Origin of the sequence: Mesorhizobium sp. B2-6-2, from assembly GCF_006440615.1 — a bacterium.
Classification (GTDB): Bacteria; Pseudomonadota; Alphaproteobacteria; order Rhizobiales; family Rhizobiaceae; genus Mesorhizobium.
Genome location: NZ_VFUG01000001.1, coordinates 1,018,925 through 1,117,678 on the forward strand (window position 1 = coordinate 1,018,925; position 98,754 = coordinate 1,117,678).

Here is a 98,754-nt window from a genome sequence, read left to right on the forward strand (position 1 = left end):
ATGTCAAGATCAACGAGCTTGGACCCTAAGTCATGCGCGCAGTAGCCCGTCCCATGGCGGAGGCCGGTCTGCATGTGCATGTCGGGTCCGCCGTGGCCGCCGCCGACGTCGAAGCGCTGCACGCCTCCGTAACCCTGGCTGAGCGCGCCAGAGACGCCGACGCTGGCAAGCGTGACGACCGCAATGCCGCCGATTGCGATGCGCTTGCCCCAGTTCTTCGACTTCGGAGTGCGGGAGAAATGTTGACGAAGTTTCTGCCACGCAGAGGGTTCAGTTTGGGGCATGAACATATTCCTTTGAATGTTGGTCGAGTGGAATGCCTGGATCAGTAGAACCGGCATTTGCAGCAGATAGGTTTGTGCCAGTTAGAAGGCAAGAGAATATAAGTATATTTCTAAATATATCCGACTATTTTTGCGCGAAACGATGCAATCGGGCATGTCGCCTACAGTTGAAGAGGCATAAGAGCCTATTGATAAGATAGTCTGACTTATTGTTCAACTTCTGGATTGATGTGATAGCGTCAGGAGCCGCGGCGACTCCACGTACCCCTTATGACTGCTGGGCCTGAGGGTGGCCCGTCATCCGATAAGCAACGGCCGAGGGTTAAGCCAGCTGGCCGGCGCAGTGCCTCATGCACAAGAGGCGGGCCATATGTGGATATTCACAAGGAGCGGATTTCGATCGCGGTGGCAGCGAGCTGACGCGGCGGATCGCTGGAATATTTCGGCGAGATTCCCAATGACACTGATGCCATCAAAAAGCTCTGCAACCGTCTGGGCATTCCGGCAAGCCGCTAGCGTTTGGCTAGGAGACCGGCGCGTGCGGTTATGGCCGTTATCGCCAACTCACAAGCCTGAGTCATCGCTGCGACGTGGTGGCGTCATCGCTGATTCCGAGGCGGCCGGCGATCGGGTGAAGATAAACCGTCGGGATGCCACCATGCTCGCCCGCCGCAATCGGGCCGGAGAGTTGACCCCCGTCTGGGTGCCCATAACGATCACGAAGCCATTCGCGACCTGATCGCCTGTGTAGCCCCGTCGTGCGACAGATATTGACGCGAGCGCATGAACGTCTTCGCGATTTCTGCTGCGTCACGGGCATAAGCAAGAGCGTGGGGCGGCCTGGCGAATGGCTTGCTGCCGATTGCTTTTGACATTGGCCTTCGAACATCCCGCTCAGCAGGTCGGATTCAGGACTACGTCGATGCCGTCATGATGCGGAACGGCGCCTGCAGCAGGTCCAGTAACAGATACTCAGCCGATCCCGGAATGAACCGGCGCTCGGTGGGTGATGCCTGCAGGCAATACGCGGTATCGCGTCAGCCAATGCCGTGGTGCTGGTTGCGGAAGTCGGCGACTTCACCCGCTTCTTCAATCCACGCCGGCTCATGGCCTACTTCGGCCTGGTCCCGGCGAGCAATCGAGTGGCGAGACCGTCTGGCGCGGGCCGCATCGCAACGGCCGGCAACACCCATGCCCGGCGCGCGCTGGTCGAGGGCGCCTGAGCTTACAGGATCAGACCGCATCGGCCGGCGCAAGGTCGACCCGATCGAAGCGCTGCCACACGTCGTTCGCGATCGGGTCGTTCCAGACGCGCCGGCGCGTCCAGGCAAAAATGCGGCCCGTCAGGGCGTCAAGTCCGCCTCTTGCACCTGATATCCGCAGTCCAAGTGCCTCGATCGCCGATCGAGTGGCGGGCCAATTTCTACGCCAAAGGCCGTTGTCAGCAATCATGACGGTGGAAGGAATCTAGCGCTTGGTGCCCGCGTCTGGTGTCGACGATGATTTTGATCGCGCACTCGATCTTCTTTAGGACTAATTTGCGCATGTACATGAAGCCAGTTCCCGCTGCGGCGAAGGTCGTGGCGCATGCTGCGCGAATGCCTCGCCGGCATGGCATCGTTCGTCCCGGCCGAAGACGAGCCCACGTCGACCCCGGAGCGGATCGCCGAGGAAATCGTGCGGCGCGTGTTTGCGGAAATGTCAGCGCTGCCCAGAATTGCCTTGGCTATCGGACGTGCAATAATGACGAGTGGAGCGTAGAGGATTACCCGCAATCGCGCGCCCCATGAACACCTCGGCTGGCCACTTGGATCAGATTCTCCACAATGGAAGGGCGGAAGGTGACGGGGGCAGGCACTGCAGGCAGCGAACGACGTGATGCTAAGTACGCGGACATTTGTTCACTAATATACCATGGGAAGTGAATAGAGGCGGCGCTCTGGCAAAGTGAGGCTGCGACACGCACTGACTTCATAGGAGACGCAGCGGCTTTGCTTTCGCACTGGAGCGCTGCGGTGAGCGAGCCTGTCGAGAATGGCGGCGGCCCCTGATATTTAGCTCGGCGATGATGCCATCTGGCAACAGGCGGTGATCAGGGTGGTTTGCGTCGATAGCGTTTCTCGACGATTTCGAACAGATGGAAGTGCTGCTCCTCAATGAGGGAGTGCGTTCCGAAGTCGTCGAGGATGAGGAGCCGCACGCGCGTGAGCTTGTAGATGAGGCGGCGGCAGCGGCCATCAATGCGGGCGAACGCAAATCCCTCGGAGAGCCGTAAAACGCGCAGGTAGAGCACGGAATGATCGAGCCGTGCCGCCTGACGGTCGAAGGCGCAGGCCAGCCATGACTTTCGATCCCGGTCTGGCCGGCGACGACCAGGTTCTGGTGCGCCTTAAGCGAAACTTAACGAAACAAGAACGATACCGATGGCATGGCGAAGCTCGCTGAGGCCAGCTTCAAAGCGGCCGCTTTGGCTCACCGTTTGATGTGGCGGCGAGGTTCAAATGTCCCCGTGGGGCAAAAATGTCACTTGCGCGCACGAGGATCAGCCCCATCTAACCGGCTCCCCCGGGTTGTAAGGGCAGATCGGGCGGGCGAGGGACACCAGGAGTGGGGCTGCAGCCCAAGCTTCTTTGAATAGCAGAAACCATTCTCCCAGGAGAAGGCATGTATAGGCAGCACGAAGATACACCAGGATGGGATCGGTCCAAGGCCAATCGACTCTATAAAGCATTGAAGAAACTTATCGTCGATTTTAAGGTGCCCCCCGATACGCGACTCGACCCACGTCTAATCAGCGTTACCCTGAAAACGAGCGTTACCCCGTTACGCGAGGCATTGATTCAGATCGAAACCGAAAAGTACATCGTCGGATCTCCTCGCAATGGCTACTACACAAGAAAGCTGGATACAAAGCAATTATCAGATGAGTATGGTGTTGCCAACGCAATACTTCAGGGTGTTTTCAGGGAAGGCCCAGATGAGCATTCCAAGCCGTGGTCGACGCTTCCTACGATCCCCAGCTCTAACGACTGTATTTTGTTTGGGGAGTTCCTCGAGGTATTTTATGAGAAGATCGCAGAGGGTGGAAACAATGGAAAAATGCTGGATCTCGTTCATGAGTTCAACATCCGAACGAGATATGTACGTCTTTTGGATTTGCAACGGCCGGAGCGTCTATCATGTATTATAACTGATATGAGACAGCTTGTAGAGCTTCTTGACAAGCAAGACAAAAATGGGGCGATCGCAAATATTGGTCGGCAATTCAGTGCGACAATTGAAACCGTCCCCGAGCTTGTGCTGGAGGGTAATCTTCGTGCCGGGGATACGAAAGAGAGCTGGTTGAAGACATTGCAGTCGAATTTCGACGAGAGCTGACCGGCGGTTTCCACTGAGATGTGGCTCTGGCTCACTTTTGCTGCTGTTGCTGCCGGCGCTTTTGCGGATTCCCCGGAGGATTAACTAATGCAACATCGACTTGCCCGCGCGAGCCTCGCGCCTGACGGATTGGCGCGGTGATTGATGTGAAGGTTATAGCGAACACCGCTCAAAAGCTTCGATCGCGCCAATTTTCGGGAATTTTTCCAGACGGGGGCCAGCCGGAGCGTTCAAAGTAGATATGTGCGTCGGCCCGCTGGCCCGCTCCTCGTCGTACGGACGAGCACACGCTGGTGCTGCTGCGGGGGCTTGCACCGCATACCCGACGCCGTCATCGCCGGCATTCTCAACAAACAAGGCCGCCGAACGGCGTACGGCACCGCTTCGGCGCGCCACGCCGAGGCTCGCCGGCGCACGCCCCCTCGTCTGGCGACAGACGTCACGGTCTCGCCCGAAAGGAAACTCTCCTCAGCGCTTCGGACAGGACCTTGGCCCAATCGACCGCGTGGTCCCCGGCCATGGGGTTCGCTACCTGCCCGGCATCGTGGATGCGCGCCCCAGGCCTTCATGGCTATTACCCATCCGGTTATGCCTGGGGAGCAGGGAGGATTTGCTCCACAGGTCAATAGCTAGGGCGATCGTCTCAGAAGCGACGCACATCCGGAAATGGTAGCACCTCCGCCTGTTGGCGGGGCTGTTTGAATTCTTCGAAGGCGACCGCCTCAATTATAGCGTCCAAGGCTTCACGCCCCGTCTGGCTCATCGGGTCATCACCACCAAGATAGTGGTACGCCCGATCTAAATGCACCCGGGCCGCGGAAAAATCGCTCTTCATTTAACCTCTCAGTAGCCGCCGCGTCAGCCCTCTACGAGGTCAGTGTCGCGCAACGGTGAACATACATAGGACAATTTGATTTAAACTTGACACAATCAGGAGGAGTAGCATGCTCGGACGATGACATTTTGCCAGAACTGTGCCGCAGTGAGAGCTGGCCTCGCAAGCCGCTGAGCAAGGATGTGGTCCCGAGGGACGGGAGGTGCTGCGCTCCCTCGGCACACACGGTGAGCTCGCTGGGTAGGGGTCGAGAGCTGTAATCCGTCGGTGGTCAGCACACCACTCGAAAGCGGGGCTTACGATTGGGGCACCTGATCCTAAACGGGCCGGGACTTCGGCGACCTGGTACTTCGCGGCAGCGGAAACCGGCTTGATTGGCCGTGGGGGCTGGGCGGAACAGATTTCGAGGAGCTCTGCGATAGCGTAGACAATGCGAAGGCTCGAGAACGTTTTAAAAAGCTCCCACACCGGGCCAGCGTAGCGTCTAACCCGTGTACTTCTGTGTGGTCGCCGTGCCGAGCCGCTCTGACGATCCCCAGGCAGGGCTCCGGCAAGATGCCACCGAGGACGCTGTACCATGCATCGGCGCCCGCGATCAGGGCCGCCGTGACGTTCCAGTCGCCGCTGTAGCCGATTGAGAATTCTTTCGGCAATATTTCTTTCTGGTACGCAAGTTGGCCTTCGATAGCATCGCCCCGGTCCGCTGAGTTTTTCATAGCGAGGATCTCAGGCAGCTGTCCCAGACGCGGATGAGTGCTGGCGTGAAGCGAAAATGCGTGTTTGCAGGATCGTCGTAGATCACGATCGGAAGGCCACTTTCGCGCGCCACTGTCGTAAAAATGCTCGAAAACCTCGTCCTCAGTGAGCGGACTGTAGGACAAAGCGGCGAAAATCCCGCGGCTGCGCCGAGGGCCTTCGCATCACTTGCATATTTTACCGCTTCATCGGTGCGCAAAGCGCCCACGTTCGCCTGCTTGAGATCGGTGATCAAATCGGCGCCCTGTGCAGCAAAGGTGGATTCCATCGGCCTGCTCGGCAGCACCGGCACTTACATGTATCTGTCACGCGAGGAACGCCGTCGGGCTTTTCCGAGGCGCTGGACGAAACGGGTGGACGAGTCCCGCTCGCGGTTTACGCCAAGCGATAGTGACGGCAGCGACGGCGTCTTCAAGTCCTACCCACAGGCGCATGAGGTCGTCGCCGACTGCTTCAGGCAAATGCGCGTCCTTGCAGATTAACTTGCGCGAGCGGGTCAGGCTTGCCGGATGATAAATGAGACGGTCAGCATCGCCAAGGCTGACTGCCCTGGTGATCAACGTGAGACCGTCCATCATACGGCGCGCGCCCTCGAACCCCGTTTGGAGAGCCAACATGCCTGAGCCGTTCGACATCTGTCTGCGCGCGATCTCATGGTCGGGATGAGAGCGGAGAAACGGATAGCTAACCCAAGCCACAGCCCGGTGCGTCGAGCGCCTGGGCGACCGCGAGCCCAGAGGCACTGTGACGCTCCATACGCAGCGTGAGTGTCTTCAGCCCGCGCAAGATCAGGAACGCGGACATGGGCGAGAGCGCTGCCCGGGTCGGATAGCGCAGGCCAGTTTCGCGCAACAGGTGCAATGTCTTCGCATCGCCGAGTATGACACCGCCCCGCGCATCGCCATGTCCGTTGATGTACTTGGTCAGCGAATGGATCACGATGTCAGCTCCGAGTTCCAGCGGACGCTGGAGGGCGGGCGAGGCGAAGGTGCTGTCGACCGCGACCTTCACGCCGCGAGAGTGGGCGTGTTTGGCAATGGCAGCGATGTCGAGGATACGGCTCAACGGGTTGATCGGCGTCTCGAAGAAAACGAGCCGAGTCCTTTTCGGTGATGGCCCCCTTGAGATTACTGGGATTTGACAGGTCGAGGGCAACGACCTTAGTCAAAATGCGGCAGGCCCTGTTCGACCATGGCGAGTGCATTGGCATAAACGGTGTTGTGGACGATGAGTTCGTCACCTTGCGAAAGCAGCGAAAGGATCAGCGTGCCGAAGGCCGCCATCCCCGAGGCGAGTACCAGCCCAGCATCGGCTCCTTCGAGATTGGCGAGCCGCTTTTCGAGGACCCCAGTCGTCGGGTTGTATTCGCGTGCGTAGAAGTCTTCCGCCAAGGGCTGCGGCGGCTTCGTTTGCTGCCACGCCTTCAAATCTAGGTCGATGTAAGAAACACAGGCGTCTGAACGGAATTGGAAAAGCCGGCCGGATCGTAGCCGTGATGGATGACCCGGGTGGCAAATGCGAGGTCGACCTCGTTCCGGAATGGCATTGATATTGCCTCGTTTTCAAGCGGATCTTCGGCGCTGGCCATCGGCTTTAGCCCTCTTGATTTCGGGGACAATGCCGTCACACTAACTCAGATGGAACGTTCAGTTGGCGATGAAAGAAATGGTCCAGCCTTCTCCTGCCGCTTCGACAGCTCGCCCTCAAGGTCTGGGCGCGCGCCAGATCTGCGAAGCTCTTCGCGAGCAGATCCTGGGCGGCATCTATGAAACGGGCAGCCAACTGCCGTCGTCCCGGGGCCTCGCAAATGAACTCGGTGTGTCGCGAACCACGGTGACGGTGGCATATGACCAGCTGGTCGCCGAGGGTTTCATTGAGGTCATCCAAGGCGCAAGACCTCGCGTTGCAGCTTCGCTAGTCGGGAGTAAAGCGACCAGCGCGGTGCCGAAACGGACTGGCCCGATTCACCTTTCCAGTTACGGCGAGCGACTGCGCGCCAGTCCGCCACGGTCCGACTACCTCCCCAACCGTCTCAAGGTCGATTTCCGCTACGGCGACCTCGCACCATCTGATTTCCCTGCACTGACGTGGAAGCGCGCGATGAACGCGGCGATGTCACAAAGTACCGGAAGGCTGGCCTATCACGATCCACGCGGCTCGCATCGCTTGCGCCAGGCGTTGCAGGGATATTTGTGGCGCGCCCGAACGCTTAGCTGCCGGGTCGAGCAGATCCTCGTCGTGAGTGGATCACAACAGTGCCTGGACCTTTGCGCGCGTCTGCTGCTGGATCCTGCTGACAGCTTCGTGATCGAGGATCCCTGCTATAGAATGGCGCGCCTGGTCTTTGCCAGCACAGGAGCCACTCCAGTGGCCGTCGCCGTCGATAGCGAGGGCATGAAGACGGAGCTGCTGCAGGAAATTCCGGCGCGGCTGGCCTATGTCACCCCGTCGCACCAGTTCCCGCTCGGCGGCGTCTTGTCGATTTCGCGGCGCTATCAGCTTCTCGAATGGGCTCGGCGCAACGACGCCTATATCATCGAGGACGATTACGATGGCGAGTACCGGTACGACATTCGTCCGGTGCCCCCGTTGCACAAGCTGGAAGACCGCAGTTCCGTGATCTATGTTGGGACGATCTCCAAGACACTGTCGCCGATGCTGCGCATCGGCTACCTGGTGGTTCCGGCCGAGTTGCAAGATGTCTTTGCGACGGCCAAGCAGCTTCTCGACAGGCATTCTCCGGTTGCCGAACAGGAGGCCCTGGCCTCACTTATCGAGAGCGGTGGTTATGAAAGCCATGTGCGACGCGTCCGCCGTCTCAACGGCGAGCGTCGAGAGGCGCTGCTTGCCGTCCTTCAACGCGCGTTCGCAGACAGTATTGTCATCGAGGGTGCTGATGCAGGGCTGCATGTCGTCGTCTGGTTCAAGGATCTTTCTCGCTCGCTGGAGGACATCCTGGTTGAAGAGGCGCGGCGGGTCGGGGTGGGCATCCATCCGATTTCATCACTATACATTCGAGATGAAGGCCGTGCTGACCGGATTGGACTGGTGATGGGCTATTCCGCCCTGACCATTCGGCAGATCGAGAATGGCGTTCGGCTCCTTACTGGCGCTGTTCAACGGGTAAAAAGCCTTGCGAGCACTCGGCAACATCCTCAATAACCGGCCTGACGGTGCACAGGCCTGGCTCGTGACCCCAGAGTCACGCCGGCAGCGATCGCAGACTGGATCAGCAAGACTTGCCATGACTGGCCCTGTCGCCCAGTCAGGGTCCAGGGCAGTACTCTGACCCTGCGACCTGGCGAAGAGAGTTCTCGACGAGACTCCTACATCCAGTGGAAGCAAGGCGCCGTGCGGCCGGCTTAAAGGAGAAAGCGTTGATGGATTTTCCGCTGATCGACGAGGAAATGGCAGAGATCGCACCTGACTTTCGCGCTATCAGCATTCTTGTTGATGCACAGGACAGTGCGCGAGGCGTCATGGCTCGAGACGTGTTGGGAGAGGCTTGCGATTTCGTCCGAGCGGGAGGACCCGCCTGGGGAGAAGCGCACTTAGCCAATTGGGCGGAGGCATACGTCCGATTCGGAGCAAAACCAAACCGGACGCCGTGCTCGGCGCACGCATTGAAAAAACGGGTGGAGAGGGACGGCCGCATCCCATCGATAAATCCTGTCGTTGACCTCTACAATGCAGTGAGCCTGCGTTTCGCAATACCCGTCGGCGGCGAAAATTTCGATGCATACGTCGGTAAACCACGGCTGACAATTGCGGAAGGAACGGAGTGCTTCCACACTGTTTTGAATGGCGAAGCGGTCGTCGAACAGCCTTCCAAGGGGGAGGTCATCTGGCGCGACGATCTGGCAGTTACATGTCGCCGCTGGAACTGGCGGCAGGGCACGCGCACCCGGTTGGAGACGGTGGGCGGCCGCATGTGGTTTATTTTGGAAAGCTTAGCAGCGATGCCGGAGGGAGCGCTCGAGGACGCAGCTAAGATGCTCGTGAGCGGTCTGAGAGAGCTTGCACCAGGGTGTAAGGTTTACGAACAGGAAATCACCACCGCAAAAGCCTCGGTCGCCAGTTCCGCCAGGCGGGTCGGTTGAGGAACGTGCCATCCCTGTCATCGCGGCTGAGCTGGCCTGCATGCGCGGCCTGATAGGCAGGCCGGCAGCACGGAAGCCTATCAGAGATGTCGATCGAGAGGCGTATGCTCACCCGTCGGGGGAGCTCTCCGCCTCCTTCGAAGGCTAACTTCCCGAGCAGATCGGTACGCAGCCATATCTGCGGGTCGCGAGCTTGCCGCCGACACCGCCAGCGGCTCGGCGGCACATGCTGTGTCCTAATTAATTTTGCCAACCCGGGAGGACGGCGCCAGCTCGGCGTCACACAGGTCCTGCTGGGCTACGCAAGCTGGACACACGGCCCTCTACGACTGTTGGGCCACTAAGATAGTTGGCCCGATGATCTGGGCTCGCCAGGTCACTTCACCAACTGGACGACTTCATTTGTAATTAACTGGCTGTTTCCTGAGGGTCAGATTGCCGGTATCCCGACCTGCAGCGCACACACGGAGTTCCCCCGATGTACACCCCTCCCGCCTTCCGCGATGATGATATGGATTTCCTGCGGGCGAGCGTCCGCGCATCTCCTCTGGCGAACTTCGTCACCGCGACGGCCGAGGGACTCTTCGCCTCGCCGCTGCCCCTCTTGCTTGATGAAAGCGAGGGCGAGCACGGCGTGATCTACGGCCATCTCGCCAAGGCCAATCCACAGTGCCGTGTTCCCCCGCTGGGCGACGGTCTGGCCATCTTCATGGGGCCGGAAGCTTACGTGACCCCGGCGTGGTATGCGACCAAACAGGAAACCGGGAAGGTTGTGCCTACCTGGAATTACGTCACCGTCCACGCCTATGGCCCGGTCGAGTTCTTCGAGGACACCGGGAGGCTGCTGGAGGCCGTGAATCGCCTGACCGACCACCAAGAGGGTGAGCGCGTCTCGCCCTGGGCGGTGTCGGATGCGCCGTCGGATTTCGTGCAGGCCCAACTCCGCGGAATTGTGGGTCTGCGCATGTCGATCACGAGGATCGAGGGCAAGCGCAAGATGAGCCAGAATCGGAACGCGGCCGACCGTGCCGGAGTGGCTGCGGGCCTCGCAGCGAGCGAGCGGGCATCTGACCGTGAGGTCGCCTCCTTCATCCCTTAGCAACATAAACTTCGTTGGTATCGACCACCATGACAAATTTGACGCAACTCGCCCCACGCCTTGCCGCGGCTTTTGTGCTGGCGATAACGCCTGGTGCTCGGCGACTCTATGTTGTCGCCCGCAGTCTCGCCGGCGGTCGCCCCGATTGCGTTCAATACGCTCGCCGACGCGTTGGCCTTGTGCCCAGAGCCATTAAAGGCCGCACAGCAGCGCGTCCTGGATTGAATCAGAGCCTGAGGGAGAGGTCGGGGAGGCCCTATGATTGCACTGGCCGTCCACCTCGCTACGGCGGAGCAGCCGGCCACATCAGTTTGGCTCCGGAGCGGTTCAGCATCCTTGCGGCCTGGTACTCACTCTGCAGAAGCGGCTGGGTAGGCTGGATCCATCTTCGGTCATTTCGCTTAGCAGATGAATGTCTCAAGAGGCGCGGTGGTACCCGTTGCGTGAAAGTCGGCTCACAATGATAGACAATCCTATGAATAGAGAGCGGGTGACTTCGACCGGCTCGCCTCCCTATGCCGAACATTTCGGCCTTGAAAATCGAGAAACGGCCAGTGAGCCGCGAATGGCGGCCGCCTTGATGAAAGAACGCCACTCCGTGCGCCTGGCGCCGCTTCGGTTTGCGCTCGACCATATGGCGACACCTGGGCTTGACGTCATGACGTTCCTCGCACTCGCCCGCGATCTCGGTCTGACCGACGTGCAAGTCCGGACTAATCCTTGCAGCAAGGCTGTTGTGCGCGGCAAGCCGTCGGCGGATATCCGGGCTGCCGCTGCCGAAGCGGGAGTCACGATTATCTCAGTCAACGCCTTGCAGCGATTCGACGAGTGGACTCCCGCCCGCAAAGCCGAGGCCAGCAAGCTCGCCGATTATGCGGCCGCCTGCGGCGCCCAGGCGCTCATGCTGGTGCCGGTGAACGACGGTTCGCGGTCCGCCAATGCCGAGCGCCAAGGCAATCTCCGCGTCGCCTTAAAGGCGCTAAAGCCAATACTTCAGTCGCGGGGTCTCGTTGGGTATATCGAGCCGCTTGGGTTCCAGACCTCCTCACTTCGGTCGAAAAAAGAAGCGGCTAGCGCCATTGCCTCGGTTGATGGCCAGTCCGCCTTCCGGCTTGTCCACGATACATTCCACCACACGCTTGCCAGCGAGACGTCCTTCTTCTGCGACTTGACCGGTCTCGTGCACATTTCGAGCATAAACGATCCAACCTTCTGGATTCGCCCGGATCGCATCCTGGGCGGCTCGGACAATTGCAGCCAAATCCGGACGCTACTCGATGGCGGCTATTCGGGCCCCTTCTCCTTTGAGCTTGTGGAGGAGGTCCATGCGTTAAATGACTTTGCAGGCGCATTTGCCGCCAGCATCGATCTCATCCGACGCGGGCTTCTCAGGCGAGTTCCGGTTTGAGGCGCGGAGGCAATTGAGCGGAGAAGTCATTGGAGATCGCTCCTGTGCCCTGATCATGCAGGTGCTTTGCGGGTCGCCATTGTTTCAAGACTGGCCATGGACCGCCTTGGGCGGCCCTGCCAAGTAGATGGGTCGGCAAGGCGAAACCTTGGATCTGGTGCTGAGGGGGCGGGCTATCGAAACTTTTGTGTTAGACCATGTCTGATTGAGGGGCGAACATTAGCGTAGCCCGATCTAAGTCAAGCGAGCTTGCGCCCAGCCGATTTGGGGTTTCTTCAGCACTGCCTCGCAACGTCCGGGGTTCAGCTCAAAGACATCGATCGTGTGTCGTTCCACGCTGCCGAAGCGAATGTAACCCCCGCTCGATAAAGGCCTCGAGCCCGACGCTTCAATCCCTTTCACGCCAACCCCCCCCTACGCCGCTCGCTCACTGCCGCGCTGTTGAGCGCGCGCTCGCGAGCGGCTTCTCCCGTCGAGTTACACCGTCCCGGCACGTGACCCGCAGAACTGACAGACAGATTGGATCGGCTCTTGAGCAGTTCCTTTCAGTTCGTACCCCTGCCGTCGATGCACAATCAAAGACACGATAGATAGTTTTTGCATGCTGCGGACTCCGCCACCTGGTCGATATCGAGAGATGGCATAGTGCCTACTTGCTTCTAGGTACTCGCAGGAATCGTTATGGTCCGCGGTGTACGTCACCAACAGGTCTTGCTCGGGCGGTCGGATGCATATAGCTCGACTGCAGAAGAATCGGCCGGACCTTCACCCGTCGCCTGCCGCGACTTCCAGCGCAATTCGTTTTCAACAAGGAACTACCTATGAGGCGGCAGCCCCCGGCATTCACGGTCGAGATAAGACAGAAGCGCAGTTCTCAAAAGCGAAGTGGTTCCATCTGGAGCGGTGTCGATCTTACCGCAGCAACGGCCGAGACAAGAAGAGAACTCGAGGAGATGGATCTGCCAAATCATCGACTTGTTGACTCAAGCGTCGTAGCGCTTGATGCTGAACACAGGCACAAACCGCGAGCGGAGCATCTCATGGCAAATTCCCTGGACGCTGAACCAGTAACAACTACAACCCAACCGGCAGCCAAAGTGGAGATGCCTGAAAAGAAGAAGGCCAAACGGTCGCCGAAGGCGAAGGCTGAGCCTAGGCCAGCTGCTCGGAAGAATGCCAGCGCGGCGTCTAAGGCGGAGGAAGCACCAGCAGCGACGACCGGACGTAAGACCTACTCTGAAAAGGAGCGCGCCGAGATGCTCGCCCTCATACAAAAGTCTATCAGTGGCGGCGCCACCCACAAGAGCGCCGTAAAGCAGGCCGGCATCTCGGAACAGACCTACTATCAATGGAAGAAAGCTACGCCGCCGGCGCCGGTTGGTGACGATCTGAAGGACCTCGTCGCGCTTGAGGAAGAAAACAAGCGACTGAAGAGCCTGCTCGCGGAACGCCTGCGCAAGGAGAACGCGGAACTGAAGAGGAAGCTCGGGCTTTAGTAATCCTGAATCGCGGATCGGAGCGCCAGAATTCTTGTCCGACGCCCGCTATCCGAGAGGTCGTAGTTTACGCGTCTGCGCTTCCCAAGGACCTGAACGCAAGTCGAAGAGCATTTGCGTCAGGCACTGCCCACCGTATTGCGGGGCAAACAAGCAAAAGGCCGCCCGTTGTTCCGGGCGGCCTTTGCCATTCAAATCATGCAGCGTGCCTATTCGGCGGCTTTCGGGAAGGCGATCGCTGGTTCCGGACCGGCATCCGCTTTTTGCGCATCCGACGAGATCTCACCCTTGCCGCGCCGGTACAGCCGGCTGAACAAGCCGCGCCGTGCGCCCGGCTTGATCTTGGCGCGGGTGAACACCATCAGCATCGAGGGTGTCACCACCAGCGTCAGCACCGTCGCGAAGGACAGGCCGAAGACGATCGCCGAGGACAGCGAAATCCACCATTGCGTCGACGGCGCGTTGATCGTCGTCTCGTGGTGGAAGATTTCCAGCCCAAGGCCAAAGGCGATCGGCAGCACGCCGAGAATGGCCGATACCGCCGTCAGCACCACCGGGCGCGCGCGCTCGCGGCAGGTCTGCAGCACGGCCTCCATCTTGTCCCAGCCCTCTTCGCGCAGCCGGTCATAGGTGTCGATCAGCACGATGTTGTTGTTCACCACCACGCCGGCCAGAGCGATGACGCCGATGCCCGACATGACGATGCCGAACGTCTCGCCTGTTATCAGCAGTCCGAGGAACACGCCGATCGTCGCCATGACCACGCAGGACAGCACCAGCCAGACGCTGGTGAATTTGTTGAACTGCATCAGCAGCACCAGGAAGATCAGGAAGATCGCCGCCCCGAAGGCCTTGCCAAGGAAGGCGCTGGCCTCGGCGCTGTCTTCGTTCGAGCCGGCCAGCTTCCAACGTATGCCGCTGCCGAGATCCATCCCGGAGACGGCCTTGGTGACCTCCGCCTGCACGGCCGCGACCTGGGCGCCTGCGGCAACGTTTGCCTGGACGACCACCGTGCGCGCGCCGTCGATACGGTTGAGGATACCGACCGTCGGCTCCGGCTTGCGCACGACGAAATTCGAGATCGGCACCGAGCCTTGCGAGGTCTGCACCCTGAGCTCGTCGAGCGTCGACAGCGTGCGCCGGTCTTCCGGCAGACGCAGCCTGATGTCGACGGCGTCGTCGGCGCCGGCAGGCCGGTATTCCGAAAGCTTCAGCCCGTTGGTCACCAGTTGCACCACTGTGCCGACAGCGGTTGGGCTGATGCCATATTGCGCTGCCTTGGCACGGTCGACCTCGAGCGCCCAGTCGACGCCGGGCGGCGGGAGGCCGTCGGAAATGTCGATGACGCCAGGCACCTTGCCGATGCGTGCCGCAACCGCGCGCGCTTTGTCGTCGAGCCCCTTGGGGTCGACGGCCGAAAGCCTGATCTGGATCGGCTTGCCCGTCTGCGGGCCGGCTTCCGGAACGCGAACCTCGACGTCGACGCCTGGAATGCCGGCCATGACGCCACGCAAATCGTTCAGGATATCGTTGGCCGATTTGCGCTCGCGCCAGTCGATGAATTCATACTGGATGACGCCGACGACGTCCTCGGACACATCCTGGCCGCCGCCCTGCGTCTTGCCGACACGGGTATAGACAGACTTCACGCCCGGCCAGCCGAGCAGCCGGTTTTCCGCCGTCTTGGTGGCCGCGTCCATTTCGGCAAGCGAAAGATTGCCGCGGGCGTGGACATAGAGCAGGCCGTAGTCAGGCTCGACATTCGGGAAGAATTCGACGCCGGCGCCGAATTTCGAATAGGCGTAGCCCACGCCAAACAACAGCGCCACGGTGAGGACAAGCACGGTGATGGGATAATGCACCGCCTGCTTGACCACGGCCATGTACCAGCCGTCGCGATTGTCGTCGGGGTGATGGGCGGGCGCCTTGGCGAATATGGCGCCCAGCGTCGGTGCGAAGACCAGCGCATAGAGCATCGAGGCCGAGAGCGTCACGATCAGCGTGATCGGCATATATTTCATGAAGTCGCCGATGATGCCCGGCCAGAACAACAGCGGTGAGAAGGCGGCAATGCGCGTCATCGTCGCCGCGATGACCGGGCCAGCCATGCGCTTGGCGGCAAGCGCGAACGCTTGCTCCTTCGGCATGCCCTCGCTCATGCGTCGCTCGGCGAACTCGGTGACGATGATGGCATCGTCGACCAGCATGCCGACAGCCAGGATGAGGCTGAACAGCACGATCATGTTGATCGTGTAGCCCATCATCGCCAGCAACAGGATGCCGATCAGGAAGGATGAGGGGATGGCCAATCCGATCAGCAGCGAGGCACGACCCGACAGCGCGTAGAGGATGACGATGAACACCAGGATGACGGCGATCATGACGTGGTTCTGCAGATCGCCGAGCAACTGGTTGACGAAGACCGACTTGTCCTGCGTGTAGGTGACGTTCATGCCTTGCGGCATCGTCTTGACGTAGGCGTCGGACACCTCCCTGACCTTGGCGAGCGTGTCGATCAGATTGGCGCCGATGCGCTTCTTGACTTCGATGGCGATGGCCGGCTTGCCATTGAGGCGCGTGATCGTCGTGGCATCGGCGAAGGTCGAGCGGATCGTCGCGATGTCCTTGGCCTGCACCACGGCATTGGGGCCGGCGACCACGGGCAAGGCCGCCACGTCCTCGGGCGTCTCGATCAGTGACGGCACCTTGACGGCGTATTTGCCTTCCGAGCCTTCGATATTGCCGGCGGCGACCAGACTGTTGGAGGCACCGACAGCGCCGATCAGCTGATCGAGTTGCAACCCGTAGGACGACAGTTTCATCGGATCGATGACGACTTCGACAAGATCGTCGCGCGAACCCTGCAACGAGCCCTCCAGGACGCCTGGCACTTCCTCGATGCGGTCGCGCAACTCGCGCGCCGCGGCGGCTAGCACGCGTTCGGGCAATTCGCCCGACAGGGTGACGACGAGGACGGGGAATTCGGAGATGTTGACTTCGGTAACGACCGGCTCTTCGGCCGCCTGCGGCAGGTCGGCCTTGCCGTCCTGGACCTTGGAGCGCGTGTCCTGCAAGGCCGTCGCCAGATTTGTCTGCGGCTGGAACTCGACCAGCACATAGCCGCCGCCCTGGAAGGCGGCCGAGCGCATTTCCTTGAGGCCTTTCAGGCTCTTCAGCTTGCTTTCCATCGGCCGCAGCAGAAGGCGCTCCGAATCCTCCGGCGAAATGCCCTGATAGATCAGGCTGATATACATCATCGGAATCGGAACGTCGGGCTCGGCTTCCTTCGGCGTCGACTGATAGGCGACCCAGCCGGCGAGCAGAAGGAAGACGAGGACCGAAATGGTCAGGCGGGCATTGTTGATTGCGAGTCTGACGATATCCATGGCTAACGCCTGTTCTTGAATTTCACGAGCTGCGTCGCAGCCAAGTGTCCCCGCCCGGGGTCTGTCCGCCGTACCCCATGCTACTGCGTGCCGGCGGTCGCTTCGCCCAGCAGTTTCTGGATGGTTGCCTGGTCGGCTTCGACCGGCTTGACCTCATCGCCTTCCTTCACCAGTTCCTGGCCGGCAACGATGATGCGCGCATCGGCAGGGATGCCGCCAAGCACCAAGCCGGTCGGCGTGTCGTCGACGAGGTCGATGGGGAAGAACGCAACCTTGTTGTCCTTGCCGACGGCACGGATGCCGAGGTCGCCCTTGTCGCCGAGCGTCACCACCGAGCGCGGCAGCAGCACCGCATCGGTCGGCAGCGCGCTGAGTGCGATTTCCGCCGTCATGCCGGCCGGCACGGAGCCGTCGGCATTGGGGACGGCAACCTCGACGCGGAAGGTGCGGGTCGCCGAAGAGGCGTCGCGGCTGATGTAGCGCACGGTGCCTTCGACGGTCTGGCCGCTGACCAGCCGTATGGTGGCCTTGTCCCCGAGTTTCAGGTAGCCGAGATCGCGCTCGCTGACTTCGCCGCGGGCAATCACCGGATCGAGCTTGAGGATGGTTGCCACCTCGCCGCCCTGCATGATGGAACTGCCAAGTTCCACCGGCACCCGGTCGATAACGCCGTCGAAGGGCGCCTTCACCTCGTTGCGGTCAAGTTCGGCCTGTGCCGTTTCCAGTTGCGACTGCGCCGAGGTCAGGTTCGAGCGCGCGGTGTCGAGCTGCAGCTTCGGCAGATTGCCGGTCTTCATCAGCCGCAAGGCTGCGTCCAACTCGGCCTGGCGCTGCACCACCAACTGCTTTGCATTGTCGACCATCGAGATCTTTTCTTCCGCCGCAAGCATCAGCACCAGATCCCCCGTCTTGACGTGATCGCCTTGCTTGACAGGCAGCTTGTCGATGACACCGGCGACGCGCGTCGCCAGCACCGCCCGCTTGTCGGCTTCGGTCAGCCCGGAAATGCGGATGGCGCGTGCATAGGTCTTGCGTGGCGGCGTCACCACCGCAACGGTGCGCAGCGGTGCCTTCGGCTCGGCTTCAGCCGTCTTCGGCTTGGCCGCGTCCGGCGCCTTGGCCTGTTCGGCTTCGGCTGCCTTGGCTTTGTTGGCGGCTACGCTGCCGACCGACGAAAACTCGCCTGTCGCCATCCACGCCGCGAAACCAATGAGCACAACAATGGCTGCAAGCTTGTGAAACCTGATGTTGGGCATCGTCATTTTTCCACCGCGGGTTCACCTCTGTATGAGGCAAGCGGTCCTCGTTGATGCCGGAGAAGCCAACCCAGGGAAGCGACCACGATCAGATGGCACAGAAGCTAGGCTGCGACCGTGAACCGAGAACGGCGCCAGTCAGAGAGTCCCCGCTTCAAAGAACCGGGCGTAAGGTCCATCCGCGAAGTGGAGCTGCAACTCATCAAAATTCTGCACGGTCTGGTCTAGCGCTCGCGTTTCCTGGCGCTGAAGGTTGGCTGGATCAGATAGCTCGATGGTCGGCGCGCCCAGGAAATCCCAAACCTTTCCTAAGCAAGCAGCGGGCTCGTGAAGGAGGCTCTCGTATTCCACTACGAGCAGCTGGCTCGACGTGAAGGAGTGCTCAATGCGCGCGTGGAAATCGTCCGCGGCTTTGAAGTAAGCCTCACAGTCAGCGATTGACAATCGGACGCGCGGTGGCCGAGCGGCGTCCGAACTGAATTTCAGCCATTGCCCGCTTTGTCTTGCCTGTGCAAAGGACCGTAGCGATTCTAATATATTTCGAGTTACGAGAATGACTTTGAGGGCTGGCCAACGAGTCAGTTCGGCAAAAAAAGCTGGGCGTTCGCGAAATTGGGGTTCATTGATCTTGCAGCCGACATGCGTCACTTTCTTGTAGTCTGGCGTGGGATAGCGCAAGTAGGCTTGTTCGAGGAGCTCACGATCGGTGCGTAGCAGGCGATCCTTCCCGGGCCAATTGGCATCATACTCATTGAGCAGCTCACCGTTGCTTAGTACCGTCGGATGCTCGTTTAGCAATTCCTCGAGATAGTGTGTGCCAGTCCTTGGCATCGCAAGGATCACAAAAGGCTGAGGCGTAGGCGTGGGGTGAGTCATTGCTATGTGTTTCCAGCTAGTAGCGGTCGCGAGGGTTTAGGGCAGACCAGGGCACAACAAGCTCGGCTGCTATGTCTTGAACTGGACTCAATCCTCTCGTGCCGGTCGCAGCAGCATCAACGCATCAGACGTCGACGAAACAGCGCAGCAGAGAGGAAAAACGGCAATACGGCGTACATACAAAGTGCGCCGATATGCAGCCCGACGTTGTCTGCCAAATGGCCGAGCATTACCGGACGGATCAGGTCGATAGAGTTCGCCAGCGGGGAGAAGGCCGCGACGCGCTGAAAGGCGCCTGGCAGTTGGCCGACTGGAAAGACCGCACCAGACAGGAACAGCATGGGTGTGATGACGAGCGTCTGATAGAATATAAAATAGTGGTAGCTGGGCGCGAGCGCGATGACGACCATTGCGAGGCTGGCAAAGGCAAAGCCGGTGAGAGCGACCACCGGCAGCACATAGGGCACGGACGTCCACGCCGCATAGCCCAGCGTAGCAGCAACAATGGTAATTGCCGTGCCTGCGAGAAAGGCCTTGGTGGCTGCCCACGCCAATTCACCGAGAACGATGTCGCCCAGCGTGAGTTGTGTATGCAGGATTGCTTCCCAGGTGCCCAGGTCGCGCATGCGACTGAAAACCGCGTATATTGTTTCGAAGGTCGATGCGGTCATCGCGCCTGTCGCGACCATCCCGGCTGCCAAGAAGGCAATATACGAGGCGCCTTCAACCTGACCCACCATTAGGCCAAGACCAGTACCGAGCCCGAAAAGGTAAATTAAAGGATCGGCGAGAGTACCGAGAAGAGACGCAAATGCGACCTTCTTCCACGCCAGATAGTTGCGGCGCCACACCGCAATCCAGTTCCACGCGTTGGCGGGCAGTGCCGCCGCAAGATCTTCACGCATCATTCACTTCTCCATCTCGCGTCCGGTTAGCCGCAAGAAGACGTCCTCCAGACTTGGTGGGCGCTCCAGAATCCGCAGACCTGCGCGCCCGCGAAGCTGGCCACGCACCTGCTCTGGATCGGGCGCATAGCAAAAGAGTGTCTCGCCGCTTACCTCAATGCGCTGAACGTACGGCTTGATTAGCGAAGTCAGCTCCTGCGGATTGCCGCCAAAGATCTCGATCACATTGCATCCAATATGTTCGTCTATCAACGCATGAGGGCTGCCCTCGGCAATCTTGCGTCCCCGCTCCAGTACACACAGCCGATCGCATAGCCGCTCAGCCTCTTCCATGAAGTGGGTGGTCAAAATGATTGTCTTTCCGCTCGCCAGCAGAAAACGGAGCCGCTCCCAGATCAGGTGGCGGGCGTGCGGGTCGAGGCCGGTAGTTGGCTCGTCCATTATAAGAAGTTGTGGGTCGTTGATCAGCGCGCGTGCCAACGTTAGACGCCGCTTCATGCCGCCTGACAGCTGGCCGACACGTGAGTCCGCCTTGCTCTCAAGGCGGGCAAACTCGAGGAGAGATGGAACGACCTCTTGAATCTTCCGTGTGCTCATGCCGAAGTATCGCCCGAACACCACCAGGTTCTCGCGGACCGTGAATTCCAGGTCCAGGTTGTCGAACTGCGGAACGACACCTATGCCCTTGCGGGCCAAGCGACTTCGAGCCGGCACCGGCACCCCGAGCACCGTGATCTTACCGGAGTCAGGCCGGGTCATGCCGAGGAGCATGCGGGCAATGGTGCTCTTGCCTGCACCGTTCGGCCCCAGCAGGCCGAAGCACTCTCCCGTCCCCACAGTGAAGGACAACCCTTTCACAACGAGTTTGCTGCCAAATGACTTGGTTACCTGGTCAAGGTCGATTGCTACATTGGACATACGTCTATCTCAGGCTGAAAACAGGCCAATCGGCCGGCCGGCAGCTTACTTTCGAGGTTCTGGTCCAGAGCAGCTGGTACCTGTGCTGGTCCTTGAGGAATGAGAGAAAGCGATTGTAGCAGCCGCGCAAAAAAGGGTCGAAGGCTACAGTCGCTTTCGGCTGGTTCTCGGTCTGATCGTTGATGTATGCCTAAGCTCACGACGTATTCTCTACCCAAGTGCTCAGTCGGAGCTGTGAAGAACGCCAGGCTCAACCAGCTGTGCAGAATCGCGCGAACGATCAGTACGATTCGAGCCGGCAATTCCCGGACTGCCTGTACCATTTGCCCTGGTGATCGGGTTTGCGACGATGATCGGCTTCTTGCTCCCATGGGGCTGGATGGCATTTTTGCGCGACAGCCAATCACTGTTGCTCAAGGTGCACAACGCATAAGCTTTCAAGGGAAGTAGGAGAAAGATGTTGATGAACGTGTGCAGAGAAAAGCCGAAGAACCGGACTTGGCGTGCACGCAAAGCTATCACGGTGCATCGAATGATCGTCATGCCGGCAATGATGATTGCCGTTGGCCAAGGCACCGTATTTGCCAATGCGAGCTCTGCGAGCCCGGCGAGTACAGCGACCGCGAGCAACAATGGACCGAGATTCTGTCCAATCACGTCCAACGTGAGGTAGCGATCGAGGCCCGGCAACAGGCGCAGTGCCAGCAGCGTGTCGCGGAAAGTGCTTCGTGCCCAGCGTAGTTGTTGGCGCAGATAGGGTCCCATCTTGTCCGGAACGACTGTCGCCGCGATGGCGTCCGGAACGTACTCGGTCCGAAAGCCTGCTTTCAGCATCAGGATGGTAAGATGGCGGTCCTCGCCGAAGTCGCTAGGTTTGCCCCTAAACAGCTGAGTTTCGTATTGATCCAGCAGCGACATCAGACAAGAGCGGCGGTACATTGCACAGGGGCCGCAACAGCACATGACCGCACCAAAGCGGGCCTGCGCTGCCCGTTCCTCGTTGCAAGCGAGCCAGTACTCCATGTCAATTAACCGGGTCAACCAAGTGTCGCTCCGGTTGGATGCCGTCAGCTGGCCCATGGCGGCGCCGATCGCTGGATCCCGCATCCTTGCGGTAAGTTTCGCGATCACGTCGGGCTCGAGAGTCGTGTCAGAGTCGACGCTGAGCACGAAATCTCCAGACGAACCACGGATCGCGGCGATCTGTGCTTTACGTTTGCCGACGTTGTGGGGGAGCTGAATAAAGGTGAATCTGGGGTCGTCTACGTAGGCGTGATGCACCGGCATGAGGGCGTTGCGATTTCCAGAACCGTCATCAACCACATAGACGTGCAGCTTTCCGGCGTATTCCTGGTTTGCAACCGAAGCCAGACAGGCCGAAAGTGTGCGCGGCTCCTCGTTGTAGCAGGGGATAATGACATCCACGCTCGGCCAAAGGTCGAAGGCGAGCAAGTCGTCCGAGCTTGAGGCAACGTGTCCCGGCTGCGCATAAACCGCTTGCATGCCTTTATAAACGGTCGAGAGCAGCGCGTAACACGAAACGGCGACGGTACTGGCTGTGGTAAGCGGGTCCATAGGATCTCGTTTGTTCAATGATGTTGAGGAAGGGGTCGGACTGTGAATCCGCGGTCGTGCAGCGCTGGGATCAGGCGGGACAGCGCCATAACGGTCTGGTCGCGTGGATTCCTTCGAGAGCAGTCACACCCGTCGTGAAGGAGCACAATCGCGCCCGGGCGGACCCCGGCGAGAACTGCATCGACAATCAAGTCCGCGCCGGGGCGAGACCAGTCTCGCGGATCGACTGACCAATGCAGGGGTGCCAATCCAGTGCTCGCCGAGACTTTGAGAGCTTCTTCGGTCCAGCTCCCATAGGGCGCACGAAAGTACCGCAGCGCAGCTTGGGGGCACGCCATCCTGATGGCGCTGTTCGCCTCAACTATTTCACGTTCAACTTCGCCGGGTTCGCATCTGGACAGGTCGCGATGAGTCATCGTGTGATTGGCCACTTCATGCCCATCCGCAATAATTCGCCGGACAAGCTCCGGCCGGTCTACAGCCGCGTCACCGATCAGGAAGAATGTCGCCGGTGTCCGGTGTTGCGCCAGCACGTCGAGGACCTCCGGTGTCCAAACGGGATCGGGACCGTCGTCAAACGTGAGATAGACGCTGCGCTCTTGGGTGCCGTCTGCGCAGTGACTGGACATTTCACATATGCGGTCCAGATGTTTCATAGCTCCGGACCGTTCCGCTCGATGAAGGTGCCGGACGGCCACTCGTCAATCGACCGCCCAATCGGCGAGACAAAGAGGAGATCGTCCTCCAAGCGCGTGGGCGGCAGGTCGGGATGCATGTCTGCCAGGGTCGAGCGGATGCGAACGTCCGGCACAATCTTCCCAAGCCCCACCTTGCAGAGCCTCTGGATGTGATTTCGCATTTCGTGCCGAACCTGGCCGAAAGCGAATGGAACGCCCATCTGCTGCAGCGCCGGATACAGACTGCGCAGGGACAAGCTGATGCCGAGGCCCTCAAGATCCCTACGCACCCCGTACAATCCGAGTTCGGCCACCAGCACGTCGATTTCGCCAACTTTGATGAACCGGCGCAGTAGACCGAGATGTGCCGCTACACCGTGCGTGTCCCTACCAATTGCGCGGAACTCTGGCCTCGCGCCGAACCAACTGCGGCCGCCTTCGAATCGCATTGCGGAGAAGGTGCCAGTCCCTCCATAGGTTTTGTGCAAGAAGTCTGACAGCTCGACATGCTCATGCAGTTGCAACTCGTTTTCCCAACACAACCTCCACTGCACTTCAGAGCGCATGGAAAGACCTCTGTCCGTTCCTGTTTTCCTGAGGTAAGCGCCTAATGACGGGGAGCTTGTCGCGTCGAGCCGGCGCGATATGGCTTTCGCAGGTCACCGGTGAACTTTAGCCGCACTGGACATGCGATCCGGTCGACACCGGAAGGCGTACGCCAGAAATGCTGTCCGGCACCCACGCAAGCATCAAGTTCCTTTAGGGCTTGCTTACATCTCTTGTGAGGTCCCTATGCGACGTTCAGCAAAACTGGTAAAATCGTTTGTTTCGATGAAAGGTATCCACTCTATGGATAGCCGCACGCATGCGTTTCAAGGGGCTTGATCTCAACCTTCTCGTTGTGCTGGACGCATTGCTGGCCGAGCGCACTCTCTCGGCGGCGGCACGCCGCATAAACCTAAGCCAGCCGGCCATGAGTGCGGCTGTCGCCCGGCTGCGCGACTTTTTCGGTGATGAACTGTTCAGTATGAACGGTCGAGAGCGCATCCTGACCGCACGAGCGATTGCACTTGCCCCCGCAGTCCGCGACGCTCTCCTGCGTATCCAGTCCTCGATTATTTCTTCGGATCCGTTTGACCCGGCTCGATCCGATCGACGCTTTAGGATCATTATTTCCGATTTCGCCACGCTCGTTTTTTTTGAAAAAGTCGTGGAGCGTGTCGCTCGTGAAGCCCCCGCCGTCACGTTCGAATTGCTGCCACTCGATGACTACCCAGACGAGCTCCTCCGGCGCGGCGACATCGACTTTGTAATTCTTCCGAATATGTTCATGTCGGGCGCGTTTCCAAGCGTGGCGCTTTTCGATGAGAAGCTGGTATGCGTGGGCTGTGCCGCCAACAAGCAGCTGCCACGGCAGCTTACATTTGAGAGATACCTGTCGATGAGGCACGTCTGCGTCAGGTTCGGACGTTGGCGCAAGCCCTCTATCGAGGAACTGTTCTTGCTCGAGCACGGCCTAAAAAGACGTGTCGAAGTCGAGGTGCAGGGCTTCAGCATGGTGCCGCCAATGGTGTCCGGCACAGCTCGTATTTCGTCCGTGCCCTTCCGGCTGGTTAAGCACTTCGAAAGAACGTTCCCCCTTAAGGTCGTCGAACTTCCACTGCCGCTTCCCGTTTTCACCGAAGCCGTCCAATGGCTGGCCAACCACAACGGTGATCCAGCCAGCATCTGGATGCGGGAGATAATGGTGCAGGAAGCATCCCGACTTGCTACTCCTGCGAATCCACGCGAGGCCCCCAGCGCTCCTGGATTTGTGTCGGCCGTTACCGCCCACACTCATGTTGCCTGAGGCGACAGATCGTCAGCTGATCGGCAGGTGTTGCGCTTGCAGACTGTGAGACGCCCGGAGCGAGGAGCGGAGCTCGAAGTGCATGTCTCTGGTCGGTACCTCATCCGGTTCGCATCTTGGCTGGCCTTGGTCTGAGGCCCATCGTGGGTTATGCCAGGGTTGCGGTCGATGCTCGCTTCGAAGCTCTGGTTGGAGTTGTCCTGCCATACGCTTGGGTGCAGAAGAAGTTCTCGATCAGATGACGCTTCCAGATCGAGAGGCGGCGGCAAGGCGCGCCTCGGATCGTGCTGGATTGCGATCCTGGCGCCGCGCTCGTTCAGATCGGCAATGATGGTGTTGATGTTGAACCCCGTGTCGGCGATCGGATCGCCGAAGGCGACGCCCTCGATGCGCGGGCGAAACCCCGTATCGAAGCGGCCTCCTGACGGGGGACGAAGCACACAAGTGCCGAGCGGATCGGTGAGCGCAAGGATCTTGGTCGCCATGACGACCCTGGAAAGGCCTGCGCCTGGCTTTGAGACCCCTGTTGCGCTTCCGCGGCACGCGTATCAAACTCATCGCACGGCCATGGGTGCAGCCGTGGCCGGGCTGCGGGATGAACCGTTTACGACAAGCGCCGCGGACGTTTGATCCGCATGCAGCAGCACATGCCCTGCAAACCCCGGCGGTGAGACCTGTCGCGCGATGCCTACGACAAGGTAGGCTCCGGTTACCCGTGCTCAGATCATGGCCATGCCGCCATTGACGTGGACGGTCTGGCCGCTGACGTAGGCTGCTTCATCGGAGGCGAGGTAGGCAACCGCGGACGCGACTTCAGCGCTGGTGCCCATCCGCCGGGTCGGGATCGCCGCCATAATCGCCTCTTTCTGCTTGTCGTTGAGCTTGTCGGTCATGGCCGATTCGATGAAGCCCGGGGCGACGCAGTTGACGGTGATGTTGCGGGTGGCGATCTCCTGCGCCAGAGACTTGGAGAAACCGATCATGCCGGCCTTGGAAGCTGAGTAGTTGGTCTGGCCCGAATTACCGGTGATACCCGAAACTGAAGTGATGTTGATGATGCGGCCGTGGCGGCGGCGCATCATCGGGTGGGTCAGTTCCCGGGTCAGCCGGAAAACGGCGGTCAGGTTGACCTCGAGCACTGAGTCCCAATCGGCGTCCGACATGCGCACGAACAGGCCGTCCTTGGTGATGCCGGCATTGTTGACCAGGATGTCAACCCCTTCGAGATCGGCCTCCGTCTTCTGGCCAAGCGCCTTGACCTCGTCGCGGTTCGACAGGTTGGCCGGAAACAGCTTGACCCGGTCGCCCAGTTCGTTGGCCAGCGTCTCCAGCTTTTCGATGCGCGTACCATGCAGGCCGACAATGGCGCCCTGCGCATGCAGTATCCTGGCTATCGCCTCGCCGATGCCTCCCGATGCCCCGGTGACGAGCGCCTTGCGGCCCTTCAATTCGAACATATCTTGTCCTCTTCTCTTCAGGCCGGCGAATTCGGTTTCGCCTGCCGGAAGTCTCGGCTCGATGGATGGCTTCCTGGGCGCTCCCGATCCGCGGCGACGTAATATTTTATCCAGCCAAACGGCCTTGGTGAGTTCACGCACCAATTGGGTTGCGGCGGCATCGGCCGCACGACCAGACGCGGCTCGACCGATCTGACCACCTGGAGCTGACTGGTGGACACTGGGAGAGCGTTCAGACTGTCTAGCAAGGCTCGCGGAAGGACTTTGCGGCGACATGGACGCTCACTATACGTGCTTGAACGCTAGAACTGCGTTCGTGCCCCCCATGGCAAACGCGTTGCTCATGGCCACACGCACCTTACGCTCGCGCGGCACGTTGGGCGTGACATCGAGATCGCAATCGGGGTCTGGCTCGCGATAGTTGGCGGTCGGAGGTACCACGCCCTCCTGAATCGCCATCACACAGGCGATCATTTCAATCGCGCTGGCTGCACCTAGGCAGTGACCGTGGGTGGATTTGGTGGAAGAGACGGACATCGAATGAGCATGCTCACCGAAGACTCGCTTGATCGCCGCCGTTTCGATTTGATCGTTGGCCTTGGTGCCGGTGCCGTGCGCGTTCAGGTACTCGACGTCCTCTGGATTCAGTTTCGCATCGGCAAGGCAGGCGCGCATCGCGCCTTCCGGCCCGTGAACTGCCGGCGCGGCGATGTGGGAGGCATCGGCAGACAGACCGATGCCCGCGACCTCGGCAAGAATCTTTGCACCCCGGGCGGTAGCATGCTCATAGCTTTCCAGTACGGCCATGCCCGCACCTTCGCCCAGCACCACTCCCTTCCGGTCCGCGGAGAAGGGCCGGCAAGTGTCCGGAGCGAGCACGCGCATGGCTTCCCATGCCTTCATCATCATGTACACGAACGCCGCGTCGCTGCCTCCCGCAAGCATCACGTCGGCCCGGCCATACTTGATCTGGTCTACGGCCGAGGCAATCGCATGATTGCCCGATGCACAGGCGGTGGTGACGGCGAAGACCGGCCCGCGAAGGCCGAGGCTCATGCTGACCTGGCACGCAGCCGCGCTCGGCATCGCCTTTACTCCCGAGAACAGTTCAACGCGGGACGCTCCCCCCAAAAGGACGTCGCGGTAGCCTTTCTCGGTCGCATCGAAGCCGCCGAAGCCGGCACCCACTATTGCGCCAAAGCGATGGGCATTGCCTTCATCGCAGGAGAGTCCGGACTGTCGCATGGCTTCGCGTGCTGCAAGCACGGCAAGCAGGCTGAAACGTCCCATGGAGAGCAGCTGCCGAGGCTCAATGTCGTGCTCAGGCAGCGTCTTGATCTCGGCGCCGATCGCGCCCTCCAGTCCGTGAAGCTGTGCATTGACAATGGGACCGATGGCCGATCGGCCCTCGCGCATGCCTTTCCAGATGGACCCGACATCGGTGCCCAGCCCGCACAGCCCGCCCAGTCCAGTGATGACGACCCGGCGATCCATTCAAGCCGCCTTGTTGAGCAAGCCGCGGATGGCTTCCACCATGTCCCCGACAGTTTGGAGATCAGACCACGCATCGGCCGAGTTCATCTCGATCTTGATGCCGTACGCCTGCTCGAGATCCCAGAGCACGTCCGCCAACCCCAGTGAATCGATCCCGAGCGCAGTCACTTCGTTCGCAGTGGTTATTTCGCCGACGGATGCTGCAGTCGTTCCCTCGGCGTTCTCCGATTCGATGCGCTTCCTGATTATCTCAATGACTTCCGTTATAAGTTGATCAGACATTTGTCTCTTTCCATTTCAGCTTGTTTTTACGTGGCGCGACATAACTCCTTGAGCCGCGCGCATCGGGGAACCAGCCATCAAACTTCTGCAACTGAAGAAGCTTAACGCCCATGGAGCCGGATAAGTCCGGCTGGCCTGCGGCGCAGGCCGCGATGGCGAAGAATCTTGCTGGGAGGCCGTAGCCACTCGGGACGGATATGCAGCCCCGAAGCTTCACAGCTCCGGACCGTTGCGGTCGATCAGCGTGCCGGAGGGCCATTCGTCCATGGAGCGTCCAATTGGCGATACCAACACGAGTACGTCATCCAGGCGCGTGGACGGCAGGTCGTGATGCACATTTGCGCGGCTCGAACGGACCCGGACGCCTGGCACAATGGTGGCTATGCCCTCTCTGCAGTACCTCTCAACATGGTTACGCATGGCGTGCCGAACCGTGCCGAAAGCGAAGGGAACCCCCATCTGCTGCAGGACGGGATATACGGCGCGCATAGAAAAGCTGATTCCGAGCTTCTCAAGATCCTGACGAACGCCATACAGGCCCAACTCAGCCACAAGAACATCGACGTCGCCAACCTTGATGAAGCGGCGCAGTATTCCGATGTGTGCCGCTACGCCCTCAGGGTCGCTGGCAATAAGGCGGAGTTCGGGTCTTGCGCCGGCCCAACTGCGGCCACCTTCGAATGGCTTTGCGCCGAAGACCCCGTTTCGTCCATAGATCTTTCGGAAGAAATCGGAGAGCTCGACATGGTCGGCCACTTGCAAGCTATTTTCCCAGCATAACCTCCACTGCACGGCAGAGCGCATGGAAGAATTTCTCCTTTCGGGTTGTCCTTAAGACGCTCATCACGGCATAGAGGCAGCGGTGATCGGTGCGTCAGGTGTTTGTCCATGCGAGATTTCAGCACAATGATAAAATCCTTTGTTTCGATGGAAGGTATCCACTCTATGGATAGCCGCAGAAATGCGTTTCAGGGGGCTTGATCTCAATCTTCTCGTCGTGCTGGACGCATTGCTGGCCGAGCGCAATCTCTCGGCGGCGGCACGCCGGATCAATCTCAGTCAGCCGGCGATGAGTGCGGCCGTCGCCCGACTGCGCGATTTTTTCGGCGATGAACTGTTCAGCATGAACGGCCGCGAACGTATTCTGACGTCACGTGCGGCAGCACTTGGCCCCGCAGTTCGCGACGCTCTGCTGCACATCCAGCGTACGATTATTTCTTCCGATCCGTTTGACCCGGCTCGATCCGATCGTCGCTTCAGGATCACTATTTCCGATTTCGCCACGCTCGTTTTTTTTGAGAAAGTCGTGGAGCGTGTTGCCCGGGAAGCCCCCGCCGTCAGTTTCGAATTGCTGCCTGTCAACGATAGCCCCGATGAGCTCCTCGGGCGCGGCGACGTCGATTTTGTAGTTCTTCCAGATTTGTTCACGTCGAGCGCGCATTCGAGCGTGGCCTTGTTCGACGAGAGGCTCGTATGCGTCGGCTGTCCCACGAACAGGCAGCTGAGACGGCAACTTACATTCGAGAGATACCTGTCGATGAGGCACGTCTCGGTCAGGTTCGGACGTTCGCTGATGCCGTCCGTCGAGGAATGGTTCTTACTCGAGCATGGTCTTAAAAGACGTGTCGAGGTGGCCGTGCAGGGCTTCAGCATGATCCCACCCATGGTGTCCGGCACGGCTCGTATTGCGACCATGCCCTTCCGGCTGGTTAAGCACTTCGAAAAAACCTTCCCCCTTCAGATTGTGGAACTTCCGCTGCCGCTTCCTGCTTTCACCGAAGCGGTCCAATGGCCAGCACTCCATAATACCGATCCGGCAAGCGTCTGGATGCGCGAGGTAATGATGCAGGAGGCAGCTCGCATGGCTGTTCCGCTGTGACAACACGCGAGGCTTTACACGTCCATTTCGCTTTCTACCTCTTCGACCAACTGCTTTCGCGTCGACAGCACGCGCTGGATGAAATCAATACTGGCGGCAAGCGCGCCAGCGAGCTCGTCAATCGTGCACACTTCCTCTACCAGTTCGAACGAGAAGGGTCCCGCATAGCCATGGTCAAGCAGCGCCTGGATCTGACTGGCATTGTCAGAACCTCCAAGAAGGCGATCCGGGCAAATCCAGAACATCGGGTCGTTCACGCCTGAAATGTGCGCCAGTCCGGTAAGCTCGCCAAACAAGGAGGCCTCGCCGGCGAGCGTGTGGTGGAACGTATCGTGCATCAGGCGAAACACGGTCTGGCCGTCAACCGCGGCAATCGCCTCGACCGCTTCCTTCTTTGATCGGAGCGAGCAGGTTCGAAAGCCCAGCGGCTCAATCAGGCCGACAAGGCCGCGCGATTGGAGGACCGGCTTGAGCGCGTTTAGAGCGAGGCGGAGACAGTCATGGCGCTCGCCAGCGCTGGCGCGCGAGCCGTGGTTGACTGGCACCAGCACGACCGTCTTGGCCCCGCACGCCGCAGCGTAGTCGGCCAGCTTGCTCGCCTCCGCCCGGCGGATGGCAGTCCAGTCGTCGAAGCGCTGCAAAGCGTTCATCGAAATTATCGTGACGCCGGCTTCGGTAGCGGCCGAGCGGACCTCAGCAGCCGGAATGGCGCGTGCAACAGGATTGCTGAAACGATGGTCACGGATTTGAACATCGGTCAGGCCCTGATCACGCGCAATTGCGAAAATTGCACTGACGTCGACAGAAGGCGCCGCCATGTCTTCCAGCGCAAAGCGGGGAGATACCTGGCGCATGGGCTTGGCTTTTCCTTCAAAAAGTGCGGCGCCAGTCTTGTCTGGCTTCTCCGCGCGCCCCACCGCAGGCGGATGCACAAAGCTGATTGGAGCAGGCTAGTCAATCGAGCGATTCTTGCATTTATGATAGAAAATTGGCACGCACTGATAGAATCACATCATTCAGATATTCTCCGGCACATAGATATCGAACGGCAGAAATGTCTGGCCCGATGTCTCCGCCGTGCCGTTCTTGAGGGCGCGGTCCATCAGCAGCATCAGCTCCTGGCAAAGTCGGCGCAGTGGCGTGGCGAGCGCCATCGTGACGATGTCATCCGCGAGAGCCGCCCGTGACTCCGGCGTGATTTCATTCACGATCACGACGAGATCCTGACCGTTGCACTCGTCCCGGAGCGCGGAGATGGCACCCTCCATGCCACCGCCGGCCACGTAGAACCCGACGAGCTCAGGTTCCCGCTGCATAAGATGCAGTAGCGCCTCGTAAGTGATCTGTCGTTTCTCAAAGTTCAAGAGCGTATCGAGCACCTCGAATGCTGGCTCGTTCTCACGGAAATAGGAGCGGAAGCCGCTTTCCCGCAGCTCATGACTCTGGAAACGGTGGCTGCCGACAAACACCGCCACTTTGCCAGGCCGTTTAGCGGCTTTGGAGAACATCCAAGCTGCCGTGCGCCCGACCCTGTGGTTGTTGAGACCTACGTAGCCCTCGCGCGCGCCAGCGGCGAAGTCAGAAAGCAGCGAGAAAACCGGGATGCCTTTTGCCTTGAGCTCCTCGACTGCCGCCGTGATCTTAGGGTGGTCTGGCGCCACCATGCCGATCGCGTGACAGCGCCTACCAAGATTCCTGAGGCTAGCCGCCAGCTCCCCGGGCGAATGCGAAGGCGCGAATTCGATAACCGGAGTGCCATGGAAGGTCTCGGCCGAAGTAACCGCTGCTTCGACCTCGCGCGCGAAATCTTGGTAGAAATGCTGGGCCGGCTTTCTCAGGATGAAGCCTAGCCGGTACTGCGGCAGGTCCCGTTGCAAGCGCTGTTTGATGAGACCCGCCGCATGATAGCCGATCGCGTGGGCGGCTTCATTGACCAGCCGCGCGGTCCGCTCCCGCACCGGAAGACGATCGTTCAGGACGCGATCGACCGTTGCTACGCTCACTCCGGCTTCGCGGGCGAGATCGGCAATTGTGGGGCGCTTGGCCGTCGCGCCAATTCTGATCGGCTGTCCCTGTGTCATCGGCCCGGTCCCGGCGACGGTTCCGGGCGGCAACGTGAAGATTTCGACATGCTCCACGATCGGCAACCTATCCAATGAACAGCGCTCAAGGAGCAACCGAGCATTCGTCGCTCTCGGTTTCGTTTGCGTAAGGCATCCATGTTTCTTGATTCACCGCATTGGCGCTTCTGATCTTGTGTCTCGCGACGCGCTGTTTAGAGCCGCGAGCCGATTGTTTCGTGCTGATGACAGCGCGGCGACTTGATTGGTCGCGCTGCAGCAATCTTGCTGGGGCGGGGTGGCCGGTTTAGTCTCTCGGCAAGCTCCCGCAGAAGGCGGCTTTCATGCGCGCTTCGTCCAATTCGCCTTCCCAGCGGGCGACGACGAGCGCAGCCACCGCGTTACCCACTACATTCGTCAGCGCTCGGCATTCGGACATGAAGCGGTCCACACCAAGGATCAGAGCCATCCCAGCAACGGGAACAGTTGGTATTACGGAAAGCGTGGCGGCCAACGTGACGAAGCCAGCCCCCGTAATACCTGCGGCACCCTTCGAGGAAAGCATCGCGACGACCAACAGGAGAATCTGATCGGCAACCGACAAATGCGTGTTCGTTGCCTGGGCGATGAAGAGGGCGGCAAGCGTCATATAGATATTGGTACCGTCCAGATTGAAGGAATATCCCGTCGGGATGACGAGACCCACGACGGAACGCTTGGCGCCTGCCTTCTCCATTTTCTCCATGAGCGAGGGCAGCGCAGCCTCCGAGGAGGACGTTGCCAGGACCAGCAGCAGCTCTTCCTTGATGTATCGCACGAGAGAAAAGATTGAGAAACCGTTGTATCGGCACACCGCGCCAAGAATCCCGAACACGAAGACGAATGCGGTGAAATAGAACGTCGCGACCAGCATGGCGAGGTTGGCCACTGAACCGATGCCATATTTGCCGATTGTGAAGGCCATGGCGCCGAAAGCGCCGACGGGCGCGGCCTGCATCAGGATGCCGACCAGCTTGAACACCGGCGCGAGTAGCGCTTGAAGCAAGGAAAGCACAGGCTTGCCGGTGTCTCCGGCCATCGCCAGAGCGCTGCCGAACAGAATCGAGAAGAACAGGACCTGCAGGATGTTGCCTTCGGCGAAGGCACCAACGATAGTTGACGGGATGATGTTCATGAGGAAGCCGGTCACCGACTGATCGTGGACCTTGGCCACATAGCCCTGCACGGCCTGGCCATCGAGCGAGGCCGGATCGATATCGAGGCCAGAGCCGGGTTGAACGACATTGGCGACAATGAGACCGACGATCAATGCGAGGCTCGAGAAGGTGAGGAAATAGATCATCGCCTTGCCGGCGACCCGGCCGACCTTCTTGAGATCGTTCATGCCCGCAATGCCGGTCGTTACGGTTAGAAAGATCACAGGTGCGATAATCATCTTCACGAGCTTGATGAAAGCATCGCCCAGCGGCTTCAGAGCCTCTCCGGTGCCCGGATACAAATAGCCGACTGCGACACCGAGGGCGATGGCGGTAAGCACCTGCACGTACAGTTGGGCGTAGAAGGCCTTGCGGGCTGGGGGACCGGCGCTTCGAATCGGTGGAGCCAACAGCTTTTCTCTCCCTGACCGGATCGGGGTGGGCCTCCTCCCTTCCCGCGCTTCTCCATCGCGGCGCTCCGGTCGAGCGCTGCTGTCGTTTCGGCTGCAAGCGTCGTGCCAAGTGGAAATCCCGCGCCCAATCGTGCATGTTCAGACGCTCGGTCACCCGGTGTCCCCGAGGTTTGTGCGGGTTTCCGCACTGGCTGCCTGATCCTGGGCGAAATCCCGCACTTAGGCTCGGCATTGTGCCGCGTCGAAGCAATACGGTCCGGTAGAAGAAAGAGGATTGACAGGGCGCCGTGCAGTAATTGCTTTGCCTGGCAGAGCGGCCGCCGGTTGTGTCTCTGGCGCCCCGATGTCCCCGCTTCCTTGTCGTATTTGCGACCGACCGCCACCGGAGTGGAGGATCACCTACACGAGCGTGCTCTGGCCGCGCTCCCGCCGAAGCAGAGCGTCTCGAAGGGGCCGTCGACAGACCGATTGATCCCGCGGGTCCTGGCGCAACCGTGTGATTGAGGAGATGCTTTGCAGCACGAACACTGAAGCCCGCACGACGACAACTTCGCGCCATGGCACGCGCCAGCCTGCTCTCGTGGGAATGGCATCAAATAGCGAGGAATGAACGATTGTCGCGGTCACTCAGCGAGCCGGAACCAGGAGGACGTCGGCAGCGATTGCCGGCGATAGAAGCGCGCAAATGCGTCGGCTCGCTCAGCGCGCCAGGCACCCTCGAGACGCCGGGGCAAACATCTTTGCCGTTCCCATCGATCTCCTAGAATCTGAATGATGGATTCTATCATAGCCTCTCTCATCCTTTCAGAAATGCAAGGAAGTTCGGTTGATTGGCCACATCGTTCCGAGCAGCTGTTGACTGCCCATCTCGTTCCGAGCAGCAGTGGTGGCCACCGGAAGAGCCTGTAGAGCGCCCCGATTCACTAAGGATAGTCCAGCTATGCATCGAGCATCGCCTCCCGCATTTTTCGTGCCTGCCTTTCATCGGACCCTGACCGAAGCCAAAAACCGAGACCTACTTTTCGTCTTATGCCTCCTGCGGAACTCCGGCGTGCTGCCGCCAACCCCGCGTCACGATTGTTTCTATCGACGTCCCAAGCACTCGTGGCTCCGACGCGCGAGCAAGTGCGCCAATCTGCGGCGGCCTACGGGGCGAAGAAACTCATGCCGGTCCCGGCCAACGGTGGCTGGGGCGCCGATGCCATTTGACCAGGGCCTCTACGCCCGGCGACGTCGCAGGCCCACATGGCGCGGCGTTGCTGTCGCGGCCCGGAATGGAGGATGACATGCTAAATCATGACAACAATCGCCAATCTGAAGAAAGTGCTGAGCAGACGCCGTCATGCTGCCCATCGCTTCACGACGCCAAAATGGAATCCGCTACTCTGCCGTCACGTGAGAGCGAGCTTGCCGGCGTAGTGGAAATATTTACTACAGCACTTGCCGCCCCCTCCGCGCTCGATGTCACGTTGACAAAGGTCGTAGATATTCTGCGATCGTTTCTGCCGATGCGGCACGGCATCATCTCTCTCTTAAACAGTCATGGCGAACTGGAAATCTTCGGCGCCGGCTCGAGCGAGAGCCGCCGTGTGCCGCGGAACGCGATCGACCACATTATGAGGGCGGGCACGCCCCTGGTCACCGAGAACATCGCCTTTCATTCGGCTTTCACCGCCGCCGACACGGACGTGCTCGGGGTCTCCAACAACGCAGCAGTGTCCTTCATCGGCGTTCCCATTCGCGTCGATGCGGATGTCGTGGGCACACTGACCATCGACCACGTACTGGGCGAAGACCCAAGAGCTTGGCTCGATCACAACCTCTATCTGCTCAACCAAATCGCTAATTTGGTAGGTCAGACAGTCAAGTTTCGTCGCTCCCTAGGGGGCGGTCGCCAGCAACCCATGGCCCAGCACGACTTGCAGCCAAAGCAGAACCAACCGGCGCGGCAGCGTAACAAGATTCACATCGAGGGGATGATTGGCGACAGTTTGCCGTTTCGCGATCTGATTGAGAATATCCAGGTCGTAGCCAAGCTCAAGATTGCGGTTCTGTTGCGAGGCGAGTCGGGTACCGGGAAGGAGAAGGTCGCCAAGGCCCTCCATGATTTGTCGCCGCGCGCCAAACGCCCCTTCATCAAGGTCAATTGCGCTGCGCTATCCGAGACAGTCCTGGAATCCGAATTGTTCGGTCACGAGAAGGGCGCATTCACAAGCGCGTTCAACTCGCGCAAGGGGCGCTTTGAGCTCGCCGACAAAGGGACGCTGTTCCTGGACGAGATCGGCGAGATCTCGCCATCGTTCCAGGCAAAGCTCTTGCGTGTGCTGCAGGAGCAGGAGTTCGAGCGCGTCGGCGGCAACCAGACCGTCAAAGTCGATGTTCGGATCATCGCTGCCACGAACAAGAACCTGGAAGAGGCAGTTGCCAGAAATGAGTTCCGGGAGGACCTCTATTACCGCATCAATGTGTTTACGGTGCGGGTGCCGGCGCTGCGCGAAAGGCGCAGTGATATTCCGCTCCTCGCAGCCGAGTTTCTCAAAAATTTCAATGATGAGAACGGCGTTACGATGACCCTCGATCCCGGTGCGGTTGAAGTGCTGATGAACTGTGATTTTCCCGGCAACATTCGCGAGCTCCAGAACTGCGTGTATCGGACAGCCGTTCTGGCGATGGGGGCATCGATAGGGAGAGGCGACTTTGCATGCTGCCAAGGCCAATGCTTCGCAGCGGCGCTGCATAAGGTCAGATCCGTCAGCCTGGCGCTGCAATCGCGTCCGATGTTGCCGGCGCCAGGGGGTGCGGCCATAACGCCGGCTGCTGCCGGTACGTCTCCCTCCGTCGCAGTCCCGCCTGAGACTACAGGGGAGCCGCCACTCAGCAGGATAGCTCACTTGAACGGTACGAGAACGACCGGTGCTGAAGCTGTCATCGCGGCCATGGAAAGATGTGGCTGGGTCCAGGCAAAGGCGGCACGCCTGCTTGGACTGACGCCGCGCCAGATTGGCTACACGCTGAGGAAATACGGCATTGAGATCAAACGTCTGTGAAGAATCAACCGAACCAGATGAAGCCTTGGTGCTTTGGCGCCTTGAGACGAGCGATGTGGGGTCCCCGCGTCGCCATTTCGATTCGATCGACCCAGGCAAGAACATGGGGCCATGACGCTTTGCTACCTAGCAATGAGATTGGCGGGCAGGAGGCCAATTTCAAGCTGTTTCGACCTGGTTGGCCCCAACGACAGGTGGCCGTTATGTAAAGCAAAATAGAACGAGGAACCGGTGACCGGTGCTACCACCCGATATGAGCTCTGTGCGCTCGCTATCCTTTTTGGTGTAGAACACGTCCATGCTAAAGACTCCTGTAAATTGCGGGCCCGCCTTTAAATTGCGGGCCCGCCTTTTCGCAGGAGCCCACGATGTCTTTTGAAAGGAAAATCTGGAAGGGCGTGCCGACCAAGATCGAAGAGAACCCTTGGCAGGCCGCACACCTTATTGACGAGGACTTGTACGATGGATCGGTGATCGCAGAGCAATGGATCGTTGCAGCGGCCGACTGGCGGTTTGGGCCTGAACAGGTTCGGTGCGTCGGAGCCGGGTCCCAGGCGCCCGGTAGCGGGAGCATCCCGGCGAAGTAGTTCATCTCGACATCAAGAGCTGGGCCGGCCTTGGCCTCGTCGGACATCGCATCACCGGCGGCAAACGGGCGTAGTCAATCGCCTCCTCGGCATCGGCGGGATTCGTCCATGTCTGGATCGACAATGCTCCGTGTGTGTCCGCTTTCGTCCAGGTCATGTCCGACAAGCGCAAGGTGTCCGCGGTCCTCAGAAGCCGCTGGTGTGGTTTGCCCGCTCTTGCTGATTCACGCCTGATGTTGGTCATTCATCTGACGACGTTGCTTGCGCCGGCAAGGGAAAGGTCTCGTCAATGCCAAACACAGGGTACGCACGAAGGGTGACCCTCACAGCTGCGATGTCCGACGAGTCACGCGAACTCCTGATCCAGGCGAAGACCCGACCACTGTCTACAGAGTGATTGAAGCAACGCCTCGGGGCCTTAACTGAAAGATTCCTCCAGCTGGCGGCGCAAGAACAATAGCGCCACGACTGAGACCGGTACGCCGGCGAACTGGATGGCCGACGTCGCCAGCAGCGCGATCGCTACTAGCGGCGCCGGCGCTGGGCCGCCGAACCCGTTGATGATCAAGCGGATCAGGGCTGCCTCGCGCGGCTTGTGCCGCGTTGGTTTGTACCCCATCAGACTCCCTTCATCCTATTGTCACGGCCGGCAGCTGCGACGATAACTAGCCCGAAATCTTGAACCTCCTGCCGACCCACGACAGCCACTTGGCCCGCCTGGGGTGGCGCGGGGAAGGGCAGGGCGCTCCGTGCATCAGGGACACGACCGGGAGCCCGGAGTGCGAATCGAACTTGCAGGCGATCTCTACAGCCTGCTGTGAGGTCCCGCCGGATTCGAGAATGGCCTCCGCGTAATGGGAGCCGCTGCCGACAACAAAATAGGGGCTTTCGAGCATGCCGGTCAGTGTCCAGGCGCCAGACGCCACTTGAGCGCGCCCGTCGGGATGAACGACCAGCAGACCGACGTTGGAGCCTTTTACACCCTCTGGCGTGTTGTGAACGTCAGCGCCAGCGGCGTACCAGTCCAGAATGGCCTCACCGGCGCCAACCTGGGGAGTCGTTGCGCCAATCAGGCGTCCATCCGGAAGACGGCGGATTTTGAGCTTGGAGCCGATTGACCCCAGGCCGGCGCCGTAGGCACGGCTGTCGGCGGCCATTACGCCGTGTTTGTAGGCGATCGTCGTCACAGCCACGTCCCCTCGTCAACCTTGCTCATGGCCGCGTCGGCCGAGCGTACGATCTCGACAGTGTCGACGCCGGCAGCGACCGTTTTCGCGGTTAGTTCCTGGGGCTGGAGCCCTCGATTCTTGACGACTGCCCTGGCCTCGGTCACGCATTGGTTGGCGATCTTGTGGATCTCCCGGTCCAATTGTGCGGTATCCATCTTTACTCCTGCTAACGGTTTCGAATTCCTTGCTATTTCGGTAACGGTCACGCAATCCTCGTGCCAAGGAGAGCGCCGACAACAGCAAAATGCCGGGCGTGCAGGTCACTTGTCGATTGCGCAGTCGTCGCCGGCTGGCGCGTGTGCAGGTTCACGTGGTTTTCGTCTCTGGGGTGCTATCTGAGTTGGCCCTTGCTGGCGGAGGCCAGAGCGCCGTGGCCACGTTGCGCGAGGGGATGTGCCGTGCCCCGAAGGTCTCGTATTCGTAGCGCTGAGGTATCATCGAGCTCACAGCGGTTTCCGGTGAGATAGGCGTCGGGATCGGCCAGAAAAGCGAGCGCCTGCTTGCGCGAGATCGTCAGCTCGCGCCCAGCATTTAGATGGAGACGCCGGCGAGACGGAGCGATCGCATCTGCGGCACTCGAGAGGAAAAAGGCGAGCGGATAGCGCAATTGGTGCTCCTGCCATGGTCGGGAACGCCCCGCCCTTAACGAAAGGCCGGTAGTCGGACCGCATTCGCCGATGCTGCACAACACGTGCCGTCTGCTGGATTGACGCGATCTTGCGAAGGAGTGCTCGAACTATGCCCGAAAATGAGTTCTCACGCTGACGCCCGCAGACTTGCCGGCCTCATCCCGGTGAGACGTAGCCTGCCGTCGCCGAACTTGGAAAAGGCGGGCTGGCCTCGATATTGGCTGACGGCTGTGTCGAGTGTCCAGCAGGCAGAACCTAGAAACTGGCGATGAACACGGCGAAGACGGCCAGCTTCGGCAATGATGGTTGAGCGACGCGGCTACTGGAACGCGACTGGGGCGAACGTAGACTGGTCGCGGGTTCGTCGATTACGCTCCCACAAACAGCGGGGAGGTGCCTTGCACCAGACGGCTGGGCGCCGGGTCCGCGGGATCAATGGCTGCCGAACCGACTCTAGGCCGAATGGCCTCCAGCGGTCTCGTGCTCAATCGCGTCCCACTCGCTGCCCCACTTTTCCGGTATCCGAGTACGATAGCGGTCTATGATCGCCATCCGACACGGAGTGTCGGATTGTCGGGTCCGCGACAAACCTCTTCGTTCAGGCACTTTCTTGTCTAGGGCTTAGGCTAACCGCTGGAAACGAATGTCGGGTCGATGGGTGAGTTGATACGATTTTTGCGAGCCTTGGTGTGGAGCAGGAAGAGGTGGGATCTTGGAAGCGTGGACCGTCGATGCCACACGCTCGGCGCGCGGCAGCCGGTTTGCCTCGACCAGAGCCACACGCTGTTGCGGGACAGTATGCTACCGAGGAAAAACCTGAAGTGACCGCAGATCAAACATCATCCGCTGGACAGTTGCCCACCCGTCGGGGCTTATGGCCCTGCGTCAGGTCTACAGCGTTTCTTCAACGCTTGGAGGCAGATGGTTGCCGCCGTTTTCTGGATCGGTCTCGTTCGCACGGCTTCTTGTCCAGGGCTTGCTGGAGGCGAGGCAGCGTTCGTCTGATTGGAAACGGATTAGGGTTATCCCGCTCATCATACGGCCGTCACGCGGTTGGCTTCCTTGAGTGCGAGTGGTTTTCTCTGCCCGCTTCATCCGCGGCGTTCGCCGACGCGCCTAAAGCGGATACTGCCGGCGATGCTTGCATCAGGTACGAGAGGCGGCTTTTACGGTCGCATCAGCTTCCTCTTTGGGAATGTCGTCGAAGGATGAGTAGTTCAGATCGTACAGTTTGGAATAGAGCCCGCCCATAGCCATCAGTTTGTCGTGGTTGCCGGTCTCGATAACCTGGCCGTTCTGAAGTACGATGATCCGATCGGCATAGCGGATTGTGGCGAGCCGGTGAGCGATGACGAGGCCAGTGCGGCCTTCCAGGAGTTTTCTCAGAGCCTTCTGGATCAACATTTCCGTGTAGCTGTCTATGTTGGCGGTGGCCTCGTCAAGAACCAGGATCTTGGCGTCGGCAACAAGAGCGCGGGCGAAACTGACAAGCTGACGCTGGCCGAGAGAAAGGTTGCCGCCGCGTTCGCCGAGCTGGGTTTCATACCCGTTGGGAAGGCTCGTGATGAAGTCGTGGGCTCCGACCACCTTAGCGGCCTCGATCACCCTGTCGCGCGTGGCCTCGGTCTTGTGATAGCGGATGTTCTCGAAGACTGTCCCGGTGAACAGGAACGGTTCCTGCAGTACCATGGCGATCTGGAGGCCGAGGGATTCCTGGGTGAGGTCGCGCACATCGCGTCCGCCGACCAGCACCTGGCCTTGCTGAACATCATAGAAGCGGTGGACGAGGGCCATTGCGCTCGATTTACCAGAGCCGGTCGGCCCGACCAAGGCGACGGTCTCGCCGGGATTGACCTCGAAAGATACGTTGCTCAGCACCGGATGGTTGGGATCGTAGCCGAACGTAACGTTCCTGAACTCAACCGAGCAGTCCATTTCCGCCGAAAGTACCCGCGCGTCGCGTTTGTCCTGCACCTCGATCTGGACGTCCAGCACCTCGGTCAGGCGCTTGCCGGAGGCCATCGCTCTCTGCATGACCGAATATTGCAGGGTAAGTGAACGAATTGGGTCAAAGAAGCGTTGGATATAGAATATGTAGGCAACCAACGCTCCTACTTCGATGGGACCATTCATGGAGCCGCCGACCACAATTACGACAGCCATGGCGAGGCCTGTGAGGCCATCCACGATCGGCACCATTATCTGTGTATACCTGGCAGCGATCAGGTGGGTTGTGAGGTCAGCATGTGCCTTGTCGTCATACAATGCGAAGTTTACCTGCTGGCGGTCCATGGACTGAACGGTGCGCACGCCGTGAATGGCTTCGGCCAACGCGCCGTTAACAACTGAATTGGTGTCTTGTGCAGCAGTGAAGGCGTCGCGAGCACGCGGCAGCCAGACGATGCGGATAACCAACAGGACCGGCAAGACAGAGAGCGTCAGAAGGCCGAGCCTGAAGTTGACGCACAGCATAACGACAATGATGCCGAAGAGAAGCGTTATGTCGCCTACAGAGTAGATTGAGCTTTCGAGGAATTCCTGGATAGAGTTGACGTCGCCTTGGAGGCGGGACATCAGGCGTCCGATCTCGGTCTTGTCCATGAAGGAGAGCGATACCATCTGCAGATGCGCAAACATGGCGCGGCGGATGTCGAAGAGGACGTTTCCGGCCATTTTCCCGATCACGGCTTCCTGTGCGTAAGCGGCGCCGAAATTAACCAGAATGGCGAGCGCAAACGCGCCGGCGGCCTCAAGCAGTGCGGAGCGATCAACGCCTGCCGGGGTTATGGCCTCGTTGATCGCGTAGCGGATGATCAGCGGGATGAGAAGCTGCGTGCCAGTGAAAATCAGTAATGCGGCGACGGAGACGGCTGCCGTGGCCTGGTAGGGACGAACGAAGGCCCAGATGCGCCGAACGATCTTTTGGTCAAAGGCCCGGCCGAACATCTCCTCCTCGGCGCGATGGGAACCGACGACCGCGCGCGGGGGACGTCTGCCGCCGTCATTGGGTTCGATTTCGATTTCGCTGGCGTGCTCCTGGGCCATCAGGGCGCGCCCCTATACTTCGTCACAATGTCATCTCCCGGGCGCAACTGCAGATCATGAAGGGCCTTGTAGCGTCCTTGCTTGGCCAAAAGCTCTTGATGGGTACCACGTTCCACGATCTTGCCGTTGTCGACAAACAGGATCCGGTCGGCGTGCTTGAGCGAACTTAGCCGGTGGGCGATGATGATCGTCACCCTATCCTTGGCGAAACGCCGTATCGCCACGCGAATGCGCTGTTCGGTGGCGGCGTCGATCGCGGCCGTTGAGTCGTCGAAAATGACGACTGATGGACGCAACATCATGGTGCGAGCTATGGTGAGGCGCTGCCGCTGACCCCCTGACAGAGAAGTGCCCCGTTCGCCGACGACCGTCTTGTAACCTGCGGGGAGGCCCAGGATGTAGTTGTGCAACTGGGCGGATTCGCTAGCGCGCTCGATCCGCTGTTCCTTTGCCCAAGGGTCGCCATAAGCGATGTTGTTCTCGATCGTGGTAGTGAACAGGAATGCATCCTGCTGTACGACAGCGACCGCCTTGCGAAGCGTGGCGAGGGTGACCCCACGGATGTCCTGCCCGTCAAGCATGATGGCGCCCCCAGTGACGTCGTAAAAGCGGGGGATCAGGTGAGCGATTGTCGATTTGCCCGAACCCGGCGGACCCACGATCGCGATCGTCTCGCCCCTACGGGCACAAAAAGTGACATTCTCAAGAACGGCCCGGTTTCCGGTGCCGGGATATGCAAACGAGACATTGTCGAAGCGCAGAGTGCCTTCACCGATCTCAAGTGGTCGGGCGGTGGGAACATCCCTGATCGTATTGTCCTGATCGAGCAGACCGAAGAGGCGCGAACCGCAAGTATAAGCGCGGGCGAAGCCGTTGACCATCAGGCCAATCTGCCGGACGGGCATTTGCAGGATCGTCATGAAGGCCAGGAACATGGTGAGCGTCCCAACGCTGATCTGGCCGACGATGACCTTGTTGCAACCGATCCAGAGGACCAACCCCATGGCGAGAAAGAAGGCCAGGGTCATCGCCGACGTATTTGGCACGTACACGTCAACCTGCTGGTGAGCGACTTCGAGCGCGTTTTTCGACGCGCGGTCGAACTTTGCCATCTCGTAGGCCTGTGCCGAAAAGGCCCGGACAACGCGGATACCCGCCAGATTTTCCTCCATCACACGGCCGAGGACGGAAAGCCGCTCCTGCAGGTTGAGCCAGATGGCGCGTAGCTTGACCTGCGTGATCGACGATCGCCAGGCTACGAAAGGCACGAAGCTCAGCGCGATGAAACCGAGCAGCGTGTCGGTTGAGATCATCCTGTAGCCGCCGATCCCGATCAGCATGGTGAGCAGAAGCAAGCGAACCAGGGCGGTGGAAAAATACATCCGCACACCATCGAGATCGAGGATGCCGAGGGTGATCAGGTCGCCTGAATGCACCCGGTCGTGAAAGGAAAAGCTGAGGCGCTGGACCTTGTCGTAAAAAGCCAGCCGCAGTTCGTACGCGACGTGATGTCCGACGGCCTCGGCAAAATAGTTTTGCGCCATCGTGAAAAGGCCGCGTAGCGTACTCGCGGCGAGCAGCAGGAGAGCCGGAACCCACAGCGCTTGTTCTGCAGCCGCCCCCGTGGCACCGCCCCCGAGGACTACCTTGGTCTGGTCGATAGCGTCGCCGAGAAGCTGGGGAATGAGCACCTGCAGGATTACGGCTGCGATAGTCGACCCGATCGCAAGCGCGGCTTGGCCCGGATGCCTCAGATTCATGCGCGTGATGCGCAGCAGCGTGCTCAAGCCCCGGCCCCACCCGGCCGCTTTCACATGCGCGGACGATTTGAGAGAGGTCGTGCCAACAGCATCACTGCTCACGGTGTGTCCCTAACTTAACTTAGCGCCTTCAAAAACAAGCCATCGACTCACACCAACGAAGTCCTCAAGTTGACCAGGGCATTGGCTCAAGTCGTTGACCCGGCGAGTTGCGCCACGGCATCGCTGTCTGGCATGTCAATCACCGTGATCCCGCTTGCCCCAAGGAAACGCGCTTCGTTTCTGGTCAGCGTTTTCCCGTCCATTATCGCGTAACGTGGGCCTTCTGAGCGCTTCATGATCTGCCTGGCGTAAGTGCGCAGCATCTGATCGTTGAAGCGGCAGCCGAGGAATAAAAAGCCCCGGTCGGTGCGCCGTTCCTTGACCACGTCAGGGATAGGGGTCTGGATGTCGATCTCGGTCAGGGCTTCGACATAGTCGGAATCGGCTATGAGGAAATTTGCGGCCGGCCTGATACTGCCATGAGGCGCGTAGAGAACCGTCCTTGTCGCTGCTCCGGGCTCGAGCTCCGTCCCGAACAAGTCGTAGGTTCTGGTCCAAATGTCGCGAGTTTCGTTCGCCCGGGTGACGCCTTGTATCTCGGCGACGTCGGTTCGGCCGGCCTCAGCCAGCGCCGCCCTCATGGCGCCTTCGTACCAGCTGTCGACGATGAGGGAGAGCGGGAGCTTTGCGAGCCAGTTGTGGAGGAGCGTCGGCGCCGTCGGCCCCGCGAATATATCTGCCATCCAGGCTTGAAGTGTGCGGCGATGCCGGCGCTGCTCGATGAATTGCGCGACCGACCACATGTTGGTGCGGATCTTCGAGGGAGCTGTGGCCCGGGTGTTGAGTGCGGCGGCGACGGCCTCCGGGGTGCACGGTACAGGCGGCTCCGCTGAGCTTAGCCGCAGCAGACCCGGACCGAGATACGGGATCACGTGATCGGAAATGAGCGCTTGTCTGGCCAGCTCAAGCAGCTTTCGGGCAAAACTGTCGCGGACGACGAAGAGGTGGCCCGAGGTCGGGATCGTGTTCATGCTCGTTTCCTCTCCACGCCTCCTGATTGAGGCGAAACGTCAGTCGTCGTCCGAAAGCTTTCTTGCCTCGACGGTGATCGGCAGACGCGTATTCGGGGGAAGATCGGGTAGGAGAAGGCGCCAGCCGTTCCTGAGCGTTACGACCCCACCCCACAAATCTTGGTTCTCGAACTTGATAATCGCCTCTTCGAGATCTTTTTTGGGGACGTACGCGGACAATCCGGCATCGGTCCTGCGGATCATAACTTTCATCAGGCCGTCCCTTGCTTCGCGTTTTCTTCGGCCCTACCGGCAAGGTCGGCCCTGTCGAGGCTCATCAATTCGCGCGCTCGCATGCCAACGACCGTGCCACGGTCGATCCATTCGACGGCATAGATGAAGAACTGCTGTAGAAAGGTGCCGATGTCGCGCACATAACCCTCTTCACCCTTGCGCACGAGATTTTCGCCGATCTCCCTGCCAGGATAGGTGCCGTCATTCTTTATGTGACGAGTGGCGCGGACCCGCTCTCCCGGCCTGAATTGGGGAGGCCTGCGGATTTCGACCTCCTGTTCGCGTGCGAGCCGCATGGCGGTTCCTTGTTTGTTTGAGGCCAGAGTTGTTGATGGGGCGCGCAGGCTTTCCCGGAAGCAGCCCTATGCCGGGTCAGGCGGGAACGCAGGTCTTCGGCACCGGGCATACCGAGGCACATTGTTGCGTGTCGAATTCTCCCTGGCATTCTGTGCACTTCTGCGGCTCGACCACGTAGCTCTCGCCTTTGAACTTGATCGCACCGGACGGGCATTCGAATTCGCAGGCGCCGCATTGCGTGCATTGGGATGCGATGATCTTGAAAGCCATTTTGACTCCTGTTCGAGTGGAATGAGACGGCTCAGGCGTTCGCCGCGAGTGCCGGGACGCCGGACTCGGCGGCGTAAATCGCGCCGATTGCCGTTTCGATATAGTCATGGCCATAAGCGTCGGTTGCTCGGATACCGGCGTCCGCCAACTTATCCTTGGGGCAGTTTCCAATCTTGGCGCAAAGCACGATGTCTACGCCTTCCAGCGCGGCGATGACGCACTCGAGAGTGTCGTTCTCGCCCCACCCGCCGAGGCAATACTGCTCAACCTTGCGGTGCCCGACAAAGTTGATACCTATCGGCGAGGCTTCATACACCTGGAATTCCTTGGCATGGCCGAAGTGTTCGTTGACGCGGCCGCCGCCCCTAGTCGCCACCGCGACGACCAGGGACTTGCCGGAGCCGGCTGCCTTGACCATTCCAATCGCTTCGCTCCTGGCCGCCAGGTGATCACGGCGCTCGTCCGCGACCAGCTCCCGATAGGCTTCGCGCTTGCCGGCATCATAGGTGAGCTCGCCAGGAATCTGGTCGATCGTGAATTCCTGGCCACGATCCTCGCCGAGCAGGCCGACGGCATCTGCCCGGCACTGCCGGCAGTGGCGCATCAGCTTGGCGCCGCCTTGAAGAAGATCCTGAAGAGCCGTCATCTCCATTGCATTTGGGCCGCGCTGCCCGGTCAGTCCGTAGTACGTGCCGTGAGCCGGGTCTGAAATCAGGGGCATGACGTTGTGCAGGAACGCGCCGCGCTGCTTGACCTGCTTGTTCACCTCAACCAGGTGCTGGTCGTTCACCCCGGGGATCATCACTGAATTGATTTTGGTGAGGATGCCGCGCGCGCTCAGCATCTCCAAGCTCAGCATCTGTCGCTCGTGCAGGATCCTGGCGGCTTCGATGCCGACGTAGCGGCGGTGGTCGTAAAAGATCCAGGGATAGATCTTTGCTCCGACTTCCGGATCGACCATGTTGATGGTGATCGTCACGTGATCGACATTCATGTCGGCAAGCTCGGCGACATGGTCCGGCAGCGCGAGCCCATTGGTAGAGATGCAAAGCTTGATGTCGGGGATTTCCCTGACGACGCGTTCGAACGTCGCCTTTGTCTTCTCCCAGTCGTAGCAGGCATCGCCCGGTCCGGCGATGCCCAGCACGGAAAGCTGCGGCACTTCGTTGGCGACCGCGATAACCTTGCGTACCGCCTGGTCGGGCGTCAGCTTTTCCGAGACAACCCCAGGCCGGCTTTCGTTGGAGCAGTCATATTTGCGATTGCAATAGTTGCATTGGACATTGCACGCAGGCGCGACAGCGACGTGCATGCGCGCGAAATAGTGATGCGCCTCTTCAGAAAAGCACGGATGATCCTTGATCTTGTCCCAGACAGCCGGATCCAGATCGTCCGGTCTTGTCGACGACCCGCAGGAGGTAGATACGCAGCCACCCGAATTCGCGCTCGCCAGCAACTGGTCGGAGAGCTTCGTCTCGGTCAGGCTCTCAACCGAAATTGCCGGTGCGGACATCGAACGGCTCCGTTGCGGGTTAACGTCGCAGTTCAAAGCGCAAGCGCAATGCCAACTCAAAAGGCGGCACTATGATCGGCAATTGGCTTTCGCGTCGGATATCATGAGGCTGCTCCGACATAAATTTGTCGGACCTCGGACAGCGGCAGCCGCATAAGGTGAGGAAGGCGACTACGGCCGGACATCATTGAGAGACAGAAATCGCGTGTCGATCCCTTCACCCGTGAGCGCCTCGGCACAACGTTCTCGACCGGTCTCCGGCGAAGATGTCGATCTCGGCGACTGTGAACTCATCGGCGGTGAAGGTGTCGCCGCATACTGTGTCGGCATGGTTCCAGCTGGGAGATGCGTGCCTCCCCTTTACTCTCGTCCAGACGCCCGCCTGGGCTCCTCATGATCGCGATCAAAAGCGTGATCATCGTCAGAGACCCGAGCAGCTTGGCCTTGGCACGGACAGTTCCCGCGCACCTGGCGCAGGGGTATGGTCTTGTTCTCGACATCGTGAGAACGCTGGAATTTCTTCATCTCGATGTCATGTCGGCGCAAAGCGTATCTGACCTGCCGCGTTCGTTAACCCGGTCCGGCGGTATGTGAGCCCTGGAAACACTCAGGAGTTGTGGTCCAATGCTCCTCCCAAGTAGCATTCATTCAATTCTGGAAGCACACTGTTCACCCGCCCCCTTTGCGAGGATGGCGCCAGAAGCGGTTGGCGCTTGTGGTAACTTCAGGAGTACACACGTGCCCTATGCAAACGCGGATCATCCGAACTTGAAGAGGACACCGAAGCCACCGCGCGGATAGTTCCATTCGATCTCGCCGCTGGCCTCGCACAAGATGCGGCAGGTGCCGCACTCCATGCAGCCATCAGCGGTGATTTCAACCTGACCTTTGTCGTTCGACTCATAGCATTTCGCTGGACAGACGTGGGTCAGCGCGACCAGATTCGCGCTTGGTTGCTCGTGCGGTCGCACCTTTATATGCGGACGGCCGGAGTCCACCAGATAGCGGTTCTGGTAAAGCTTGTCCTCTACACGCAAGTTCGTCACTGGGTTTGTCATGTGGTCAGTGCCTCACCGCCACGCCAATGCCAGGCGGATAGCGTCCCTGACCAGACCCAACCGCGATCGCGCCTTGATGAAGGCTGCGGTAGTAGCCCTTTCCTTCTCGATCTTTGGCGTGCCGTCGACCCGCATGAAGTTCTGCGCGGCTTTCGACATTAGCCGCGGGTAGGTCGTGAAGAAATTAGCGGCGTTATTATGGAGTAAGGCTGGCATGTCTTTGTATTTCCGCAGGTCCTTCACCACGAAGGATTCGTCCAGCATCGTCTTGTAAAGGGCGAGGTTCCGTTTGGTCATAGGATCGTTGCGTCTCTTGACTTGGATGATAGCTTCAGCCGCAATGCGACCGGAGGTCATGGCGAGGTTCGAACCCTCGCGGTGAATGGCGTTGTTCAATTGCGCAGCATCGCCAACAACGACCCAACCGTCGCCAAAGAGCTGCGGAATTGCCTTGTAGCCACCTTCAGGAATGAGATGCGCCGCGTATTCCTTCACCTCCGAGCCGGCGATCAGCGGCCGGATCGAAGGATGGTTTTTTAGCGCCTCCAGGAGGGCGTAAGGGCTCTCCATCTTCGCGGTGAAATCCGAGACGAGGCAGCCGATGCCCAGTGAGATCGATTCCTTGTTGGTGTAGAGGAACCCGAGCCCGGCCATGTCGTGGGATATCGTGCCGACTGCCTCGATCACGCAGCCTTCACTCCCTTTGACGCCGAACCGCTGCTCAATGACCTCTTCGGGCAAGAAATGCATTTCCTTGACGGCCAGCGCCACGGCTTCGGGCGTCAGCATCTTGCGCAGGCCGCCTCGCGTGCCAAGCAGCCCGCAGACACCTTCTGCAAGAACAACGACGTCCGCGTAGATCGCTCCGCCAGCCCGATCTGTCCGCACCCCGATCACCTTGCCCTTGTTGTCACGCACGAGTTCCGTCACGGTCGTCTCGCACAGAAGCGTCGCGCCGGCCTGGCGCACCCTGCGCGAAAACCACTTGTCGAACTGGGCACGGATGATGGTATAGCGATTGGGGCTCACCTCGTTGAAGTCCTCCGACCGATAGTGAATCCCGGTGTGGGAGGTCTCGTCCATGACCCATAGCCGCTGTTCGACCAGATGCCGCTCCAGAGGTGCATCATCGCGGAAATCCGGGATGATCTTCTCCAGCATGTTCGCGTACATGATGGCGCCCTGAACATTCTTGGAGCCCGGATATTCACCTCGCTCCAACTGGAGTACCTTCAAGCCGTCGCTTGCCATCGTGTAAGCAGCTGCGTTCCCGGACATGCCGGCTCCGATGACAATCGCGTCGAATTCTTCGTTGATCATCTCGATCTCCCTTAGCTCGCAAGCTTGTCGCGGCTGTGCGGTGACAGCCGCCGGGTGAAGGCCTCGGTGAGCGCGGGGAGGAAGCGGACCGCATCGGTGACGATCCCGAGGTGAGCGAAATCGAAAATCGGAGCGTTCGGGTCGGTGTTGATGGCCACGATGAGATCGGCTGCCTCAACCCCAACGCGGTGCTGGATCGCGCCAGAAATACCAGCCGCTATGTAAAGCTTCGGCCGGATTGTCTTGCCAGTCTGGCCGATCTGCCGATCCGCCGGCATCCAGCCCTTTTGGACCAGCGGCCGCGAACAGCCAAATTCGGCGCCAATCGCTCGCGCGAGACTCTTCACAAGCTGCAGGTTCTCCGCCCCGCCGAGGCCGAGCCCTCCCGCAACCACCACATCGGCATAGGCGAGATTGGCTGTGCCTGACTGGCTATCCGGCAGGAAGCCGAGGATTTTGGTGACGATCTCATCCTCGGCCAGTGAAAGCTTGTGCGCGATGACGCGCCCGATCGCTCTGTCCGCCCGCTGCGGCATGGGCATGACCCTCGGTCGCACCGTCGCCATCTGCGGCCTGTAGTTCAGCGTGTATATCGTGCATAGCAACGAACCCCCGAAAGTCGGACGGGTCGCGGCAAGCGAACCGTCGGCATCCACATCGAGTTCGGTGCAGTCGGCCGTGAGCCCTGTTAGCAAGGTCGTCGCGACGGACCCGGCGAGATCCCTGCCGAGCGTGGTCGCTCCGAGAAGCAGAATCTCGGGTTTGTAAGTATCAACCAGATCGGTCATCGCCTTGGTGAAAGGCTCATTCCGATAGTCGGCGAGCAGCGGCGACTCGACGAAGTAGACAAGGTCGGCGCCATAGGCGAAGGCTTCGGCGACCGCGTTCTGGGTGGCTTCTTCCGGCGGTCCGAGCACAACGCCACAGAGCTGGACGCCAAGTTTGTCTGCCAGCTTGCGGCCCTCACCAAGCAATTCGAAGGACACGGAGTGGACCTGGCCGCGTTCAAGCTCGATGAAAACCCAAACGTGCCGATAGGCCCTGAAACGCTCGGGCAGTTCCTTCGTCATCCCGGCACGGCCGGCGGGCGGGCGGGGAGTGTCTGGGTTCGCGCTCGACATATGGTCTGCTCCTTGCCGTCAGGCGCCGTCGAAGGCGAGTTCCGGTTCCAGTGCCGGCTGGCGGGTGAAAATTGCAACAATCAGTTCGTCGGCGAGGTCGCGCAGCGTCTTCTCGGCCGTGTCAATTTGCGCTGCCTTTTCCGACCGCGCCGTAGGGGCGAAAACGCGTCTGACGACCGTCGGCGAGCCACGCAAGCCGCACTTGGTGAGGTCCTCAATGCCCGCCTCGGCCGCACTCCATTTCACAACCTGCCTCCGCGCAGCGCTCAATGCGTCTTCGATCGAGCCCCGACGCATCTCGTTGGTGCCTTCCAGCATGGTGATGAGGCAAGGCAGCTTGCTCTTCAGCGTCTGCGTCCCGCCCTCGCAACGACGCTCCACCGTGATCTCGCGCGCAGCAAGATCGATGGTAGCGATTCTCGCGACATAGGTGAGTTGGCTGAGATCGAGACGCTTGGCGATGCCGGGCCCGACTTGCGCGGTGTCGCCGTCGATCGTCTGCTTGCCCGTGAAGACCACGTCCGGCGTGCCGAAGGTTTCGCCGATCTTCGCGATTGCCTGGGAGAGAGCAAGTGATGTCGCCAGTGTGTCGGAACCGGCAAAATAGCGGTCGGTCAAAAGCACCGCGCGATCGGCGCCGTAGCCAAGCGCTTTGCGCAGGGAGTCCTCTGCCATGGGCGGACCCATGGTGAGCACGGTGACCTCGCCGCCATAAGCGTCGCGTAGCCTGAGAGCTTCTTCGAGGGCGAATAGGTCATAGGGGTTGATGATGGTCGGCACACCCTGGCGCATGATGGTGTTCGTCACCGGATGGACCCGTATCTGTGCCGAGTCCGGCACCTGCTTAATGCTGACGACGATGTGCATTGGCGTTTCTCTACGCTGTTATCCGGCGGGCTGGCGGTGCGAGTTCTTGGCTGCATCATTCGTGCCAAGTGCTTTGCGGCCCTGTTCCCCTTCGGGCTGCTCACTACGGATGGCGCCGTTGCGATCCCGAACTTGTCGACTTCTTGACATTGTCGCGTCGCGTCTATGTCGCGATCATTCCCTGCCGAACGGCTTCAGGACGGGATCGAAAGGAACGAAGGCGCGGCGTGTCGTGCAAGCTTTATCCGGATCGTGATCTTTGAGCACCTTGAAGACCCGGTGCGTGAGCGGCGAGGAAACCGCGAAGTCCCCGTAAGCCCGTTCCAGCAGGGCGCGCACGCGCGCGGCGATCACCTGGTCGGGCAGACCGGAGAAATCTTCCTCAGCAAGATATTGTCCCACACGCTTCATGATATGGAGCCGTGAAACGTCGAGCACCTTCGGATCATAGGAGACGCCAAGGACAGAGAAGAACTCCTCCGCGGCCGACACTCCTTTCAGTCGCGTAACGATATCGGTGACATCGATGGGACGGCCGTCAGCGGAACAGGTCATTACATTCTCCCTTGTCGGAAAACTGTTGGGTCAAATACGAAAAACTCTGATCTACAGCCGCGAAAATCCGCAGTTTGATGCACGAGGTGGGCTGAGCCAGCGAGGCAATCGGTTGGTCGCAAGGCTGGGCACCCCGGTGCCCGGGCGTGGCGAACAGGCGCCATGCGCAGCGCCGAGCAGTGCGAGATGGGCTCGATTATTGCCGCATTGGCTCTCGATCTGCCCGGGCTCCGACCTGAATGGGACCGAGGTCTTGTTGCTGGCATCTATGAGGAGATCGGCCAGACGCGGCCGGATCATGCGCCTTGATCTCCGGAGGGTTTTGGAGGTCACAGCCCCGACGATCGGCTTGGTGGCGGCTGTCGGTCGGCGTGACGCCTGCGCGACCTTGGCTGCCAGGGCAGGCAATGCGGTCAGGTCGATGCCAGCATCTGCGTGCTGGAGGACAGCTAACGCGGCGGCCACCTCTTCCAGCGCGGCATTGCCCGCGCGCTCGCTGAGTCCAAGGACGGTGGCCGAGGCATGGCGCGCGCCGGCGCGGATCGCCGCCAGCTGGGCGACAAGCTCGAAGGTCGAAAAGGGGTCGAGAACGCCGGCTGTGCCAGCCAGCCTCACGCGCCTTGCGCCGGCGCGCGCCGCCATCATGATAACGCGCCCGAGATGATCCCGGTCGGCCCGTGAAGCATCCTCGCAGCCAACGGCGACGGAGGAGCCGCTGGCGGCTGCGCGCCCGACCATATGCTCGATAAGCTGGAGCGCTCCCGCCTGATCGAGGCCGAGCTTGGTGGCAAGTTGGATGTTCGATGCAGGAAACGACAGATTGACGGCCCGGACCGCGCCCTCGATCGCTGCTTCGAGATCCGGTGAGGTCATCCGGCACCAGGCCGTGAGCCGCACCGAGAGGCTCCGCGCGACCACGGCGCGAATTGCGTCGATCTCGTCGGCGCCCATTGCCGGCGTGCCGATCTTGATCTCAGCGACGCCGGCTGCTGCAAGCGACTCAGCGATCTCAAGTTTTTCCGCCACGGTGAAGGCAACGCCGGGTGCCTGCTCGCCCTCGCGCAGAGTCGTCTCCTTGAGAAAGACCTGACTTCTCATGAATGGTCGCCCGAGCTTCCGGCGCTGAGACAGGGACCGCATTGAAGGTCTTCGGCACTCCGCCCTTCCGGCGCAGAACTGAGGGACTCGCGCAGCTTCTCCACGATGGCAGGCAAGACCTCGAGCACCCGGTCCACGTCGTCTTGGTCGTTGTCACGCGAGAACGAGAAACGGACCGCCCCATGTGGGATGTTCATCGCCCTCAGCACATGGCTCGGCTGTGCACAGCCAGAGGTGCAGGCGGAGCCTGAGGAACAGGCGATACCCACGCGGTTGAGGAGATGCAGGATTCCATCACCTTCGATACGTTCGAAGGCGATGTTTGCGGTGTTCGGCAAGCGCTCGAAGGGATCGCCGTTGACGAAGGTGTTTGGTACACGCTGAAGAATCCCGTTCTCCAGCCGGTCGCGTAGCCACTTTATCCGTGTGGTCTCATCATCCATGAATTTCAGGGCGAGTTCGGCTGCCATGCCGAGCCCAACTATGCCGGGCGTGTTTTCGGTTCCCGCACGCCGGTCTCTCTCTTGGTGACCGCCTTTGATCAGCGAGTGGAAGCGCACACCGCGCTTGAGGAAAAGTGCGCCGACGCCTTTCGGTCCATGCAATTTATGGCTGGAGAGCGATAGCATGTCGATAGCGGTCGATTTCAGGTCCATGGGGAGCTTGCCGACCGCCTGCACGGCATCGGTGTGGAAAAGGGCGCCGACTTCCTTCGCCAATTCGGCGAGCTTTGCGACGGGGAAGATCGTACCAGTTTCGTTGTTGGCCCACATGATCGAGACGATTGCCACGTTTGAGCTGAGGGCTGCCCGGTAAGCGTCAATGTCGAGCCGGCCATGGTGATCCACCGGGATCCTGTGCACCTTGACCCGGCGCGTCTGCTCAAGATGTGCGCAGAGCGCCAGCACTGCGGGATGTTCAACGGCGGACGTCACGATCTCTGTCCGGTCAGGCATCACCTCGAGCGCCGAAAGAATGGCCGCGTTGTCGCTTTCCGTCCCACCCGAGGTGAAGGTGATCTCGTCATCAAACGCCGCGCCGATCAGCGCCTGCAGCTGCCGCCGCGCGTTTCTCAACGCGGCGCCGGCAAGGGTGCCAAGACCGTGCGCCGACGAAGGGTTGCCGAATTGATCCGTAAGGAAGGGCAACATCGCTTGAACGACCTCGGGATCGACCCGTGTCGTTGCGTTGTTGTCGAGATAGAGAACTGTCATGGGTGTGGTCTCCAATCGAGCGGAATGACGTTAAGCGCAAGGATTCATCGCGCTTGCACCCGCCGTTGATAGCCGAGACGATCCAGAGCCGGTGCAGCACCCACAAATTGATTTAGACAGGCGCCGCCGTCGCGATCGACGAGCTCACCTCCCGGGCCCTCTCTCCTGCTTCGACGATCAGCTGAAGGACTTGCCGCATGAGCACTTCGCTCGCGCGTTTGGGTTATCGAAGACAAAGCCGGAGGATTCGAGCCCCGTGACGAAGTCGACGGTCATGCCGGCGACATGCGGTTGGGAGCCGGCGTCTAAGAACACCTTGATCCCATCTGTCTCGAGGATCGCGTCGCCCTCGCGCGGGACGCTCTCCAAGCCGATTGAGTATTTGAAGCCGGAGCAGCCGCCGGGCTGAACCATGATGCGAAAGCCTTCCGCGGGGTCAGTAGCGGCGGAAAGAGCGGTCTTGACCGCGGCAACGGCCTTGTCGGTGAGCGTAATCATGGCTCGCTTATCCTCGTGCGTGACGATTTTGCGGATCACCATGCATGGTCCGTGCCAATGGGAAAAGCGGCGCTGGAACAGTGCGACATCGCTAACACTGCCGCGATTCCGGTTCGGAATTGCTGCGAAGGCGTCCGGCAATCGACACGTATTGTCGGATTTGTCGCGTCCGCCACAGGGGCTGGGCCCGAGTTCCCGCTGAGCTGGCACGTAAGCCAGTTTCCGAGATGCTTCGGCAAATTGGCACGAGTTTTGAGGCTCCCTTTTGGCGAGGACTAACGCTCCTGACCGACAGTATGGGCAAGCAGAGGTAAGACATGCACCAGCGCGAGAAACCTTCGCCAGAGAGAATCCGGCGGGCACGCGAAGACAGCCCCAAAATCCGCGACCGCGATCTCGCTGGCCAATTGGGCATCTCGGAAGCGGAGCTCTCCGCGGCACATTGCGGTTTTGGCACGGTGCGCATCGAGCCACGCGTCAATGTTGTTCTAACCGCTCTCAAGGCGGTCGGCGAGGTAATGGCGCTGACCAGCAATGATAGTGCCGTGCATGAGAAGATAGGCATCTACGACAAGGTGCTCACCGGCAGCCATCACGCCATGGTGCTCGGCAATGACATTGATCTGCGCATCTTCCCGAAGGTGTGGGCGCATGGCTTTGCCGTCGAGACACGCGAAGGCGGGGAGATCCGCCGCAGCCTGCAATTTTTCGACGCCGCAGGCGAGGCAGTGCACAAGGTGCATCTGAGGCCGTCCTCAAACCTCTATGCCTATCAAAGACTGACAGACGAACTCCAATCCTCGAACCAGGAGCCGATTGTATCGGTTAAGACGAGGTCAGCCGAAAACGAGGCAAACATTCCGGACCAAGCCGCTACCATCGACGACCTGCGGGAGCACTGGAGCCAGCTGACCGACGTACACCAGTTCTTCGGCATGCTGAAGACGCTGAACCTCAGGCGCCGCCGGGCGGTCCGCATGGTCGGCCAGGACTACGCCTGGCTGCTTGACAATGCTGCCATTGGCGGCATGTTCCATCGTGTCGCCGAGGACGAGATGCCGATCATGTGCTTTGTCGGCAATCCTGGCTGCATCCAGATCCATTCCGGCCCGATCAAGTTGGTCAGGCAGATCGGGCCTTGCATCAACGTTCTCGACGCCACTTTCCACCTGCATCTCAGGACCCAGCACATCCGCGAGGTTTGGGCCGTGCGCAAGCCGACCAGGGACGGCCACGTCACGTCACTCGAAGCCTATGGCGCCGACGGCAATATGATCATCCAGTTTTTCGGGACGCGCAGGGAAGGCGAACCCGAGCGCGACGACTGGCGGTTACTGACCGAGAACCTGCCGCGCTTTCCCAATTCAACCGCCGCTTGAGGTAGGACCGACGCATATTGATTTCCGTTTTCGCTCGGCGTCCGCGCCGCTACTCTGGATTCTGCTGACCACCTCTGCGCCTGCCGAGGCCAACGAGAGCACAGCTGTCTTTTGCGACCCGTCGCGGATCGCCTTGACCGTAGTCTCCAGCCCCAGGGCGCTACACCCGTGGCGAGCCAGCCATCGATGGTTCCGTTGCGATGTCCCAGAACCGGAAGCTGCCCCTGGTCTAATGCGTCAGCTGTACGTCGATCGAACGTCCAACATCCCGGCCCTGTACGGCGCCGGGTGGCATCAAGTGGTCGAGGTGAAATCGATCGGTCCCTTCGTCCAGTTTCCAGAGGGATGGGTCCACAAAGGCGTGCTCGAATGATCCATAAGGTCGGCAAGGCCCGTCGGCGTCCAATGCCAAGTCCGCAAGGGTAGCGTGCGAGATGGATGCAAAGCTGAACGCCGCCCGAAGCAGACCGTATCATCAAAGAACGCCAGCGCATCCTGTTCGTGCTATCGGAGCAGGGCGGTTAGATTCTCGGCCCGGGGCGGCGACGCAGCAGTCGAAGGCCTGGTTGCCGGTACGACGAGTGCGGTCGAGGATTTCTCCGGCGGGCAGCAGCTGTCCGACGAGGCGATCGTCACCGCCAGGCGAGGTGATCCTGACGCAGAAGAATGTCGGGGCGGAATCTTCAGAGCTAATTTGCGGCCTCGCGATAGCCTCGGCGGACGTAGGCCTTCTTTTCGCCGTTGGCGGCGTCGGCGGCCCCAAGCTCCAGCTCCGCCGCTCGGCGGCAAACCAGCAAGGGATCGGGGCCGGAGCCTTCTTCACGAGCGCGCAGGCTCATCATGGTCAGTGATCGTTCCTGCGAACCAATCGCTGTCAGCAAATCCACCTTGCCTGCGAACCGTCGATTACCACCGCAAAGCCGCTCGCTCCCTACAGCGCTTGTGGAGAGCGCGCTCGCGAGCGGCTTCGCTACCGCCGAGCGACACCCGGTCTGGGAGGGACCTCGTTCGATCCTTAGGCAGCTTCCACCAGGCTCCTCGTTAGCTTCTATGCGCACCGTTGTGATGTCTGGAACGGACAAGAATGTCGAAAGCCCTACCAGGCGTAGCCCCATACCGGGTCGCCACGACGATATATGAGCGGGTGCCAACGGTGCCCCTATTCGGCACGCGATTTGCTCAATGTCATCTGAGGCGATGTCGGCAGTGCGTCACGCAGTTCAGCGGCGTAAACGCCTGAACGCAGGAGGACCAAATGGTAGCCAACCCGGTTCCAGATCATGTCCCCCCGGAAATGGTGGGCGACTTCAGTCTTTTTACCTCGCCAGGCATGTCCCCGACGCCCAACGGCGATCCGCACGCAGCAGTCGCTTGCGTGCATGCCGGGCCGCCGATCTTTTATTCGCCTTGGAACACGCGGGCCGGACAGGGTACTTGGGTCATCACTCGGGCGGCAGATCAGCGCCGGGTGCTGCAGGAGACCGAAGTCTTTTCCAGTCATCGCAGCATCTTCGCATCTGCATTGGGCGAAGACTGGCCGATGATCCCGCTCGAACTCGATCCACCGTACCATGGAGTCTTTCGCTCACTGCTCAATCCGCTGCTTTCGCCACAGCGCGTAGCGGAATTTGAACCAACTATCCGCGAGCGAGCGATAACGCTCATCGACAGCATCGCCTCGCGGGGCACGAGCTGCGACGTGATGAAGGATTTCGCCTTTCCCTTCGCCGTCAACATCTTCCTTCGCTTTCTCGGACTGCCGGATCACCGTCTCGATACATTTGTCGGCTGGGCGAAAGATCTGCTCCACGGCGACGATGTGAGACGGCCGGCGGCTGCTCGGACTATTGTGGCGTTCATCGACGAACTAGCGGCGATGCGCCGCAAAGAGCCCGTCGACGATTTCATGAGCTTCATCGTGCATGCACAGGTCGAGGGTCGCGGGTTGACGGACCAGGAGGTCCGTGGCATTGGCGTGCTTACCTTCGTTGCGGGACTCGACACCGTCGCTGCAGCCATTGGCTTCGACTTGGCCTATCTCGCGCGCAACCTCGAAGATCAGGAATTGCTGCGGAACGAACCGGACCGGATTGTGCTCGCAGCCGAAGAGTTGCTGCGCGCCTATCCGAGCGTTCAGATGATCCGCGTGGCACGGAAAGATATCGATTTCAAAGGCGCGCCGATCCGCAAGGGAGACTTTGTTTCCTGCGCCACGATGATTGCAAATCGTGACCCTGCGGAATTCGAGGCCCCCAACACGGTCGATCTGACGCGAGAGGGCAACCGCCACGCCGCCTTTGGCTATGGTCCCCACCGTTGCCTTGGCTCTCATCTCGCCCGGCGGGAAATTGTCATTGGGCTGGAGGAGTGGATGGCGCGCATACCGCCCTTTCGGATCAAGGAGGCAACAGCACCCATCACCCATGGCGGCCATGTGTTCGGGATCGAAAATCTGATTCTGGATTGGGCTTGACCAAGGCCGCCCGGAACTGGGCACAGACGTGGGAAGTAGCCGTGCGCATTATCGTTCACAAAGCCAGGTGCCAGGGTCATGCGCAATGCTCGGCGCGAGCGCCGGCAGTCTTCAAGCTGGATGAGGCGGGCTACATCCTACCTGGTGACATTGATGTTGCGGATGGGGAGCAACTGCTTGCGGCAGATGGGGTGCGATCCTGCCCCGAACTAGCGCTGGAAATAGACGATCCGCCTGCTGCGCGCATAGTAGCCCAGGCCACGCGCAAACGGAACAATGCGCTCCCGGAACACCTCAGAACGACGGAATTTTCGACTATGGACCCCGCAAAAACTACCGAACTACTCGACCGTGAGGCGATCCGCGACTGCCTCTATCGGTACTGCCGCGGGATAGACCGCGCCGATGAGGCAGCGCTGCGTAGCGCCTACTGGCCTGATGCACATGACAATCATGGGGCCTATCGCGGCTCGGCCGAGGGCTTCATCCGGTTTGCGCTCGGTGTCTTCAAGACCGGACCGCGCAACATCCATCAGATCACGAACGTCCTTGTCGAATTCATCAAACCGGCTCAGGCCGCAGTCGAGAGCTATTTCACCGCGCTGCAACGCGGACCGGACAAAGACGGAGAAATGCGCCAGATGCTGCTAAGCGGGCGCTACTGCGATCTGTTTCAAAAGAGGGCAGGCGAGTGGCGGATTGCCGATCGGACCGTCGTCTACGATTGGCTCGAGGAGCAGGTCCCAGCTGCGGTGCTTGAGACAGAACGGTTCGGCCTGCGACAGCCGATTGGAGCACCGTATCCGAACGATCCGGTCTACGCGATCGGAAAGCATCGCGTTGCTTCTCGCGATAATGCGTCCCCAGCTCCGAACGGGAAAACCACATCGGTGGGACGATAATTTATGACAACTCTGCTACGCCACAGCAAGCTTAGCGATACCCTGCACGCTAAAGATGCGGCCGCCAGGGTAGCCTTTCTGCCCCGCGACAGCGTGACCGCGACAGCGCTCTGGTCTGAGGCCACGAGCGCGCCGAGGCCGGTCTACATCGATTTGCTGGACTTGGCAGAGCCGCTCATCGAGGCAAGCCCCTGTGCTTGAGGCGTCGGACACACATTCGACTATCCGACCGAGAGTTGGATCGCAGCCAATGCGGACGACGCCTGTCTGGGAACGCACGCGACCGGCGCCAGCACAGGGTGCTCTACGGGGGCGCACCATTCCGCCGCACCACGTCGAGGGCAGAGATTTCAGAGACTCCTGGAGAAAGTTCCCATGAAGCATGCAGGACGGGTCGTAATCATAACAGGCGCCGTGGGCGGAATCGGCCGTGCCCTGGTCGATGTTCTTGCGGCAGATCAAGACACTATTGTTGCGGTGGACCTTCCTGGGACCGGCGTGTTTGAACTGGCCCGCGATCTCGGCGAGCAGCACCTTGGCCTCGAGTGCGATGTCTCGCGAGAGGGAGATATCCTCGCGCTCTATGGCCGGGTCGAAGCACAGTTCGGGCAGATCGACGTCCTCATCAACAACGCCGCGGTGGGACCCAATGTGGCTGCCACTGTCGACACCGATGTCGACGCCTTCCGACGCCGCCTGGCAGTAAACCTGATTGGGCCGTTCGTCATGGCGCGCGAGGCGGCGAGGCGCATGAGGCCGGGAGGTGCCATCGTCAACGTCGCTTCGATGTCGGGCGTGGCCAGCAATCCCAGACGCCATGCCTACGCAGCCTCGAAAGCAGGCCTGATCTCGTTGACAAAGTCGCTTGCATGCGAATGGGCTTATCGCGGCATCCGCGTGACGGCGGTAGCGCCGGGCTGCGTGCGCACGCCTATGACTGCAGAGCTGGAACGAGCAGGCAAAATGGACCTCTCGGCGATGCGCCGTCGCGTGCCAATGGGGCGCATGGCTCGGCCCGACGAGATCGCCCGGGCTGTGCGTTTTCTGGCAAGCGCACAGGCGCACTACGTCACGGGATCCGTGCTGGCGGTCGACGGCGGCTGGATGTCATTCAACCAACCTGGGGATGCCTGCCCTGAGGTGGAAGGCGTTCCCCTAAGCGAACTCTCCTGTCCGGCCCAACGCGCCGACGCGCGAGTGGTGCTCGTCACGGGTGGTGCGAACGGTATAGGCGCCGCCGTTGCTCGCCGTTTTGCCGCGAATGGTGATACCGTAGTGATCGCCGATAAAGACCGCACCGCGGCAACTCTCCTGGCTGCATTGCTCGGCGGAAAGAACATCGCGAAATCGGTAGATGTGGCCGTCGAGGCCGAGGTGGTGGCGGTGTTTGAGGAACTGAGGGAGCGCTTCGGGGGCGTCGATATCCTCGTCAACGGTGCTTCTGTCGTCGACACTTTTGTGGCTGGGATCGAACAAATGCCTGCAGACATCGAACGTGTCCTGCATGTCAATCTCACTGGCGCCTTCGTTTGCGCGCGTGAAGCGATCAAAGCAATGCGCCCGGGCGGCGTGATCCTCAACCTCGGATCGATCAACAGTTTTCTGCCCTTCGCGCCGCGTCACGCCTACGGTGCCTCGAAGGCGGCGATGGACATGCTGACCCGATGCATGGCGGCCGAACTGGGGCCCGCCGGCATTCGCACAGCCACCGTCGCTCCTGGCTATATCCGCACTCCCGCCATTAGCGAGTTGGCGAAAACCGGCCACATCGACTTGGCAACGATCGGCCGACGGATCCCTTTGGGCAGGATGGGAAGGCCGGAAGACGTTGCAGATGCAGCGTTTTTCCTGGCTTCCTCCGACGCCTCATACATCAACGGCTCGATCCTCTATGTGGACGGCGGCTGGACCGCGTTCGGTGACGCAGGAAACGCCAGCGAACTCTACGACGAATGCTTTGCGGAGGCGGGTGTTTGAACGTCGACCATCGCTACGCTACCGGGCGCCGTCCATGAAAGCGGAGACCTGGCTTGGAACGCGCCCGCGGCGCGGCCCCGATCCAAGATGTCGGCGGGGCAACGTCCCTCGGCATGGGGACAAGCTCTCGCGCGTGCCGGCAACCATGGATCCGGACTGCTTATCGTACCACTATGCCCCTGCCAGGCGCCCGATCCGAGGCAATCGCGTGTCTCGGATGAGCGCAGTTCCAAATCCGCCAACCATCAGCAAACAAGGAAACATAGTGGAATTCGCCACCTTCATCCTGGCCGCCCAACGTGGGTATCATCAATCCCCCGAGATCGTTATCCGAAACTCGATCGAACAGGCCATCGCTTCGGAACAGGCCGGCTTCGGCACAGCCTGGTTCGCAGAACACCACTTCAACAACTACAGCCTGATCCCTTCGCCATTGATGATGGTGGCCCACTGCGCCGGAGTGACGAGCACCATTCGCCTCGGCACTGCCGTCTGCGTGCTGCCGCTCTACAAACCGCAGCGCCTGCTCTCCGAGATCGGCTTCGCCGATATCCTTGCGAACGGTCGCCTGGAACTCGGCGTCGGCTCTGGATACCAACAGTTCGAGTTCGAGCGCTTCGGCGTCAGTATCGATGAGGCGCCGGCGATCTTTTCGGAACATCTCGATATCCTTTTGAAGGGTCTCAACCAGAACATCTTCGAGCACGATGGCCACTATGAGAAAATACCCCCGACGGCGATTTCAGTATGCACCGTCCAAAGGCCGGCACCGCCCATCTGGATGGCCGGCGGGCCGGCCCGCATGAAACGGGCCTACCGAGAGGGTCACAATTTCTTTGTCACCGCATTCCACGACGGCCTGGCGAGCTTGAGCACGTTGCGCGGAGCAATCAAGGAGGCGGCGGCTTCCGAGGACAGGAATGTGACGGACGCCAGGATATCGCTGTTGCGTTGCTGCTACGCCAGCGATGACGAGGAGGAGATCAACAGCTATCTCGACAACGCCCGTTTCCAGCGCCGCCTGTCCGAGGCGCTGCATCAGCGCCGGCAGCAGAGCCACGACGGCTATCTGCTGCAGGAAACGCCCACCCAGCAGGATCTGTCCTTCGGGGCAATGCGCAACAACCTGCCGATCGGCAGTGTGAATCGCGTGATTGATCGCTTGCTGCAAGAGATCGACATTCTGAAGCCGGATCAGATCGCAATCCAGACCCAGTTGGGGGATTTCGACCAAAAGCTAATGCTGCGCCAGATCGAACTCTGGGGAGACAAGATCATTCCCGCAATCAACAAGGCGCTGGGTTATGCGCGCGTTTGAAATCATAAGGGGGCCAACTTCGTGGCCGCAGCTTCTTTTTCGTTCCACTCGGCATAAACGGATTCAAATGGCACGTTCATGAACGGAACTTGGCGTGGGTTTCGATGAGTGGCGCTGCCGTCACCTGGACGGCCCCAGATGGGGTTCCCCACTATCTCGCCTGCCGACGGGCGAGCCTTCACGGCTAACCGTCGCTTCAGGACCTGCTCGCGCCGTCAGCCAAATTCACGGCGTCGTGTCCTGGGTGAAATTCTCGCCTGCCCGACAGGCTGCAGGACGCGTTTCAAGGCGAGGCTCAATTGCATGATCAAGGCGGTCGATTTCCCCGACCGCTCATTGGGCACGAGCCTGCGCACACGTGTGCCCGAAAGACTGACTGACCCGCGTTGCGCTCGGCAGAGTGCTGCGTGAAGGCACAGACCAGGAGAACGGAACCATGTCCGGTCAAAACGATGCGCATATCGGCACCGGCCAATGGCCGACGATCCAGCCGGAGAAGGAGTTCGACGAACATGTGCTTGCCTGCGTCTTCTCCTGTGCGCTCAAGGAGGTCGAGGCTGGCACGACAGTGGCGGAGTCAACAGGCCTTTCGCTTGCCGAGCTGCGCGAGGTCTTGCCCCGCGGTTTCCCTGGTACCGCGATGGCAGCATTCGCCTCGGCAAACGTCAGCGATGCTGAGCCGGGTGTAGAGGAAGAACTTCTGCGCGGCCTGCTACTGGCACATGCCCGGGCGAGTCATCCGGCGAGCGCCCGCTTCGCTAAGATCCTCGCCCGGCGCGCCATGCATGATGGCCATCTGTGGCAGGACCTTGGGCTTCCCGACCGGACCGAGCTCAACCGCCTTCTGGCCACACACTTTCCGACGCTGGCGGCCGGCAACACCCAAAATATGAAATGGAAGAAGTACTTTTACCGCAAACTCTGCGAGGCCGAAGGGTTTTCGCTGTGCACTGCGCCCAATTGTCGGGAATGCAGTGATTTCGAAAATTGCTTCGGCCCCGAGAAAGGCGAATGTGAAGAACGCGTCACACCGGTTTAAACGCCGCTTTTCGTCACGAGGCCCTGAGGCCTTGATTACCGTTGTGCCACAAGCGTTTTTCCCGGCGCCGCTGTACGGAGGAGGGGACATTCATCGCCTCGCGATATTTTGCGACGGTGCGGCGAGCGAGATCGATACCGTCTTCCTTGAGCCGGTCAGCGATTTCATCGTCCGAAAGCACGTTCTCAAACGATTCTTCGGCGACCATTGCTTTGATCCTATGGCGGACAGCTTCGGCGGAGTGCGCGTCACCGCCTTCGCAAGAAGCGATCGCGACAGTGAAAAAGTACTTGAGCTCGAACACTCCACGTGGGGTGTGCATGTACTTGTTCGACGTTACCCGGCTTACAGTCGACTCGTGCATGTTGATCACGTCAGCGACCGCCTTGAGATTGAGGGGTCGTAGGTGGGCGACGCCATAGTCCAGAAAGGCATGCTGCTGGCGCACGATTTCGTTCGAAACTTTGACGATCGTCTTGACGCGCTGATCGAGACTGCTGATTAACCAGAGCGCATTCTGTAGGCATTCGTTGAGAAATGTCATCTCTTTCGATTTTTTGGCGACTCGGCGTGAAACTTCCTTGAGATAAGTGTGTTTGATCATCAACTTGGGCTGCGTGTTCGGATCAGGCTCGATCTGCCATCCACCTCCGGGCGAGGGAGTGGCCCAGACATCCGGCACGATGCATTCCGGCGCGCCCGAGTGGAATGCGTTTCCGGGCTTGGGGTCGAGCGCACGGATTTCCTGCAGCATGTCGAAAAGATCTTCGTCGTCGACGCCGCAACGCACCTTCAAAGTCCGATAATCGCACCGCGCAAGCACGTCAAGGTTGGCAATCAAAGCCGCCATGGCCGGGTCGAACCGGTCTCGCTGGCGCAACTGTATCTCAAGACATTCGCCGAGAGATCGTGCGAAAATCCCCGGCGGATCGAGGTGCTGCAAGATACCCAAAACTCGTTCCACATCGGCCAGCGGGATGTTTAGCTTCCCAGCCAGCTCCGAAGCACTTGCCCCAAGCAAACCAGTGTCATCCAGATGTCCCGCAAGCACATTAGCAATCAGCCGCTCGTGCGGCGTGAAGGCGGTGAAGGAAATCTGAGAAGCGACATGGTCGTGCAGCGTTTCTGGTAAGGCGACAAACTCCTCGAAGGCACGATGATCGCCAGGCGCGGTGCTCGATTTCCCTTGCCTGGGCAGATCCCGGGACATCTTCGCATACTCCAGAAGGGGATTTCTCTCGAGCTCCTGGGCCACGAACTGATTCAGTTCGGGAATGTTCATTTGAAGCAGGCGAATCGACTGGATGAGTTGAGGCGATAATCCCAGAGACTGTTTCTGAAGTAGGCTCAATGACGGTTGCATGGTCACTTATTCCTGTCTAGAAGCTCTTGACTGCGGCTGGTTTCGATCTCTCACAGGGTCGACGCCTCTCATGCGCGTCACCTTTGAATGACCTTCCCGGACGCGCCGCTTTAGAGCTTTGCCCTTGTGCAAGTGGCGTCCAAACGCAGCTGCACATCCTCGGCACCAGGTCATGCAGCGTCCTTCAATGTTTGAAGGACGTTCTGCGGGGATGAGACGCCATAAGGGTCGGTCCCGCAGTTGTCGGAGAAACCTTCCTCCTCAAACCACTGCTCCACCACGCCATTATTGACCAGAGCCGCGTAGCGCCAGGAGCGCATACCGAAGCCGAGATTGTCCTTGGCAACCAGCATGCCCATTTTGCGGGTGAACTCGCCTGAACCGTCGGGGATCAGCTCGACTTTCTGCAACCCCAAGGACTTCCCCCATGCATTCATGACAAAGGCATCGTTGACGGAGAGGCAGTAGATCGCGTCAACTCCTTCCTTCTTGAATTCCGCATAGAGATCTTCGAAATTCGGCAGTTGGTAAGTCGAACAGGTCGGTGTGAAAGCACCGGGCAGCGAAAACAGGATGACCCGTTTGCCGGCAAAGTAGTCGTCGGATGTTCTTTTTTCCCAGCGGTAGGGATTTGGCCCCTGGACTGAATCATCGCGGACACGCGTAAGAAACGTGACGAAGGGAACCTTCTTTTTACCGGTCATCAATTTTCTCCTTGAAGGGAGGTGGCACTGGATTCTTGCAGGGGCTGGCGCAATACCGAGCTGCGGGTCTCGTGCATGGCATGATGCCGACGGCGCTCCCGATGCTTTCTCCATTCGGGTGTATGGGAACGGCCCGGCTCCAGGTGTTCTTCACCCGAACCGCATCGACGTGGGCGATTGGGGGACGCGGCTCCGGATTCGTGGCAACGGCCCGGCTCCAGACCTTTCTCACCCGAAAGCCATCGATATGAGGGATGAGGGCACCTTCTAGCGCCGCGATTGGTCTGGCCGCGACTAGGGCGCCGGAGCCGGCATGGATCACCCACTCCTCATACCCGGGGTCAAAATGCTGGCAACCGGACATGACCAGGAGCGGGATGAGCATATGCGTCGCAAAAGTGATTCTCCGCGCCGCAGAGCGGCGTGGCTGAACTGGTTCAGCGTATTGGCTGGACTTGCCTGTTTCCGGCCGACGTGGGCTCGGCCGAAATTTTGAGAAGCCTCTTGGCCACTGACATGCTGATGCAAACCGATTTCCGGCAAATGCGCGAGCATCATCTGGCGTCTCGGCATCGGACCCCAGTTGCAAAGCCGCTTCGGAGGACGGATCTCCGAACCGGACGACGTCCCGATCTTCAGCGAAGACGGCCACCGTCGCCTTTGTCCATCGTTTGGAGCTTGGGGCGTCAGCCATGGTAGTCACCTTCTTCCTGGTTTGATGGGCTCTAAGCACAAGGCTGCAAGCGGCATGCCATTTCCAATGAAGCTGCTCCTGCACCAGCGCTATCGCTTCGGTACGACGTCTTCGCCAACCGGAGGTGCGCGCCAGAGCCGTCACGTCATCACACCGAACAAAAGTCCTGTGTAGAGAGGGTATTCACCCGTCCGGCGCCGGCTGGCAAAGGACGGGCCAGACAGGGCAAGCCCAGGCAATACCCCGCATCGGCCGGCACAGCGATTGCACAGTGTGTTTGCCCTGGCGTGTTTTTACGTGCGACTAACGTGAACGCAGGCCGGCAGCGCCACGATCCGGATTCGATAAGGATCGCTTTCGACTCGGCTACGATCTTTACACGCATGGTGTTCCTCTCGCCGAGCGTCCCTATCGAAATCCATTGTGTCGGAAACTGGACTAGAATTGTCGCAAAGCCGACCCAAAGGTCGCCAAGAAGCGTCCGCTGTTTGCGGGAACCGGCAGAACGCAACGGAGCGCCAACCGGGCACGCAAATAGCCAACAATCTTGTCAGTGGGACGTCTGCAAATTTCGAGGAGAGCCTCGGCTGCCCCTAGCGAGGCTTGATGCAGGAGCGCATTGATCTTCCGCTCCAACTCAACTGAAAGGATTTCTGTGATCCATTCGATCGCTATGCCTGGCAGGCACTAAATCGGCATTTCAAAACCGATGATTTGACGGGTCTCGCTAGCTCGCGCCGAAAAAGTTTGCTGCCCATTTGTGCCCGACGTTCAAACGGTTGAAGAGCAGATTGCGCCCTTATCTCCCAAGCTCGTCGGCGTCCACCAGCGGGACGAGGTCGTTGCCATGAAGTTGTCGGACATAGTCATTCGAGAGGTGAGACCGTCGTTGCGCTGACACCCTTGCAATATCAGGACATCGATGTCGGCGAAGATGGGCTGCGCAACCTGACCAAGTCCGCCCGGCCGAGCGCTGATCGCTCGCTGTAGTCTCGGTGCAGGCCGGCAAGGCACCGGCGCTGGTCCATGCCCGTTGAAGAGCCGACGTGGAAGAGGCAGTACCGCGATCCAGGCGGCCATCCTAGGCGAGACGAAGGCCTGGATCGAAAAAGTATCGTGCGCAGACCGCGTCGCGCGGCTGGTGCGAGTCCACCTCGACGGCGAGCTTCTCTCCCACCAGGCGGTTAGGTTGCGTGTTTCGGGTCGAATACGAACACTGTGAGTGCCGCGAGCAATGTGGCAATTGCGGTGTAGGCAAAGACACCCGTGACGTGGTCGGGATCCTTCAGCAGCAGTCCGCCGAAAATCGCGCCGGCTGCGATGGCTACCTGGAACGTTGAGGTCATCAGCACGGCGGCGCTTTCGGCCTGCTCGGGAACCGCACGCAGCAGTATCCAAGTCTGCAACCCCACCGGCACCGCGCCGAAGGCAAAGCCCCATACGGAAACCGCAATCGCCGAGGCAAAGGTCGATGCTCCAAACTTCAGCAACGAGACAGCGGCTATCGCCATAAGGAAGGATGGCAGGGCCGCGACTGCCTTGAGACTGTGTTTGGCCAGGAATGCTCCGGCAAAACTGCCGAAGAAGCCGCTTATGCCAGAAAGGAGCAACAATATCCAGATCCCGTTGGTACCGAGCTTGGGAGTCGTCTCGAGGAAGACCCGAATATAGCTGAAGCTGGTGAAGTGCCCAGAAGCGACCAGCAGTACGACCAAAAGTGCGACCTTTATGGTCGGATCTTTGGCCGCATCCAGCAGACTGCGGAATCCAGCCATTTCAACCGGAGGCAGCGTCGGCATCGTTAAAAGCAGCACCAGCAGCGTAACAGCATTAAGCACTGCGGTGAGCGTGAAGGCCACTCGCCATCCCAAGCTGCCGCCGACGACGGCGCCGAATGCAGGCACGCATACGAGAGCGACCGAAACGCCGGCGAGGATGATTGACATGGCGCGCGGCAGAAGATGATTTGGAACGAGCCGTATCGCCAGCGATGCCGAAATCGACCAGAAGCCTCCGAGCGCAATGCCGAGCATAACGCGTGCTGCCAGCAAAACCGGCAGCGACGACCCGACTGCCACCAGAAGGTTGGACAGGATCTGAAGCAGCATCATTGCCCACAGGACGGTCCTGCGGTCCAGGCGCTTTGCAATAATGGCCATCGTCGGCGCTGAGATCGCCGCAGCAATGCCCGTCGCTGTGATCGCATATCCAGCCGCATCCACTGAGATGCCGAGATCGCGCGCTATCAGCGTCAGCACGCTGGCTGGCAGACACTCTGCCGCCACCAGCCCGAAGGTGCCCAAAGCAAGCGAAATGACCGCACCCCATGCGGGAGGAGATAGTCGATCCGGCGTTTCTGGGCCGTGCAGAACAGTCTCGATAAGACCCGTCGCCGATTCGGTCATGAACATCCTCGCCCAACATGGGTTGGCTGCGATGACCCGAACTAAAGGCAGAAGCGCGCCATCGCTGCCCGACATCTTGTGACAGTAGGGCGTGCAATTTCGGTGCCGGTTCTCCGTGCCCGACGGGGGTGTCATCGTCGGCAGACGTCTCATCAGGCTGTTCTATGCCGACCTCGGCGTCCGTCTCGAACCAGCCATGCGCGCCAGCAGTTCCGAGCCCGGATGTCTGATGTTCCGTGACGGGACGACGCGAGCCGGTCGCTATGACCGCCGCCTTTAAGCAGCCAAAAACCGGCTCTGACTGAAAGGACCATTTCCGGTGGCTCGAACCTGACGTTTTGTGTCGGGCATTGTCGGGTCCGCTACACGGCTTGTTCCAACAATAATCTATCTGCCAGCGAGCACTTGTTAGCGCACAAGCTAACTAGCTAGAGCCAAAAGGAAAAATCCCGCTTTGGCTGTCCTTCGAAAAAGTTGGCACGAAACTTGAGACCTCGTTGTGAGGCGGCAAGAGCTGCCCATCGGCATTTGTGTCCCGGGCAGCCGCGACGGATGAAACCAAGGAAGGAAACCTATTAATGTCACGTCTGCGTCAGATCGCCTTTTACGGCAAGGGCGGCATCGGCAAGTCCACCACCTCCCAAAATACGCTCGCCGCTCTCGTCGACCTCGGGCAGCGAATCCTCATCGTCGGCTGCGACCCCAAAGCGGATTCCACCCGCCTGATCCTGAACTCGAAGGCTCAGGATACTGTCCTGCATCTCGCGGCACAGGAAGGTTCGGTGGAAGACCTCGAGCTTCAGGACGTGCTCAAGGTAGGCTACAGAGGCATCAAGTGCGTGGAGTCCGGCGGCCCGGAGCCGGGTGTAGGCTGCGCCGGCCGCGGCGTCATCACCTCAATCAATTTCCTTGAGGAGAACGGCGCCTACGACGATGTCGACTATGTCTCCTACGACGTGCTCGGGGACGTGGTTTGCGGCGGTTTCGCGATGCCGATCCGCGAGGGCAAGGCGCAGGAAATCTATATCGTCATGTCCGGGGAGATGATGGCGCTCTATGCCGCCAATAATATCGCCAAGGGCATCCTGAAATATGCACATTCGGGCGGTGTTCGGCTCGGCGGACTGATCTGTAACGAGCGTCAGACCGACCGTGAGCTTGACCTGGCCGAAGCACTGGCTTCCAGGCTCAACTCCAAGCTCATCCACTTCGTGCCGCGCGACAACATCGTCCAGCACGCCGAGCTCAGAAAGATGTCAGTGATCCAATATGCGCCCGACTCCAAGCAGGCCGGAGAATACCGCGCGCTTGCTGAGAAGATCCATGCGAATTCTGGCCAGGGTACCATCCCGACCCCGATTACCATGGAGGAGCTCGAGGACATGCTGCTCGATTTCGGCATCATGAAAACCGACGAGCAGATGCTTGCCGAGCTTCAGGCCAAGGAAGCGGCAAAGGCGGCAGCCCAGTAACCGATATTGGGCGCCCTCCTTGAGGTGGCACGCCTTGCAAAGAACGGCGCCTCGTCGGTGAGGCGTCACCAGACACCTTGAAAGGGGTCCCATGAGCCTGGAATACGAGAATGATGGTGCTCTCCATGCGAAGCTTATTGAGGAGGTGCTATCGCAATATCCGGACAAAGCGGCGAAGCGCCGCAAAAAGCATCTCAGCGTCGCAAAGAGCGGGGACCAGGCCGGCGGGGAAAACGAGATCCTTTCCGAATGCGACGTCAAATCGAACATCAAGTCCATTCCGGGAGTGATGACCATACGCGGCTGCGCCTATGCCGGCTCAAAGGGCGTGGTCTGGGGTCCGGTCAAGGATATGGTCCATATCTCGCACGGCCCCGTCGGTTGCGGCCAATATTCCTGGTCACAGCGCCGCAACTACTACGTCGGAACAACGGGCATCGACACGTTCGGGACAATGCAGTTCACATCCGATTTCCAGGAGAAAGACATTGTCTTCGGCGGTGACAAGAAACTGGAACAGATCATCGATGAGATCGAGCTACTGTTCCCGCTGAATAACGGCATCACGGTGCAATCCGAATGCCCGATCGGTCTCATTGGCGATGACACCGAGGCAGTTTCTCGCAAGAAGGCCAAGGAGTACGAAAAGACTATCGTGCCGGTGCGCTGCGAGGGCTTCCGCGGCGTCTCGCAATCACTCGGCCACCATATCGCCAATGACTCCATCCGCGACTGGGTCTTCGACAAGAAGGACGTCGATTTCGAGGCCGGTGCTTACGACGTCAACGTGATCGGCGACTACAATATTGGCGGCGACGCGTGGGCCTCGCGCATCCTGCTTGAGGAGATAGGATTGCGCGTGGTCGGCAACTGGTCCGGTGACGCGACACTCGCCGAGATCGAGCGCGCCCCGAAGGCCAAGCTCAATCTCATCCACTGCTACCGGTCTATGAACTACATCTGCCGGCATATGGAGGAAAAGTATGGCGTCGCCTGGATGGAGTACAATTTCTTCGGACCGTCCCAGATCGAGACCTCCCTGCGTAAAATAGCCAAGCATTTCGGCCCCGAAATCGAGGAGAAAGTCGAGAAGGTCATCGCCAAGTACAGACCGCTTGTCGACGCGGTCATCTCAAAGTACCGGCCACGCCTCGAAGGCAATACCGTCATGCTCTACGTCGGCGGCCTGCGCCCCCGCCACGTCATCACAGCTTACGAAGACCTCGGCATGATCATCGTTGGCACCGGCTACGAGTTCGCTCACAACGATGACTATCAACGCACGGGCCATTACGCAAAGAATGGCACGCTGATCTATGACGACGTTACCGGCTACGAGTTGGAGAAGTTCATCGAGGGAGTTCGCCCCAACCTGGTTGGCTCTGGCATCAAGGAAAAATACCCCGTGCAGAAGATGGGTATCCCGTTCCGTCAAATGCACTCCTGGGACTATTCGGGACCTTATCACGGCTATGACGGCTTCGCCATTTTCGCGCGCGACGTGGATCTTGCGATCAACAATCCGGTCTGGGGCCTCTACCAGGCACCTTGGAAACAAAGCCCGTCCCGTGGGCAGGCGATGGCTGCCGAATAGATGCCCTGTCCCAGGCCTAGTCTCCCCAGAGAGACGATGAACCCTCGCGGCTTGTGAGCCTCGGGAAACCGCAAACGTCTCCACGTACCTGAGCTGCCGTATGGCGCGGCCAGATGGAAAGAGGTAATACCAATGCCGCAGTCGGCCGAAAAGATTCTCGACCACGCTCCGCTGTTCCGCGAGCCGGAATACAGGCAGATGCTCGCCGGGAAGAAGCTGAATTTCGAATGTCCGCACCCGGATCAGATCGTTGCCGATCAGGGTGAATTCACCAAGACCTGGGCATACCGCGAAAAGAACCTCGCCCGACAAGCGCTTGTGATCAATCCCGCCAAGGCCTGCCAGCCGCTCGGCGCTGTGTTCGCGGCCGCGGGCTTCGAGCGGACCATGTCCTTCGTCCACGGTAGCCAGGGCTGCGTGGCCTACTACCGCTCTCATCTATCGCGCCATTTCAAGGAGCCTGCTTCGGCGGTTTCCTCCTCGATGACCGAGGATGCGGCAGTATTCGGGGGCCTGAAGAACCTGGTCGATGGGCTCGCCAACACCTACCAGCTTTACGACCCGAAGATGATCGCAGTCTCGACGACTTGTATGGCGGAGGTCATTGGCGACGACCTGCACAGCTTCATCGAGAACGCCAAAGACGAAAAGTCGGTGCCGCGCGACTTTGACGTGCCCTTCGCCCACACGCCGGCCTTCGTCGGTAGCCATGTCGACGGCTATGACGGCATGCTGAAGGGCATTCTAGAGCACTTCTGGAAAGGCCAGGAGCGCACGGAAACCAAGGGAACCATCAACCTCATTCCGGGCTTCGACGGCTTCTGCGTCGGCAACAACCGGGAACTCAAACGCCTGCTCGATATGATGGGTGTGTCCTACACCTTCATCCAGGACGCCTCTGACCAGTTCGACACGCCATCGGACGGGGAATACCGCATGTATGACGGCGGCACCAAGATCGAAGAGGTGAGGGGGGCACTTGACGCCGAGGCAACGCTTTCGCTCCAGCACTACAACACGCGAAAAACGCTGGATTATTGCGGGCAAGTTGGGCAGGCCACGGCTTCCTTCCATTATCCGCTGGGCGTCCAGGCGACCGACGAATTGCTGATGAAGGTGTCGGCGCTTTCCGGCAAGGAAATCCCCGAGGCAATCCGACTGGAGCGCGGCCGACTGGTTGATGCCATGGCCGACAGCCAATCCTGGCTGCACGGCAAGAAATACGCGATCTACGGCGACCCGGACTTCGTGTACGCCATGGCCCGCTTCGTCATGGAGACCGGCGGCGAGCCGACACATTGCCTGGCAACCAACGGCTCCTCGGCCTGGCAAGCCGAGTTGCAGGAACTGCTTGACGCCTCGCCCTTCGGCATGGACGCTCAGGTCTGGGCGGGTAAGGACCTTTGGGCGCTGCGATCGCTTCTCTTCACCGAGCCGGTGGACCTGCTGATCGGCAATTCCTATGGCAAGTATCTGGAGCGCGACACCGGCACGCCGCTGATCCGCCTGACGTTTCCAATCTTCGACCGGCACCATCACCATCGCTTTGCGCTCATGGGCTACCAGGGCGGGTTACGCGTGCTGACCACGATCCTCGACAAGATCTTCGACAAGCTCGATCGCGAGACGAGCCAGACGGGCGTGACGGACTATTCCTATGACCTCACCCGCTAAAGCACACGGCCAGCTTTTCGCCCAGGCTGTTCATTGCCCGAATGGACTTTGGAGACTGACGCAATGACCTCGCTCAGTGCCAAGATCCAGGACGTTTTCGACGAGCCTGCATGCGACAAGAACCGTGGCAAGGACGTCAGGGCGCGCAAGGAAGGCTGCGCACGGCCGCTGACGCCGGGAGCGGCAGCGGGCGGCTGCGCGTTTGACGGGGCCAAGATCGTCCTGCAGCCGATCACTGACGTTGCCCACCTGGTGCATGCGCCGCTCGCCTGCGAGGGAAATTCCTGGGACAACCGCGGTGCAGCTTCGTCCGGGCCAACCTTGTGGCGCACAAGCTTCACGACCGATCTTACCGAACTCGATGTGGTGATGGGGCGGGGCGAGCGGAAGCTCTTCAAGGCGATCCGCGAAATCAAGGAAGCCTATGCGCCCGCAGCAGTCTTTGTCTATTCGACCTGCGTGACGGCGCTCATCGGCGACGATATCGAGGCCGTCTGCAAACGCGCCGCCGAAAAGTTCGGCCTGGCCGTGGTTCCCGTCAACGCGCCGGGCCTGGCTGGCTCCAAGAACCTGGGCAACAAGCTTGCCGCGGAGGCGTTGCTCGACCATGTCATCGGCACGGTGGAACCCGACGACGCCGGCCCGTATGACATCAACGTCCTTGGTGAATTCAACCTTTCCGGCGAATTCTGGCTGGTCAAGCCGCTCCTGGATCGGCTCGGGATCCGGGTTCGCGCCTGCATTCCGGGCGACGCGCGCTATCGCGACGTAGCTTCCGCGCACAGCGCCCGGGCGGCCATGGTGGTGTGCTCGACGGCCCTCATCACTCTAGCCCGCAAGATGGACGAGCGCTGGGACATCCCGTTCTTCGAGGGCTCTTTCTATGGCATCTCGGATACGTCGGAAGCACTCCGCAACATTGCTGAGCTCCTGGTGAGGAAGGGGGCCGATCCGGAGATCCTGGACCGCACGGAGAGGCTGATCGCCCAGCAGGAGGCGATTGCATGGAAGAAGCTCGAAGCCTACCGGCCGCGGCTCCAAGGCAAGCGCGTGCTGCTCAACACCGGTGGTGTGAAGTCCTGGTCGCTCGTCCATGCGCTGGTGGAGATCGGCATGGAGATCGTGGGCACCTCGGTCAAGAAATCCACGCTCGAAGACAAGGTGCGCATCAAACAGATGCTCAAGGACGACAACGATACGTTCGAGCAGATGTCAGCGCGCGACCTTTACGCCATCCTCTCTGGAGGCAAGGCCGATATCATGCTCTCGGGTGGGCGCACGCAATTCGTCGCGCTGAAGGCCAAGATGCCCTGGCTCGACATCAACCAGGAGCGCCAGCACCCTTACGCCGGTTATGACGGCATGGTGGAACTCGTACGCCAGATCGACCTCGCCATTCACAACCCGATCTGGCGCCAGGTGCGCGAGCGACCCCCGTGGGATGGTCCGATCCATGGGTACGACGCACTGCCGGGCCCAAGCGACGACGCCGAGAACCTGCACGCTGTCCAGGAAACCGCCGGCAAGGCGCCGACGATTTGCGTGAGTGCTGAGGAGATCCGATGACGCGTATCCTTCCCCAGACAAAATCAGCCGCGATCAACCCGCTGAAATCGTCACAGCCGCTTGGTGCCGCCTTGGCGTTTCTCGGCATTGACGGCGCAGTGCCGCTGTTCCACGGCGCCCAGGGCTGCACCAGCTTTGCCCTCGTGCTGTTCGTGCGGCATTTCAAGGAAACGATTCCCCTACAGACGACCGCGATGGATGAAATAACAATCATCCTCGGCGGGTCGGACAATCTGGAAGAGGCGATCTTCAACCTCAAGACCCGCACGACGCCAAAGCTGATTGGGGTCTGCACCACGGCCCTGGTGGAAACCCGTGGCGAGGATTGCGCAGGCGACATTTCGGACATCAGGCTGAGACGGGCGGAAGAACTCGCGGGTACCGAGATCGTGCTGGCCAACACGCCGGATTTCGCCGGCGCCCTTGAAGAGGGCTGGGCCAAGGCTGTCACCGCCATGATCGAAGGCATTACAAAGCCTGGGGAGCGGGCGCGGCAGTCAAAGAAGATCGCGATCCTTCCTGGCTGGAACCTCACCGTGGCTGACCTCGAGCATTTGCGCGAGATGGTCGAAAGCTTTGGCCTGCAATCGGTGATCTTGCCAGACCTTTCAGGCTCGCTCGACGGTACCGTGCCAGACCACTGGGTCCCCACCACCTATGGCGGAACGAGCATCGAGGATATCCGCGAGCTCGGCACGGCCGAGCACTGCATCGCGATCGGCGAGCATATGCGCCGCCCGGCCGAGGTTCTCTACAAGGCGACCGGCGTGCCTTACGTGCTGTTTCAGTCGCTGACCGGATTGAAGGGCGCCGATCAGTTCGTTTCGCTGCTGTCGGCTATTTCTGGCCAGCCTGTGCCGGCAAGCGTCCGCCGTCGGCGGGCGCAACTGCAAGATGCGTTGCTCGACGGACATTTCCACTTCGGAGGCAAGAAAATTGCGATCGCTGCTGAACCAGACCAACTCTATCAATTCGGAGCGTTCTTCGTCGACATGGGCTGCGCAATCACGGCGGCCGTCACGACGACCGGTATGTCGAAAATTCTGGAAAAGGTACCGGCGGAGTCGATTCAGGTCGGCGATCTCGGCGATCTGGAATCACTTGCAAGCGGCGCTGATCTTCTGGTCACCCATTCACATGGACGCCAGGCCTCGAAACGCCTTGGCATTCCGCTTATGCGCATCGGCTTCCCCGTCTTCGACCGGCTTGGCAGCCAGCACAGGCTCTCGATCCTCTATCAAGGGACCCGTGACCTGGTCTTCGAGGTTGCCAACCTGTTCCAGGCCGGCCGGCGTGCGCCGACGCCTGATGAGCTCGATCCATTCCGCAAACGCCAAACGCCAGGTGAGCCCGATGCGTCGCTTCTCACTCGTCACTGACGAGGTTCACCGTCCGATGCGTGAACGACAAGCAGGCGCTTTGCGGGTGGCAATCGCTACCCAGGACGTCAAGCAACTCAACGCCCATTTCGGGTCGGCCAAGCGCTTTGTCATCTACGATATGACGCGCGAGGAGTGGGAGCTTGTGGAAGTCATCGAGTTCGACGACGTCTCCGACGAAAGTGGGAAACATCACTCCGAGAGGGATGACCGCATCACACCGAAGATAAAAGCGCTGAAGGGCTGCCACCTCCTGTTTTGCCTGGCGATCGGTGGACCTTCGGCAGCCAAGCTTGTTTCGGCAAAAATCCATCCGATCAAGGTGCGGCATACTCAGAGCATCCAAGAGGTGCTGGTTCGCACGCAGCTGATGCTCAGGACCTGCCCTCCACCTTGGCTGCGCAAGGTCCTGGCTGAGGCAGGCGTCGCGAAACAGAAGCCGTCCTTTGAAGACGAGGACTGAAATGAGGAGGCGAAATGTTCGACCCTGCCCTTAGCCTTGCTGTCGATGAGGACGAGGTGGCGCTTGCCAGCCCGTTTCTCAAATGCCTCGTGCGGCTAATACGTGCTCAGGACTCCTACGGCGCGTGGGAAGGCAAAGCGGACCGCGAACTGCTGGCCGCCTTCATCATCACCAAGCAACAGCGCCGTGCGATCCCGATCATAGGCGATCCCGACCCGGACGTCCTGTGGAGGCTAGATATGTTCTACACCGCCATTGGGCTTGCGATCGAGGAGCGCTGCGGCCTGATGGCATCGCCGATCATGGAGCTGAGCCGTGAAGGCTTTGGGCGCGTGCTTTTCACGACTGGGCGGCTGGTCGCTCTGTCGAAGACGCTGCGCGACGTCCACCGGTTCGGCTTCGAGACGTTGCGGAAGCTCGCCGGGGCCGGCACGAAGCTGGTCAGCGACGCAATCGCAGCCATCGAAACCTATCCCGAGGTGGCGCGTGCGTGATGAAGCAGGTTTCGAGCCCAGGGGCCATGACAATCTTCAGCAGCCGCGATGGCCAACCGTCGCAGCCGACGCCGTCCAGGCGGATCAAGCTCCTGAAGTAACACCGATGAAGCCACTCATCCTGATCTGTTCGCAAGATGCCGAGCTTTATCTGTTGCTCAGCCACATACTGGAGGTGGACGGCTTCGCCACTGAGCCGGTAAGGAGCGCCAAGGAAGTGCTTGCATTGGCCGACGAACGCGAATTCCAGGCCGTCGTGCTGGACTGCGGTCCGGCGAGCATAACCGGGGCCCCAATCTGCGCCCGGCTCAAGGGGGAGCCCCGGACCGCCGACCTTACCGTTATTGCCCTGATCGCGCCGGGTGCCGAGGACCAGCACCTCGATCTCCTCAAGGCTCGCATTGACGAGAGATTTGTGCGGCCGATCGTCCCGGCCAACCTGCTCGACTTTCTACGGGCGAGGCTGGCGCTGCCGAAGCGGGGCGCACATGGCGTTGAAAACGGCGGCTGGCTCACCTTTGGTGACCTCGAGATGAAGGTGGATGCCCGCCGGATTCGCGGCAATGGCCACGACATTCACCTCGGAGTCATCGAGTTCAACGTGCTGCTGCTTATGATGGAGGCTCCCGGCAAGGTCTTCAGCCGGAAGGAGCTTATCGGCACGGCTTGGGAGAAAAACATCCATGTCGAACCACGCACCGTCGATGTCCATGTCAGCCGGATCAGAACAGCCCTCAAGAAGGCTTGGCCCGGCGGCGGCATTCTCACTGTCAGGTCGGCCGGCTACTCGCTCCAGATGCCGGACGGCTGAATCAGTTGAGGTGTAGTGCCACTCCCTTTCCCTCGCGCTGTGAGTCGGTGTTGCGGCCTGCCGCTAGACTAAACGAGATACTCAGGAAGAAGCAGGCAAATGGGTTTTAAAAGCGTACTCTGTGTGACGGACGCAGACCATTCCGATCATGACGTCGAAACTGCTGCCGGCTTGTGTGCTGAAGTCGGTGCGCATCTTTCCGTACGGATAATACCGGCTCTGATGCTCGTTTTGTCATATCGGCCGATGAGAGATGGTGTCCCCGAGTGGCCCACGGGGCGTGGACAGGCAATGGCCACATTGAACAATCAGTTTCGGCAAGACAGATTTACACTGGACGTGCCCAGACTGGAAAGACGCTCCGAGAAGATCCAGGAACTGCTGAGGGCAATGTGCCTTTCCTATGATGTCGATACGGATTATTGCAATTTGACTGGCGTGGGGGAGGTGGTGCGACAGCGGGCACTCTGCGCCGACCTGACCATTGTCGGCCCCGCACTTCTCAACGACAGTGTTGTCGGACCTGTCGTCATCAACGGCAGCTTATTTGATACGGGAAAACCGGTGCTTATTGTGCCCAAGCGCGCTGAGGCGACCCTGTGGCCAAGGCGCGTCCTGGTCGGTTGGGATTCGCGACTCGAGGCATCCCGTGCCGTTCGGGAAGCGCTGGGTCTCCTATGCGCTGCTGAGGAAGTTCGTGTTGTCCTGGTGGGTCCGAAGGCGAACCACAAAGGGTACGGCGCGAAACCTGGAGCCGATATTGCTGCCTATCTCACGCGCCACGGTGCTCGGGTGTCGGTTGACCTGTTGCCAAGTGCTGGCAAATCGGCGGCCAAGGTGCTTGCGCAGCACGCAATCGATACATCTGCCGACATGATAGTCATGGGCGCTTATGGCAGCCGTCGCCTGCGTGAGCGGCTCTTCGGCGGCGCAACGAAATGGATTGTTGACAAGCCGACATTGCCGCTGTTTTTGGCGCGCTGACCGGCTCGGGAGTTGCACCGATGCCGCTCGAAGCTTTAGTTCACTTGGGCGAACTATTCAGATATCGGGAAAAAGATCGCGGCGGCGCGAAGCTCCTCGAGGCAGTGCACGAGGCCTGACCGAACAAAATGCTCCGGTCTTGAGTTGCTTGTCGAACTCTCGCCCGAGACGGCCCCAAAGGCCGTGCAGCGGCGCTGCTCGAGCTCATCGAAGCACGGCCGCGGCAGATTGGCCCAAGACGAGAAAGGTAGCTTGGCTTAATTCAGTTGAGAAAGACAGTCGTTAGCTTGGTAGACGAGTTAGGACCTATTGCTGCGGCCAGCACAGCCGTTCGCTCAAGGCAATGCTCTTTGCAGCGCCAGGCATAGGCTGCCATTGTTCCCGGCTGCCCCATGTCGAGGGCAATTGCAGCTTCATATAACTCAAGACGAGTGCCCTCAGGCAACTTAAGGTAGGGCTTTCGCCGCAGCTCGTGATGACCTTTAGCTGGCGCCGGACGGAAGCAGTGTGCGATCCTCACTGCCCCGGAAAGCCTGCCTTAGCCGAATTCATGGCTGACGAAGAGATGAGCTTGGCGAAAATAGGGGCAAGGATATGCCGGCTCGCCGGCGAAAGGTGGATCGCGTCAAGGTAGAAGACGTCTTCACCTGATCTCAGCGGGCAGTTTTGCTGCCCACACAGAGCTGGGACTATGGGAATGAACTGTACGGTTCGCGGCAGCAGATCCGCGAGCATTCGATTGTTCTGCCAGGACATCTCGGCCGGCATGGTAGAGCACGGCGCGTCGCCCTTCATGAAGTCGGCACGGACGAGGCAAGTCAGCACATCGATGGATGGTTCCGGCGTGGGTCCAACCACGGCGGTCTTGATGCCATGGGCCGCCAGTGAGGCAGCGGTCTGTTCTATCGCGGACGTGAAGTTGGCATTGGAAGTCTCCTGCGAAGGCCAGCTTCCGTCTGTCGAGAGGAAGCTGCCTCCACGCCCCGAGTAGGCGTTCCAGCGGCCTGCCAGGATCACGAGTGTGATGTTGGGATCGGCAAGCACCGATTGGAGCGCGGACGCATTGAAGGCCGGGCAATCCGCTCTCAAGGGACTGGCGGGAAGCATCGTCATGTCGGGAAAAGGAGCGCACCCCGCCTTTGTGATCTGTCTGACGCGCACGCCTGTCGTCCGGGCCGCCTCGTCTAAAGCAGAGGCAAGATGGGCAGCCTGAGAATCGCCCCACAAAACGACCCTCGGAGCGATATTGCCGAAGCCGAGGATGCATTCGCCCGTCTTGGGAATGAGCCCGCCACGCTGGAGGCAGGAAGAGGATTCGAACTTGGCTCTTTCCGCTCTGAGCGCTTGAACAGAAGGACCGTCGTCAGGACCCCGGCTTGGGAAGCCGGAGCTGTAGATGATAGCCAGGGATAGACAGCAGACGCCGGCCATTGTGCCGGCGGTCGGTACCATCCACTTCCAGCCTGTGGCCCTCCGGCGAAACGGGCGCTCGACAAAGCGCCAGGAGAGTGCTGACGCGAGCAGTGCGGCGAGTACGACCGCGACACGTTCAGAGACGAACAATTCGCGATTCCGATAGATGCCTGCAAAGACCAGCAACGGCCAGTGCCAGAGGTAAAGCGAGTAGGATGTGAGCCCGATGAAGGCGGCAGGCTTGATCGACAGCGCTTTCGAAACCATCGTGTCGCGGTGAAAGCCGGCCGCGATGATGAGCGCCGCTCCAATGCAAGGAGCAAGCGCGTATAGGCCGGGAAATGGCGTATCCTGATTGAGCAGGAAGAGTGAAGCGGTGATGAGCGCCAGACCTGAGGCAGCGAGGAGTTCCGCAATCGTTCGGGTTGGCCTCATTGCCTTAGCAGCAGGCAGCGCGATCAGCCCGCCCGTGAGCAGTTCCCAAGCGCGTGTCGGAAGCATGTAGAATACAAAGGGCGGATCGCTCTGAAGCCAGTGCTGAGCGGCGGTGATGGAGATGATGCCCAGCGCCGCGACGATGACTGCCGCCCACGGTCTCAGCCATCGCATCATGAGTATGACCACCAGAGGCCAAAGGAAATAAAACTGCTCCTCGACGGCCAGCGACCATGTGTGCAGGAGAGGGAGCGAGGTCGCGGCTTCAGTGAAATAGTTGGTGTTGACGTAAAAAAAGAAGTTGCTGGCGGAAATCGCAGCGGCAATGGCGCTGTTGCCGAAGCCGATGAACTCACCCGGCGGCAGCACAAACCACCCCATCGCAAAACATGCGGCCAGCATCGCGAACAGGGCAGGAAAAATCCGTCGGACCCGGCGGTGATAGAAGTCCAGCAGCGAGAATTCGCCCCTGTCGGTGCGCTCGATGATGTCAGACGTTATCAGGAAGCCGGAGATCACAAAGAAGACGTCGACCCCAACGAACCCGCCGCTGACCGCTGAAAAACCAGCGTGATACAGGACAACCGGAACAACGGCGACGGCCCGCAGACCGCTGATATCCGCTCGGTACTTCATGCAGCTGATCGTCCTCAGAAGGTTCCGAGCAGCGTTTTTCATGGTCGTTACGCATCGTAAAATCGATAGTTTCGATGAAGTGCATCTACCGTATGAATGCGGGCCATCGCGTGCGACTAAGAACCGAACCAGACCGGACACAAATCGCGCAACGCAGAATCCCGCTCGATCAAAGTGAAAGACGGTTTTTCACTAGAAGGCGAACCCGTCCGGTCACCGGCCACTCCGGCTTGTCAGCGTGCGCAGTGGTGCGCCGATGGTACGGGCGCCGAGGCAAAGACCGCCACTCCAGCGCGCTACATGAGCTTGAGATCGTCAGTCGGATCGATCAGCTGCTGCCTTGCGTCAGCTCGACTTGAATTGGTGTGGCTCTTGTTCATCTCTTCCGCGGTCCTTGTGCCCACCTAGCGCATGTGCGCAGTATCCACCTTCACCGCGCCCGTGATGTCGATCGGCGATTGCCGCGCGGCCGTTGAACAGACGAAACCTATAAGCGCGGCTGGACGGCCAGTCAGAAACAGCACGCTGCCGGATTGGCCACCTACCGCAGCTGCAAAGCAGGCCAGTCATCTCTCAATCGACTGGCTCGCCCGTGCCACGTGGGGCAGTTCCGATTGGGATGATCGGCATCGCCGATCGTACGGTTTCTCATAAGTAGATCGGGCGTCGAGTTTGCAGGCGAGTTGCGCAGGCATTCGTTATGGAGCTCTGGGGTTCGGTTGTTGATCGCATGCGAGGCGCACGCATTCACATCGTAGATGGGCTCCATCGAAACAATCTATTTTACGGAGAGTAACGGACATGAAAAAGCGTTGCTCGGGAGGCGACGCCCACCGGAAATCTCTCCAGGTCATGCGCAAGGCGGAAGGTGGAGCGGCGTCCTCCTTCTGATGCCTAGGGTTCATCACTCAATTTCGTCGCTCGCTTCCTGGATCCATCCCGCAGCGTCACGAGCCTGATCATTTGTGCTCGCGACCGGCGGACCCGTTCGGCGCGACCGGCAGACGATCTGCATTCCTCCAAATCCGATGCCGTGCGCGAGCTTCTCAACACTCCGGACGGATTTTCGGCGAAGGTGAGCTATCTCAAACGGTATGCCGCCACGCTTCGCTGCGGACTTAAGGGCGCAATGGATGTCGCCGAAGCCGGATCGTGGGTTGGACCCGAGGGTGCAAAGCGGTCTTGGCGTATGAGATGCATGAACGAACTGCAGCCGCTATCTCGATGACGATACCTTACTGAACCAATCGCGCGACGAGGATTGTCTGGCCAGGAACAACGTTCCGACCTGGTGGCCGCGCGCTCCTTGCCGCGATTTGGCGTGTGCTGGCGTCTTCAACGCAATCGCTGCTGATCGCCTCGAGCCGCTGTCGGCTTCCACCGTAATCGACGGCGGCTGCGCCGGCGGAGATGTAAGCTCGAGCGCAGCGGTCGGACGAATGGCCCACGTCATCGGCATTGACCTCGACGAAGGGAGCTTGTGCTGGCGCGCGAAGAAGCTGCCGCGCGCACCTTAGTCGAGTGCTAATGGGAGCGTCATGCGACGTAAGAATGCTATGCCTATCAGATCATCATGGGAGAGATCCACGTCGCATGACACATGAGACATTACCGGATTCCCCGGACGGCGCCCATCTGAAAAAAACGCTAGAGTTGGTCAAGCTGGTGCTGTTCCGAAGGGCGACAAAGTGCAAACCTTCAAGGCCTGCCGTTCAACGTCGGATACTCGACACGATCACAAACCCGCTGTCAGTTGGTTCCATCAAAGTTTCCTCCTGGCACGTCGATTGAGGGAACATTCCGAACACATCAGCGCACGTCCTGCCATGATCAGGCTAAGCGAACATTTATTCGGGATCGGAGCTACCCTGTTAGCTTACCGGTAAGAGCACCGGGACAAATCTGCCGCCGGTGCAAGGTTTCCCACCTCAACGTCGGATAGCCGACACGATCACAAACCTGCTGCCAGTTGTTTTGATCAATTTTCCTTCTGGCACGTTCGATGCAGGGAATCTTCTGAACACATCAGAAGGATGTCCTCCTATGGTCAGGGTCACTGAAGAATGCTGTTGCCGCACTGGGACCGCGCTTCGGCTGATCCACAACCGGTCAGAAGTGGGCGCATCACCTTGGAGGCGAGCGACTGCGCCCGCTTCACACGCCGAATAAGGTCGGTAAGCATCCGCTGAGCGAGACGCTATCATCGAAGCGGGTGGAAACGTCGATCCCGCGCACGGCCCCCACGTCCCGACATGAGTGTCGATCTCATCACTTGGCTGGATCCCTGGGCCTCACACAGCCGACCACACGAACGCGGGGACAAACGCTAGCGAATCCAGCCGCACCGGCGTCGAGAATGGCCGCGTAGTGCGGAAGCCGAATGACCATGGCCGATGTTCGCCGCGAGCATCGCGTGTTTGGGAAACATCTATAGGAGCAGGACAAGTGGACATCTCTTGCATTGGGGTGGGTGCTGGACCGCCTAATCTCAGCCTTGCGTGTCAGATACACGAGCAGATCGGTCGAGGGGCACTGTTCTTGGATCGGCAGGTCGACTTCCGGTGGCACCCCGGCAGCGCATTGGATTCGCCGGAACCCCAGGTCAACCACCTCAAGGATCTGGTCACGCTGGTGAACCCGCGATCAGCCTACACTTTCGCAAACTATCTATACGAGAACGGGCGTCTATTCCACTTCCTGAACGCACAGTTCGAGGCCGTGCTCAGAGCTGAGTTTGAGCAATACCTGAACTGGGCCTTCCACCGGAACCCGCTTGTCTGCGGCGGCGAGACTGTGCGCGAAATCCGCTTCGAGGGCGAATTTCGGGTGTGGACGGACGACGCAGTTCGTGGCGCCAGAGACCTCGTGATCGGCATCGGCAAGCAGCCGCGGATTCCGTCTCAGTTTCAGGGCTGGACCGGGCGCAACCTGTTCCACTTATCGGATTTACCGCGCATCCATCCTGAGGATTGGAAAAAGGACGTTTGCGTGGTTGGTGGAGGCCAGTTGGGAGCGGAGGTGCTATTACACCTCGTCGGCCTGCCAAAAGAGCGGCGGCCTCGATCGATCACTTGGGTCTCGGAGGGCGAAAACTATCAGCCCATCGACAACAGCCCGTTTACAAACGAGTTGTTCATAGCGTGCTCTTCGGATCGCTTGGCGGCAATGAGCGAGTCGCAGCGCAAACTGTACCTGAGGCGTTTCGTGCTTGCTTCCGACGGCATTTCGGAAGAGACGTTGAGCGCGATTTATCAAGCGCTATACCGGCACGCGTTTTTGGAGCCAAGCCACTGCGAAATCACACTGCGGCCGGGCTGCACCGTCTCGCACTGCGTCAACGCCGGCGCGGGTCACAGGCTGACCCTGCGCCGCGGCAGGAGTGAGCTCGAAGAAGTCACGGCCGACATCGTCATCCTGGCCACCGGTTACGAGAACGCGTTGCCAGACTTCTTGGAGCCGATGGCCTGCCGGCTGGAAAAGAGCGACAACGAATTGGCTATCCGCGAAGATTTTTCCGTGTGCTGGGACGGACCGCCTGAAAGGCGCATCTTCGTACAGAGCGCGACCCTCGGGCAGCGCGGGCTGGCTGATCCAAATCTAGGCCTGCTGGCCTGGCGAGCGCGTCGCATCCTCGACAGCCTTCTGGGACGCGTGCCGCAGGCGAACCGCGAGCATGCCGGCTTCATCAGACCTGCCCCCGTCGACAACTGGCCGCACCCCGTGGCGGAAGAAATGGGCAGCGGGATATGACCTACGGCTACTGATCACCAGCGGGAGGGGCCGAGGAATGCTGTCCGCCTTCGCTGCAGCGAAGAGCGGGGTGGATGCGGCATCCGTGTCCCCGCGAAGCAGCATTCGCGCTGTCCGTCGGCAGCTCGCACTCGACGCTGGGCCTCATCGACAACGGCTTTAGCAGAAAAGCTCAACCGTAACCGGGCGGCACTCAGTCGTTGCACGCGGGAGCCAGTCGCGGAGCTAGCCCCGCCCTTTCGAACGGCGCCGAAATGCTGCTGCTGGAGGAGCCGAGCCATTTGACCGCAGAAGAGAGCCAAGCTGTTCGGTTTCTTACGCAGGAGTGGTTGCGGTGTCCAAAAACTTACAGCCGGCAGAAACTTGTCGGGTCGAAGACAGCTGGCCAACTGGGCCTATGAGGTTTCAAAGGGGTAACCATGGAGTTAACGGGCACTAAGCGTGCTGGCACGGCCTTTGCGGCAATACTCGTGAGGGCTGACCGCATGAGAACACGCAAGCCGGATTGGTTGCCTGCCAACTCGTGTGTTCCGCTCTTGAGAGAGAGAACGACCAGCTAACCCATAAGCGCCAGGAAAGGTGTGGGAATTTGGAGAACGAAACGGTGTTGCGTATTGAGTCCCCCGCTCCGCCAATCAAAGTGGACACTTGGCTGCGTGGCGAACCCATCACGAACTTTCAGCCCGGCAAGGTCTGTCTGGTCGAATTTTGGGCGACTTGGTGCGGACCTTGTGTGGCGGCTATACCCAATCTGATGCAGCTGCAAGAGGAATATCAAGACAGTGGATTCGAGGTCGTCGGAATCGCAACTAGCGAACAGGCTCCAACCGCAGACGAGGCGCGGACCAAGTTGGATGCGTGGCTGACCGAGAGGTTCCTGAATCTGAATTACCGGATTGCGTTCGATTTTACCGGTGAAATGAACAGACTATGGATGCAGGCGAGTTCTTCTCCCGGAATCCCTGAGTCGTTCCTGGTTGATGGCAACGGCCGCATCGCTTTCATCGGACACCCGGCGGAACTCGATGAGGTTTTACCCAAAGTTCTGAACGGCAGCTGGCGCAGCAGCAATGAAGCGAGGGCCGCCGACATAAGGCGGTTCGCTACTAGCCAACGCACAGCGCGCGAACGGGCCCGGACCAAACCGATATACGCCAAACTTAAGCCCGCCACACAGGCCGAGGATTGGCCGGCCGCACTCTCGGCAGTTGAAGAAGGCCTGGCATTGATGCCGGACTATATCGGGTTTCGGCAAACTCAAGCGAATCTTCTGCTTCACAAGCTGCGGGACATGCAGAGCGGCTTGCCAGTCATGCGCCAGTTAGTCGAGGACGCGATCAACAAAAAAAACGAGGCCGTGTCTTGGATGGTCATGGCCCTGAATCAGCTCTTCGATCCCGCGATAGACAACTCCCATCTTCCCCGTGCTGAGCGCTTTGCGATAGGCAACACGCTCTCGGAACAAATCCTGACACTGAATCCCCCGGATGGCGACGGGCGCCTTAAATTCCGTTGCTACCTCCCGGTAGCTCAGTATTACCACGAGAGCGGCAACAACGCTCGCGCGATCGAGTTGATCGAAGCGGCACTGAAATCGCTGGATATTCCGGAGCCAATGCCTGATCACATCAAACAGACACACCATAGCCCCTTGCTTCAAGCCCTGGCCGACTACACGGGTGAGAACGTCTGTTGCGGGGACTTCTGTGTGGCACCGCAATCAAGGCTCCTGAACACTAAAGCGGAGTGGCCTCATGAGCAGAGATTGCAAAAGGCATGACAAGTGGAATCGAACCCTGGTCAATTCGCCCAATGCATGCAGCCCGCTCGCAGCAAGTATGCCCATGCAGCACCGAGGGGATCGTTGCTGTAGGTCAAGGCTGGGGCGTCAACGACCTCCAGAGACGGTTCGCCGCGGACGCGATGTTCGACGAGAATTTAAGCTATCGCGGAGGACGTCACAGTCCAGGACATGTTCAAGGTCGGCCCAAGCACAGCATTACCTGGAACCCGGCCCGGCCAAGCCGGGGGGCGGCCGCGTAAGCGGGCCCGAAGTTGGCGCAGCCGAACGCAGAGCTCGCCCTCTGAGACGACACTGAATTGAGGAAACGATATGTCTCACACCGCGCTTGATCCTGCCCGTCGACCATCGAACGGCTCCTGGCGCTGATCCGAGCTCAGGACAGGCGATGCCAGGGCAAATGACCGAGCTGCTGGTCGGCTTCATCATCACGAAAAACTGCGTCCTTCAGATCCCGATCATTGGCGATTCTGCTGTGTAGGCTCGACATATTTCACACAGCAGCGGGGATTGTGATCGAGGAGCGCTCTTGCGTGACCACATCGCCAACAATGATGAAATCGATCGGGGTTTCGGGGTTTTCACGGGCGGGCAGTTAATCGTTTGAGACGTCCACCGCGTCGTCTTCGAGACTTTCCGGAAACTTGCCCGCACCGGTACGAAACTGGGCGACGATGCGACTGCGGTCATTGCCTGTCCGACGTTGCGAGGATGAAACCGAATTTTCGAGGAAGGCTCATGTCAAATCTGGATGAGATGTTGAAGAAAGTCCGAAAGCTGCAACTGCGCGCGGCGATTGCCAAGACGAACTTGCGCGACCTTGCCGAGGGCCTCCCGAACAAATGGACTGAGATAGCGGAAGTCGCCGAGACAGCGCACGCTGTTTATGCCGAGTTGAATAGTGCCCGGAGAGAGCTCGCCAAAATGAGGACCTTACGATGACGAGCATCACCCGCGACGGCTCCAAATGGGTGCCGGAATATCTGGCCGCTATAGACGAGAAAATCTGTATCGGCTGCGGTCGCTGTTTCAAGGTCTGCTCGCGCGAGGTCATGCATCTTCACGGCGTGGATGACGCGGGTGAAATCCTCGGCATCTGCGACGGGGAAGACGACGACTTCGACGGTGAGCTCAATCGTATGGTCATGGTAGTGGACCATGCCGGCCGCTGCATTGGCTGCGGAGCCTGTGGCCGTGTCTGCCCAAAGAACTGCCAGACGCATGTCGCGGCCGACCAGATTGCAGCATGAGCAGCATCAATGACGGGATAGGAGAACGACTTTGGACCTCATCATCTTTAGTCGACTCGCGGCGGTGGTTGGAGCGGCAACGCTGTGTCCGTTCTCTTCGCTTAGCACGCGATCCGTCTAGCCGTCGTCGCTACGCTGGCCTGTTCGCTACTGCTCCAGAGGGATTATTTCGGCAGCGTGCTCTTTCTGCTCTGGCGGTCCAGTGTGCTTGTCGAGCAGAGGTAAGGGTAGGCCAACGCAGTTCGAACCAGCCGCCACAAGATGACGAGTTGAGGAATGAATGTTCAGATGTATCTCAGCTCGTTCTGACTGCGCTGTGTGTTGACGCTGTGTTGAGGCGTAGTGACAGAGCGGAACTCACGTTCACGCCCAACAAGAGACATCGAATTGATAGGACAAGAATACAGGTGGGCCGGAACTGGCCAGGGGTGGCAACATGCTCGGTGAAGCTGTTTGCGTTCGCCACGCACATAGGAGGCTCGCAGCACGCCGGCACCGGTCGATCGAACGGAGACGCCGGCGATGATGTGAGTCACTTCTACAACGTTCCAGAACATAGCTGGCTCAGCACGAACGCCCATGACCTAGGCTGGAGATAGTTCAGCTTGAATACCTCTGCTGGAGAAAACATGCTGAAAAAGTTCCCACGCTATCCGCTCACCTTTGGCCCAACGCCGATCGAGAAGCTCGACCGCCTCGGCAAACATCTGGGCGGCAAGGTAGAGATCTACGCCAAACGCGAGGACTGCAACTCAGGTCTCGCGTTCGGTGGAAGCAAGCTGCGCAAGCTCGAATACATCGTTCCCGATGCGATCGCGTCAGATGCTGATACGCTGGTCACCGTCGGGGGCGTGCAGTCCAACCACACCCGGATGGTCGCAGCGGTCGCGGCCAAGATCGGCATGAAATGTCTTCTGGTTCAGGAGAGCTGGGTTCCACATGACGATGTCGTCTACGACCGGGTCGGCAACATTCTTTTGAGCCGCATCTTGGGCGCAGAGGTGCGCCTGGTCGACGAGGGCTTTGACATAGGTATCCGCTACAGTTGGGAAGAAGCGCTCCATGATGTCAAGGCAAGGGGCGGCAGACCTTATGCGATACCGGCCGGGGCCTCTGTCCACAAATACGGTGGCCTTGGCTATGTGGGGTTCGCTTACGAGGTGCGCGACCAGGAGAAACAGCTTGGTTTTGCCTTCGACTACATTGTGGTCAGCACTGTCACAGGTTCAACGCATGCCGGCATGATCGTCGGGTTCGCGAAGGACGGTCGACAGCGCAACGTGATCGGTATCGATGCATCCGCCACTCCAGCAAAGAGCAAGGCGCAGGTGCTTAGCATTGCCAAACGTACAGCGATGCTCGTCGAGCTCGAAACGGAACTTGTCGAGGCTGACGTGGTGTTGCTCCAGGACTACGCGTACCCGCGCTATGGCGTTCCGTCCGAGGAAACGAAGGAGGCGATCCGTCTGTGCGCGCGGCTCGAGGGTATGATCACCGATCCGGTCTATGAGGGCAAATCGATGCAAGGGATGATCGACCTCGTCCAGAAAGGTTTCTTTCCAGAGGGGTCGAGGGTCCTTTACGCCCATCTGGGTGGCGCGCCCGCAATCAATGGTTACGGCTACACCTTCCGTAACGGCTGACGGGCGACAGCTCGCGTATGCCGCCCTGCCGTGCCGGACGTGTCCACGACAGTGCCGAACCGGAAAGGCCGGAGCCAATTCCGCGGACGGTCGATGATCTGGTAAATAATTCAGAGCGTTACGCGCAGAGGCTCGCGACCAAATTCCTCCCTGGGCGGTTGGCCGTCGAGAGACACGAGGCCGTTGAGTTCGTGCTCCGCTGCCATTCTGCGACCCAACGACTGTTCACTCCGCGACAAAGTGCGTTCGGTTCATCTCCTGGGTACCTTACCCAGCCCATTGCAATCTGAAGAAAAGCTTTGCGCCCAAGTTGGCACGACTCTTGAAGCTCTGTCGACAGGGGAGGAGCCAGGACTCAGATTCCACCACGCAATTGGGATGCTGGGCTGGAGCAGCTCGCACCAATGAGAACGCAACTGAAGGAGAGATCATGGAATTCTCGCGGATTGCGGCCGAGTTAAGCCTATTCCTCGACACGACTAATGATGTCGCTGAATCCGAACAGTTGTTCGAATTGTTGTCCGCGTTTGCGCTGAATTTCGATTGCCCGTGGATAGCCTATGGCCCCCTTGCACCAGAACAAAAGGTTTTGAAGCCGACCCGACCGGACTCTGCGATGATGTGGAATTACCCTGATGAATGGCAGGAGCGCTACTTAAAGATGGGTTATGCCAAAATAGACCCGCTCATCAAGAAAGGTCGAAAGGGGGTAGGGCCCTTCCGGTGGAGTGAGGTTTATACCCACGAAAGCACGACTGAAAATGAACGCCGCGTCCTGGACGAGGCGGGGACGTTCGGCTTGAAGTCAGGCGTTACCGTTCCATTACATGGTCCCGCTGGCAGCTTTAAGCTTATGTGTTTTGCTAAATCCTCGGACGGCGAATTGGAAAATAGAGCGATCACCTATCTGCAAATTGCCGCAGTACAGTTTCATCTGAGGGTTGCGAAGCTCGGAACGCAGAGGTCATCGGAGCACGCCTATAAGATCTCTGATAGGGAAAGAGAGTGCATTCATTGGATATCGAAAGGAAAAACGTCAGGGGAAATAGGGACGATATTAGGACGGTCCCAAAACACGGTTGATTTCCATGTGAAAAACGTGATGCGGAAGTTGGACACGACCCGCAGAACGGCACTTGCTGCGAAAGCTGTGGAACTTGGGATTATCGAACCATAGAAAGGAAGATTCGGCGAGCTCGGTGCGCGGCCTGTCGTGGAGCTCGAGCCTCGTCATACGCGGCGCCGATGGCTGCCGCAACCTCCAAATCCATCACTCGCTCGCCGAGAAGGCCTATCATGTCGCGCAAGAGACCGGCCAAGAGCGCACGCAGGTTCCTCATGCCATCGGTCGTCGATGATTCCTTTAAGACCCGCAACCGAGCTTTGCCGGGGAACATCGATGACCGGATGACCGCCGCAATGCCGCTCGCTGCGGCACTGTTGAGGGCGCTCGCGAGCGGCTTCGCGATCGCCGCGCTCCACAGCCTGTGGTGACGTGCTCCAGCGGTCGGACGACTCCTATGATTTGGTCGGCCGAATTCTCGCAGGGGCGATGGGGCTGATCCGTCAACTACCCGATGCCGTAGTATCGGTGCTTGTCCGGAAAATCTATATGTTGTCCACCGCATTCACCCTAGGTATCAGCTCTGGAGCAACGCAATAATGGGGTATTTTTAAGAGAGATAGCCACACCAATTAGAATTCCCGCGAAGTACCGGCCCAAAAAAGTCAATCCGACGATTCTGGTGTCAATGTGACATGAAGAACATTCACCACGAGCAGAAAGTTTTATCACTCTCCCCGTGAATGATCTCCGTGCAGAGGACCTAAAGATGAACATCAACGCGTTCACGGCTCATGAATCCAATGTTCGCCGATATTGCCGGGCCTTTCCCACAGTCTTTACGAAGGCACTGGGGGCGACGATCTGGGACGAGACCGGCAAGCCTCACATCGATTTCCTTGTGGGTTCCGGCGCGCTCAACTACGGACACAACAACCCGAATATTATGGCACCAGCAATCGAATATCTTATCGGTGAGAACATTGTGCTGTCGCTTGATATGCATACGGTGGCTAAGCGTGACTTCATTGAAGCCTTTGTGGATTCGATCCTGAAACCCAGGGGGCTTTCCTACAAGATACAGTTTCCTGGGCCGACGGGCACAAACGCCAACGAAGCGGCGCTGGCCCTTGCGCGAAAGTATACCGGCCGCTCGAGCGTCATGGCATTCACAAATGCGTTCCACGGTATGTCGCTCGGCTCGCTAGCGATCTCGGGGTCGGCGTCCACCAGAGAGCTGGGAGGCGTTGCGCGCCACGATGTGATCCGTATCCCATTTGACGGCTATCCGAGCCAAGCGTTCGATTCCGCCAATTACATTGATTGCGTTTTGAGCGACCCAGGGAGCGGCATAGAAAAGCCAGCCGCAATCATTCTGGAGACCATCCAGGCAGAAGGGGGCATGAACGCCGCATCCGCGGCTTGGCTCATAGAAATTCAGCGCATTTGCCGCAAGCATGGCATTGTTTTTATCGTCGACGATATCCAGGCGGGTGCGGGCCGAACAGGCGATTTCTTCTCCTTCGAGTTCGCCAAAATCGAACCCGACATCGTGTGCCTTTCCAAGTCACTGAGCGGTTCAGGGAGTCCGTTCTCCATTGTCCTTATTCGCCCCGACATGGACATATGGAAACCCGGAGAACATAGCGGGACCTTCAGAGGCAATAATTTCGCCTTCGTGACGGCAGGGGCCATGTCCAAAATGTGGTCGGACAGCCGGTTTACTGCAGGCGTGGAACAGACAGCGGCCAAACTGCAGGGGCACCTTGACCGCCTCGTCGCGAAATTTCCCAGATACATTGAACAAAAACGGGGCCGCGGTCTGATGGCTGGCCTCAAGTTCCGTTCACCGGCCCTGGTCGGCAGCGTGCACGATGTCGCGTTCGAGAATGGCCTGCTTATCGAATCCTCAGGGCCAAATCGCGACGTGATCAAAGTCCTCCCGCCGATAACCATCACCGATGTCGAACTTGATAACGGCGTCGCCATTCTTGACCACGCACTACAGGAGCAAGACAATGCGTAATCAGATTCCTCAACCGCCCGCCATCTCTCCTGTTTCGATCAGACACCGGACCGGCTCGATCAGCACTGCTGACATCATCTCGGTCCTGAAAGGCGAGACGACCGCTCTGCACATCAAGCAGGCTTTCAGCACTGAAGTAGCCGAGGAGATCAGCGCGAACTTCAGTGCCAGTACCGGTCTCAAGCAGCGAAAGGATGGAGTGCCAGGACAGTATGTTGGCGCATCCCACTACAGGAAGGATGCAGCCACCTATTTCGCAGAGGCCGAAAATGCGCGGCCGCACGTCGAGGCCCTGTTTAAGAATTTGGTTGACCCGGTCCGAGCAATATTCAGCGCATTGAAGCGCGAGCTTCACAACCAGGGCATCGAACTGCGACTGGCCCGTTCAGAACACGGTCAGGCCAATGTTTGTCGTGCCATCAACTGGTCTGGCAGCGGCGCATTTTCATTGGACCCCCACGACGACGTCGCTCAAGTCTTATGTGCTGGCAATGGTTATGAGCTTTCTTCCGTGGCGCACAACACTGTCGCAGCATTTAACTTCTATCCGAGCATGCCCGAGGAAGGCGGCAATCTGAGGCTCTGGAGCCATAAGCCGACAGTTGCCGACCGAAAGTCGCAGGGCGTGGAAACCACCGGCTATCCCTACTCGGCAGCCTATCTCGAGGCCGTTCCTTGCCGCGAGATCCAGCTCAAGGCCGGGGATATCGCTTTGATCGATGGCGGCTTCGTTCACGGGGTTACCGGTCAACCAGGCAACGGAAAGCGTCGCTTGTTGCTGAACAGCTTTTTCGGGTTTGCGCGGCCGGATCTTGTTCTCTGGTGGACCTGACTTTGGAGGACCGACCTTTAATGCGGATGGATTGCGCATCTATCAGCGTCGATGCGCAGTCGACTGCTGCTGACCTTCGACTTACGCCCGCCCGCCACCGGATCGCCCGCAACGGATGATTGCGCCGCACCCGCGCCTCAAGGTCAACATAGCTAAACAGTTCGCCAGCTCGATCGTCGCCGCCGCGCACGTCACTTCCGAATCCCTTCGGAACCAGTGAATTACCGCTGCGATCCGGTGGCGAGTGCCTTTTCAACAGCTTGCTAGAGAAATACCCAAACATCGGGGTTGCAGTCATGCTGGAAAACCGGTGCGGTTATGTCAGTCGCCCATGCCAACAACGCCGCCGATAGCGCTGCCGCAAAGGCGGGTACTGACTGTCAAGGTATCGCTATCCCAAGCGTTGCAACAGATTCGTCAAACAAGTTTACAGACTCTTTGCGAATGCAAGTCGCTGACCATGGTAAGTTCGCTTTAAGTCCGAGATTGGCCGTAGCTAATCGTCAACTCAATGGTTTGGAATGCGTGAACATAGAACCTGCAGCTTTGATCGCAAGACGCACCAGAGAGGCCCTTTAATTGATATCGACATTTTCGAAGCTCATGAGTCTAACGTTCGTCGCTATTGCCGGTCGTTTCCAACCGTCTTTACGAAGGCCCTCGGAGCGACAATCTGGGACGAGGCCGGTAAGCCATTTCTCGATTTCCTTGTAGGGTCCGGCGCACTCAACTAGGGACCCAACTATCCTTGCGCCAGCAATTGAATATCTCGTCGGTGAAAACATTCCTCTCTCGCTTGATATGTATACTGCGGCAAACGTATCCGGGCAAAGACAACGAGGACGCGCTACCGTGCAGCAAGAAGGGGTGGGTAACTACCGAACAGGCGCATATCCCTATTTCACATTCATCAAAATCGCGTTGCAAAAGGTATGCATGATTGCTGTAAGCTATAATGTTTACTCAGAATATGTGACGTATAATTGTGTAAGAGACTGTCGAGAGTTCGAGTTCAGGAAAATTCTATGTCATTTGATTTAGACAACTTTTTCTGGTTCGATGCGGGGACTTTGGCCGGAAAGGGTTCGGCCACGCTCGTTCGCCTCCGCTCGTGGAGCAGTGCTGCTATATCACGGAGGCGGTCTGCAAAGTAAATCATTCCACCCTTCATCGCTGAGATCCGGCAGGGAACTGTCGATCTGTTCGCTGGCAAACAATCACCAGGGAGAACTACAATGTTTCGCAATAATTTGAATTCGGACCTCGTCCAGTTGCAAAAGATCGACCCGCTGGCCTTCAAGGCGATCGAGCCCGGAATAGCTAGAGAGTCATCCGCCTGCCTTACAAATCTGGCGAATCTCTCGCGCAATGAGTTCACCTCGGAAGGGCGTGGGGCGGATTACCTCGATAGCATCCAACTGTCGCTGCTGGCACGATCGGAGGGTGTGATGGATCTTCTGGGCAAGATGCACCCCAATGGTTGCGACGGACTTTGTTCATCAATGATCATCTGCGATCTTCTCGCCGGTGACGGCTACGTGAACAAGGTAGCCCATCAGATCTTGGGTGCGGCGCGCTGCCCGACGTTCATCAACTCTGACATCTCTCAGTTCATGGTGGACCGTTGCATCCGCGACGGCCTTTTCGCAATCTGGCAAAGCGCGACCGATCCGTTCTGGATTAAAGACGGGTCGGTGGACGGTGTGCTGATGGCTTACGGCACGCACCACATCCCGCACGCTCAACGCACCACCGCTGTCCAAGCGGCTGCGCGAATTCTTCGGCCCGGTGGCGTCTTCGTTCTTCATGACTTCGAAGAGGGTTCAGCCACCGCCCGCTGGTTCGCTGACGTAGTGTCAACTCATTCGGTGACGCCACACGACTATCCTCATTTCACCGCGGGCGAGGTTCTTGATCTGTTCGCTGCTGCGCAGTTCGATGAGGTGACTGTGCAGCGAATTACAGACCCATTCGTCTTCCAGGCAGAAGACGAGGAGAGCGTTCTCCAATCGCTGGCCAAATACGTCGTGAAGATGTACGGGCTAGAGAAGCTCCGCAACGATACGCAGCGTGTGCTCGCGCTTCTTGATGAGTATTTCGGGCTCGCCGTGACGGGAACCTCTCGCGGTGGCTTCGAAGCGCGCATAGCGCGCAACGCTTTGGTCGGCAGTGGGCGACGGGTGTGAAATTATCACTGGGTCGACCAAGGTCGATTTCTGCTTCACCCTGCCGTGTGTCATCTGCTTTGAATTCTCGAATTGCTACCGCTCAATTAGAGTTGTCTAGCCCAACAGTATGAAACGTATCAACATCGGACACAGCGAGATATCTGAACAGGCGATTGGCTTTCACTCAGTCCGATCGATAGACGAGGTTTCTGGCGAGGCGCCGGAACTTGCATGTCGTGCCATGGTATCTAAGAGAGGGCTCGTCAATCGCCTTGATCATAGCCGCGCATCTTGATCGCCTGCCGATCTTAGAGTCGATTGGTGCCCTCGCAACCGATCTGCCCTCGCAACTGAGAAGCCAATGCCACGGCACCTACTCCAAGCACCTATCGAACTAGAGGATGTACCCGGATACCGTTGGAAGGATGGGCTTCTTGGGCCGGATGAGCCTAACCCGGTTGGGCATGTTTGCCCGACAGGATCATCGCCGTTTCTTCTGCTCTGCGATCATGCTGGTCGGCTGATCCCTAAGTCGCTCGGGTCTCTTGGCGTCTCTCCAGCCGATCTCATACGTCATATTGCTTACGACATCGGTGCTCTCGGCGTCAGTAGACGGGTGTCCGAACGACTCGACGCCGAGTTGATCTACCAGCGCTACTCCCGGCTTATCGTTGACTGCAATCGTCCACCCCACAACCCGACAGCATTTGTCACGATGACCGACGGAACGACTATCGCGGGGAATCTGGATCTAACTGTACCGGCTGCTGCCATGCGCCTGTCTGAGATCTTTCATCCCTACCAAGCGAGGATCGAGCATGTGGTTCGGACCCGTCTTGCCGCGAAACGTCCAACGGTGATCTTGACCGTCCACAGTTTCACCCCTTGGCACACCGACTACCCGACGCCGCGCCCTTGGCACCTAGGCCTTCTTTTCAACGAAGATCGCCGCCTGGCAGACGCGCTGGCCGAAGAATTCAAGATGGCGGGCGATCTCGACATTGGCTTCAATCAGCCTTACGCGCTGGAAAATGAGTCGGATTATGCAGTCCCCGTCTACGCGGAACATCGAGGTCTGCTCGGAATCGAGTTGGAAATTAGGCAGGATATGATCACGGAACCGGCCGATCAGATCAAATGGGGTGATCGGTTAGCGGAAGCACTGAGAGCTGCGCTTAGACGCATCGCTCCTGAATTTGTCTGAAAGGAACGCACGGCCCGAGCCAGCACTCTCGGAATGAAAATCCCCGCGTGGTGATGATTGGCAATCAGGGCTTGTCGGTTGTAATAAAATGCGCGGACGCTCGTTTCCGGTGGAACGCGTAGCGGCCTATTCGGCAGATTTGCAACCTGAGCGGGCCCGTTACCTTAACCACTGTGCGGAATTCGGGCCGACTCCCGCTTCGCTGACGATAAGGCGCATCGAGCTTGAACACAGTAAGGGGTGGTGATCAACGGTGCCGGCGGTCGGCGTCACTGGTCGGTGGATGACAAGGCGCGGATCATCGCGGAGACGCTGGAGCCGAACGCAATCATTTCCTAGGCCGCCCGTCGGTATCGCCTTAGGCCGCAGCAGGTCTTCGCCTGGCGCCGCGAAGCGCGCAAAAAGGCCACTTCGGTGCAGCAAGATTCTCCTGCCTTTGTGCCGACGGTGTTGGCGGCGGCGGAACCTGTAGTCAGCCGTTCACCGAAGCAGCGGAAACGGCAAGCCACCCGAGATGCCGGTATGATCGAGCTTGAGATCGACGGCATCGTCATGCGCGTCGGCCGGGGCGCCGATATCAAGACGGTGGCCGCAGTAATCCGCGCGCTGAAGGCGGACCTCGTGATCGGGCCGACGGGGGCGGTCAAGGTGATGGTCGCGACGAAGCCAGTGGACTTCCGCAAGGGCGCCGAGGGTTTGGCCGCGCTGGTGCGCGAGACGATGGGCGCCGATCCGTTCTTATGCATCGGGTGAGATTTTGTGGCGGAGCCGTCCTGGCGCCAGCCGAGGTCTGCCAAATCTGGAATCCT

At 59.6% G+C, this 98,754-nt stretch carries 84 protein-coding genes and 5 pseudogenes (1 of these 89 running past the window's edge); 43 read left to right on the forward strand and 46 right to left on the reverse strand.

Annotated features, from left to right (window positions below; all coding sequences use genetic code 11):
- A protein-coding gene (locus tag FJ419_RS04885) for a periplasmic heavy metal sensor (RefSeq protein WP_064994874.1) crosses the window boundary here: on the reverse strand, positions 1–284 show its 5' portion. Its footprint begins 289 nt before the window's first position; only the first 284 of its 573 coding nucleotides appear in the window; its start codon is at positions 282–284; its stop codon lies beyond the left edge, outside the window.
- Positions 285–1,306: 1,022 nt separating this feature from the next.
- Between FJ419_RS04885 and FJ419_RS04890 the strand changes: the two genes are divergently transcribed.
- Entirely contained in the window at positions 1,307–1,507 is a 201-nt protein-coding gene (locus tag FJ419_RS04890; RefSeq protein ID WP_224655973.1) for an IS110 family transposase, read from the forward strand.
- A gap of 869 nt (positions 1,508–2,376) precedes the next feature.
- On the opposite strand, the gene FJ419_RS04895 is transcribed toward FJ419_RS04890, so the two are convergent.
- Positions 2,377–2,622: an ATP-binding protein gene (locus FJ419_RS04895; protein WP_280952669.1), complete on the reverse strand. Its 246-nt coding sequence runs from the start codon at positions 2,620–2,622 to the stop codon at positions 2,377–2,379.
- Between the two features lie 326 nt (positions 2,623–2,948).
- Between FJ419_RS04895 and FJ419_RS04905 the strand changes: the two genes are divergently transcribed.
- A complete protein-coding gene (locus tag FJ419_RS04905) occupies positions 2,949–3,662 on the forward strand; it encodes a GntR family transcriptional regulator (RefSeq protein WP_064994861.1) in 714 nt (237 codons plus the stop codon).
- A 643-nt stretch (positions 3,663–4,305) separates the two neighbouring features.
- Here the strand turns inward: FJ419_RS04905 and FJ419_RS04910 are convergent.
- Positions 4,306–4,497 (reverse strand): hypothetical protein, encoded by a 192-nt coding sequence (locus FJ419_RS04910; RefSeq protein ID WP_013533545.1) that lies wholly within the window; start codon positions 4,495–4,497, stop codon positions 4,306–4,308.
- Between the two features lie 712 nt (positions 4,498–5,209).
- A complete protein-coding gene (locus tag FJ419_RS04915; RefSeq protein ID WP_140688030.1) occupies positions 5,210–5,521 on the reverse strand; it encodes a dihydrodipicolinate synthase family protein in 312 nt (103 codons plus the stop codon).
- On the opposite strand from FJ419_RS04915, the gene FJ419_RS31545 reads away from it, so the two are divergent.
- A complete protein-coding gene (locus FJ419_RS31545) occupies positions 5,511–5,735 on the forward strand; it encodes a hypothetical protein (protein ID WP_348642809.1) in 225 nt (74 codons plus the stop codon). The two genes, FJ419_RS04915 and FJ419_RS31545, sit on opposite strands and share 11 nt — an antisense overlap.
- Here FJ419_RS31545 and FJ419_RS31550 read toward each other — a convergent pair.
- The 3 genes and pseudogenes from FJ419_RS31550 to FJ419_RS31560 all read right to left on the reverse strand — a co-directional run bounded on the left by FJ419_RS31550 (position 5,707) and on the right by FJ419_RS31560 (position 6,841).
- Positions 5,707–6,408 (reverse strand): annotated as a pseudogene (locus FJ419_RS31550) (PLP-dependent transferase). The gene FJ419_RS31545 and the pseudogene FJ419_RS31550 sit on opposite strands and share 29 nt — an antisense overlap.
- Positions 6,409–6,413: 5 nt before the next feature.
- Positions 6,414–6,680: a PLP-dependent transferase gene (locus FJ419_RS31555; protein ID WP_064994857.1), complete on the reverse strand. Its 267-nt coding sequence runs from the start codon at positions 6,678–6,680 to the stop codon at positions 6,414–6,416.
- Between the two features lie 2 nt (positions 6,681–6,682).
- Positions 6,683–6,841 (reverse strand): hypothetical protein, encoded by a 159-nt coding sequence (locus FJ419_RS31560; RefSeq protein ID WP_348642808.1) that lies wholly within the window; start codon positions 6,839–6,841, stop codon positions 6,683–6,685.
- A 68-nt stretch (positions 6,842–6,909) separates the two neighbouring features.
- Here FJ419_RS31560 and FJ419_RS04925 point away from each other — a divergent pair, with 68 nt between their 5' ends.
- From FJ419_RS04925 to FJ419_RS04950, 5 genes are all read left to right on the forward strand, one after another.
- Positions 6,910–8,415 (forward strand): PLP-dependent aminotransferase family protein, encoded by a 1,506-nt coding sequence (locus FJ419_RS04925; protein ID WP_064994856.1) that lies wholly within the window; start codon positions 6,910–6,912, stop codon positions 8,413–8,415.
- A 215-nt stretch (positions 8,416–8,630) separates the two neighbouring features.
- Positions 8,631–9,353 (forward strand): B3/4 domain-containing protein, encoded by a 723-nt coding sequence (locus FJ419_RS04930; RefSeq protein ID WP_176479568.1) that lies wholly within the window; start codon positions 8,631–8,633, stop codon positions 9,351–9,353.
- Between the two features lie 478 nt (positions 9,354–9,831).
- Positions 9,832–10,452: an FMN-binding negative transcriptional regulator gene (locus FJ419_RS04935; protein WP_064994855.1), complete on the forward strand. Its 621-nt coding sequence runs from the start codon at positions 9,832–9,834 to the stop codon at positions 10,450–10,452.
- A 565-nt stretch (positions 10,453–11,017) separates the two neighbouring features.
- Positions 11,018–11,860: a TIM barrel protein gene (locus FJ419_RS04940; RefSeq protein ID WP_064994854.1), complete on the forward strand. Its 843-nt coding sequence runs from the start codon at positions 11,018–11,020 to the stop codon at positions 11,858–11,860.
- A gap of 821 nt (positions 11,861–12,681) precedes the next feature.
- On the forward strand, positions 12,682–13,356 hold the full coding sequence (locus tag FJ419_RS04950) for a transposase (RefSeq protein ID WP_224655970.1): 675 nt from the start codon (positions 12,682–12,684) through the stop codon (positions 13,354–13,356).
- A 209-nt stretch (positions 13,357–13,565) separates the two neighbouring features.
- On the opposite strand, the gene FJ419_RS04955 is transcribed toward FJ419_RS04950, so the two are convergent.
- From FJ419_RS04955 to FJ419_RS04990, 8 genes are all read right to left on the reverse strand, one after another.
- Positions 13,566–16,742, reverse strand: a complete 3,177-nt coding sequence (locus FJ419_RS04955) for an efflux RND transporter permease subunit (protein WP_095790674.1) — start codon at positions 16,740–16,742, stop codon at positions 13,566–13,568.
- Positions 16,743–16,822: 80 nt separating this feature from the next.
- Positions 16,823–17,998: an efflux RND transporter periplasmic adaptor subunit gene (locus tag FJ419_RS04960; RefSeq protein WP_086081372.1), complete on the reverse strand. Its 1,176-nt coding sequence runs from the start codon at positions 17,996–17,998 to the stop codon at positions 16,823–16,825.
- Positions 17,999–18,136: 138 nt separating this feature from the next.
- Positions 18,137–18,874, reverse strand: coding sequence for a sulfotransferase (locus FJ419_RS04965; protein ID WP_064993564.1), 738 nt, complete (start codon positions 18,872–18,874; stop codon positions 18,137–18,139).
- Between the two features lie 116 nt (positions 18,875–18,990).
- Positions 18,991–19,779 carry an ABC transporter permease gene (locus FJ419_RS04970; protein WP_064993578.1) on the reverse strand — a complete coding sequence of 263 codons (789 nt, stop codon included), beginning with the start codon at positions 19,777–19,779 and terminating at the stop codon, positions 18,991–18,993.
- Between the two features lie 3 nt (positions 19,780–19,782).
- Complete coding sequence (nodI, locus tag FJ419_RS04975; RefSeq protein WP_064993563.1) at positions 19,783–20,697, reverse strand: nodulation factor ABC transporter ATP-binding protein NodI; 915 nt, start codon at positions 20,695–20,697, stop codon at positions 19,783–19,785.
- Positions 20,698–20,919: 222 nt separating this feature from the next.
- On the reverse strand, positions 20,920–22,272 hold the full coding sequence (gene nodC, locus FJ419_RS04980) for a chitooligosaccharide synthase NodC (RefSeq protein ID WP_064993562.1): 1,353 nt from the start codon (positions 22,270–22,272) through the stop codon (positions 20,920–20,922).
- Between the two features lie 14 nt (positions 22,273–22,286).
- Positions 22,287–22,928: a chitooligosaccharide deacetylase NodB gene (nodB, locus tag FJ419_RS04985; protein WP_064993561.1), complete on the reverse strand. Its 642-nt coding sequence runs from the start codon at positions 22,926–22,928 to the stop codon at positions 22,287–22,289.
- Positions 22,925–23,515, reverse strand: a complete 591-nt coding sequence (locus FJ419_RS04990) for a NodA family N-acyltransferase (protein ID WP_064993560.1) — start codon at positions 23,513–23,515, stop codon at positions 22,925–22,927. Before FJ419_RS04990 ends, nodB begins: the two co-directional genes overlap by 4 nt.
- 299 nt (positions 23,516–23,814) lie before the next feature.
- Here FJ419_RS04990 and FJ419_RS04995 point away from each other — a divergent pair, with 299 nt between their 5' ends.
- Positions 23,815–24,798 carry a LysR family transcriptional regulator gene (locus tag FJ419_RS04995; RefSeq protein ID WP_064993559.1) on the forward strand — a complete coding sequence of 328 codons (984 nt, stop codon included), beginning with the start codon at positions 23,815–23,817 and terminating at the stop codon, positions 24,796–24,798.
- Here the strand turns inward: FJ419_RS04995 and FJ419_RS30685 are convergent.
- The 5 genes from FJ419_RS30685 to FJ419_RS05020 all read right to left on the reverse strand — a co-directional run bounded on the left by FJ419_RS30685 (position 24,786) and on the right by FJ419_RS05020 (position 28,835).
- The gene (locus tag FJ419_RS30685; protein WP_064993558.1) at positions 24,786–25,283 is read right to left on the reverse strand and encodes a hypothetical protein; all 498 of its coding nucleotides are present in this window, start codon (positions 25,281–25,283) and stop codon (positions 24,786–24,788) included. The genes FJ419_RS04995 and FJ419_RS30685 overlap by 13 nt on opposite strands.
- A gap of 234 nt (positions 25,284–25,517) precedes the next feature.
- The gene (fabG, locus tag FJ419_RS05005) at positions 25,518–26,255 is read right to left on the reverse strand and encodes a 3-oxoacyl-[acyl-carrier-protein] reductase (RefSeq protein ID WP_064993557.1); all 738 of its coding nucleotides are present in this window, start codon (positions 26,253–26,255) and stop codon (positions 25,518–25,520) included.
- Between the two features lie 285 nt (positions 26,256–26,540).
- Positions 26,541–27,749 carry a beta-ketoacyl-[acyl-carrier-protein] synthase family protein gene (locus FJ419_RS05010; RefSeq protein WP_064993556.1) on the reverse strand — a complete coding sequence of 403 codons (1,209 nt, stop codon included), beginning with the start codon at positions 27,747–27,749 and terminating at the stop codon, positions 26,541–26,543.
- Positions 27,750–28,031, reverse strand: coding sequence for an acyl carrier protein (locus tag FJ419_RS05015; RefSeq protein WP_064993555.1), 282 nt, complete (start codon positions 28,029–28,031; stop codon positions 27,750–27,752).
- Between the two features lie 213 nt (positions 28,032–28,244).
- Complete coding sequence (locus FJ419_RS05020; RefSeq protein WP_064993554.1) at positions 28,245–28,835, reverse strand: NodA family N-acyltransferase; 591 nt, start codon at positions 28,833–28,835, stop codon at positions 28,245–28,247.
- 157 nt (positions 28,836–28,992) lie between these two features.
- Between FJ419_RS05020 and FJ419_RS05025 the strand changes: the two genes are divergently transcribed.
- On the forward strand, positions 28,993–29,910 hold the full coding sequence (locus FJ419_RS05025) for a LysR family transcriptional regulator (RefSeq protein WP_064993553.1): 918 nt from the start codon (positions 28,993–28,995) through the stop codon (positions 29,908–29,910).
- Positions 29,911–29,924: 14 nt separating this feature from the next.
- On the opposite strand, the gene FJ419_RS05030 is transcribed toward FJ419_RS05025, so the two are convergent.
- From FJ419_RS05030 to FJ419_RS05040, 3 genes and pseudogenes are all read right to left on the reverse strand, one after another.
- Positions 29,925–30,764, reverse strand: coding sequence for a TIM barrel protein (locus FJ419_RS05030; protein ID WP_064993577.1), 840 nt, complete (start codon positions 30,762–30,764; stop codon positions 29,925–29,927).
- Positions 30,765–30,926: 162 nt separating this feature from the next.
- On the reverse strand, positions 30,927–31,991 hold the full coding sequence (locus tag FJ419_RS05035; RefSeq protein WP_064993576.1) for a LacI family DNA-binding transcriptional regulator: 1,065 nt from the start codon (positions 31,989–31,991) through the stop codon (positions 30,927–30,929).
- 194 nt (positions 31,992–32,185) lie between these two features.
- Positions 32,186–33,579 (reverse strand): annotated as a pseudogene (locus FJ419_RS05040) (dicarboxylate/amino acid:cation symporter).
- Positions 33,580–34,865: 1,286 nt separating this feature from the next.
- Between FJ419_RS05040 and nifA the strand changes: the two are divergent.
- A complete protein-coding gene (gene nifA, locus FJ419_RS05045; protein WP_064993575.1) occupies positions 34,866–36,626 on the forward strand; it encodes a nif-specific transcriptional activator NifA in 1,761 nt (586 codons plus the stop codon).
- 368 nt (positions 36,627–36,994) lie between these two features.
- The gene (locus FJ419_RS05050) at positions 36,995–37,213 is read left to right on the forward strand and encodes a hypothetical protein (protein ID WP_064993551.1); all 219 of its coding nucleotides are present in this window, start codon (positions 36,995–36,997) and stop codon (positions 37,211–37,213) included.
- A 418-nt stretch (positions 37,214–37,631) separates the two neighbouring features.
- Here FJ419_RS05050 and FJ419_RS30690 read toward each other — a convergent pair whose 3' ends face one another.
- From FJ419_RS30690 to nifB, 10 genes are all read right to left on the reverse strand, one after another.
- Positions 37,632–37,832, reverse strand: a complete 201-nt coding sequence (locus FJ419_RS30690; RefSeq protein ID WP_176479567.1) for a hypothetical protein — start codon at positions 37,830–37,832, stop codon at positions 37,632–37,634.
- 46 nt (positions 37,833–37,878) lie between these two features.
- Positions 37,879–38,400, reverse strand: coding sequence for a hypothetical protein (locus FJ419_RS05060; RefSeq protein WP_064993549.1), 522 nt, complete (start codon positions 38,398–38,400; stop codon positions 37,879–37,881).
- Positions 38,397–38,597, reverse strand: coding sequence for a hypothetical protein (locus tag FJ419_RS05065; protein WP_064993548.1), 201 nt, complete (start codon positions 38,595–38,597; stop codon positions 38,397–38,399). The genes FJ419_RS05060 and FJ419_RS05065 overlap by 4 nt, the downstream gene beginning before the upstream one ends.
- A gap of 1,620 nt (positions 38,598–40,217) precedes the next feature.
- On the reverse strand, positions 40,218–42,116 hold the full coding sequence (locus tag FJ419_RS05075; protein ID WP_064993547.1) for an ABC transporter ATP-binding protein: 1,899 nt from the start codon (positions 42,114–42,116) through the stop codon (positions 40,218–40,220).
- Positions 42,116–43,978, reverse strand: a complete 1,863-nt coding sequence (locus tag FJ419_RS05080) for an ABC transporter ATP-binding protein (protein ID WP_064993546.1) — start codon at positions 43,976–43,978, stop codon at positions 42,116–42,118. Before FJ419_RS05080 ends, FJ419_RS05075 begins: the two co-directional genes overlap by 1 nt.
- Before the next feature lie 86 nt (positions 43,979–44,064).
- Complete coding sequence (locus FJ419_RS05085; protein WP_064993545.1) at positions 44,065–44,949, reverse strand: SIR2 family protein; 885 nt, start codon at positions 44,947–44,949, stop codon at positions 44,065–44,067.
- A 39-nt stretch (positions 44,950–44,988) separates the two neighbouring features.
- Positions 44,989–45,201 (reverse strand): putative nitrogen fixation protein NifT, encoded by a 213-nt coding sequence (gene nifT / locus FJ419_RS05090; protein WP_064993544.1) that lies wholly within the window; start codon positions 45,199–45,201, stop codon positions 44,989–44,991.
- Positions 45,201–45,518 (reverse strand): nitrogen fixation protein NifZ, encoded by a 318-nt coding sequence (locus FJ419_RS05095; protein WP_064993543.1) that lies wholly within the window; start codon positions 45,516–45,518, stop codon positions 45,201–45,203. The genes nifT and FJ419_RS05095 overlap by 1 nt, the downstream gene beginning before the upstream one ends.
- Positions 45,519–45,594: 76 nt before the next feature.
- On the reverse strand, positions 45,595–45,789 hold the full coding sequence (locus FJ419_RS05100) for a 4Fe-4S dicluster domain-containing protein (RefSeq protein WP_013533512.1): 195 nt from the start codon (positions 45,787–45,789) through the stop codon (positions 45,595–45,597).
- Positions 45,790–45,820: 31 nt separating this feature from the next.
- Positions 45,821–47,302, reverse strand: a complete 1,482-nt coding sequence (gene nifB / locus FJ419_RS05105; RefSeq protein ID WP_064993542.1) for a nitrogenase cofactor biosynthesis protein NifB — start codon at positions 47,300–47,302, stop codon at positions 45,821–45,823.
- 393 nt (positions 47,303–47,695) lie between these two features.
- Here nifB and FJ419_RS05110 point away from each other — a divergent pair, with 393 nt between their 5' ends.
- The gene (locus FJ419_RS05110; RefSeq protein ID WP_064993541.1) at positions 47,696–47,896 is read left to right on the forward strand and encodes a hypothetical protein; all 201 of its coding nucleotides are present in this window, start codon (positions 47,696–47,698) and stop codon (positions 47,894–47,896) included.
- A gap of 164 nt (positions 47,897–48,060) precedes the next feature.
- Here the strand turns inward: FJ419_RS05110 and FJ419_RS05115 are convergent, their stop codons facing one another.
- From FJ419_RS05115 to FJ419_RS05150, 8 genes are all read right to left on the reverse strand, one after another.
- On the reverse strand, positions 48,061–48,360 hold the full coding sequence (locus tag FJ419_RS05115; RefSeq protein WP_064993540.1) for a ferredoxin family protein: 300 nt from the start codon (positions 48,358–48,360) through the stop codon (positions 48,061–48,063).
- A gap of 12 nt (positions 48,361–48,372) precedes the next feature.
- Positions 48,373–49,680, reverse strand: a complete 1,308-nt coding sequence (locus tag FJ419_RS05120; protein WP_064993539.1) for an FAD-dependent oxidoreductase — start codon at positions 49,678–49,680, stop codon at positions 48,373–48,375.
- A gap of 11 nt (positions 49,681–49,691) precedes the next feature.
- Positions 49,692–50,801 (reverse strand): electron transfer flavoprotein subunit alpha/FixB family protein, encoded by a 1,110-nt coding sequence (locus FJ419_RS05125; RefSeq protein ID WP_064993538.1) that lies wholly within the window; start codon positions 50,799–50,801, stop codon positions 49,692–49,694.
- A gap of 18 nt (positions 50,802–50,819) precedes the next feature.
- The gene (locus FJ419_RS05130) at positions 50,820–51,668 is read right to left on the reverse strand and encodes an electron transfer flavoprotein subunit beta/FixA family protein (RefSeq protein WP_013533507.1); all 849 of its coding nucleotides are present in this window, start codon (positions 51,666–51,668) and stop codon (positions 50,820–50,822) included.
- Between the two features lie 174 nt (positions 51,669–51,842).
- Entirely contained in the window at positions 51,843–52,223 is a 381-nt protein-coding gene (gene nifW, locus FJ419_RS05135; RefSeq protein ID WP_064993537.1) for a nitrogenase stabilizing/protective protein NifW, read from the reverse strand.
- A gap of 51 nt (positions 52,224–52,274) precedes the next feature.
- Complete coding sequence (locus FJ419_RS05140) at positions 52,275–53,249, reverse strand: pyruvate carboxyltransferase (RefSeq protein WP_246679119.1); 975 nt, start codon at positions 53,247–53,249, stop codon at positions 52,275–52,277.
- A gap of 68 nt (positions 53,250–53,317) precedes the next feature.
- A complete protein-coding gene (gene nifS, locus FJ419_RS05145; protein WP_064993536.1) occupies positions 53,318–54,535 on the reverse strand; it encodes a cysteine desulfurase NifS in 1,218 nt (405 codons plus the stop codon).
- A 177-nt stretch (positions 54,536–54,712) separates the two neighbouring features.
- Positions 54,713–55,033, reverse strand: a complete 321-nt coding sequence (locus tag FJ419_RS05150; protein ID WP_064993574.1) for an iron-sulfur cluster assembly accessory protein — start codon at positions 55,031–55,033, stop codon at positions 54,713–54,715.
- A gap of 317 nt (positions 55,034–55,350) precedes the next feature.
- Between FJ419_RS05150 and FJ419_RS05155 the strand changes: the two genes are divergently transcribed.
- Positions 55,351–56,412, forward strand: coding sequence for a ChuX/HutX family heme-like substrate-binding protein (locus FJ419_RS05155; protein ID WP_064993535.1), 1,062 nt, complete (start codon positions 55,351–55,353; stop codon positions 56,410–56,412).
- Positions 56,413–57,101: 689 nt separating this feature from the next.
- Here the strand turns inward: FJ419_RS05155 and FJ419_RS05165 are convergent.
- Positions 57,102–57,299, reverse strand: a complete 198-nt coding sequence (locus FJ419_RS05165) for a hypothetical protein (RefSeq protein WP_064993534.1) — start codon at positions 57,297–57,299, stop codon at positions 57,102–57,104.
- A gap of 368 nt (positions 57,300–57,667) precedes the next feature.
- Here FJ419_RS05165 and FJ419_RS05170 point away from each other — a divergent pair, with 368 nt between their 5' ends.
- From FJ419_RS05170 to FJ419_RS05190, 6 genes and pseudogenes are all read left to right on the forward strand, one after another.
- Positions 57,668–58,885 carry a cytochrome P450 gene (locus FJ419_RS05170; protein WP_064993533.1) on the forward strand — a complete coding sequence of 406 codons (1,218 nt, stop codon included), beginning with the start codon at positions 57,668–57,670 and terminating at the stop codon, positions 58,883–58,885.
- A 41-nt stretch (positions 58,886–58,926) separates the two neighbouring features.
- A pseudogene (locus FJ419_RS31095) lies at positions 58,927–59,049 on the forward strand (ferredoxin); the annotation flags it as partial.
- A gap of 153 nt (positions 59,050–59,202) precedes the next feature.
- Entirely contained in the window at positions 59,203–59,787 is a 585-nt protein-coding gene (locus tag FJ419_RS05175; RefSeq protein ID WP_064993573.1) for a nuclear transport factor 2 family protein, read from the forward strand.
- Between the two features lie 375 nt (positions 59,788–60,162).
- Complete coding sequence (locus FJ419_RS05180) at positions 60,163–61,764, forward strand: SDR family oxidoreductase (protein WP_064993531.1); 1,602 nt, start codon at positions 60,163–60,165, stop codon at positions 61,762–61,764.
- 265 nt (positions 61,765–62,029) lie between these two features.
- Positions 62,030–63,082 (forward strand): LLM class flavin-dependent oxidoreductase, encoded by a 1,053-nt coding sequence (locus FJ419_RS05185; RefSeq protein ID WP_064993530.1) that lies wholly within the window; start codon positions 62,030–62,032, stop codon positions 63,080–63,082.
- Between the two features lie 436 nt (positions 63,083–63,518).
- On the forward strand, positions 63,519–64,121 hold the full coding sequence (locus tag FJ419_RS05190) for a nitrogen fixation protein NifQ (RefSeq protein WP_064993572.1): 603 nt from the start codon (positions 63,519–63,521) through the stop codon (positions 64,119–64,121).
- 13 nt (positions 64,122–64,134) lie between these two features.
- On the opposite strand, the gene rpoN is transcribed toward FJ419_RS05190, so the two are convergent.
- The 3 genes from rpoN to FJ419_RS05210 all read right to left on the reverse strand — a co-directional run bounded on the left by rpoN (position 64,135) and on the right by FJ419_RS05210 (position 69,287).
- On the reverse strand, positions 64,135–65,484 hold the full coding sequence (rpoN, locus tag FJ419_RS05195) for an RNA polymerase factor sigma-54 (RefSeq protein WP_084015736.1): 1,350 nt from the start codon (positions 65,482–65,484) through the stop codon (positions 64,135–64,137).
- A gap of 170 nt (positions 65,485–65,654) precedes the next feature.
- Positions 65,655–66,188 (reverse strand): peroxiredoxin, encoded by a 534-nt coding sequence (locus FJ419_RS05200; RefSeq protein ID WP_064993528.1) that lies wholly within the window; start codon positions 66,186–66,188, stop codon positions 65,655–65,657.
- Positions 66,189–68,066: 1,878 nt separating this feature from the next.
- Positions 68,067–69,287: an MFS transporter gene (locus FJ419_RS05210; protein WP_064993570.1), complete on the reverse strand. Its 1,221-nt coding sequence runs from the start codon at positions 69,285–69,287 to the stop codon at positions 68,067–68,069.
- Positions 69,288–69,865: 578 nt separating this feature from the next.
- Here FJ419_RS05210 and nifH point away from each other — a divergent pair.
- The 9 genes from nifH (at position 69,866) to FJ419_RS05255 (ending at position 79,724) form a co-directional block, all read left to right on the forward strand.
- Positions 69,866–70,759, forward strand: a complete 894-nt coding sequence (nifH, locus tag FJ419_RS05215; RefSeq protein WP_064993527.1) for a nitrogenase iron protein — start codon at positions 69,866–69,868, stop codon at positions 70,757–70,759.
- Positions 70,760–70,850: 91 nt separating this feature from the next.
- A complete protein-coding gene (nifD, locus tag FJ419_RS05220) occupies positions 70,851–72,353 on the forward strand; it encodes a nitrogenase molybdenum-iron protein alpha chain (protein ID WP_064993526.1) in 1,503 nt (500 codons plus the stop codon).
- A 132-nt stretch (positions 72,354–72,485) separates the two neighbouring features.
- Complete coding sequence (nifK, locus tag FJ419_RS05225; protein WP_064993525.1) at positions 72,486–74,027, forward strand: nitrogenase molybdenum-iron protein subunit beta; 1,542 nt, start codon at positions 72,486–72,488, stop codon at positions 74,025–74,027.
- 63 nt (positions 74,028–74,090) lie between these two features.
- Entirely contained in the window at positions 74,091–75,593 is a 1,503-nt protein-coding gene (gene nifE, locus FJ419_RS05230) for a nitrogenase iron-molybdenum cofactor biosynthesis protein NifE (protein ID WP_064993524.1), read from the forward strand.
- Complete coding sequence (gene nifN, locus FJ419_RS05235; protein WP_064993523.1) at positions 75,590–76,972, forward strand: nitrogenase iron-molybdenum cofactor biosynthesis protein NifN; 1,383 nt, start codon at positions 75,590–75,592, stop codon at positions 76,970–76,972. The genes nifE and nifN overlap by 4 nt, the downstream gene beginning before the upstream one ends.
- Positions 76,938–77,435 (forward strand): nitrogen fixation protein NifX, encoded by a 498-nt coding sequence (gene nifX / locus FJ419_RS05240; RefSeq protein ID WP_064993522.1) that lies wholly within the window; start codon positions 76,938–76,940, stop codon positions 77,433–77,435. Before nifN ends, nifX begins: the two co-directional genes overlap by 35 nt.
- Positions 77,436–77,449: 14 nt before the next feature.
- Positions 77,450–77,929 carry a NifX-associated nitrogen fixation protein gene (locus tag FJ419_RS05245; protein ID WP_064993521.1) on the forward strand — a complete coding sequence of 160 codons (480 nt, stop codon included), beginning with the start codon at positions 77,450–77,452 and terminating at the stop codon, positions 77,927–77,929.
- The gene (locus FJ419_RS05250; protein ID WP_064993520.1) at positions 77,922–78,740 is read left to right on the forward strand and encodes a response regulator transcription factor; all 819 of its coding nucleotides are present in this window, start codon (positions 77,922–77,924) and stop codon (positions 78,738–78,740) included. Before FJ419_RS05245 ends, FJ419_RS05250 begins: the two co-directional genes overlap by 8 nt.
- Before the next feature lie 291 nt (positions 78,741–79,031).
- Positions 79,032–79,724, forward strand: a complete 693-nt coding sequence (locus tag FJ419_RS05255) for a universal stress protein (protein WP_224655972.1) — start codon at positions 79,032–79,034, stop codon at positions 79,722–79,724.
- 516 nt (positions 79,725–80,240) lie between these two features.
- Here FJ419_RS05255 and FJ419_RS05260 read toward each other — a convergent pair.
- Entirely contained in the window at positions 80,241–82,208 is a 1,968-nt protein-coding gene (locus FJ419_RS05260) for an acyltransferase family protein (protein WP_064993569.1), read from the reverse strand.
- A 2,466-nt stretch (positions 82,209–84,674) separates the two neighbouring features.
- Here FJ419_RS05260 and FJ419_RS05265 point away from each other — a divergent pair.
- From FJ419_RS05265 to tnpB, 14 genes and pseudogenes are all read left to right on the forward strand, one after another.
- Entirely contained in the window at positions 84,675–85,958 is a 1,284-nt protein-coding gene (locus FJ419_RS05265; RefSeq protein ID WP_224655974.1) for a SidA/IucD/PvdA family monooxygenase, read from the forward strand.
- A 604-nt stretch (positions 85,959–86,562) separates the two neighbouring features.
- Complete coding sequence (locus tag FJ419_RS05270) at positions 86,563–87,738, forward strand: redoxin family protein (protein ID WP_064993568.1); 1,176 nt, start codon at positions 86,563–86,565, stop codon at positions 87,736–87,738.
- Between the two features lie 759 nt (positions 87,739–88,497).
- A complete protein-coding gene (locus tag FJ419_RS05275) occupies positions 88,498–88,701 on the forward strand; it encodes a CCE_0567 family metalloprotein (protein ID WP_064993516.1) in 204 nt (67 codons plus the stop codon).
- A complete protein-coding gene (gene fdxB, locus FJ419_RS05280; RefSeq protein WP_064993515.1) occupies positions 88,698–89,009 on the forward strand; it encodes a ferredoxin III, nif-specific in 312 nt (103 codons plus the stop codon). Before FJ419_RS05275 ends, fdxB begins: the two co-directional genes overlap by 4 nt.
- A gap of 150 nt (positions 89,010–89,159) precedes the next feature.
- A complete protein-coding gene (locus FJ419_RS31100; protein WP_246676749.1) occupies positions 89,160–89,234 on the forward strand; it encodes a hypothetical protein in 75 nt (24 codons plus the stop codon).
- Between the two features lie 404 nt (positions 89,235–89,638).
- Positions 89,639–90,652 (forward strand): 1-aminocyclopropane-1-carboxylate deaminase, encoded by a 1,014-nt coding sequence (locus tag FJ419_RS05290; protein ID WP_064993514.1) that lies wholly within the window; start codon positions 89,639–89,641, stop codon positions 90,650–90,652.
- A 430-nt stretch (positions 90,653–91,082) separates the two neighbouring features.
- Positions 91,083–91,829 (forward strand): LuxR family transcriptional regulator, encoded by a 747-nt coding sequence (locus tag FJ419_RS05295; protein WP_064993513.1) that lies wholly within the window; start codon positions 91,083–91,085, stop codon positions 91,827–91,829.
- Positions 91,830–91,948: 119 nt separating this feature from the next.
- A complete protein-coding gene (locus FJ419_RS05300) occupies positions 91,949–92,146 on the forward strand; it encodes a hypothetical protein (RefSeq protein ID WP_064993512.1) in 198 nt (65 codons plus the stop codon).
- Positions 92,147–92,484: 338 nt separating this feature from the next.
- A complete protein-coding gene (ectB, locus tag FJ419_RS05305) occupies positions 92,485–93,741 on the forward strand; it encodes a diaminobutyrate--2-oxoglutarate transaminase (protein WP_064993567.1) in 1,257 nt (418 codons plus the stop codon).
- Entirely contained in the window at positions 93,734–94,573 is an 840-nt protein-coding gene (locus FJ419_RS05310) for a hypothetical protein (RefSeq protein WP_064993511.1), read from the forward strand. Before ectB ends, FJ419_RS05310 begins: the two co-directional genes overlap by 8 nt.
- Before the next feature lie 578 nt (positions 94,574–95,151).
- Positions 95,152–95,389, forward strand: a pseudogene (locus tag FJ419_RS31405) (diaminobutyrate--2-oxoglutarate transaminase); the annotation flags it as partial.
- 419 nt (positions 95,390–95,808) lie between these two features.
- Positions 95,809–96,759, forward strand: a complete 951-nt coding sequence (locus FJ419_RS05325) for a methyltransferase domain-containing protein (RefSeq protein WP_064993510.1) — start codon at positions 95,809–95,811, stop codon at positions 96,757–96,759.
- Between the two features lie 343 nt (positions 96,760–97,102).
- The gene (locus FJ419_RS05330; RefSeq protein WP_084015730.1) at positions 97,103–97,945 is read left to right on the forward strand and encodes an N-formylglutamate amidohydrolase; all 843 of its coding nucleotides are present in this window, start codon (positions 97,103–97,105) and stop codon (positions 97,943–97,945) included.
- Between the two features lie 621 nt (positions 97,946–98,566).
- Positions 98,567–98,683 (forward strand): annotated as a pseudogene (tnpB, locus tag FJ419_RS05335) (IS66 family insertion sequence element accessory protein TnpB); the annotation flags it as partial.
- Between the last annotated feature and the right edge of the window lie 71 nt (positions 98,684–98,754).

What these genes read in the sequence shown, in the direction of transcription:
- FJ419_RS04905 (WP_064994861.1), top strand. Translation starts at nt 2,949, where the DNA reads ATGTATAGGCAGCACGAAGATACACCAGGATGGGATCGGTCCAAGGCC.
- FJ419_RS04910 (WP_013533545.1), bottom strand. Translation starts at nt 4,497, where the DNA reads ATGAAGAGCGATTTTTCCGCGGCCCGGGTGCATTTAGATCGGGCGTAC.
- FJ419_RS04915 (WP_140688030.1), bottom strand. Translation starts at nt 5,521, where the DNA reads ATGGAATCCACCTTTGCTGCACAGGGCGCCGATTTGATCACCGATCTC.
- FJ419_RS31560 (WP_348642808.1), bottom strand. Translation starts at nt 6,841, where the DNA reads ATGGCCAGCGCCGAAGATCCGCTTGAAAACGAGGCAATATCAATGCCA.
- FJ419_RS04925 (WP_064994856.1), top strand. Translation starts at nt 6,910, where the DNA reads ATGAAAGAAATGGTCCAGCCTTCTCCTGCCGCTTCGACAGCTCGCCCT.
- FJ419_RS04935 (WP_064994855.1), top strand. Translation starts at nt 9,832, where the DNA reads ATGTACACCCCTCCCGCCTTCCGCGATGATGATATGGATTTCCTGCGG.
- FJ419_RS04940 (WP_064994854.1), top strand. Translation starts at nt 11,018, where the DNA reads ATGGCGGCCGCCTTGATGAAAGAACGCCACTCCGTGCGCCTGGCGCCG.
- FJ419_RS04950 (WP_224655970.1), top strand. Translation starts at nt 12,682, where the DNA reads ATGAGGCGGCAGCCCCCGGCATTCACGGTCGAGATAAGACAGAAGCGC.
- FJ419_RS04955 (WP_095790674.1), bottom strand. Translation starts at nt 16,742, where the DNA reads ATGGATATCGTCAGACTCGCAATCAACAATGCCCGCCTGACCATTTCG.
- FJ419_RS04960 (WP_086081372.1), bottom strand. Translation starts at nt 17,998, where the DNA reads ATGCCCAACATCAGGTTTCACAAGCTTGCAGCCATTGTTGTGCTCATT.
- FJ419_RS04965 (WP_064993564.1), bottom strand. Translation starts at nt 18,874, where the DNA reads ATGACTCACCCCACGCCTACGCCTCAGCCTTTTGTGATCCTTGCGATG.
- FJ419_RS04970 (WP_064993578.1), bottom strand. Translation starts at nt 19,779, where the DNA reads ATGCGTGAAGATCTTGCGGCGGCACTGCCCGCCAACGCGTGGAACTGG.
- nodI (WP_064993563.1), bottom strand. Translation starts at nt 20,697, where the DNA reads ATGTCCAATGTAGCAATCGACCTTGACCAGGTAACCAAGTCATTTGGC.
- nodC (WP_064993562.1), bottom strand. Translation starts at nt 22,272, where the DNA reads ATGGACCCGCTTACCACAGCCAGTACCGTCGCCGTTTCGTGTTACGCG.
- nodB (WP_064993561.1), bottom strand. Translation starts at nt 22,928, where the DNA reads ATGAAACATCTGGACCGCATATGTGAAATGTCCAGTCACTGCGCAGAC.
- FJ419_RS04990 (WP_064993560.1), bottom strand. Translation starts at nt 23,515, where the DNA reads ATGCGCTCTGAAGTGCAGTGGAGGTTGTGTTGGGAAAACGAGTTGCAA.
- FJ419_RS04995 (WP_064993559.1), top strand. Translation starts at nt 23,815, where the DNA reads ATGCGTTTCAAGGGGCTTGATCTCAACCTTCTCGTTGTGCTGGACGCA.
- FJ419_RS30685 (WP_064993558.1), bottom strand. Translation starts at nt 25,283, where the DNA reads ATGGCGACCAAGATCCTTGCGCTCACCGATCCGCTCGGCACTTGTGTG.
- fabG (WP_064993557.1), bottom strand. Translation starts at nt 26,255, where the DNA reads ATGTTCGAATTGAAGGGCCGCAAGGCGCTCGTCACCGGGGCATCGGGA.
- FJ419_RS05010 (WP_064993556.1), bottom strand. Translation starts at nt 27,749, where the DNA reads ATGGATCGCCGGGTCGTCATCACTGGACTGGGCGGGCTGTGCGGGCTG.
- FJ419_RS05015 (WP_064993555.1), bottom strand. Translation starts at nt 28,031, where the DNA reads ATGTCTGATCAACTTATAACGGAAGTCATTGAGATAATCAGGAAGCGC.
- FJ419_RS05020 (WP_064993554.1), bottom strand. Translation starts at nt 28,835, where the DNA reads ATGCGCTCTGCCGTGCAGTGGAGGTTATGCTGGGAAAATAGCTTGCAA.
- FJ419_RS05025 (WP_064993553.1), top strand. Translation starts at nt 28,993, where the DNA reads ATGCGTTTCAGGGGGCTTGATCTCAATCTTCTCGTCGTGCTGGACGCA.
- FJ419_RS05030 (WP_064993577.1), bottom strand. Translation starts at nt 30,764, where the DNA reads ATGCGCCAGGTATCTCCCCGCTTTGCGCTGGAAGACATGGCGGCGCCT.
- FJ419_RS05035 (WP_064993576.1), bottom strand. Translation starts at nt 31,991, where the DNA reads ATGACACAGGGACAGCCGATCAGAATTGGCGCGACGGCCAAGCGCCCC.
- nifA (WP_064993575.1), top strand. Translation starts at nt 34,866, where the DNA reads ATGCTAAATCATGACAACAATCGCCAATCTGAAGAAAGTGCTGAGCAG.
- FJ419_RS05050 (WP_064993551.1), top strand. Translation starts at nt 36,995, where the DNA reads ATGTCTTTTGAAAGGAAAATCTGGAAGGGCGTGCCGACCAAGATCGAA.
- FJ419_RS30690 (WP_176479567.1), bottom strand. Translation starts at nt 37,832, where the DNA reads ATGGGGTACAAACCAACGCGGCACAAGCCGCGCGAGGCAGCCCTGATC.
- FJ419_RS05065 (WP_064993548.1), bottom strand. Translation starts at nt 38,597, where the DNA reads ATGGATACCGCACAATTGGACCGGGAGATCCACAAGATCGCCAACCAA.
- FJ419_RS05075 (WP_064993547.1), bottom strand. Translation starts at nt 42,116, where the DNA reads ATGGCCCAGGAGCACGCCAGCGAAATCGAAATCGAACCCAATGACGGC.
- FJ419_RS05085 (WP_064993545.1), bottom strand. Translation starts at nt 44,949, where the DNA reads ATGAACACGATCCCGACCTCGGGCCACCTCTTCGTCGTCCGCGACAGT.
- nifT (WP_064993544.1), bottom strand. Translation starts at nt 45,201, where the DNA reads ATGAAAGTTATGATCCGCAGGACCGATGCCGGATTGTCCGCGTACGTC.
- FJ419_RS05095 (WP_064993543.1), bottom strand. Translation starts at nt 45,518, where the DNA reads ATGCGGCTCGCACGCGAACAGGAGGTCGAAATCCGCAGGCCTCCCCAA.
- FJ419_RS05100 (WP_013533512.1), bottom strand. Translation starts at nt 45,789, where the DNA reads ATGGCTTTCAAGATCATCGCATCCCAATGCACGCAATGCGGCGCCTGC.
- nifB (WP_064993542.1), bottom strand. Translation starts at nt 47,302, where the DNA reads ATGTCCGCACCGGCAATTTCGGTTGAGAGCCTGACCGAGACGAAGCTC.
- FJ419_RS05110 (WP_064993541.1), top strand. Translation starts at nt 47,696, where the DNA reads ATGATCGCGATCAAAAGCGTGATCATCGTCAGAGACCCGAGCAGCTTG.
- FJ419_RS05115 (WP_064993540.1), bottom strand. Translation starts at nt 48,360, where the DNA reads ATGACAAACCCAGTGACGAACTTGCGTGTAGAGGACAAGCTTTACCAG.
- FJ419_RS05120 (WP_064993539.1), bottom strand. Translation starts at nt 49,680, where the DNA reads ATGATCAACGAAGAATTCGACGCGATTGTCATCGGAGCCGGCATGTCC.
- FJ419_RS05125 (WP_064993538.1), bottom strand. Translation starts at nt 50,801, where the DNA reads ATGTCGAGCGCGAACCCAGACACTCCCCGCCCGCCCGCCGGCCGTGCC.
- FJ419_RS05130 (WP_013533507.1), bottom strand. Translation starts at nt 51,668, where the DNA reads ATGCACATCGTCGTCAGCATTAAGCAGGTGCCGGACTCGGCACAGATA.
- nifW (WP_064993537.1), bottom strand. Translation starts at nt 52,223, where the DNA reads ATGACCTGTTCCGCTGACGGCCGTCCCATCGATGTCACCGATATCGTT.
- nifS (WP_064993536.1), bottom strand. Translation starts at nt 54,535, where the DNA reads ATGACAGTTCTCTATCTCGACAACAACGCAACGACACGGGTCGATCCC.
- FJ419_RS05150 (WP_064993574.1), bottom strand. Translation starts at nt 55,033, where the DNA reads ATGATTACGCTCACCGACAAGGCCGTTGCCGCGGTCAAGACCGCTCTT.
- FJ419_RS05155 (WP_064993535.1), top strand. Translation starts at nt 55,351, where the DNA reads ATGCACCAGCGCGAGAAACCTTCGCCAGAGAGAATCCGGCGGGCACGC.
- FJ419_RS05170 (WP_064993533.1), top strand. Translation starts at nt 57,668, where the DNA reads ATGGTAGCCAACCCGGTTCCAGATCATGTCCCCCCGGAAATGGTGGGC.
- FJ419_RS05175 (WP_064993573.1), top strand. Translation starts at nt 59,203, where the DNA reads ATGGACCCCGCAAAAACTACCGAACTACTCGACCGTGAGGCGATCCGC.
- FJ419_RS05180 (WP_064993531.1), top strand. Translation starts at nt 60,163, where the DNA reads ATGAAGCATGCAGGACGGGTCGTAATCATAACAGGCGCCGTGGGCGGA.
- FJ419_RS05190 (WP_064993572.1), top strand. Translation starts at nt 63,519, where the DNA reads ATGTCCGGTCAAAACGATGCGCATATCGGCACCGGCCAATGGCCGACG.
- rpoN (WP_084015736.1), bottom strand. Translation starts at nt 65,484, where the DNA reads ATGCAACCGTCATTGAGCCTACTTCAGAAACAGTCTCTGGGATTATCG.
- FJ419_RS05200 (WP_064993528.1), bottom strand. Translation starts at nt 66,188, where the DNA reads ATGACCGGTAAAAAGAAGGTTCCCTTCGTCACGTTTCTTACGCGTGTC.
- FJ419_RS05210 (WP_064993570.1), bottom strand. Translation starts at nt 69,287, where the DNA reads ATGACCGAATCGGCGACGGGTCTTATCGAGACTGTTCTGCACGGCCCA.
- nifH (WP_064993527.1), top strand. Translation starts at nt 69,866, where the DNA reads ATGTCACGTCTGCGTCAGATCGCCTTTTACGGCAAGGGCGGCATCGGC.
- nifD (WP_064993526.1), top strand. Translation starts at nt 70,851, where the DNA reads ATGAGCCTGGAATACGAGAATGATGGTGCTCTCCATGCGAAGCTTATT.
- nifK (WP_064993525.1), top strand. Translation starts at nt 72,486, where the DNA reads ATGCCGCAGTCGGCCGAAAAGATTCTCGACCACGCTCCGCTGTTCCGC.
- nifE (WP_064993524.1), top strand. Translation starts at nt 74,091, where the DNA reads ATGACCTCGCTCAGTGCCAAGATCCAGGACGTTTTCGACGAGCCTGCA.
- nifN (WP_064993523.1), top strand. Translation starts at nt 75,590, where the DNA reads ATGACGCGTATCCTTCCCCAGACAAAATCAGCCGCGATCAACCCGCTG.
- FJ419_RS05245 (WP_064993521.1), top strand. Translation starts at nt 77,450, where the DNA reads ATGTTCGACCCTGCCCTTAGCCTTGCTGTCGATGAGGACGAGGTGGCG.
- FJ419_RS05255 (WP_224655972.1), top strand. Translation starts at nt 79,032, where the DNA reads ATGGCCACATTGAACAATCAGTTTCGGCAAGACAGATTTACACTGGAC.
- FJ419_RS05260 (WP_064993569.1), bottom strand. Translation starts at nt 82,208, where the DNA reads ATGAAGTACCGAGCGGATATCAGCGGTCTGCGGGCCGTCGCCGTTGTT.
- FJ419_RS05275 (WP_064993516.1), top strand. Translation starts at nt 88,498, where the DNA reads ATGTCAAATCTGGATGAGATGTTGAAGAAAGTCCGAAAGCTGCAACTG.
- fdxB (WP_064993515.1), top strand. Translation starts at nt 88,698, where the DNA reads ATGACGAGCATCACCCGCGACGGCTCCAAATGGGTGCCGGAATATCTG.
- FJ419_RS05290 (WP_064993514.1), top strand. Translation starts at nt 89,639, where the DNA reads ATGCTGAAAAAGTTCCCACGCTATCCGCTCACCTTTGGCCCAACGCCG.
- FJ419_RS05295 (WP_064993513.1), top strand. Translation starts at nt 91,083, where the DNA reads ATGGAATTCTCGCGGATTGCGGCCGAGTTAAGCCTATTCCTCGACACG.
- FJ419_RS05300 (WP_064993512.1), top strand. Translation starts at nt 91,949, where the DNA reads ATGTCGCGCAAGAGACCGGCCAAGAGCGCACGCAGGTTCCTCATGCCA.
- ectB (WP_064993567.1), top strand. Translation starts at nt 92,485, where the DNA reads ATGAACATCAACGCGTTCACGGCTCATGAATCCAATGTTCGCCGATAT.
- FJ419_RS05310 (WP_064993511.1), top strand. Translation starts at nt 93,734, where the DNA reads ATGCGTAATCAGATTCCTCAACCGCCCGCCATCTCTCCTGTTTCGATC.
- FJ419_RS05325 (WP_064993510.1), top strand. Translation starts at nt 95,809, where the DNA reads ATGTTTCGCAATAATTTGAATTCGGACCTCGTCCAGTTGCAAAAGATC.
- FJ419_RS05330 (WP_084015730.1), top strand. Translation starts at nt 97,103, where the DNA reads ATGCCACGGCACCTACTCCAAGCACCTATCGAACTAGAGGATGTACCC.